At 69.3% G+C, this 91,693-nt stretch carries 74 protein-coding genes and 3 pseudogenes; 37 read left to right on the forward strand and 40 right to left on the reverse strand.

Annotated elements, in window-relative coordinates:
• Positions 1-225 precede the first annotated feature (225 nt).
• Complete coding sequence (locus E3O49_RS00500) at positions 226-2,382, forward strand: RecQ family ATP-dependent DNA helicase (protein ID WP_134365739.1); 2,157 nt, start codon at positions 226-228, stop codon at positions 2,380-2,382.
• Positions 2,383-2,397: 15 nt separating this feature from the next.
• Here E3O49_RS00500 and E3O49_RS00505 read toward each other — a convergent pair whose 3' ends face one another.
• Entirely contained in the window at positions 2,398-3,402 is a 1,005-nt protein-coding gene (locus tag E3O49_RS00505) for an ADP-ribosylglycohydrolase family protein (RefSeq protein ID WP_134365740.1), read from the reverse strand.
• 213 nt (positions 3,403-3,615) lie between these two features.
• On the opposite strand from E3O49_RS00505, the gene E3O49_RS00510 reads away from it, so the two are divergent.
• From E3O49_RS00510 to E3O49_RS00520, 3 genes are read left to right on the forward strand one after another with little or no spacing between them, the layout of a single operon-like run.
• The gene (locus tag E3O49_RS00510) at positions 3,616-4,413 is read left to right on the forward strand and encodes an amino acid ABC transporter substrate-binding protein (protein WP_277612477.1); all 798 of its coding nucleotides are present in this window, start codon (positions 3,616-3,618) and stop codon (positions 4,411-4,413) included.
• A 25-nt stretch (positions 4,414-4,438) separates the two neighbouring features.
• On the forward strand, positions 4,439-5,119 hold the full coding sequence (locus tag E3O49_RS00515; protein WP_134365742.1) for an amino acid ABC transporter permease: 681 nt from the start codon (positions 4,439-4,441) through the stop codon (positions 5,117-5,119).
• Positions 5,106-5,885 (forward strand): amino acid ABC transporter ATP-binding protein, encoded by a 780-nt coding sequence (locus E3O49_RS00520; protein ID WP_134365743.1) that lies wholly within the window; start codon positions 5,106-5,108, stop codon positions 5,883-5,885. The genes E3O49_RS00515 and E3O49_RS00520 overlap by 14 nt, the downstream gene beginning before the upstream one ends.
• Positions 5,886-5,914: 29 nt before the next feature.
• On the opposite strand, the gene E3O49_RS00525 is transcribed toward E3O49_RS00520, so the two are convergent.
• A complete protein-coding gene (locus tag E3O49_RS00525; protein ID WP_134365744.1) occupies positions 5,915-6,943 on the reverse strand; it encodes a TerC/Alx family metal homeostasis membrane protein in 1,029 nt (342 codons plus the stop codon).
• 70 nt (positions 6,944-7,013) lie between these two features.
• Here E3O49_RS00525 and E3O49_RS00530 point away from each other — a divergent pair, with 70 nt between their 5' ends.
• Positions 7,014-7,703, forward strand: coding sequence for a Pr6Pr family membrane protein (locus E3O49_RS00530; protein WP_134365745.1), 690 nt, complete (start codon positions 7,014-7,016; stop codon positions 7,701-7,703).
• A 144-nt stretch (positions 7,704-7,847) separates the two neighbouring features.
• Here the strand turns inward: E3O49_RS00530 and E3O49_RS00535 are convergent.
• Together E3O49_RS00535 and E3O49_RS00540 are read right to left on the reverse strand one after the other, a co-directional pair.
• Positions 7,848-8,078 (reverse strand): annotated as a pseudogene (locus E3O49_RS00535) (winged helix-turn-helix domain-containing protein); the annotation flags it as partial.
• Complete coding sequence (locus E3O49_RS00540) at positions 8,075-9,109, reverse strand: TerC family protein (RefSeq protein ID WP_134450814.1); 1,035 nt, start codon at positions 9,107-9,109, stop codon at positions 8,075-8,077. The pseudogene E3O49_RS00535 and the gene E3O49_RS00540, both read right to left, overlap by 4 nt.
• 233 nt (positions 9,110-9,342) lie before the next feature.
• On the opposite strand from E3O49_RS00540, the gene E3O49_RS00545 reads away from it, so the two are divergent.
• The gene (locus tag E3O49_RS00545; protein ID WP_134402457.1) at positions 9,343-9,894 is read left to right on the forward strand and encodes a cupin domain-containing protein; all 552 of its coding nucleotides are present in this window, start codon (positions 9,343-9,345) and stop codon (positions 9,892-9,894) included.
• Between the two features lie 95 nt (positions 9,895-9,989).
• A complete protein-coding gene (locus tag E3O49_RS00550) occupies positions 9,990-10,811 on the forward strand; it encodes an HNH endonuclease family protein (RefSeq protein ID WP_241975806.1) in 822 nt (273 codons plus the stop codon).
• A 29-nt stretch (positions 10,812-10,840) separates the two neighbouring features.
• Here the strand turns inward: E3O49_RS00550 and E3O49_RS00555 are convergent, their stop codons facing one another.
• Together E3O49_RS00555 and E3O49_RS00560 are read right to left on the reverse strand one after the other, a co-directional pair.
• Positions 10,841-13,900, reverse strand: coding sequence for an AAA family ATPase (locus E3O49_RS00555; protein WP_134402456.1), 3,060 nt, complete (start codon positions 13,898-13,900; stop codon positions 10,841-10,843).
• Positions 13,897-15,123 (reverse strand): exonuclease SbcCD subunit D, encoded by a 1,227-nt coding sequence (locus E3O49_RS00560; RefSeq protein WP_134365749.1) that lies wholly within the window; start codon positions 15,121-15,123, stop codon positions 13,897-13,899. Before E3O49_RS00560 ends, E3O49_RS00555 begins: the two co-directional genes overlap by 4 nt.
• Between E3O49_RS00560 and E3O49_RS16410 the strand changes: the two genes are divergently transcribed.
• The 8 genes from E3O49_RS16410 to E3O49_RS00595 all read left to right on the forward strand — a co-directional run bounded on the left by E3O49_RS16410 (position 15,122) and on the right by E3O49_RS00595 (position 22,695).
• Positions 15,122-15,280 (forward strand): hypothetical protein, encoded by a 159-nt coding sequence (locus tag E3O49_RS16410; RefSeq protein WP_160140984.1) that lies wholly within the window; start codon positions 15,122-15,124, stop codon positions 15,278-15,280. The genes E3O49_RS00560 and E3O49_RS16410 overlap by 2 nt on opposite strands.
• 59 nt (positions 15,281-15,339) lie before the next feature.
• A complete protein-coding gene (locus E3O49_RS00565) occupies positions 15,340-16,128 on the forward strand; it encodes a DeoR/GlpR family DNA-binding transcription regulator (protein WP_134365750.1) in 789 nt (262 codons plus the stop codon).
• Positions 16,125-17,096 (forward strand): 1-phosphofructokinase family hexose kinase, encoded by a 972-nt coding sequence (locus E3O49_RS00570; protein WP_134365751.1) that lies wholly within the window; start codon positions 16,125-16,127, stop codon positions 17,094-17,096. The genes E3O49_RS00565 and E3O49_RS00570 overlap by 4 nt, the downstream gene beginning before the upstream one ends.
• On the forward strand, positions 17,093-19,093 hold the full coding sequence (locus E3O49_RS00575) for a PTS fructose transporter subunit IIABC (protein ID WP_134365752.1): 2,001 nt from the start codon (positions 17,093-17,095) through the stop codon (positions 19,091-19,093). The genes E3O49_RS00570 and E3O49_RS00575 overlap by 4 nt, the downstream gene beginning before the upstream one ends.
• Positions 19,094-19,139: 46 nt before the next feature.
• Positions 19,140-20,825, forward strand: a complete 1,686-nt coding sequence (gene ptsP, locus E3O49_RS00580; RefSeq protein ID WP_134365753.1) for a phosphoenolpyruvate--protein phosphotransferase — start codon at positions 19,140-19,142, stop codon at positions 20,823-20,825.
• Positions 20,826-20,926: 101 nt separating this feature from the next.
• Complete coding sequence (locus E3O49_RS00585; protein WP_134365754.1) at positions 20,927-21,205, forward strand: HPr family phosphocarrier protein; 279 nt, start codon at positions 20,927-20,929, stop codon at positions 21,203-21,205.
• A gap of 273 nt (positions 21,206-21,478) precedes the next feature.
• Entirely contained in the window at positions 21,479-21,682 is a 204-nt protein-coding gene (locus E3O49_RS00590; protein ID WP_134365763.1) for a hypothetical protein, read from the forward strand.
• Positions 21,683-21,684: 2 nt separating this feature from the next.
• The gene (locus tag E3O49_RS00595) at positions 21,685-22,695 is read left to right on the forward strand and encodes an FHA domain-containing protein (protein ID WP_174776675.1); all 1,011 of its coding nucleotides are present in this window, start codon (positions 21,685-21,687) and stop codon (positions 22,693-22,695) included.
• 221 nt (positions 22,696-22,916) lie between these two features.
• Here E3O49_RS00595 and E3O49_RS00600 read toward each other — a convergent pair whose 3' ends face one another.
• Together E3O49_RS00600 and E3O49_RS00605 are read right to left on the reverse strand one after the other, a co-directional pair.
• Positions 22,917-24,599 carry a DHA2 family efflux MFS transporter permease subunit gene (locus E3O49_RS00600; RefSeq protein ID WP_134450816.1) on the reverse strand — a complete coding sequence of 561 codons (1,683 nt, stop codon included), beginning with the start codon at positions 24,597-24,599 and terminating at the stop codon, positions 22,917-22,919.
• Positions 24,596-25,405: a tryptophan-rich sensory protein gene (locus E3O49_RS00605; protein WP_134450818.1), complete on the reverse strand. Its 810-nt coding sequence runs from the start codon at positions 25,403-25,405 to the stop codon at positions 24,596-24,598. Before E3O49_RS00605 ends, E3O49_RS00600 begins: the two co-directional genes overlap by 4 nt.
• A gap of 57 nt (positions 25,406-25,462) precedes the next feature.
• Between E3O49_RS00605 and E3O49_RS00610 the strand changes: the two genes are divergently transcribed.
• A complete protein-coding gene (locus E3O49_RS00610; RefSeq protein WP_198415973.1) occupies positions 25,463-25,924 on the forward strand; it encodes a MarR family winged helix-turn-helix transcriptional regulator in 462 nt (153 codons plus the stop codon).
• A 7-nt stretch (positions 25,925-25,931) separates the two neighbouring features.
• On the opposite strand, the gene E3O49_RS00615 is transcribed toward E3O49_RS00610, so the two are convergent.
• Positions 25,932-27,290, reverse strand: coding sequence for an LCP family protein (locus E3O49_RS00615; protein WP_134450820.1), 1,359 nt, complete (start codon positions 27,288-27,290; stop codon positions 25,932-25,934).
• A 38-nt stretch (positions 27,291-27,328) separates the two neighbouring features.
• Between E3O49_RS00615 and E3O49_RS00620 the strand changes: the two genes are divergently transcribed.
• Complete coding sequence (locus E3O49_RS00620) at positions 27,329-27,715, forward strand: VOC family protein (RefSeq protein ID WP_134365758.1); 387 nt, start codon at positions 27,329-27,331, stop codon at positions 27,713-27,715.
• A 25-nt stretch (positions 27,716-27,740) separates the two neighbouring features.
• Positions 27,741-27,902 carry a dienelactone hydrolase family protein gene (locus tag E3O49_RS16915; protein WP_241981008.1) on the forward strand — a complete coding sequence of 54 codons (162 nt, stop codon included), beginning with the start codon at positions 27,741-27,743 and terminating at the stop codon, positions 27,900-27,902.
• Positions 27,903-27,921: 19 nt separating this feature from the next.
• Here the strand turns inward: E3O49_RS16915 and E3O49_RS00630 are convergent, their stop codons facing one another.
• Entirely contained in the window at positions 27,922-28,629 is a 708-nt protein-coding gene (locus E3O49_RS00630; RefSeq protein ID WP_134404443.1) for an HAD-IA family hydrolase, read from the reverse strand.
• A 116-nt stretch (positions 28,630-28,745) separates the two neighbouring features.
• Here E3O49_RS00630 and E3O49_RS00635 point away from each other — a divergent pair, with 116 nt between their 5' ends.
• Together E3O49_RS00635 and E3O49_RS16735 are read left to right on the forward strand one after the other, a co-directional pair.
• Entirely contained in the window at positions 28,746-30,884 is a 2,139-nt protein-coding gene (locus E3O49_RS00635; RefSeq protein WP_134450822.1) for a S9 family peptidase, read from the forward strand.
• Positions 30,885-31,065: 181 nt separating this feature from the next.
• Positions 31,066-34,530: a DEAD/DEAH box helicase gene (locus E3O49_RS16735; RefSeq protein ID WP_179954731.1), complete on the forward strand. Its 3,465-nt coding sequence runs from the start codon at positions 31,066-31,068 to the stop codon at positions 34,528-34,530.
• Positions 34,531-34,556: 26 nt separating this feature from the next.
• Here E3O49_RS16735 and E3O49_RS00645 read toward each other — a convergent pair whose 3' ends face one another.
• A complete protein-coding gene (locus E3O49_RS00645; protein WP_134365897.1) occupies positions 34,557-35,084 on the reverse strand; it encodes a flavodoxin domain-containing protein in 528 nt (175 codons plus the stop codon).
• A 292-nt stretch (positions 35,085-35,376) separates the two neighbouring features.
• On the opposite strand from E3O49_RS00645, the gene E3O49_RS00650 reads away from it, so the two are divergent.
• The 3 genes from E3O49_RS00650 (at position 35,377) to E3O49_RS00660 (ending at position 43,432) form a co-directional block, all read left to right on the forward strand.
• Positions 35,377-37,563: a putative bifunctional diguanylate cyclase/phosphodiesterase gene (locus E3O49_RS00650; RefSeq protein WP_134365898.1), complete on the forward strand. Its 2,187-nt coding sequence runs from the start codon at positions 35,377-35,379 to the stop codon at positions 37,561-37,563.
• The gene (locus E3O49_RS00655) at positions 37,521-39,887 is read left to right on the forward strand and encodes a putative bifunctional diguanylate cyclase/phosphodiesterase (protein WP_134450824.1); all 2,367 of its coding nucleotides are present in this window, start codon (positions 37,521-37,523) and stop codon (positions 39,885-39,887) included. Before E3O49_RS00650 ends, E3O49_RS00655 begins: the two co-directional genes overlap by 43 nt.
• A gap of 671 nt (positions 39,888-40,558) precedes the next feature.
• On the forward strand, positions 40,559-43,432 hold the full coding sequence (locus E3O49_RS00660) for a cation-translocating P-type ATPase (RefSeq protein ID WP_134450825.1): 2,874 nt from the start codon (positions 40,559-40,561) through the stop codon (positions 43,430-43,432).
• Positions 43,433-44,155: 723 nt separating this feature from the next.
• On the opposite strand, the gene E3O49_RS00670 is transcribed toward E3O49_RS00660, so the two are convergent.
• The 5 genes from E3O49_RS00670 to E3O49_RS00685 all read right to left on the reverse strand — a co-directional run bounded on the left by E3O49_RS00670 (position 44,156) and on the right by E3O49_RS00685 (position 51,288).
• Positions 44,156-47,848, reverse strand: coding sequence for a TM0106 family RecB-like putative nuclease (locus tag E3O49_RS00670; protein ID WP_134450837.1), 3,693 nt, complete (start codon positions 47,846-47,848; stop codon positions 44,156-44,158).
• Positions 47,849-48,028: 180 nt separating this feature from the next.
• Positions 48,029-48,391 carry a hypothetical protein gene (locus E3O49_RS00675; protein WP_134365060.1) on the reverse strand — a complete coding sequence of 121 codons (363 nt, stop codon included), beginning with the start codon at positions 48,389-48,391 and terminating at the stop codon, positions 48,029-48,031.
• A 109-nt stretch (positions 48,392-48,500) separates the two neighbouring features.
• Positions 48,501-49,433: a DarT ssDNA thymidine ADP-ribosyltransferase family protein gene (locus E3O49_RS16415; protein ID WP_160140985.1), complete on the reverse strand. Its 933-nt coding sequence runs from the start codon at positions 49,431-49,433 to the stop codon at positions 48,501-48,503.
• A 53-nt stretch (positions 49,434-49,486) separates the two neighbouring features.
• Positions 49,487-50,425, reverse strand: coding sequence for a hypothetical protein (locus E3O49_RS16420; RefSeq protein WP_160140986.1), 939 nt, complete (start codon positions 50,423-50,425; stop codon positions 49,487-49,489).
• A 353-nt stretch (positions 50,426-50,778) separates the two neighbouring features.
• Entirely contained in the window at positions 50,779-51,288 is a 510-nt protein-coding gene (locus E3O49_RS00685) for a universal stress protein (protein WP_134365061.1), read from the reverse strand.
• Between the two features lie 169 nt (positions 51,289-51,457).
• Here E3O49_RS00685 and E3O49_RS00690 point away from each other — a divergent pair, with 169 nt between their 5' ends.
• Together E3O49_RS00690 and E3O49_RS00695 are read left to right on the forward strand one after the other, a co-directional pair.
• Positions 51,458-52,240, forward strand: a complete 783-nt coding sequence (locus E3O49_RS00690) for a potassium channel family protein (protein ID WP_160140987.1) — start codon at positions 51,458-51,460, stop codon at positions 52,238-52,240.
• Positions 52,241-52,249: 9 nt separating this feature from the next.
• Positions 52,250-52,681, forward strand: coding sequence for an HhH-GDP family DNA glycosylase (locus E3O49_RS00695; protein ID WP_134365063.1), 432 nt, complete (start codon positions 52,250-52,252; stop codon positions 52,679-52,681).
• A 269-nt stretch (positions 52,682-52,950) separates the two neighbouring features.
• On the opposite strand, the gene E3O49_RS00700 is transcribed toward E3O49_RS00695, so the two are convergent.
• Complete coding sequence (locus tag E3O49_RS00700; RefSeq protein ID WP_134365064.1) at positions 52,951-53,247, reverse strand: putative quinol monooxygenase; 297 nt, start codon at positions 53,245-53,247, stop codon at positions 52,951-52,953.
• A gap of 307 nt (positions 53,248-53,554) precedes the next feature.
• Between E3O49_RS00700 and E3O49_RS00705 the strand changes: the two genes are divergently transcribed.
• Together E3O49_RS00705 and E3O49_RS00710 are read left to right on the forward strand one after the other, a co-directional pair.
• The gene (locus tag E3O49_RS00705) at positions 53,555-54,649 is read left to right on the forward strand and encodes an S-(hydroxymethyl)mycothiol dehydrogenase (RefSeq protein WP_134402583.1); all 1,095 of its coding nucleotides are present in this window, start codon (positions 53,555-53,557) and stop codon (positions 54,647-54,649) included.
• Positions 54,649-55,278, forward strand: a complete 630-nt coding sequence (locus E3O49_RS00710; RefSeq protein ID WP_134365066.1) for an MBL fold metallo-hydrolase — start codon at positions 54,649-54,651, stop codon at positions 55,276-55,278. Before E3O49_RS00705 ends, E3O49_RS00710 begins: the two co-directional genes overlap by 1 nt.
• Positions 55,279-55,524: 246 nt before the next feature.
• Here the strand turns inward: E3O49_RS00710 and E3O49_RS00715 are convergent, their stop codons facing one another.
• Complete coding sequence (locus E3O49_RS00715) at positions 55,525-60,390, reverse strand: NAD-glutamate dehydrogenase (RefSeq protein WP_134450827.1); 4,866 nt, start codon at positions 60,388-60,390, stop codon at positions 55,525-55,527.
• 257 nt (positions 60,391-60,647) lie between these two features.
• Here E3O49_RS00715 and E3O49_RS00720 point away from each other — a divergent pair, with 257 nt between their 5' ends.
• From E3O49_RS00720 to E3O49_RS00735, 4 genes are all read left to right on the forward strand, one after another.
• Positions 60,648-61,625: an NAD(P)H-quinone oxidoreductase gene (locus tag E3O49_RS00720; RefSeq protein WP_134365068.1), complete on the forward strand. Its 978-nt coding sequence runs from the start codon at positions 60,648-60,650 to the stop codon at positions 61,623-61,625.
• A 1-nt stretch (position 61,626) separates the two neighbouring features.
• The gene (locus E3O49_RS00725) at positions 61,627-62,238 is read left to right on the forward strand and encodes a histidine phosphatase family protein (protein WP_241975846.1); all 612 of its coding nucleotides are present in this window, start codon (positions 61,627-61,629) and stop codon (positions 62,236-62,238) included.
• Positions 62,239-62,276: 38 nt separating this feature from the next.
• Entirely contained in the window at positions 62,277-62,621 is a 345-nt protein-coding gene (locus E3O49_RS00730) for an A1S_2505 family phage non-structural protein (RefSeq protein ID WP_134365069.1), read from the forward strand.
• A gap of 126 nt (positions 62,622-62,747) precedes the next feature.
• The gene (locus E3O49_RS00735; protein ID WP_134365070.1) at positions 62,748-62,948 is read left to right on the forward strand and encodes a hypothetical protein; all 201 of its coding nucleotides are present in this window, start codon (positions 62,748-62,750) and stop codon (positions 62,946-62,948) included.
• A gap of 356 nt (positions 62,949-63,304) precedes the next feature.
• On the opposite strand, the gene E3O49_RS16425 is transcribed toward E3O49_RS00735, so the two are convergent.
• Positions 63,305-63,514 carry a hypothetical protein gene (locus E3O49_RS16425; RefSeq protein ID WP_134365071.1) on the reverse strand — a complete coding sequence of 70 codons (210 nt, stop codon included), beginning with the start codon at positions 63,512-63,514 and terminating at the stop codon, positions 63,305-63,307.
• On the opposite strand from E3O49_RS16425, the gene E3O49_RS16430 reads away from it, so the two are divergent.
• On the forward strand, positions 63,513-64,115 hold the full coding sequence (locus E3O49_RS16430) for a hypothetical protein (protein WP_134404901.1): 603 nt from the start codon (positions 63,513-63,515) through the stop codon (positions 64,113-64,115). The genes E3O49_RS16425 and E3O49_RS16430 overlap by 2 nt on opposite strands.
• Positions 64,116-64,160: 45 nt before the next feature.
• Here E3O49_RS16430 and E3O49_RS00745 read toward each other — a convergent pair whose 3' ends face one another.
• Complete coding sequence (locus E3O49_RS00745; RefSeq protein ID WP_134365073.1) at positions 64,161-64,907, reverse strand: endonuclease/exonuclease/phosphatase family protein; 747 nt, start codon at positions 64,905-64,907, stop codon at positions 64,161-64,163.
• 91 nt (positions 64,908-64,998) lie between these two features.
• Here E3O49_RS00745 and E3O49_RS00750 point away from each other — a divergent pair, with 91 nt between their 5' ends.
• Positions 64,999-65,553, forward strand: a complete 555-nt coding sequence (locus tag E3O49_RS00750) for an MOSC domain-containing protein (RefSeq protein ID WP_370263745.1) — start codon at positions 64,999-65,001, stop codon at positions 65,551-65,553.
• Between the two features lie 77 nt (positions 65,554-65,630).
• Positions 65,631-66,431, forward strand: coding sequence for a heliorhodopsin HeR (gene heR, locus E3O49_RS00755; protein WP_134450831.1), 801 nt, complete (start codon positions 65,631-65,633; stop codon positions 66,429-66,431).
• Between the two features lie 46 nt (positions 66,432-66,477).
• Here heR and E3O49_RS16920 read toward each other — a convergent pair whose 3' ends face one another.
• Both E3O49_RS16920 and E3O49_RS16925 read right to left on the reverse strand, forming a co-directional pair.
• The gene (locus E3O49_RS16920) at positions 66,478-67,032 is read right to left on the reverse strand and encodes a BBE domain-containing protein (protein ID WP_241975845.1); all 555 of its coding nucleotides are present in this window, start codon (positions 67,030-67,032) and stop codon (positions 66,478-66,480) included.
• Positions 66,989-67,888 carry an FAD-binding oxidoreductase gene (locus E3O49_RS16925; RefSeq protein ID WP_244285233.1) on the reverse strand — a complete coding sequence of 300 codons (900 nt, stop codon included), beginning with the start codon at positions 67,886-67,888 and terminating at the stop codon, positions 66,989-66,991. The genes E3O49_RS16920 and E3O49_RS16925 overlap by 44 nt, the downstream gene beginning before the upstream one ends.
• Before the next feature lie 112 nt (positions 67,889-68,000).
• Between E3O49_RS16925 and E3O49_RS00765 the strand changes: the two genes are divergently transcribed.
• Positions 68,001-68,504, forward strand: coding sequence for a GyrI-like domain-containing protein (locus E3O49_RS00765; protein WP_277612478.1), 504 nt, complete (start codon positions 68,001-68,003; stop codon positions 68,502-68,504).
• A 61-nt stretch (positions 68,505-68,565) separates the two neighbouring features.
• Here the strand turns inward: E3O49_RS00765 and E3O49_RS00770 are convergent, their stop codons facing one another.
• From E3O49_RS00770 to E3O49_RS16795, 6 genes and pseudogenes are all read right to left on the reverse strand, one after another.
• Positions 68,566-68,922 (reverse strand): ribonuclease HepT family protein, encoded by a 357-nt coding sequence (locus E3O49_RS00770; protein ID WP_134365075.1) that lies wholly within the window; start codon positions 68,920-68,922, stop codon positions 68,566-68,568.
• Between the two features lie 7 nt (positions 68,923-68,929).
• The gene (locus E3O49_RS00775) at positions 68,930-69,808 is read right to left on the reverse strand and encodes an alpha/beta fold hydrolase (protein WP_134402580.1); all 879 of its coding nucleotides are present in this window, start codon (positions 69,806-69,808) and stop codon (positions 68,930-68,932) included.
• Between the two features lie 127 nt (positions 69,809-69,935).
• Entirely contained in the window at positions 69,936-70,328 is a 393-nt protein-coding gene (locus E3O49_RS18880) for an aromatic-ring hydroxylase C-terminal domain-containing protein (RefSeq protein ID WP_338144962.1), read from the reverse strand.
• Positions 70,329-70,410: 82 nt separating this feature from the next.
• A pseudogene (locus tag E3O49_RS18885) lies at positions 70,411-71,421 on the reverse strand (FAD-dependent monooxygenase); the annotation flags it as partial.
• Positions 71,422-71,517: 96 nt separating this feature from the next.
• Positions 71,518-71,655, reverse strand: a complete 138-nt coding sequence (locus E3O49_RS16790; protein WP_198415929.1) for a hypothetical protein — start codon at positions 71,653-71,655, stop codon at positions 71,518-71,520.
• Positions 71,656-71,739: 84 nt separating this feature from the next.
• Positions 71,740-72,084, reverse strand: a complete 345-nt coding sequence (locus tag E3O49_RS16795; RefSeq protein ID WP_198415930.1) for a hypothetical protein — start codon at positions 72,082-72,084, stop codon at positions 71,740-71,742.
• A gap of 224 nt (positions 72,085-72,308) precedes the next feature.
• Between E3O49_RS16795 and E3O49_RS00790 the strand changes: the two genes are divergently transcribed.
• A complete protein-coding gene (locus E3O49_RS00790; RefSeq protein ID WP_134365077.1) occupies positions 72,309-73,319 on the forward strand; it encodes a diacylglycerol/lipid kinase family protein in 1,011 nt (336 codons plus the stop codon).
• Positions 73,320-73,436: 117 nt separating this feature from the next.
• Here E3O49_RS00790 and E3O49_RS00795 read toward each other — a convergent pair whose 3' ends face one another.
• The 4 genes from E3O49_RS00795 to E3O49_RS00810 all read right to left on the reverse strand — a co-directional run bounded on the left by E3O49_RS00795 (position 73,437) and on the right by E3O49_RS00810 (position 78,556).
• Positions 73,437-74,168, reverse strand: a complete 732-nt coding sequence (locus tag E3O49_RS00795) for a DUF4386 family protein (RefSeq protein ID WP_166787134.1) — start codon at positions 74,166-74,168, stop codon at positions 73,437-73,439.
• 341 nt (positions 74,169-74,509) lie between these two features.
• Positions 74,510-75,556: a DUF2207 family protein gene (locus tag E3O49_RS00800; protein ID WP_134365078.1), complete on the reverse strand. Its 1,047-nt coding sequence runs from the start codon at positions 75,554-75,556 to the stop codon at positions 74,510-74,512.
• Between the two features lie 389 nt (positions 75,557-75,945).
• Positions 75,946-77,358: a DUF2207 domain-containing protein gene (locus E3O49_RS00805; RefSeq protein ID WP_134402578.1), complete on the reverse strand. Its 1,413-nt coding sequence runs from the start codon at positions 77,356-77,358 to the stop codon at positions 75,946-75,948.
• Between the two features lie 304 nt (positions 77,359-77,662).
• Positions 77,663-78,556, reverse strand: a complete 894-nt coding sequence (locus E3O49_RS00810) for an aggregation-promoting factor C-terminal-like domain-containing protein (protein ID WP_241975841.1) — start codon at positions 78,554-78,556, stop codon at positions 77,663-77,665.
• A gap of 500 nt (positions 78,557-79,056) precedes the next feature.
• Here E3O49_RS00810 and E3O49_RS00815 point away from each other — a divergent pair, with 500 nt between their 5' ends.
• A complete protein-coding gene (locus E3O49_RS00815) occupies positions 79,057-79,833 on the forward strand; it encodes an alpha/beta hydrolase (RefSeq protein WP_134365081.1) in 777 nt (258 codons plus the stop codon).
• A 145-nt stretch (positions 79,834-79,978) separates the two neighbouring features.
• Here E3O49_RS00815 and E3O49_RS00820 read toward each other — a convergent pair whose 3' ends face one another.
• The 8 genes and pseudogenes from E3O49_RS00820 to E3O49_RS00855 all read right to left on the reverse strand — a co-directional run.
• Positions 79,979-81,493 (reverse strand): DHA2 family efflux MFS transporter permease subunit, encoded by a 1,515-nt coding sequence (locus tag E3O49_RS00820; RefSeq protein WP_134404910.1) that lies wholly within the window; start codon positions 81,491-81,493, stop codon positions 79,979-79,981.
• 329 nt (positions 81,494-81,822) lie between these two features.
• Entirely contained in the window at positions 81,823-82,386 is a 564-nt protein-coding gene (locus tag E3O49_RS00825) for a helix-turn-helix domain-containing protein (protein WP_241975840.1), read from the reverse strand.
• A gap of 237 nt (positions 82,387-82,623) precedes the next feature.
• The gene (locus E3O49_RS00830) at positions 82,624-83,874 is read right to left on the reverse strand and encodes a TIGR02679 family protein (RefSeq protein ID WP_198415931.1); all 1,251 of its coding nucleotides are present in this window, start codon (positions 83,872-83,874) and stop codon (positions 82,624-82,626) included.
• The gene (locus tag E3O49_RS16800) at positions 83,871-88,022 is read right to left on the reverse strand and encodes a TIGR02680 family protein (protein ID WP_160140988.1); all 4,152 of its coding nucleotides are present in this window, start codon (positions 88,020-88,022) and stop codon (positions 83,871-83,873) included. Before E3O49_RS16800 ends, E3O49_RS00830 begins: the two co-directional genes overlap by 4 nt.
• Entirely contained in the window at positions 88,019-89,185 is a 1,167-nt protein-coding gene (locus E3O49_RS00840; RefSeq protein WP_134365085.1) for a TIGR02678 family protein, read from the reverse strand. Before E3O49_RS00840 ends, E3O49_RS16800 begins: the two co-directional genes overlap by 4 nt.
• Positions 89,182-90,867, reverse strand: a complete 1,686-nt coding sequence (locus E3O49_RS00845) for a TIGR02677 family protein (RefSeq protein WP_198416884.1) — start codon at positions 90,865-90,867, stop codon at positions 89,182-89,184. The genes E3O49_RS00840 and E3O49_RS00845 overlap by 4 nt, the downstream gene beginning before the upstream one ends.
• Positions 90,868-91,132: 265 nt before the next feature.
• Positions 91,133-91,426: pseudogene (locus tag E3O49_RS16930) on the reverse strand (IS3 family transposase); the annotation flags it as partial.
• A gap of 7 nt (positions 91,427-91,433) precedes the next feature.
• Positions 91,434-91,693: IS30 family transposase (locus E3O49_RS00855; RefSeq protein ID WP_134450835.1), on the reverse strand; the 260-nt coding region annotated here is incomplete at its 5' end.

Consider the following 91,693-nt stretch of genomic DNA (forward strand, 5'->3'; position numbering starts at 1 on the left):
AGCCCGCGCCTGCCCACACTCGCCCGCGCCCGACCTCCCGCCCCTGCCCGCGCCCGCGCCCGCGCCCGCCCGCAGCGTCGCGGCGGACCCTGTGCCCGCCGGCGCAGGTTCTAACCTGCGCCCGCTGCCACAACCTGCGCCGCGAGTGCGGCCCGGCGCCCGGTGACCGGCCGTGACCCAGAGGTCACCCGGCATCCTGTCACCCGCACCTGCGAAGCTGGACCGATGACCGACACCCGCACCGACGCCCTCGATATCCTGCGCACCCTGGTCGGGCGCGATGACGCCGACTTCCACGAGGGGCAGTTCGAGGCGATCGAGACCCTCGTCGACCAGCGCCGGCGCGCCCTGGTCGTGCAGCGCACCGGGTGGGGCAAGTCGGCGGTGTACTTCGTCGCCACGCTGCTGCTGCGCCGGCAGGGCGCCGGGCCGACGATCCTGGTGTCGCCGCTGCTCGCCCTGATGCGCGACCAGGTGGCCGCGGCCGCCCGGGCCGGCGTGCGCGCGGTCTCGATCAACTCGTCCAACCCGCACGAGTGGGCCGAGGTACGGCAGCAGCTGCAGAACGACGAGGTCGACGTGCTCCTCGTCTCTCCGGAGCGCCTGAACAACCCGAAGTTCCGTGACGAGCAGCTCCCCGCGCTGCTGGAGCGGGTCGGCCTGCTCGTCGTGGACGAGGCCCACTGCATCTCCGACTGGGGCCACGATTTCCGGCCCGACTACCGGCGCCTGCGCGACCTGATCGCCCAGATGCCCGACGGGGTGCCGGTCCTGGCGACGACGGCCACCGCGAACAGCCGGGTGGTGACGGATGTCGCGGCGCAGCTGGACAGCGCGGCGACCGGATCCGCCACCGACACCTCCGCCGGAGCCGACACCTCCGCCGCGGTGGTCACCATCCGCGGGCCGCTCGCCCGCGCCTCCCTGCGCCTGGGCGTGCTGCGCCTGCCCGACTCCCGCACCCGCCTGGCCTGGCTGCTCAGCCACATCGACGAGCTGCCCGGCAGCGGCATCGTCTACACCCTCACCGTGTCGGCGGCCGAAGACACGGCCCGGCTGCTGCGGGAGGCCGGCCACCCGGTGCGCGCCTACACCGGCCAGACGGACACGGCCGAACGCGAGGAGTCCGAGGGCATGCTCAAGCGCAACGAGGTGAAGGCCCTCGTCGCCACCAGCGCCCTCGGCATGGGCTTCGACAAACCGGACCTCGGCTTCGTCCTCCACCTCGGCGCACCCTCCTCCCCGGTCGCCTACTACCAGCAGGTCGGCCGCGCCGGCCGCGCCACCGAGAACGCCGATGTGCTGCTGCTGCCCGGGGTCGAAGACCAGGACATCTGGCAGTACTTCGCGACCTCCTCGATGCCCAGCAAGAACAAGGCGGAGGCCGTGATCGCCGCGTTGACCGCGCACGGCGGCGCCCCGCTCTCCACCCCGGCGCTGGAAGCCCGCGTCGACCTGAAGAGGAGCCCGCTCGAACTCCTGCTCAAGGTGCTCGACGTGGACGGCGCCGTGCGCCGGGTCACGGGCGGCTGGGTCGCCACGGGCGAGCCCTGGTTCTACGACCAGGAGCGCTACGAGCGCATCGCCGCCGCCCGCGTCGCCGAGCAGCAGTCCATGATCGAATACGAGACCACCACCGGCTGCCGGATGGAGTTCCTGCAGCGCGCCCTCGACGACGACACCGCCGTCGCCTGCGGGCGCTGCGACAACTGCACCGCGGCCTGGTTCCCGGCCGAGGTGCGGCCCGACATGGCATCAGCCGCCGCCCAGTCCCTCGACCGGGTCGGCGTGGCCCTCGAGCCGCGCGCCCAGTGGCCGACCGGGGTCGCCAGCCTGGGCGTGAACGTGCGGGGCAACATCCCGGTCGACGAGCGTCTGCTGGCCGGGCGCGCCCTCGCCCGGCTGACCGACCTGGGCTGGGGCGGGCCCCTGCGCGACCTCTTCGCCGCTCAGGCCACGGATGCCCCGGCGAGCAAGGCCATGATCGCCGCCTGCATCCGCGTGCTGGCCGAGTGGGGCTGGGAGGAGCGGCCGGCGGCGGTGGTGAGCCTGCCGTCCCGGCGGCATCCGGTGCTCGTCGACTCGGTGGCCCGCGCCCTCTCCGATGCCGGGCGGCTGCCCTGGCTCGGTTCCCTCGACCTCGTGGGCACGGGGCCGACCGGCGCCCCGGGCGGCAACAGCGCCTACCGGCTCTCCAATGTGTGGGACCGCTTCAGTGTGGGGCCCGATCTCGCCCAGGCGCTGGCCCCGTTCGCCGGGCGGCCGATCCTGCTGGTCGACGACATCGCCGGGAGCCGCTGGACGCTGACCGTCGCCGGGCGCCTGCTGCGGCGGCAGGGCGTCGCGGCGGTGCTGCCGTTCGCTCTCGCCCTCACGTCCTGATGCCGGCGCCCCGGGTCAGCGCAGCGCCCGCAGCTTGACGCCCCGCCGCTCACCGACCTCGTCGGCGTCCGCGGCCTCGCCCCGGTGTGCCGCCTGCATGGACAGGCGCACGAGATCAACGCCGCGCAACCCCGGCCAGCCCTGCACCAGGCGACGCCAGGACGTGGGCACCTCCGCCAGTCCCCAGCGCGCGGCCACGAGCGCACCGACGGTGGCCGCCACGGCATCCGTCTCGCCCCCGCCCCGCGCAGCGGCCTCGATGGCGCGGCGCACCTGGCCGGCATCCGTGCCCTGGGTGTGGGTGATCGCCGACCAGGCGCCCTGCAGCGTCTGCACCACCCAGCCGTTGTTCGAGAAGTCTGCCGGCCGCTTTTCTTCGGCGTAGGCGAACCGCGCCGCCCAGGCGGCGCGCCGACCGGCCGGCAGCAGCGGAAGACCGACCCGCAGGTCCAGCTCCCCCTCCATCACCGCATGACGGATGGCGAGTCCCCACAGCACGCAGGCGTCCCCGGTATCCGTCTCGCAGTGCGTCAACTCACTGACCAGCCGGGCAGCATCGGCCAGCGCCCCCGGGTCGTCGAGGTAGGCCAGGGCGACCGCCGCGGTGCGAGGGAGCGAGCCGGCGCCGGCGCTGCGCCCGTTTCGTTCGTGCTGTTCCCGGGCCATCCGGCGCACCCCCGCTGCCGTCGGTTCGCTGCGCGAGAGCACCGCCCCCAGCTGGATTCCACCGTAGGGGGCGGATTTCGCCCAGCCCACCCACTGGACGGCCACGCCGTCGAGTACGGCCTCATCCCGCAGGTCTCCGCCGTCTGCCGCGGCGAGCGCCAGGGGCACGGCCATGGCGGTGTAGTCGGTCCATTCGCCGGGCGCCCAGTGGAACCCGCCGCCCCCACGCATACTGACGGGCGTGGAGTCGGGCAGGGGGCCTGCGAATTCGTAGCCGGCACCGAGCGCGTCTCCGCAAGCCAGGCCGAGGAGCACGCCGGCGGAACGATCGTGCTGGGCAGGGGTGAGCTTCATGGCGGACTCCTTCGGGTTGAGTACGGCTCGCGCAGCCTATTACCACGCAAAATCGCGGGCAAGGCCATTGACCCGGCGTCCCCTCCTGTGTGACGGGACATGTCGGATGGGAATAGTGACCGGTGCGCACACCTTGTTAGTCTTCGGACGTTGCTGATCAGCAACGGAACGACGAAACCTCGGTTAGGCCAGAAACTAATGAAGCTCAAGATCATGTCGGCAGTCCTTTTCACAGCGATCGCCGTTTCGCTGGCCGGCTGCTCCACCGGCGGGGACACTGACTCCGACAAGACCGCCGGGGCGGACACGTCCCTCTTGGCCGTGCAGAAGTCCGGCACGCTCACCGTCGGCACCGAGGGAACCTACCGCCCGTTCACGTTCCACGAGAACGGGTCGGGCAAGCTGACCGGATTCGACGTCGAGGTGGTCGAAGCCGTCGCCGGCAAGCTCGGCGTCAAGGCCAAGTTCGAGGAAACCCAGTGGGACGGCATCTTCGCCGGCCTCGAGGCCGGCCGCTTCGACGTGATCGCCAACCAGGTCTCGATCACCCAAGAGCGCACCGCCAAGTACGAGTTCTCCACGCCGTACACGTACTCGACGGGCGTGATCGTGGTCAAGAGCGACAACACGTCCATCACCTCCTTCAAGACCCTGTCGGGCAAGACCTCGGCGCAGTCGCTGACCAGCAACTGGAACACCCTGGCCACCGAGAGCGGCGCCAACGTGCAGGCCGTCGAAGGCTGGGCCCAGTCGGTGGCACTGGTCGAGCAGGGCCGCGTCGACGCGACCGTGAACGACAACCTGACCTACCTGGACTACAAGAAGCAGACCGGTGCCGCCGGTCTCAAGGTGGCCGCGAACACCGACGAGAAGTCCGAGTCCGCATTGGCCTTCATCAAGGGCAGCACGGCGCTTAAGACCGCCGCGGACAAGGCCCTGGCCGAGCTGACCGCGGACGGGACCCTGGCGAAGATCTCCGAGAAGTACTTCGGGACCGACGTCTCCAAGTAACCGCCTCGGCTGACGAGGCGTACCGATGAACGAGACCGCGACCCAGTCCGCCTGGGACCTTTTTTTGACCTCCCTGGGACCGATCGCGCAGGGAGCCGTCACGGGAACCATCCCGCTGGCCCTGGCATCCTTCGCGATCGGGCTCTCGCTGGCCCTCGGGCTGGCCCTGATGCGCCTATCCCGGCGCCGCTGGGTGTCCGGCATCGCCCGCGTCTACATCTCCATCATTCGCGGAACGCCCCTGCTGGTGCAGCTGTTCGTGATCTTCTACGGCCTGCCGTCGCTGGGCATCCTGATCGACCCGTGGCCGAGCGCGGTGGTCGCGTTCTCGCTGAACGTGGGCGGGTATGCGGCCGAAGTGATCCGCGCGGCGATCCTCTCGGTTCCGAAAGGACAGTGGGAGGCCGCATACATGATCGGGATGTCGCATCGGCGCGCGCTGACCCGGATCATCCTGCCCCAGGCCGCCCGGGTGTCCGTCCCTCCCCTGTCGAACACCTTCATCAGCCTGGTCAAGGACACCTCCCTGGCCTCCCTGATCCTGGTCACGGAGCTGTTCCGCCAGGCCCAGGAGGTGGCCGCGTTCAGCCAGGAGTTCATGCTGTTGTACCTGGAAGCGGCACTGGTGTACTGGGTGATCTGCCTGGCCCTGTCGTCGGTGCAGAGCATCCTCGAGAAGCGATTGGACCGCTATGTCGCCCACTGACCAGCCCGTTCCCGACGCCCTGCTGCGGGTGCGCGGCCTGCGGAAGAACTTCGGCACGAACCGGGTGCTCGAATCGATCGACCTCACGGTCGGGCGCGGCCAGGTGCTCGCCCTGATCGGCCCGTCCGGTTCGGGGAAAACGACCATCCTGCGCTGCCTGAACGGCCTCGAGCTGGCCGACGGCGGCACGATCGATGTGGGTGGCGAGGTGTCCGTCTCGTTCGACCCGCCCCCGACGAAGAAGCAGCTCACGGCGTTGCGGGACCGCTCGGCCATGGTCTTCCAGCACTACAACCTGTTCCCGCACAAGACCGTGCTGGAAAACGTGCTCGAGGGGCCCGTCGTGGTGCAGCGGCGGCCGAAGGCCGAGGTGACGGCCGAGGCAATCGCCCTGCTCGAGCGCGTGGGCCTCGGCGACAAGACGGACAGCTACCCGTTCGAACTCTCCGGCGGCCAGCAACAGCGCGTCGGGATCGTACGCGCGCTCGCGCTGCGACCGCAGCTGCTGCTCTTCGACGAGCCCACCTCGTCGCTGGACCCCGAACTCGTCGGCGACGTGCTGCGCCTGATCAAGGAGCTGGCGGTGGAGGGCTGGAGCATGGTGATCGTCACTCACGAGCTCGAATTCGCCCGCGAGGTAGCCACCGAGGTGGCGTTCGTCGACGGCGGCACCGTTGTCGAGCACGGCGATCCGAAGCAGGTTCTTCGCGAGCCGAAAGAGGAACGCACCCGCCAGTTCCTGCACCGGCTGTTGTTCCCGTTCTAGACCACCGGCCGGCGTCTGAAATCCGCCCGCTAGCTCTGGTGCTCGGGGTCGTGCTTATTCGCTGGTTCCGCGACGGTCTGATCCGCTGCCCGGAGTGAGCCGGCATGAGCCCGCGCCGTGGGATCCTGCCGCGTCTTGATCAGGCTCGCAACCGTGGTCACGGTCAAGACCACACCGATGACGATCAGGCTGAGGTTCGTGCTGATCTCCGGCACGCGGGCGTCCAGGCCGTGTCCCCAGTGCAGAACGAGTTTCACACCGATGAAGGCCAGGATGAGGGACAGGCCCGTCGACAGGTAGACCAGCCGGTCGAGGAGCCCCTTGACGAGGAAGAACAGCGCCCGGAGCCCGAGCAGTGCGAAGGCGTTGGCCGTGAAGACGATGTAGGCCTCGTCGGTGATTCCGAAGATCGCCGGGATCGAGTCGAGTGCGAACAACAGGTCGGTGCTGCCAATGGCTATCAGCACGATGAACAGCGGTGTCACCGCTCGGCGGCCAGCGCTTCGCGAGAACATCCTTCCGCCGTCATAGTCGTCGGTGACGGTCAGGCCCCGGCGGGCCACCCGGACCAGCACGTTGTCCTGCACGTCGGGGTCGACATTGCGGTGCCGGTACAGCTGTACGGCCGTGAAGATCAATACCAGACCGAAGATCAGGAACATGAATGAGAACAGCGAGAGCAGTGCGGCGCCCAAGGCGATGAAGATCGCCCGCAAAATGAGTGCCAGCACGATCCCGAAGATAAGAACCTTCTGCTGGTATTTTTCCGGGACGGCGAAGGTCGACATGATGATCACGAATACGAAGAGGTTGTCGATGGACAGGCTCTTCTCAACGATGTAACCGGCGAAGTATTCAGCGCCGAAGCCCCAGCCCACCTGCGCCGCGAAAACGAGGCCGAACAGGATCGCGACCGCGATGTACAGCACGGACGAGAGTGCGGCCTCCCGAAACCTGACAACGTGCGGCCGAGCGATGGCCAGGCCCAGGTCCAGCGCGAGCAGAACCAGAATGACTGCGATGGTGAGCGCCCAGCGGAGCGCGGTTACTTCCAGCAATGGTGACCTTCCTGTCGTATCCCCGGTGAGAATTTTTTCCCCATCTCGGCGGCATTATTCTTCTTCAGTGATGTCAACAGCGATTTCTCCGGTGGTCTCCGACTCAACATCGCCCGCCCCCTTCCGGCGCCTCGCCGGTCTGCTGCGGATCGGCATGGGCCTGCTGCTTCTCGCGAGCATTGCCACGCAGGTCACGGACCAGCTCTGGAACGATGCCTTCGTGGCCACCGAGTACTTCGGCTATTTCACCATCCAGTCCAGCCTGATGAACGTCGTCGTGCTCCTCGTGGGCGGTTCCCTCGCCCTGCGCCGAAGGCTGGATCCCCAGCTCCTGACCGGAGTACGGATGTCGGTGCTCACCTACGCGGTGGTCACCGGCGCCGTGTACAACGCTCTGTTGCGCAACGTCGTCTCCGACGGGTTCACCGGGATCGCCTGGCCCAACGAGGTGCTGCACGTCTGGGCGCCGATCTTCATCGCGCTGGACTGGATACTCTCCCCGGGGCGCCCCGCCCTGGCCTGGAAGCGCCTCGGTCTGGCCCTGATCTATCCGCTGGCCTGGGTGGCCTACGCCGTGGTGCGGGGCAACCTGACCGGCTTCTACACCTACCCCTTCCTCGACCCAGGCCAGCCGGGCGGCTACCTCGCGGTGGCGCTCTACGTGCTCGGCATCGCGGCCTTCATCACCGCTCTCGCCGCGGCCGCGATCGCCGAGAGCCGGTTCCGTTCCCCTGCGTTCCGGGCCGACACCACGGCCTGATCGGCTCAACTGAGTCCGTTCGGCGGGCGCGAACGTGCCGAACACCGCGATCATCTCGTCCACGCTGTGCGCCGCGGTCGATGGATGCCGGAACGGCCGGTTCCGCTCGATGCTGTAGTGGTTGCGCCGCCCGACCCGTTCACGCCGGATGTACCCGGCCTCGACCAGGTCGGCCAGGATGCTCAGTGCCGCCCGGGACGACACCCCCACCGTGTCCGCGAGCTCCTGCACCCGGGCATCGGGGTTCGCCGCGATGGCGAGGAGCAGGTGCGCGTGGTGAGTCAGGAACGTCCACCGTGTGTCGGGGGGAGGCCGGCGGTCCGCCGGGGACAGTGACGGGGCAGGGGACGGAGACCGGGCCGGGATCTGTGTCATCGTCTCGTCTCACTTTCGGTTCTTCTCGGTCGGATCCACCAGACCGGCTCGAGTTCGGCCAGTTCGTCCGGAGTGGCCAGCCGGAATGCCCCGGCCGGAACCGCCTCGACGCTGCGGCGGCCCTGTCCCCGCGTGGCCCGCAGACTCAGCAGGATCGACACCAGGAGGATCGCCACGATCACGGCCAGCGATACCGTCGTGGGGATGTAGAAGACGTCGAGCAGCAGCATCTTGACACCCACCCAGACCAGCACCAGGGCGAGGCCGATCTTCAGGTAGACGAAGCGGTGCATGAGGTCCGCGAGCAGGAAGTACATGGCGCGGAGCCCGAGGATCGCGAACGCGTTGGCTGTGAAGACGATGAACGGTTCGTTGGTGACCGCGAAGATGGCGGGGATGGAGTCCACGGCGAACACGACATCCGTCACCTCGACGAGCACGAGGACGGCCAGCAGCGGCGTCGCGAGCAGGATGCCGTTCTTGCGCACGAGGAAGCGCTGGCCATGGAAGGCGTTGGTCATCGGGATGAAGCGGCGGAAGAGACGCAGCACCGGCGACTTCTCCGGATGTGCTTGTTCGGCGCGCGTCTTGATCATGCGGTAGCCGGTGTAGATCAGGAACGCGGCGAAGACGTACAGGATCCAGGAGAAGTTCTCGATCAGCACGGCGCCGGCGGCGATGAAGCCGCCGCGTAGCACGAGGGCGCCCACCACGCCGAGGAACAGCACTCGGTGCCGGTATTCCCGCGGCACCGCGAAGGCCGCGAAGATGATCGCCCAGACGAAGACGTTGTCCACCGCGAGGGATTTCTCGATCAGGTAGCCGGCGAAGTATTGCTGACCGAATTCGGCTCCGGCGGTGATCCAGACCACCAGCCCGAAGCCGATACCGATCAGCACCCAGACGACGGACCAGGCTGCGGCTTCCCGCACCCGGATCACCTGCGCCTTGCGATGGGCGAACAGGTCGATGGCGAGCATCGCTAGGATGATGCCGAAGACGCCCAGCCAGGCGGAGAGAGAAACGTCCATGGGGAGAGTGATGCCTTCCAGTCAGGTGCGCCAACTGGAGGTCTGGTCCGGCCGTGGTGGCCCGTGCGGCCGGGTTTCGATCACGAAACCGTAGTGACGACCACACGCTGAGGATTACTCCCCTCCTGCAACTAGTGAAGCATGCTTCACCTGTCGGATCAAGCAACGGCATCAAACGACGTTGAAAGGCCCCGGCTCGGCGACTATGGTGCGTTCAAACAGGGAGGTCGCCCATGAAGGGTTTCGTTCAGGACATCAAGGATCTTGCCGGTCAGAATTCGGATTTTCGCCGCGTTCTCTACACCGGCAGCGGGCTGCAGCTGGTGGTGATGTCACTCAAGCCCGGCGAAGACATCGGCGAGGAGGTGCACGATGACCGGGACCAGTTCTTCCTCGTCGAGAAAGGCCGGGGAGAGATCTGGATTGACGGCATCACCACCGAAATCCGTCGGAGCATGGGCATGGTGGTTCCCGCCGGGGCGCGGCACAACGTGTTGAACACCGGGGGCAAGAAGCTCCGGCTGGTCACTGTGTACGGGCCGCCTCAGCATGCCGACGGCACCGTGCACGCGACCAGGGAAGACGCCGAGTCCGCCGAGGAAAGCTTCGACGGCACCACCACGGAGCGCGCGCGCGCCAAGGGCACGTCGGCCGGGAACAAAACGGCCGGGAAAGCGACCGCCGGGAAGACGACTGCTCGAAAGACGACTTCTCGAAAGACGACTTCTCGAAAGACGACCGCCGGGAAGGCAAGCATCGGCAAGACGAGCGCCGACACCGAGTAGTCGAGTGCCCGCGCTTCATCCTGTGCTGGGTGAGGCGCGTGGTCATCCGGTCATTATCGCTACCGGTAGGGTCGAAAGCCGACCCTGGGGGAACCGTGCGAAACTCGCTGCACCACGTCGGCCGGGCCCGACGGCGTTCGCGGCTGCGGCCGGGCCTGACCGTGCTCGTGGCCCTGCCCCTGCTGATTCTCGCGCTGGCGATCGCAGCCGGGAACACCGGGAACCCGGGCGCCCCGGCCGCGAGCTCGGCGTCGCCCGCCGCCTCGGCCGTGGCCACTCCCGAGGCCACTGCGGCTTCACCCGGGGCCTCGGCGGCGGCCTCCCCCGCCGGCTCCGCCTCGGCGTTGCTCGCCACCCTGCCGGTGAAGGGAAAGGCCGCGAAGACGGGCTACGACCGCACCGGGGAGTTCGGGTCCGCCTGGCGGGACGTCGATCGAAACGGCTGCGACACCCGCAACGACATCCTCGCGCGGGATCTCACGGTGATCGTGACGTCCGGGCCCTGCAAGGTCATGAGCGGCCAGCTCCTGGCGCCGTACACCGGTCGGACCGTGGCCTTCGTGCGCGGCGAAACGACCTCGACACTCGTGCAGATCGACCACCTGGTGGCGCTGTCGAACGCCTGGCAGACCGGTGCCCAGCAGCTCACGCAGGACCAGCGGATCGCGCTGGCCAACGATCCCGTGAACCTGCTCGCGTCCGATGGCGCCTCCAACTCACAGAAGAGTGACGGCGACGCCGCCACCTGGCTGCCCGCAGCCTCGTCCTTTCGCTGCGAATACGTCGCCCGGCAGATTTCGGTCAAGGCCGCCTATGGCCTGTGGGTGGCCCCGGCCGAACATGACGCGATGGCGCGCGTGCTCGCGGCCTGCCCCGACCAGCAGGCCTACGCCGACACGCCCGCGCCCGCGTTCTGACCCCGGCCCCGGCTCACGCTTGCCACTGACTACACCGGCACGAGACCGTCGTCGATCTCGCTGTAACCCTGATCGGTGACGGTGATGACCAGCTTGGCCGGGATCTGCTCCTTCATCGAGTCGACGTGGCTGATCAGGCCGATGGTACGGCCACCGGCGCGGAGCCCGTCCAGGGTGCTCATGGCCGTCTCCAGCGTGGCGCTGTCGAGGGAACCGAACCCTTCGTCGACGAAAAGGGTGTCCAGGGCGATGCCGCCGGCCTGGTTCGACACCACCTCGGCCAGACCCAGGGCCAGCGCGAGCGAGGCGAGGAAGGTCTCACCCCCGGAGAGCGAGTGGGTGGGCCGGGCTCGCCCGGTGTGCGCGTCGCGGATCATCAGCCCGAGGCCGGACTGGTTGCCCCGGTACTGCAGCGAATCATCGTGCTCGAGGCAGTAACGGCCGCCGGTCATGGTGCGCAACCGGTTGTTGGCCGCCGCGATGATCTCCTCGAGCTGCGCGGCGAGGACGTAGGTCTCCAGGCGCATCCGTTTGGTGTTCGGTTCATCCCCGTGCACCGCGGCAGCCAGCTCGCGGACCCGCGTGTGGGTGGCGAGGAGCTCGGCCCCGGCGTCGAAGTGCGCCGCGGCGTCCGCGACCAGCCCGGCCATGACGGCCACCCGCTCGTCCAGCGACCCGCGGGCGGCCACGGCCTCGTCTCGGGCGTCGGCGGCGGCCGCGAGGGCGATGCGGGACGGTTCCAGATCGGTCCGGCCGTCGGGGAGGCCGACGATCTCCGGCTCGGCGAGCACGGCGCGCGACGCCGCCAGCTCGTCGTCGTGGCGCCGGATCGCCGCCTCCAACGTCGCAATGGCGGCCTCGTCCAGGCGAGCGGTGACCGCGGCCGCCTGGTCGGTGAAACCTTCCTGCGCCAGCTGCGCGTGTATGACGTTGAGAGCTGACTTCCGTGCGTTGTCCCGTTCGAGGCTGCGGGCCAGGGCCTCGTCCAGGGTGCGCGCGGCGTCGAGTCGGGCGCGCAGGGCCAGTGCCCGGTGCGTGACGGATGCGAAGTCGCCGCGATGGGCTTCGACCCGCTCGTCGATGGCCAGGCGCTGGCTGCGGCGCTCGGCCAGGGTCGTGGCCGCCTCGTCACGGGCGAGTCGCAGGTCCGCCAGTGACCGCCCCGCCTCCTCGAGGTCGGCCCGCAGCCGGCTCTTGTCGCGGCCCAGGCTCTCGGCGCGTTCGGCCGCGGCCTCGGCTTCGGCCAGCGCCGCCTCAGCCGTGATGATGACGGCGGCCAGTTCGTGGGCGCTCCCTTCGCCGGCACGGATTCCGGCCAGCGCGAGAGCAGTGGTGACCGAACCGATTCGGGCGTGGCTGCGGTCGAGCCCGGCCTGGGCCAGCGCCATCCGCGCACGAGCGGCCTCGAGGTCGCGCTCGGTGACCGGTTCGCCGTCGCCGACGGCGGGGACGGGATGCACGCTCGAGCCGCAGACGACGCAGGGCGCCCCGTCGACGAGCTGCAGGGCCAACTCCGCGGCATGACCGGCCAGTCGCCGATCACCGAGGTCCTGATAGTGCACCGCGGCCTCGGTGTTCTCCCGGGCGGTGGCGGCGTCGGCCACCAGGGCAGCCGCGAGATCGGCGTCAAGGGCTCGCACCTCTTCCGCCGCGGTCTGGGCGGCGAGCGCAGCCTGCACGAGTGCACGGGCCTCCGGTTCGCGTGCTGCCGTCCGAACCGCAGCGGCCAGTTCCCGGTCGATCCCGTCGAGCCGGTCGGGCAGCAGGTCGAGTTGCTCCTGCGTCGCATAGACGGCCGCCGTGTGGCGGCCGAGCCGAGCCGCCAGGTCGGCGAGGTCACCGTCGAGCCCCGGCAGTCGTTGTTCAGCGAGGACGACGTCGTCCAGCGAGCCCAGTTGACCGAGAAGGACTTCGATCGTGGTGCCGAGGCTCTTCCGCGTGGAGGCGGCGACCCGATCGGCCGGGATGGGCGCGCCGCCCGGAGCCGGGGAATCCCCGGCCGTGTCCGGGTCGTCCTGGAACGGTTGCCAGGCCTGACGTGCGGCCCGCTCCGCGGCCAGGGCGAGGTCACGGGCGTCATCGGCGGCCTGCAGGGCCAGGAGCTGAGGCCAGACCTTTGCCGCCCGGTTCGCGGATTGCACGGCGCCCCGGTCTGAGGCCACCCCGGGCTCGCGTTCATGCAGCAGAGTGAGGGACGACAGGGCACCGTCCCGGCGATCCTGTCGTTTGCGCAGGTCGCCCTGCGCCTGGTGGTGAGCCGTCGCGGCGGCGAGTGCAGCCGCAGATCGGTCTGCCGTCACGGCGGCGGCCCGGTGCAGGGCGCCGAGTTCGTCCCGGGCGGCGTCGAACCAGTCGCGGTCGGGGTTCTGCGGCACGTCCTCACGTTGGAGCTGCCGCGCCGCGGTGCCGGAAAGCCCGGCCAGCCGTTGCCGCACCGATTCCAGAGCGTCGCCGAGCAGCTTGCGCCGGCCCTGGAGGTCCGTCTCCACTCTCTCAAAGCGTGCCGTGCCGAAGAGTGTGCGGAGCACGGCACGGCGGTCGTCCGTCTTGGCCAGGAGGAACCGCTGGAACCGGTTCTGGGCCAGCAGGATGACCTGCAGGAACTGGTCCTGCTTGAGGGGAAGGATCCGCGCCAGCTCATGTCCGACGTCGACGGGGCGGGTGGCGATGCTGCGCCAGCCGGCACCGTCAGCAGCACCGTCAGCAGCACCGCTGTCACCAACGCGGTCGAACACGTCGAGGCGGGCGTCGGGCTGCGACATGGTGGTGCCCACCCCGCGCTTTTTGTTCTTCTCGTATCGGGGCGTGCGGTAGATGCGGTAATTCTGGCCGTTCAGGCCGAATTCGAGCTCGACGAAGGTGAGGTCGTCGGGGTCGCAATGGTCGCTGCGCAGCTGGGATTCGGTGCCCTCATAGCGCGGCACGCTGGCGTACAGGGCGAAGCAGACCGCGTCGAGGATGCTGGACTTGCCCGCCCCTGTTTTTCCGCTGATCAGGAATATTCCGTCGGCATCGAACCGCTGGAAGTCGATCACCTGTTCGTTCTTGTAGGGACCGAAACCGGCGATCCGCAAGCGCTTGATCTTCATTCCGTCACCTCCAGGAGGTCTCTCGCGGCGAGGATTTCGGCGACGAGATCACGCTCGAAATCCGTCTGGCCGACCCCGTTGCGCACGAACTCGAGAAATCCCGCCACGATCTCGTGGTCGTTCTGGCGATAGATGCGCTCCCCGTAGGTCGCGACCTCTGACTGCACGACGATGAAGGGCCGGTGCTCGAGGGTGACGCAGTGCGGGAAACGCTTCTGCAGTCGCCGCATTCCATCGAGGGGCCGAACCTGGTCGGTCAGGATCGCCGACACCCAGTCATCCGTGAACTCATCGAACGAGTCGTCGGTAAGCAACGCGTCGATCTCACCGGTGAGCACGCTGAGGCGGCGGGGCACGGGCAGGTCGACCCACTCGATCTGCGCCTCGTGGCCGCCGCGCCCGTCACCGGGCCCGAGGTCGACCAGCCAGCCGCCGCGGGGCTTGCCGGCCTCGGAGAACGAGTAGTGCAGTGGTGCTCCCGAGTAGCGCACCCGGTCGTTGAGGACGGCCCGGCCGTGGATGTGGCCGAGGGCGACGTAGTCGGGACCGACGGACTTCGCGCCGTCATTTATGAATCCGTCGTTAATGAATACCGGGTTGGTAAACACCGAGACCGGCACGAGGTCGAGCCCGCCGGCGGTGATGTCGCGCTCGACGTCGGTCGCCTCGGCTACCGCGACTCCGGCCGCGAAACAGTGGCTGAGGACGACCGAGCGGCCGCCCCGCACGGCGAGGTCGGCGCGGATGCGGCGCATCACGAAGGTGAGCACCTGCTCGTGCGTCTTGAGCGTCTCGTCCGGGTAGAGGTGTCGGATCAACGCCGGCTCGAGGTAAGGGATGCCGTAGAAGTGCACGGGGCCATGCTCGTCCTGCAGGGTGACGGGCTCGAGGAATTGTTCCGGCCGGGTCACCACGTGGATGCCGGCCAGCCGGGCCCACTCGGATTGGAAGCCCAGCCGGGTCGCCGAATCGTGGTTTCCGCTGGTCATGACCACCTGGGCGCCGGCCTCCCGGATCTCGCGGAGCGCCGCCGCGAGCAGGGTGTAGCTGTCGGCGGAGGGCATCGCCGAGTCGAAGATGTCGCCGGCGACGGCAACCACATCGATCCGGTGGTCCCGCACGGCCTGGACCAGGGCGTCGAGGACCTGACGCAGGTGCCCCAGGGTCGAATGCGTGTGGAAGGTTCGCCCGATGTGCCAGTCAGAAGTGTGCAGGATCTTCATGCTCTTCACGGTAGTGCCGACCACTGACACCGGCCGCACGCCTGCCGATCCGGGGCCCATCGCCGTGCAGGCGGCAGGCGAAAATCGCCCCGGGACAGCCACTTCTTTGTTTATCTGCGTTTTGCTTGACAAGCAAAAACAAACACAGGTACGGTAGAGCCATTGAAGTCCCGTGGTCCCCGCCACAACCGTTTCATACATCGTCGAGGAGGACAAATGTTCGCTGAAGAGCGCCAGGCCCTAATCGCCGATCTGGTGTCCAGTTCGAGCCGGGTCACGGTCAGCGAGCTGGCCACCCGCTTCGACATCACCCCCGAAACGGTGCGCCGAGACCTGACCACCCTGGAGGGCGCCCGCCAGTTGCGCCGCGTTCACGGCGGTGCCGTGGCCCTCGACCGGCAGAGCATGTCGGAGCCGAGCCTCGAAGAGCGCCGGACCCAGCACCATGATGAGAAGATGCGGATCGCGGCCGCAGCCCTCGCGCTGATCCCGGCCAGCCAGACCGGGTCGATCCTGCTCGACGCCGGTACGACCACCGAACTCCTCGCCGACCTCCTGGTCGACTGGGCCCCGGCCGAACTGGACGACGAACTGCTCGTCATCACCAACGCGGTCCCCATCGCCACCAAGCTCGCCTTGAACGACGACATCCAGCTCTATATCCTCGGCGGCCGCGTGCGCGGCCTCACCCGCGCCGTCGTCGGCCCCAGCACCATCGCCCAGCTCGACGCCCTGCGGCCCGACATCGCCTTCATCGGCGCCAACGGCGTGCACTCCGATTTCGGATTCAGCACCCCGGATGCCGTCGAGGCCGCAGTGAAAACAGCCATCGTCCGTTCGGCCCGCCGCGTTGTCGCGCTGGCCGATTCCTCCAAGCTCGACAAGGAAACCCTGATGCGCTTCGCCGCCCTGGGTGAAATCGACGTGCTGATCACGGACGCCTCCCCATCATTCGAACTTGCCGCAGCCCTGGCCGCGGCCGACGTTGAGGTTGTGATCGCGTGATCATCACGCTTACCCCTAATCCAAGCCTGGATCGCACGATCGAGCTGAGCGGGCCCCTGGCGCGCGGCGAGGTGCAACGCGCCGGCTCCTCCCACGAGGAACCGGGCGGCAAGGGCGTGAACATCGTTCGCGCACTCGAGGCATCCGGCATCCTGAGCCTCGCCATCCTGCCGGGCGACGATATGGACCCGGTCCTGGTCGCCCTGCGCGCCGACGGTGTCCCGCACCTCGGAATGCCGATCGGCGCCACGATCCGCAGCAACGTGGCCATCACCGAGCCCGACGGCACCACCACCAAGGTCAACGTGCCCGGGCCGGTCCTGACCCCCGCCCAGCAGGCCGCCCTGATCGAGCTCGTGCTGGAGAAGGCCGAAGGGGCCAGCTGGCTGGTCCTGGCCGGCTCCCTGCCGCCCGGGGTGCCGGTGGACTTCTACGCCAGGATCACCCGCGAGCTGCGCACCCGCTTCGGCACGAGCGCCCCGAAGGTGGCCGTCGACTCCTCGGGAGCGCCGCTGGCCGCCGCCGTGACCGCCGGCCCTGACCTGATCAAGCCCAATGCGGAGGAGCTCGCCGAGCTCACCGGCATCCCCGACCCGGACAGCCTCGAGGGCAACCCCGAACTCGTGGCCCGGGCCGCGCAGCGCCTCGTCGCCGGCGGGGTCGGCGCCGTGCTGGCCACCCTCGGTTCCAAGGGTGCCGTGCTGGTGACCGCCGATGGGGCCTGGCTGGCCCAGACCCCGCCGATGGTGGCGGTCAGCACGGTCGGCGCCGGGGACTCGTCCCTCGCCGGATACCTGCTCAGCACCAGCGCCGGGGAACCCGCCCCCGACTCCCTTCGTCAGGCAGCCGCCCATGGGGCAGCCGCCGCGTCTTTGCCCGGATCAACCGTTCCGGCACTGAACCAAACCAAACCGGGCGACGTCACCGTGACGACGCTTGTTACCCATCCAAAGGAGGATGTCCAGTGAGTGCACTGATCACGCCGGAGCTCGTTGCTCTGGATAAGAATCTCGGAGCCGCGCCCTCGAGCGTAATCCGGCATCTTGCCGAGCTCGTCGTCGGCGCCGGCCGAGCCACCGAGATTGAGGGCCTCTACGCGGATGCCCTCGCCCGCGAAGCGAAGACCGCCACCGGGATTCCGGGCGGCATCGCAATTCCTCATTGCCGCTCAGAGGCCGTTTCCGAGCCGACGCTGGCCCTGGCCCGGTTGACCTCCCCGGTCGACTTCGGCGCCAAGGACGGCCCCGCCGACCTCGTCTTCCTGATCGCAGCCCCCGCGGGAGCCGACCAGGACCACCTTAAAATCCTGGCCAAGCTGGCTCGCTCGCTGATGAAGGCCGACTTCACCGCCGCACTGCGCGCGGCGAAGACGCAGGCCGAGATCGTCGAGCTGGTCACCAACGTCGTCGCCCCCGTCGGAGTCACCGTCGGCGCGTCCGCAAACGTGGGCAGCACGCCGTCCGCGGCCACCGGGGTCAAGCGCCTCGTCGCCGTCACCGCCTGCCCGACCGGCATCGCGCACACCTACATGGCTGCCGAGTCCCTCGCCGCCGCGGCCAAGGCCGCCGGCGTGGACATGCAGGTCGAGACGCAGGGTTCCGCCGGCCTCACGATGCTTGACGCGTCCGTGATCGCCGCGGCCGATGCCGTCATCTTCGCGGTCGACGTGGACGTTCGCGGTCGCGAGCGTTTCGCCGGCAAGCCCGTCATCCAGGTGCCCGTGAAGCGCGGCATCGACGAACCGGCCAAGCTCATCCAGGATGCGCTGGCCGCGGCACAGAACCCCAATGCCCGCCGCGTCGGCGGCACCGTCGGTGCGGCCGAGGCCGAGGAGACCAACGAGCACTTCGGCCAGAAGGTCAAGCGCGCCCTGCTCACCGGTGTCAGCTACATGATCCCGTTCGTCGCCGGTGGAGGCCTGCTGATCGCACTCGGCTTCCTCCTCGGAGGCTACGAGATCACCAAGGTCGCCGACACGGTGACGCTGCAGAACAGTCTGTTCAACCTGCCTGACGGCGGAATGCTCACCTACCTGGGAGCCGTCTTCTTCAAGATCGGCGCCCTGTCGATGGGCTTCCTGGTTCCGGCCCTGGCCGGTTACATCGCCTACGCGATCGCCGACCGCCCCGGAATCGCCCCCGGTTTCGTCGCCGGTGCCGTTGCCGGGTTCATGGGTGCCGGCTTCCTCGGCGGCATCGCCGGTGGTCTGCTGGCCGGTGTCGCAGCCGCCAGCTTCGCGAAGCTCGACGTTCCGCGCTGGCTCCGCAGCCTGATGCCCGTCGTCATCATCCCGCTGGTCGCGTCGATCGTCGCCTCGGGCCTGATGTTCCTGGTTCTCGGTGGCCCCATCGCGCTGCTGAGCACCGCGCTGAACGAGTGGCTGTCCGGCATGACCGGCGCCTCCGCCATCCTGCTCGGCCTGATCCTGGGCCTCATGATGGGCTTCGACCTCGGTGGCCCGGTCAACAAGGTGGCCTACGCCTTCGCCGTCGCCGGCCTCGGTACGGCCACCATGGCCAACCAGGCGCCGTGGCAGGTCATGGCCGCGGTCATGGCCGCCGGCATGGTTCCGCCGCTCGCCATGGCTCTGGCCACGGTGCTCGACCGCCGACTGTTCAGCGTCGCTGAGCGGGAAAACGGCAAGGCGGCCTGGCTGCTGGGTGCGTCCTTCATCTCCGAAGGCGCCATCCCGTTCGCTGCAGCAGACGTGCTCCGCGTGATCCCGGCCTGCATGGTCGGCGCCGGTGTCACAGGCGCTCTCTCGATGGCCTGGGGTGTCACCTCGAAGGCTCCCCACGGTGGCGTGTTCGTGTTCTTCGCCATCGACAGCTTCGCGCTCTTCGCCCTGGCCATCGCGATCGGAACCGTTGTCGCGGCCCTGCTCGTGATCGCTCTGAAGCGCTACGCCCGCAGGACACCGCTGGTCACCACGGATGCAACCGTGCCCGCACTGACCAACGCGTAGCATCAAGAGCGCAGTAGTTTCGCTGCGCGAGAATAGAGGTTATACCGTGCAAAATTTCACCGGCGTCGGCGTAAGCCCCGGCCGAATCATCGGATCCGTCAGGCAAATGCCGAAACCGATCAGCGAACCCCCGGCTGGCGACCGGCTGGATCCGTCGAAATCGGCGGATGAGGCGACCGGCGAATTACGCGCCGCGGCCAAGACGGTGCAGGCCGAGCTGCAGCGCCGCGCCGAAGCCGCCACGGGTGCCAGCAAGTCGGTCCTCGAAGCCACCGCGCTGATGGCCACCGACCCGATGCTGATTAAAGCCGCAGTGAAATTAGTCGCGACCGGAACGTCTACCGAACGGGCCATCTGGGAGTCCGGCGCATCCGTCGCTGAGATGCTGCACAACCTCGGCGGTTACATGGCCGAACGGGCCACGGATGTCCTTGACGTCCGAGCCCGGATCGTCGCCGAACTGCGCGGGGTCACCGCGCCCGGGATCCCCCACTCGGACGTTCCCTTTATTCTCGTTGCCGAAGACCTGGCCCCCGCCGACACGGCGACCCTGGACCCGAAGAAGGTCCTCGGACTGGTCACCAGCGGCGGCGGACCGCAGTCGCACACCGCGATCATCGCGCGCGCCCTCGGCCTGCCGGCCGTCGTCGCGGCGGTCGGCGTCGACGCCCTCGCCGACGGCACCGAGGTCTATGTGGACGGGGCCGCCGGCACCCTCCAGGTCGGTCCGGGTGACGAACAGCGCAAGGCCGTCGAGGCGTGGGAGCACGTCGCGGCCAGCCTGTCCGTGTTCGACGGCAACGGTGCCACCGCTGACGGCCACCTCGTTCCCATCCTGGCCAACGTGGGCGGGGCCGCGGACGCGGTCAAGGCCGCTGAAGCCGGAGCGCAGGGTGTCGGTCTGCTCCGCACCGAGTTCTGCTTCCTCGAACGCGACACCGAACCCACCATCGACGAGCAGGTCGTCGCCTACCGGGGCGTGTTCGACGCGTTCCCCGGCAAGAAGGTCGTCGTGCGCACGCTCGACGCCGGCGCCGACAAGCCGCTGCCGTTCCTCACCGACAGCACGGAGCCCAACCCGTCGCTCGGCGTTCGCGGCTACCGCACCGACATGACCAGCCCCGGCGTGCTCAAGCGCCAGCTCACGGCCATCGCGACCGCCGCCGAGGCGTCCTCCGCCGTGGTCTGGGTGATGGCCCCGATGATCGCCACGGTCGACGAGGCCGCCGACTTCGCGGCCATGTGCCGCGTTGCCGGGCTGAAGACCCCCGGCGTCATGGTGGAGGTTCCCTCCGCGGCCCTCCGCTCGGCGAGCATCCTGACCGAAGCCGAATTCGTCAGCCTCGGCACGAACGACCTGACCCAGTACGCGATGGCCGCGGACCGGCAGCTCGGCACGCTCGCGGCGCTGAACTCGCCCTGGCAGCCCGCCGTGCTGCAGCTGATCCAGCTTACCGTCGCCGGGTCGATCGCCGAAGGCCACAACAAGCCCGTGGGTGTGTGCGGCGAAGCCGCGGCCGACCCCGTGCTCGCCGTGGTGCTCGTCGGACTGGGCGTCGCAACCCTGTCGATGACATCCCGCTCGATGTCAGCCGTCGGCGCCGTGCTCAAGTCCGTGACGCTCGAAGAGGCCCAGGGGCTCGCCGAACTCGCACTCTCGGCACGCAACGCCGACGAGGCGCGTACGCGGGTGCGCGCCGGATTGCCCATACTGGAAGAGCTGGGACTCTGACCGCTCGCCGGCCATCCGTCGCAGCAGCAGAACACAGAGCAACACTGTGAGCATCACCATCGGCGGGCCTTACCCTCGCCGAGCACCAATGAGGAGGAAGAATGTCCGAACGTAAAGCCACCATTGCGAGCCGCGTTGGCCTGCACGCCCGCCCCGCGTCCATCTTCGCGGCCGCGGTCGGCGAACAGACCACTGAGGTCACGATCGGCCTGGAGACCGACCCGGCCGAAGACGCCATGGACGCCTCGAGCATCCTGTCGCTGATGAGCCTGGGCGCCTCCAATGGCGACGTCGTGGTTCTTCGCGCCGAGGGCGACGGATCCGACGAGGTGCTCGAAGCACTCGTGAAGATCCTGGAAACGGACCTCGACGCCGAGTAGCACCCCGCGCCGCCGGCGCGACGAAACCGAAAAGAGCACCCTCGCCACGAGGGTGCTTTTTTTGTTTCGGCATCAGCCGGAACAGGTCACGCGCGGGTCTTCCCCCGGCGGTCACCCTTGACTAGGGTTGCCCGTACACGCGGCGGACGAGACCCTGAGCGGCCGCCCGATTCCCTGCAGACGAGCGAGAAGGAACCAACCGTGACTGACAGCCAGAACCCCGCAGCCGCCCCCAGCGTCACCGGCCCCGCCACCGGCCCGGACGCACACAACATCAAGGACTGGACCGACCTCGGCAAGGAGATGTGGTCCTATCTCACCGGCAAGAGCGCCGTGATCAACTACAAGTTCATCGATATGACCGTCGAGGTGCCGCGCGACATCGGGCCGGACGCCCCGCGCGCCACCTGGAAGCTGAACGGGACGCTGCAAGTCACCACCAGTGAGGGCTCCGGCACCGAACCGCTCGCGCCGTAGCGATGAGTCCCTCCACGCGCCTGGATATCGACCTGGCGTTCTCCCTGGTGGGGCCGGGTGCGGCCTCGTCCCCGGAGCCCGGCGCCGCCCCGGCTGCCGGCCCCGCAGCGCCGTCCGAGCCCGCCGAGCAGATGAACGGCACCATCACCGCCCGCGGACTGCACGTCGAGGTCTTCTCGAGCAAGCCCGAACTCTTCGTGCGGGCCAGAACGACGAAGCTGAAAGACATCCGTGGCCTGGCCGCCGACCTGGCCGAGCGGGGGCTGACCGTCTCCGTGTCGGGGCCGGACGGTTTGATCATCCGTCTCGGCGCCGTGCGCGCGCCGGTCATCCAACGTCTGCTGACCGGCTCAGCGCATATCGCACTCGGCAGCCGGGCCGCCCTGGTTCCCCTGCTGCGCCGACGGAGCGCGGGAGCCGCGGATGCCCCGTCGTTCCCGCTCCCGCCGCCGACTCTGTTGCCGCTGGTGCCCACCTTCGACCGCAGGATCCGGCGCAGGATCACGACGACGCACTACGCGGCGGGGGCAGGCCGGCCCCGGCTGATCTTCGTCGTCGGTTCCGAGAACTGGAACGGGCAGATGCCGCGCGAGTTCGACCTGCTGCCGGGCACCACCACGATCGGTTCGGCGCCGGATGCCGACCTGCAGCTGCAGGGCCTCCAGCCTTTCCACGCCGAGATCCGCCACGATGAGAACGACGAATACGTCCTGTACCCGCTCGGCGAGGTGTCCGGCGGCGCCCGGCGGGAGTCCCCTCCGGACCAGGCCGGCGCCGGGCAGGTGCTGCGGACCGGGGCTCGGATCGAAATGGGGCCGTGGCGGATGGCGTTCTTCCGGGAGGAATATGCCGACCACGGCCGCCCCTACGGCGGTCGCCTGGGCGGTGAGCTGTCGTACCAGAAGCCGCAGCCCAGCCGCCGCAGCACCCCGCCCCAACCGCCGGCGTCCGCCCAGCCCGCGGATGCCGCGCCACCCGCCGGTGCCGCCCCGGTCGACGATTCCGAAATCTGAGGTCTCTCGGCAGAGGCGGCGCCGCCGTCTCGACGCGCGGCGGCCGGGCCCTGCGTCGAACCAATTCGACGGAGATACTGCCCTAAAAACCCGGATCCGGGCGGTTCCGGACCGATTTGGGCAAAATCTCCGTCGAATTCGTTAGGGCGTGGGGCTCCCACGCGTGCGGGGGATGTGCGGGAGACGCGCGGGGCTGGCTCGCGAGGCCAGCCGAGGCAGGCCTAGAGGGGCTCGCCCGAGGTTCGGGCCGCCGGGACGGATGCGCCGGGCGCCGGCTCCGGCTGCTCGCGGGGCTCGTGGTGCGGCGCCGTTCCGGACAGGCGCAGGGTGGCCAGGAAGCCGAGCACGAGGAACCCCGCCGCGGCGAAGGCCGAGTAACGGGTGCCGTCGCTGAAGGCCTCCCGCGCGGCATCCGCCACGGCCGGGCTCTGCGCCTCCAGGGCCGGGATCGCGGAGCCGGCGCTGTCCACGACCGCGTCCACGATCTGGGTCTGCGTCTGGACCGGCAGACCCGGCACAGAGGACAGCTTCTCGTCGAGCGAGGCCCCGACCGCGGTGAACAGCACGGTGCCGAGCACCGCGATGCCCAGCGCAGACCCGATCTGCCGGGCGGTGCTGGAGGTGCCGGAGCCCTGGCCGCTCTGGGACACCGGCACATCCTTGAGCACCACGCCGGTCAGCTGGGCGGTGGCCAGGCCGACGCCCATTCCGTAGACGAACAGGAACGGCACGACCACCAGCCAGGTGGCATCCGCCGTGATGACGAGGCCGAGCCCGGTGACACCGATGATCTCCGCAACGATGCCCATGCGCACGATCGTCTCCGGTGAAGTCTTGTTGCCGAACGCGCCCGACAGCCCGCTGGCCACAAAGGAGCCCATCGCGAGCGCGAGCAGCACGAACCCGGTCTGCAGGGCGTCGTAGCCGAGCACGTTCTGCAGCCAGAGCGGCAGCGAGAGGATAATGCCGAATTCGCCGAGCGACACGATCATGGCGGCGATGTTGCCGTTGCGGAACGACGGGATCGCGAACAGGGAGAAGGCGAGCAGGGTGGTCTTGCCGACCCGCTGGCGGTAGAGCCCCCAGTAGACGTACGCGACCCCAGAGAGAATCGTGAGCAGGAACACGAACGGGATGATGGACACCTCGTACGGCCAGGTCCAGTCGCCGACCGTCGGGGCATTGTTGGTGAGCCACCAGCCGTAGCTGCGGCCCTCGATCAGCCCGAAGACGAGCGAGGCGCTGGCGATGACCGAGAGGATGGCGCCGACCACGTCGACGCGGCGGGGCTCCCCCGCGTCCTTGGATTCGGCCACGAAAACCAGCACGCCGACGATGATGACGATCCCGAGCGGCACGTTGATGCCGAACGCCCACCGCCACGAGTAATACGTGGTCAGCCAGCCGCCGAGCAGCGGGCCGACGGCCACCATGCCGCCGATGGTCGAGCCCCAGATCGCGAACGCGATGCCGCGGTCCCGGCCGCGGAAGGTCGCGTTGATGATCGACAGCGACGTGGGCAGCACCATCGCGCCGCCGACGCCCTGCACCAGCCGGGCCAGGATGAGCAGGTCACCCGACTGCGAGAACGCGGCGAAGACGGATGCCGTGGCGAAGACGACCACGCCGAGGATCAGGATGCTGCGGCGCCCGAAGCGGTCCGCGAGGGTGCCGAACACGAGCAGGAGCGCTGCGAAGACGAGGGTGTAGCTCTCCTGCACCCACTGCACCTGGGTCGAGGTGATGGCCAGGTCGTCCACGATCGAGGGGATGGCGACGTTGATGATCGTGGAGTCGACGATGATCAGGGCCACCGCGACGCTGATGAAGACGAGGCCGAACCAGCGGCGGCGGGCCGCTGCGGCGGGCGAGGTGACGGCGGGGGCGGGGGCGGGGCCGGTCATGCGGATACCAATCCTTCTGTTGAGGCGAACGAGGAGCTGCGGATGCGGGCGAAGGCCGTGACGATCACGATCACGGCCACCGCGGCGATGGCCGCGATCGCGGTCGGGGTGGAGAGGAGGTAGCCGGTCAGCCGGGCGACGGCCACCCAGCCGAGGCCCCAGCAGAGCGAGGCGGCGGGGGCGAGCCGGCCACGGCCGTAGAGGGCGATCAGCACGCCGACCAGGCCGGCCACCGCGATCACCCCGACCCCCCAGACGTCGGAGCCGAGGCCGAAGCCGAAGAAGCCGGAGGCGACCAGCACGGCCGTCACGTTCGCGGCGGTCGCGACGCTGACCCAGCCGAGGTACAGGCCGACCGTGCCGTCGGCGACGATCGTCTCGATCAGGTTCTTCGGCCGCGACGCGAGGCTGAGCCGGAAGGCCCGGATCAGCACGATCAGCAACAGCACGATCACGGGGACGCTGAGCACCAGAAGATCGAACTGGATGCTGAGGATCCAGGCGGCGTTCAGCACCAGCGAGGCCGCGATCGGGTAACCGAGGGCGCGCTGCCGGGCATCCGTCTTCTGCGCCGGCAGGAACTGCCAGATGGCGTAGGCGATGAGGCCGAGGTAGATCGGCGTCCAGATGCCGAATGCCGGGCCGCCGGGCGCGATCGGAGTCGCGTCCGCGGCGAGGGCACCGCCCGACGCGTTCTGGATCGGGGTTCCGCCGGCGGCGCCCGAGCCGATGAACGATCCCACGATGGCCAGGACGGCGCTGACCAGCACCACCGTCTGCCGCAGGCGATCGCTGCTCTGTTTCATTTCAGTCTCCTAGTAATCAGCTAGCTGATGACTTGACGCTAGCACTAGATTAGGGGCATGACCACACCTGATCCGGGACCTCCCGCGGAGAAGGAGCCGCTGACCGAGTCGATGGCCTGCTGGCCGACCGGACGCCTGCTCTCGACCGCCGCACGGCTGGTCGAACACGCCTGGGTGGAGGCCCTGGACCGGCTTGGACTCACCCACGCCGGCATGATCGCACTGCACCTGCTCGGCTCGGGACCGCTCAGCCAGACCGAACTCGCGCACGCCGCCCGGGTGCAGACCCAGACCATGTCCCGCACCCTCGAACGGCTCGAACGGGAGGGCTACGTGGTGCGCACCCGGGACGAACACGACGCCCGGCGACACTCCGTGGCCCGAACGGATGCCGGCACCGCCGCCTGGGAGAAGTCGCGCACGCTGGAGGCGGACCTGTTTCCCGCGCTCGAGAACGCCGACGCGATGCGCGACACGCTGCTCCAGATCATCTCCGCTTCCTCCGCCCACCGCTGGTAGCACTCACCTAGTAGGACGCCTCCGAACAGGTTTGCTGCGCGGCGGTCTGGCCCCGGAGCCCCTCGAGCACCGCCGGGCTGGTCGGGGTCGGGGTCGGCGTGGGGGTCGGCGCCGGGGCCGGGCCCGAGACGGGGCCAGCCGACGGGTTGGTGCCGGGCAGGATCGACGGTGGCGCCGACGGGGCAGCCGACGCAGGGACCGACGTTGCGGGGGCGGTCGGCCCCGGGGACGCCTGGTCGAGCGTGGCACTGGGACCGAGCGCATCCGGCGCGAGTGCGAAGGATTCGTCGGCGGCGACCTTGCGGAATAGCTCAGTGGCGAGGTCCGGGGACGGCACGAGCTTGGCGCTGTTGTCCGGGTTGGGCTCCGAGGGGTACTGCACGAACACGATCCGGTCGAGGCTGATGTCCCGCAGCGCCAGCGCCATGCTCACCATGGTGGACATGTTCGCGAGCGAAGTGGAAAGCTTGAGGTTCTGGCCGGCGGCGGCGGACAGCCGAGACAGCTTGGGCAGGTCGGTCAGAGTGGAGTTGCTCTTCAGCACCCGCACGAGCGAGGACATGTAGGCCTGCTGCGAGGAGATCCGGGACAGGTCGCTGCCGTCTCCCACCCCGTGCCGGCTGCGGAGGTAGGACAGTGCGGTCTGGCCCGACACGACGCTCGGTCCGGCCGGGAGGTTCAGCCCGGTGTACGGGTCGTTGATGGGGTCGGTCAGGCAGATCGGCACGCCTCCCACCGCATCGGCCATGGCGACGGTGCCCTCGAACGAGATCAGCCCCGCGTAGGGGATCGACAGTCCGGTCAGGAGGCCGACCGTCGCGACCACGCATCCCAGACCGCCCCGGCCGAACGCCTCGTTGATCGGCTGGGCCGAGACCGCGCCCGCGACGTCGCCGGTGACCGGGTCGGTGCAGTCCGGTTGCGGGATGACGAGGTCCCGGGGAATGCTGACGACGACGGCGCTCCGGTGGTCCGCCGCCACGTGCAGCAGGATGTTCACGTCATTGAGCGTGCCGCCACGATCGCCGAAGGCCGCGCTCTGGTCGGCCGTGTTGTCGACCCCCACCATCAGCACGTTGAAGCCGCCGTCGAACGAGCCGAGCTGCGGGGCGGCGGCCCCGCGGCCATCCGTGCGGCCGTTGGAGATGTCGACCGCGTTCGCCGTGACATCGTTGGCGAATCGGGTCACCCACAACCCCGCCAGGACCGTGCCGCTGACCAACACGACCGCGAGGGTGCTCGCGGTGAACTCGAGCAACGGCAGCACCGTGCTGTGCCAACGGGAGCGGCGCCGGTGCCGCACCGGAACGGTGCCGTGGCGGCGCCCCGGCTCGGCCAGTTCGTCGGGTTGCCCATCCGGAGCCACCGGTCCCTCCCGCCACTCGAGTATGCGAAACTGCGGAGATGCTCATCAACGGAGTGCACCACATCGCCATTATTGCCAGCGACTACGAAGTGTCCAAGGCCTTCTATCTCGAGATTCTGGGGTGCACCCTCGAAGCGGAGTACTACCGCGCCGAACGGGAGTCCTGGATGGGCAAACTCGCCCTGAACGGCCATTACCTGATCGAGTTGTTCTCGTTTCCGGACACCCCGCCCCGCCGCAGCGGACCCGAGGCGCTCGGGCTGCGCCACCTCGCGTTCGAGGTCGACGACGTGGCGGCGGCGCACGCCGAACTGCTGGGCAAGGATGTCGACTGCGAGGAGCTCCGGGTGGATCCCAACAACGGGAAGGCAATGTTCTTCTTCCGGGACCCCGACGGCCTGCCGCTGGAGGTCTACGAACGCTGACCCGGTTTCGGGGGCGATCGGTAGAGTGGCCCGCGCCATCATCGCCTCCGCCCCGCAGGCGGAGTTGTTCCTGTATCCCGGTGATCAGCATTACTTCGCCGACAGTTCGTTGCCCTCCTACGATGCCGGCGCCGCCGAGCTCCTTCTGGAGCGGGTGATCGGTTTCCTGGGCAAGATCCCCGGGTGAGCAGCCGGGCCCGGGGCCGCTAGCGCGGCTCGACCAGGTGGAAGACCACTCCATCGTCCTGTACCGACACGCGCAGGCGGTCGAGACCGGGCACGACCAGGTCGGCCTCCAGTTCGGCGGCGAGGTGGGTGCCGACGACGCCGATCGTGGCGCAGCCGGCGGCGCGGGCCGCAGCGAGTCCGGCGGGGGCGTCCTCGACGACGACGCAGCGGGCCGGGTCGACGCCGAGACGTTCGGCCGCCAGCAGGAACGGCTCGGGGAACGGCTTGCCGCGGCTGGTGTCGTCGATGGTCACGACCGTGACCGGTGCGGAAAAGCCCGCGGCGTCCAGGCGCAGCAGGCAGAGTTCCCGGCCGCAGGACGTGACGATCGCCCGGCGGCCCTCGGGGATGCTCTGCATGAGTTCCGCCGCGCCGGCCAGGATCGTGACGCCATCCGTGTCGGCCAGTTCGAGCTCGGTCAGCCGCACGACGGATGTCTCGACCAGCTCCTCCGCCACCAGGGTCGCGATCATCTGACGTGCCGGTACGCCGTGCTCGGGCCCGGTGAACGACGGCCCGAGCCCGACCTCGGCGGCCCAGCGCAGCCAGGACCGGGTGACGGCCCGGGTGGAGTCGACCAGGGTGCCGTCCATGTCGAAGAGCACCGCCTGGAAGACCCGTCCCTCCAGGGCTTCCGTCACGTGGGGCACGGACGTGTCGAGCGGGGCGGTTCCTGGCTGCGTCATTCTGGTTCCATTCGTCTCTGGGTCGGTACCCCTCAAGTCTGCGCCCCCGCCGCGCCCGGACCTATCCGGGGCGGCGTCCCGGCCGGAGCGCATCCACCGCAACTACGCTGGAACTCATGACCACTCCTCCCCGCGCCGCCAGGAAGCCCCAGCAGCGCAGCTTCCACAACGATGTGTTCACCGACGACTACGACTGGCTGCGCGACAAGGACAGCCCCGATGTGATCGCCCATCTCGAGGCCGAGAACGCGTTCACGGATGCCCGCACCGCGCACCTGTCCCTGTTGCAGGAGCAGGTCTTCGAGGAAATCAAGGGTCGCACCCAGGAGACCGACCTCAGCGTTCCCGTTCGGCAGGGAAAGTGGTGGTACTACACCCGCACGGTGGAGGGGCAGTCGTACGGCATCCACTGCCGGGCGCCCATCGCGGGGCAGGGCGACTGGACGCCGCCGGTTCTGCCCGAGCAGGTTCCCGGAGTGACGCCGGGCCTTCCGGGCGAGCAGATCGTGCTCGACGACAACGCCGAGGCGGCGGGCCACGAGTTCTACTCGCTCGGCAGCACCGACGTCAGCGGTGACTCGAGCCGGCTGCTGTACGCCGTCGACGCCGAGGGCGACGAGCGGTACACGATCCGGGTGCGCACCATCGCGACCGGCGAGAACCTCGCCGACGAGATCCCGAACACCGGCGAGGGCGCCCTGTTCGACCCCAGCGGCCGCTACATCTTCTACACCACGGTGGACGACGCCTGGCGGCCCGACACCGTCTGGCGGCACGAGGTGGGCACCGCGGCATCCGCCGACGTGTCCGTCTTCCACGAACCCGACGAACGGTTCTGGGTGGGCATCGGCCTCACCCGCAGCCGCCGGTTCCTGCTGATCGAGGCCGGCTCGAGCGTCACCACCGAAACCCGCCTGCTCGACGCCGCCGACCCCACCGGGGACTTCGCGCTGGTCTGGCCGCGCCGCGACGGCGTCGAATACGACGTGGAGCACGCCGTGCTGGGCGGCGAGGACGTCCTGTTGATCGTGCACAACGACAACGCGGTCAATTTCGAACTGGTCAGCGTCTCCGTCACCGACCCGCAGGGCGGGAAACGGATGCTGCTGCCCCACGACGCCGCCGTGCGCCTGGAAAGCATTGACGCCTTCCGCGATTTCGTGGTGGCCGAATACCGCCGGGACGGGCTCACCCGCGTGGCCGTCGCCCCGTCCATGGCCGGGGGCGGTCTCGATTTCACCGAGCTCGCCTTTGAAGAACCGCTGTACTCGGTCGGCACCTCGGCCAATCCCGAGTGGGAGCAGCCGACCATCCGTCTCGGCTATACCAGCTTCGTCACCGCGTCGACCGTCTACGACCACGTCGTCGCCACCGGCGAGCGCCACCTGCTCAAGCAGCAGCCTGTGCTGGGCCGCTACGACCCGAGCCTGTTCGAGCAGCGCCGCGAGTGGGCCACCGCGGCCGACGGCACGCGGGTGCCGATCTCCCTCGTCTACCGGCGGGACCTGGTCGCGGCAGGCAAGCCCGCGCCGACCCTGCTCTACGGCTACGGGTCGTACGAGATCAGCATCGACCCGTCGTTCAGCATCGCCCGGCTCAGCCTGCTCGACCGCGGCATGATCCTCGCGATCGCGCACGTGCGCGGCGGCGGCGAACTCGGCCGGCTCTGGTACGAGAACGGCAAGAAGCTGCACAAGCGCAACAGCTTCACGGACTTCATCGACTGCGCCCAGCACCTGATCGACGCGGGTTACACCGCTCCCGACAGGCTCGTCGCCGAGGGCCGCAGCGCCGGCGGCCTGCTGATGGGCGCCGTCGCCAACCTGGCCCCCGAGCTGTTCTCCGGCATCCTCGCGGGGGTCCCGTTCGTCGACGCTCTGACGTCGATCCTGGACCCGTCGTTGCCGTTGACCGTGATCGAGTGGGACGAGTGGGGCGACCCGCTGCACGACCCGGAGGTGTACGCGTACATGCGCGGCTACTCCCCCGTTGAGAACGTGCACGACACGCACTACCCGCGCGTGCTCGCCGTGACCAGCCTCAACGACACCCGGGTGCTCTACGTCGAACCGGCCAAATGGGTGGCCCGGCTGCGCGACGTGGGGGCGGACGCGCTGCTGAAGACCGAGATGTCGGCCGGACACGGCGGGGTGTCCGGCCGCTACAGCCGCTGGCGTGAGACCGCGTTCGACTTCGCCTGGATCATCGATGCCGCGCGGGCGCATCCGTCGGGTGAAGGGGCGCTCACGGCCTGAGTCGGCGGGGACCGCGCCCGCGGCCCGGGTGAGCGGCCCCGAACCAATTCGACGGAGATTCTGCCCGAATCGCCCCCAAACAGCCCGCACAAGCAGTTTTGCGGCAAAATCTCCGTCGAATTGGGTGAACACCGGACACGGCGGCGCTCCGCCTGTGCGGCCCGCGTGAGAGCATGGAGCCATGTCTGAGGCCGGGTCTCCCCCGGCGCGGGCGGACTGGAAGCGGATTGCGGGGCGCGCCGCTGAGCCGGCCGGCGCAGCCGTGTCACCGGGCGCGCGGCGCGCCGCCCCGGCCCCGCCCGTGGCCATGGGCCTCCAATTCGAGCTGCGCGAGCAGACACCCCGCACGAACGACCGCTGGCGCGGCGCCACGGCCCGGACGGTCACGTCCCTCGGCGCCGGCCACGGCGTCCTGCGGCTGGGGGTGCGGCCGGTCATCCTGAATGCCCGAGGCAATTGGGTGCGCACCAACGTGTCCTGGAACCAGCTCGGCTTCCACCTGAACCGGTTGAACCTGAACCTGGCCCACCACCGCTGGCTCAGCCAGCTCCTCGCCCTGCACCGGGCCGTGCGCGGCGTCTACACCAGCCAGGAAGCCGACTGGCTCTACCTGGACGACTTCGCGAGCCCGCTGCTCTGGACTCTGTTCGACGAAGCCGACGTGCTCGGCCTGCGGCTGGTCGGCAGCAAGAAGGATGCCACGGTCACGGTGCACCGCGAGGCCCGCGTCAGCCTCGACGCCACCGCGCACATCGACTACGAGCTCCTCGACGCGATCGCGCTCGAGACCACCGCGCACCCCGCCGTGCCTGACACCATCGACGTCGCCCCCGCGACCACCCCCGCCACCGTGCCCGCGCCCGCCGGCCTGCGCCTGACCACCCGGCTCCTGTTCGACGGCGCCCCGCACGACCCCGCCCGGGCGGGCGCCATCGGCACCCACGGGGTGTACGGCTTCGCCCTGGGTCCGCAGCCGGCGTTCACCCTGGCCCCCACCGCCGGCCCGCTTAGCCCCGAACAGGCCCGGCTGCTCGGCCGGCCCGATTCCGTGATCGTGCCCGAATCCGACGTGACCGAGTTCCTGACCGAGTTCTACCCGGCGCTGCGCCACGCCCTCCCGGTGACCAGCACGGATGCCACGGTGCACTTCCCCGAGTCCGACCCGCCCGTGCTCGTGCTCACCGCACGCTTCCGGCCCCGGCACACCCTCGACCTGGGGTGGCACTGGGAGTACCACGAGGGTTCCGCCGTGACCGCGCTGCCCGTGCTGCCTTCGCTGCCCCTGCTGCCCGTCCGGGCCGTCCGGGCCGAGGCCGGGAGCCCGGCCGGGAGGCCGGCCGACAGCCCGGCCGACTCTCGTGGCGCAAGTTCTGGCCCGGGGCGCAGGCTCGAGCATGCGCCCCGGGCCGTAACCACCGCCACGACGAACGCTCCGGGCGACGATGGCACCGCCGACGGGACGAACGACGGGACGGACGACGGGACGGACGGCGACGGGACGGACGGCGACGGCACGGACGGCGGCACGGACCACAACGGCACGGGCGACGACGGCAGCAGGGACACGGCCGCCGAGCGCGACATCCTGGGCCGGGTCAACGCAGAGCTCGAGCAGGCCGGGCAGGGGCGGCTGGGCCCGGCCGCGGCATCCGTCACCCTGCAGGGCGTGGACGCGGCCGAGTTCACCGAGAAGACGCTGGGGCGGTTGGCGCTGCCGGGCGTGCGGGTCGATGCCGTCGGCGTGCAGCCGGACTACCGCGAGCTGACCGAGACGCCGGAGCTGACCATCACCACGATCGAGACCGACCAGCGCGACTGGTTCGACCTCGGCGTGATCGTGACCATCGACGGCCGCAGCGTGCCGTTCGGCCCATTGTTCAAGGCGCTGGCCAAGGGGCGGAACAAGCTCCTGCTCGTCGACAACAGCTATCTCTCGCTGCGGCAGCCGGCGTTCGAGCGGCTGCACGAACTGATCGACGAGGCCCGCGCCCTGCAGGAATGGGACACCGGGCTGCGGATCAGCCGCTACCAGGCCGGGCTCTGGGCCGAGTTCGAGGACCTCGCCGAGCACACCGAGCAGGCCGTGGCGTGGCGCGCGGCCGTGTCCGGGCTGCTCGCCCTGAACGGCCCGAACGGAGAGAACGGCGACACCGGCACCGGCGCGGCCGCGAGCACCGACACGAGCCCCGCCCCCGTCCTCGCACCGACCGCCCTCCCGGCCGGCGTGCGGGCGACCCTGCGCCCCTACCAAATGCAGGGCTTCACCTGGCTGGCGTTCCTCTGGCGGCACCGGCTGGGCGGCATCCTCGCCGACGACATGGGCCTCGGCAAGACGCTGCAGACCCTGGCGCTGATCGTGCACGCCACCGGCGAGCCGGGCCCGGTCGAGCCCGGCACCGACCGGCGGCCGTTCCTGGTGGTGGCCCCGACATCCGTCGTCGCCAATTGGGCCTCCGAGGCCGCCCGCTTCACCCCGGGCCTGACGGTGCGGGTGATCACGGCCACCGAGGCGGCGTCCGGCGTGACCCTGACGGATGCCGCGGCCGGCGCCGACGTGCTGGTCACCTCCTACACGCTGTTCCGTCTCGACTTCGAGGCCTACCAGGCCCACGGCTGGGCCGGACTGATCCTCGACGAGGCGCAGTTCGTGAAGAACCGCACCTCCCGGCTGCACCAGTGCGCACGCGAACTGAACACCCCGTTCAAGCTCGCCATCACGGGCACCCCGCTGGAGAACAACCTGTTGGAGTTACACGCGCTGTTCGCGATCGTGGCCCCCGGACTGTTCCCCTCCCTCCGCCGGTTCACCGAGGAATATGTGCGCCCGGTGGAACGCGGGGACAACCCGGAGCGGCTGGCCAGGCTGCGCCGACGCATCCGCCCCCTGCTGCTGCGGCGCACCAAGGAACTCGTCGCCCCCGAGCTGCCGCCCAAGCAGGAGCAGGTGCTGCAGATCCCGCTGAACGCCCGGCACCGCACCCTCTACGACACCTTCCTGCAGCGCGAACGGCAGAAACTCTTCGGCCTGATCGACGACCTCGACCAGAACCGGTTCATCGTCTTCCGCTCCCTGACCCTGCTGCGCCTGCTCAGCCTGGACCCGTCCCTGGTGGACGAGAAATACGCCGGCGTGCCGTCGAGCAAACTCGACGCCCTGTTCGAGCAGCTCGAGGACGTCGTCGCCGAGGGCCACCGGGCGCTTGTCTTCAGCCAGTTCACCTCGTTCCTGCAAAAGGCCGCGGCCCGGCTCGACGCCCGAGGCACCTCGTACTGCTACCTCGACGGCTCCACCCTGCGCCGGTCGGAGGTGATCGACCGGTTCAAGACGGGCGCCGAGCCGGTGTTCCTGATCAGCCTCAAAGCAGGCGGGTTCGGTCTCAACCTGACCGAGGCGGACTACGTGTTCCTGCTCGACCCGTGGTGGAACCCGGCCACCGAGACGCAGGCCGTCGACCGCACCCACCGGATCGGTCAGACCCGCAACGTGATGGTCTACCGCATGGTCGCGACCGGCACGATCGAGGAGAAGGTGATGGCCCTGCAGCAGCGCAAGGCCGCCCTGTTCGATTCCGTGCTGGGGGGCGAAGGCACCGGTTTCAGCGACGCCCTCACCGCCGACGATATCCGCGGCCTGCTCGAGCGCTGACAGGCCCTGAGAGCGGTCAGCGGGCGTCAGCCGGCCGGCAGCTCCTTGGCGATGGCCGCCGCCCACTCGTCGATCGCGGCCCAGTTGCGAAAGTCTCCCTCGGGCAGCAGGTCGCGGCCCGACGGGATACGCCGGACCAACCGGTCGCGGCGGCCGAGCACGGCCGGGTCGAGTGCACCGAAGAACACCTGCATCCCGCGCGGCTGGAGCGCCTGGCTGAACTCCTCGAATTGCTTCGGCTCGGACTCCTTGAGCAGGTCCCGGCCCTGGGCGTCCTTGCCCGCCGCGCCGAGCGGCCCGCTGCTGAACAGCCAGACCGGCTGGGTCGCGAGCAGCTCCCGATTGCGCTTGACGAACTCGGTCGCCTCCTTGCGCCAGGAGCCCATGTAGGCGGAACTGCCGATCACGAACCCGGCGTAGTCGCCGGGGTTGTCAACGGATGCGACGGGTCGGGCCTCGGCCTCGCGACCCGCTTCGCGGAGCTTCCGTGCGATGCGCTCCGCGATCCCCTCGGTGGCGCCGTACTTGCTCGAATAACCCACCAGTATCGTCATGATTGCCTCCCGCTCGTCGTGCACGCCGGCCCTACGGGGTCGTCAGTCCTACGGTTCAATCGTATTCGTGGCGAGCCTGATCCCGGGCGTTCCGCGCACCGATTATCCCACCCTGCCCCCAACGTTCACCGGGCGACGGTTTTCCTGCTGTCATCGGCCACTGACAGCCCGTCCCCGCTGCTACTCTGATCATGAAATATGTGGGGGTCCATTGCAGTCGAAGTCAGGTGCTGATTACCGTCGCCGACTCGGCGTGTACATCGCCAGTCCGGGCACGAAGCTCATGTGGGTCATGGCATTACTGGTCTCCGCCTATGTGGCCGGACTGCTGTTGCCCGGCGACGCTCCCCGCCCCCTGCTCGACGGTTGGCTCGCGGGCCTGATCAAACTGGCTCTCGTCGGTGTCTGCTGGGCATCCGCGGCCAGAACGAGCTTCCGTCGTCCTGAACTCCTGCTGACCGCCGCGGGTGTCACCCTGGTCGGCATTTCCGACACCTACCTCCTCCTGGTTCCGGCGGATGTCCGACCGGTCGCCTTCCCGGCGCCGAACAACGTCGGCTACCTCGGGTTCTACGTTCTGATGCTGTCCGTGCTCGTGATCCTGCTGCGCCGCCAGATCCGCACCACAACCTGGTCGGTGGTGCTGGACAGCACCATCGGTGTCCTCGGCGCGTCCTCGGCGCTGGTCGTTCTGCTCACTCCCGTGCTGTTATCGATCGATGAGAACGGGACGGGCCTCTCCCTGGCACCGGGCATGGGCAACCCCCTGTTCACGCTGCTGCTGGTGGCCGGCATCGCCGGCATCGCGATCTCGCAGGGCCCGGTAGACAAGCGACGGTGGATCCTGTTCGTGCTCGGCCTGGTGATCTTCGCCTCCACCAACATCGTCTACGCCCTGATCGGCACCGGCTACGTGGTGGGCACCCCGCTGGACGCCGGCTGGGCCGTCGGCCTGGCCCTGATCGCCACCTGGACGGATGCCGCCGCCAACCCCGAGACGGCGTCGCCCCATTATGTGAACGGTACGGCCGCTCTCGCGCTGCCCGCCATCTCCACTGCGGCCGGCCTCGGTGTTCTCATCCTGGCCAGCCAGGTCCCGATTCCTGCGTTCGCGGTCGGGCTCGCGGCCACGACCATGGCCCTGGCCGCCATCCCGCTGGTCTCCCGGCAGGTGGCCCTGCGGCGCCAGGCGAGGACGGACGACTTGACCGGGCTGCCCAATCGCCGCGCCCTGTATGCCGGCGTCTCCCTGCGCCTCAGCACCGACCGCAGCCAGCGTCGCGCGTTGTTGCTCCTGGACCTGGACCGCTTCAAGGAGGTCAACGACAGCCTGGGACATGACGCAGGCGACCGTCTCCTGGTGCAGGTCGGTGACCGCCTGCTGAGCGTGCTCCGCACCGGGGACCTCCTCGCCCGGGTGGGCGGCGACGAATTCGCGATCCTGCTCGACCATTCCGGCCAGGTCGAGGCTGAGTCCGTGGCCGCCAAGCTGCGAAACGTGCTGGCGGCGCCATTCACGTTGGAGGGAATCGCCCTGCAGATCAGCGTCAGTATCGGGATCGCGCTGTATCCCGAGCAGGGCGACGACCTGACCGCCCTGCTGCGCAAGGCCGACATGGCGATGTACAAGGCCAAGTCGAACAACAGCGGTCACCACGTCTATCGCAGCGTGGACAACAGCCACGGCGAGACCAGGCTCCGCACCCTGCAGGAGCTGCGCGTCGCCCTGGAGAACGACCAGCTGGTGCTGCACTTCCAGCCGAAGATCGACCTGTCGGCGGGCATCGTCCACAGCGTCGAGGCCCTCGTGCGCTGGAACCACCCCACGCGTGGCCTGCTCTTCCCCGATCAGTTCCTCGCCCTGGTCGAAGAGGCCAACCTCATGCACGGCCTCACCCAGGAGGTCCTGCGCAAGGCCCTCGACCAGGCCCAGGACTGGGCGAGCCAGGGACGACCCCTGACCGTCGCGGTGAATCTGTCGGCCAGCTCCCTGGTCGATGCCGACCTCCCCGAGCGGGTCGGCGCCATGCTGAAGGCCCGCGACCTGACCGCGAGCGCCCTGATCCTGGAAATCACCGAGGACTTCCTGATGGCCGACCGCGACCGGGCCCGGGACATCCTGGTGCGGCTCCGCGGCAGCGGCATCCGTATCTCCGTCGACGACTTCGGCACCGGTTACAGCTCGCTGGCCTACCTGCGCGATCTACCCATCGACGAACTCAAGCTCGATCAGTCCTTCGTTTTCCCGATGGCCGAGGACCCCCGGGCCGCAGCCCTGGTGGCCTCGACGATCGACCTCGCGCACGGCCTGGGCCTGCGGATGGTGGCCGAGGGTGTGGAGAACGCCACCACCTACGACGAACTGGTGCGCTACGGCTGCGACTACGCGCAGGGCTATTTCATGTGCCGGCCCGTTCCGGCCGCACAGCTGGACCTGTGGATCGCCGCCCGCACGGGCGACCCGGCCAGGTCGCTCTGATCGGGGTGACATCGACCGGGACCTCGACCGGTACCTCGACCGGGATGTCGGCCGGGGACACCTCGATCCGCGGGCTGGCGAGGACCCTGCTGCTCCTGCTCGCCGGCCTCCTCGTCGTTGCCTACGCCGTGGGCCTGGTGGTGAAGGGCTCGGGGTTCAGCCCGCTGGTCGACGGCTGGCTGGCCATGGTCTCCGAGTGGGTCCCCGTGCTCATCGCCTGGCTCGCCTTGCGCCGGGTCGGCGGGGGCCGCATCGAGGTGGCCCTGGCGGCCGCCGCTCTCACCGCGAACGCGCTGGCGGACACGTACTACCTGGCGTCGACGGATTCCGGCGGTGCGGCGCCGTTCCCCTCGCCGGCAGACGCGGGTTACCTCCTGTTCTACGCCCTGATGCTGGGCGCGCTGGCCGTGCTCGTCAACCGCCGGCTCCGCGGATCGGCGTGGTCGGTGCTCCTCGACAGCGCCGTCGGCTCCCTGGGCGCCGCCGCCGTGCTGGCAGTGCTGCTCAGCCCCGTGCTGGACTCCGCGACGTCGGGTCCGGTCTCCCTCACCATGGCGGTCGCTACCGCCTACCCGGTCCTGGACCTTCTGCTGGTCGCGGCCGTCGCCGTGATCGTCGCCACCCACGGTCCGACGTCCGGCCGCCGCTGGCTCCTGCTCGTCGCGGGACTGCTCGTCTTCGCCACCGCCGACACGGCCTTCGCCCTGTTGGGCGGCGGCTACCTCGTCGGCACCCCGCTGAACGCGAGCTGGAACATCGGCACGCTGCTGATCGCCCTCTGGGTTGATCGCTCCACCACCCCGCTGCCCTTGCCGAGCCGCCCGGTCACGAACGTGTCTGCCCTCGCCGTTCCGGCGGTGTCGACCCTGGCCGGACTGGGTGTGCTGCTCCTGGCCAGCCAGGTTCCCGTGTCCGGCCCGGCCGTCGGTCTGGCCGGCGCGACCATGGCCCTGGCCGCGATCCCCCTCGTCGCGAGGCAACGCGTGCTGCGCCTCCTCGCCCGAACCGACGACCTCACGGGTCTCCGCAACCGCCGGGCGTTCAACACGGATGTCCCGCTCCGCCTGGCCGCATCCGAGCACCGCCACAGCGCCCTGCTCCTGCTGGATCTCGACCGGTTCAAGGAGGTCAACGACAGCCTCGGCCATGACGTCGGCGACCGGCTGCTGATCCAGGTCGGCATCCGTCTGTCGCAGCAGCTGCGTTCCGGGGACCTTCTGGCCCGGCTGGGCGGCGACGAGTTCGCGATCCTGCTCGGCGACTCGACCAGGGAGGACGCGGCGACCAGGGCCGAAAAGCTGCGCTCCGCACTGGCCGTGCCGTTCACGCTCCACGGGATCGCGCTGCAGACCAGCGTCAGCATCGGCATCTCCCTCTACCCCGAGCAGGGACAGGACGTGATCGCCCTGCTCCGCAAGGCGGACATGGCGATGTACAAGGCCAAAACCACGCACACCGAGCACACCGGGCACAAAGTCTATGACAGCGAGGACGACAGCCACGGCGACATCCGTCTGCGCACCCTGCAGGACCTGCGGTTCGCCCTCACCGATGACCAGCTGGTGCTGCACTACCAGCCCAAGGTCGACCTTGTCACCGGGGACGTGCAGGACGTCGAGGCCCTCGTGCGCTGGAACCACCCCACCCGGGGCATGCTCATGCCGGACCAGTTCATCGAACTGGTCGAAGAGGCCGGGCTGATGCACGCGCTGACGCAGGAGGTGCTGCGGAAAGCCCTGGACCAGGCGGCCGTCTGGCAGGCCCAGGGGCATCCGTTGCGGATCGCCGTCAACTTGTCGGCCAGTTCCCGCGTGGACATGGAGCTGCCGGAGCGGATCGGAGCCATGATCTCCGCCCGCGGGCTGACCGCGGCGGCACTGACCCTGGAAATCACCGAGGAGTTCCTCCTGAACGACCGGGATCGGGCCCGCGCCATCCTGACCCGGCTGCGCGGTCAGGGCATTCGCATCTCGGTGGACGACTTCGGCACCGGCTACAGCTCGCTGGCCTATCTCCGCGACCTGCCGATCGAGGAGCTCAATCTCGACCAGTCCTTCGTCTTCCCGATGGTGGACGATGCCCGGGCCGCGACCCTGGTCTCTTCGGCCATTGCGCTCGCCCACAGCCTCGGCCTGCGCATGGTGGCCGAGGGCGTGGACAATATGGCGGCCTACGACAAGTTGATCGGTTACGGCTGCGACTTCGCGCAGGGGTATCACCTCTCGCGCCCGGTCTCCGCCGCCGTTCTCGACGACTGGCTCGCCGCGCGGGGCGCGCCGCCCGAACTCGTGCCCGCCGCTCCCGTCGCTCCCGCCGCCCTGTAGCCCTGTAGCCCCGCCGCCCCGTAGCCCCGCCGCCCCGTAGCCCCGAGAGTTCCCGTAGCCCCGAGAGTTCCCGTAGCCCCGAGAGTTCCCGTAGCCCCGAGAGTTCCCGTTCCGGTCGAGAGTGACCGGCATACCGGCCGCGCTCGACCGGAACGGGAACAGTCACGGTGCCCTTGTCGAGCGGCGCGCGGCGGAGTAGAAAACGGGTGGACCGGTCTTCGTCCATCGGGCGTCCGACGCCGATCCCGTGGGTGACGTAGCCCTCGAAATCACCGGCCGGGGCATACCGGGTGATGGCGTCGTAACCGATCACGGCCGGGGGAGCGGAGACGACGCTCGACTCCGTGCCGCAGACGCCGGTGCGGGTGTACGAAGTGGAGAAGATCGAGCAGGGCCGGCACCTCTACGTCGTGGCGATCCAGATCGACTCCAGCCAGTGGCGCTGAGCGCGCGCCGTGGGGCACAGCCGTGAGGGGCGACTGTTCCCGTTCCGGTCGAGAGTGACCGGCACAGCGGCCACTCTCGACCGGAACGGGAACAGTGGCCGGATCTAGACTGGGCTGGACCCGGGCTCCCGGGGCGGCACCCGGTGGACCGGGAGCGGCACCGGACACTCCGGAGACACCGGACACCGAAGACACCGAAGACACCGGAGACGAGGACCTCTGCAGATGGACGCGTCGGTTCCAGCGGAGCAACCCGGGCAGGGTGAGCCGGGCCTCGAGCCGTCAGCGGTCGACCCGTCACGCGTCGACGCGTCACTCGTCGACGCGTCCCTGGTTGATGCCGGCGAGATCGCCCGCCGCCTCGAGGTCGATGTCACGACCGGGCTGTCCACCGACGAGGCTGCCCGGCGCTTGGCGGCCGACGGACCGAACGCGTTGCGCACGGTGCGGCCCGTGCCCGGCTGGCGCAAGATCCTCGCCCAGTTTCAGGACCCCCTGATCTACCTGCTGCTGGTCGCCACCGCGGTGTCGATCGGGGCCTGGCTGATCGAGGGCGCCGCCGGGCTGCCCGTCGACGCCATCGTGATCGCCGCGATCGTCATTCTCAACGCCGTGCTCGGCTTCGTGCAGGAGGCGCGGGCCGACAACGCGGTCGCCGCCCTGGCCACCATGACCGCGGCATCCTCGACCGTGCTGCGCGGCGGCCTGCTCACGACCGTGCCCAGCACCGAGCTGGTGCGCGGGGATCTGCTCGTGCTCGGCGAGGGCGACAGCGTGGGGGCGGATGCCCGGCTCACCGAGGCGACCGCGCTCCGCATCGCGGAGGCCTCCCTGACCGGCGAGAGCCAGTCCGTGACCAAAGACCCGCGCACCCTCCCCGCGGCCGTCGGGCTCGGCGACCGCCTGAACATGGTCTTCAAGGCGACCGCGGTCAGCGAGGGCGTCGGTCGGGCCGTCGTCACGGGTACCGGCATGGACACCGAGGTGGGCGTCATCGCGACCATGCTCGACAGCACGCAGGCGCACCCCACCCCGCTGCAGGACGAGATCAGCCACATCGGCAAACTGCTCAGCATGGTGGTCATCGCGATCGCCCTCGTCGTGATGCTCACGATCGTGCTCGCGCAGGGCGTGTCCACCCCCGCCGACTTCGTCACGGTGTTCCTGCTGGGGGTCTCCCTCGCCGTGGCCGCCGTCCCCGAGGGGCTGCCGGCGATCCTGTCGGTGATCCTCTCCATCGGGGTGCAACGGATGGCGCGGCAGAACGCCGTGGTCAAGAGCCTGAAATCCGTGGAGACGCTCGGTTCCGCATCCGTGATCTGCTGCGACAAAACCGGCACGCTGACCCGCAACGAGATGACGATCCAGCGGGTGCTGACCGCGTCGGGGCGGGTCGAGGTGACCGGGGTCGGCTACCGCCCCGAGGGCGAGGTGCGCCACGGCGGGGCGCCGCTCACCGACCCGGCCCTGCGCTACGAGACGCAGCTCGTGCTGGGCGCCGGCTCTCTCGCCGGCAACGCGCAGCTGGCGGAGCGGGACGGTGAGTGGGAGATCCAGGGCGACCCGACCGAGGCCGCGTTCCTGGTGGCCGCGGCCAAACTCGAGGGCACGACCGTGCACATGGCCCGGTTCGACCGGCTCGGGGAGATGCCGTTCACCTCGGAGCGCAAGATGATGTCTACCCTGCACCAGGAGCGAAGCGACGGCAGCCTGCGCATCTTCAGCAAGGGCGCGCCCGACGTTCTGCTGCACCGGTGCACGCGCCTGCAGGTCGGCGAGACCATCGTGCCCCTGGACGACGAGTCGCGGCGGCGGCTGCTGGCCGACATTCAGGAGCTTTCCGCGCAGGCGTTCCGCACCCTGGGCGTCGCCTACAGCAGCGCCGACGAGAACACCGCCCCGCTGGATGAGGCCGACGAACGCGACCTGATCTACGCCGGGGTCGTCGGCATCATCGATCCGCCGCGCGACGAGGTCACGGCGGCGATCGCGGAGGCCCACCGCGCCGACGTGCGGGTGGTGATGATCACCGGGGACCACCCGGGCACGGCGGCCCGGATCGCGAGCGACCTGGGCATCGACCGGCCCGGGGCGACCGCGCTGTCGGGAGCGGATCTCGACCGCCTCGACGAGGCGGGGCTGCGGGAGGCGGTGCGCGGGACATCCGTTTTCGCCCGCGTCTCCCCCCGCCACAAGCTGCGCATCGTCGACGCCCTCCAGGCGAACGGCGACATCGTGGCGATGACCGGCGACGGCGTCAACGACGCGCCGGCCCTGAAATCCGCGGACATCGGCGTGGCCATGGGAATCACCGGCACGGAGGTGACGAAGGAGTCCGCGAAGATGATCCTGGTCGACGACAACTTCGCCACCATCGTGGCCGCCGTGCGGGCCGGGCGGGTGATCCTGGACAACATCAAGAAGTTCCTGCGCTACCTGCTTTCCTCGAACATGGGCGAGGTGCTCACGGTGTTCCTCGGCGTGCTCCTGGCCGGAGTACTGGGGCTCACCGGCGCGAGCACCGAGACCGTGGTGCTGCCGCTTCTGGTCACCCAGATCCTCTGGATCAACCTCGTCACCGATTCCGGGCCGGCCCTGGCGATGGGCGTCGACCCCGAGATCGACGACGTGATGGCGCGCCCGCCGCGGCGCATCACCGACCGGGCGATCGACCGGCGGATGTGGGTGGGCATCATGTCCACCGGCCTGGTCATGGCCATGGTCACCCTCGCCACCATCGATCTGTTCCTGCCCGGTGGTCTCCTGCCTGCGCTGGACCCCGGCAGCGACGGCCTGACCGTGGCGCGCACCGCCGGCTTCACCACCCTCGTCTTCGCCCAGCTGTTCAACACCCTGAACGCCCGCTCGGAGTCGACCAGCGCCTTCCACCGCCTGTTCGTGAACCGGTGGCTGTGGGGTGCGATCCTGCTGGCCGTGCTGCTTCAGGTCGCCGTGGTGCAACTCCCGGTGCTGCAGGCCGCGTTCGGCACCGCCTCGATGGACCCGCTGCACTGGCTGGTCTGTGTGGGCATGGCTTCGCTCGTGCTGTGGGTCGAGGAACTGCGCAAACGGATGCTGCGCTCGCTCGGCCGCGCCTGACCGGTCCGTGTGATGCGCTCGTGTGTGCGCTCGCCGCTCGCCCCGCCCGCGACATCCACCCCGCTCACCCCGCTCACCCCCGCTCACCCAGCTCCCCCCGCTCACCCCGCTCACCCAGCTCACCCCGCTCACCCAGCTCACCCCGCTCACCCCCGCTCACCCCGCTCACCCAGCTCACCCCGCTCACCCAGCTCACCCCGCTCACCCCCGCTCACCCAGCTCCCCCCGCTCACCCAGCTCACCCAGCTCACCCCGCTCACCCCGCTCACCCCCGCTCCCCGTCTGCCGTTCGCCGCTCGTCCGAACGAATTCGACGGAGATTTTGCCAGAATCGGTCCAAAACAGGCTGAAATCAATGTTTTAAATCAAAATCTCCGTCGAATTGGTTAGTCGCGGTCTCCACGGTCAGGTCGCAGATAAGGAGGGAGACCGCCGGTCGGACAGACACCTGTGCGCGGCCCTCCCGTCCGAACGAATTAGACGGAGATTCTGCCGAAATCGGGCCAAAACAGCGCGCAATCACCTTTTTAGATCAAAATCTCCGTCGAATTGGTTAGTCGTGGGTCGCCTTGCTCCGCGCCGTTGCCTTGGCCAGCATCCGTGGCTGCAGTGAGCCCGCGCGCAGGCAGAACGGACTTGCCGGGCGGCGCAGCGGGGCAGCTCGGGCCCGCCGGCGGCTGGGGCGCCCCAGCTCGGGGCCGCCCGCCGGCGCGGGCCCGCCGGTTACGGCATACTCGGCGGGATGGGGACCGGGACCGCGTCTGCCGACTCGACGAGGGTGATGAACGCGCTGAGCTCGGCGACCGCGGCGGGCGTGACCGGCAGGAACTCGGTGAGCGCCGGCGAGTGCACGAGGTAAGCCGCCCATTTCGCCCGGGAGATCGCCACGTTCAGGCGGTTCTTCATGATCAGGAAGGAGAGCCCGCGGGGAACGTCTTCGGCAGAGGATGCCGCCAACGTCACGATCGCGATCGCCGCCTCCTGGCCCTGGAACTTGTCGACCGTGCCGACTCGCACCCGCGGGAACCCGGCCGCGGCCAGGGCCTCCCGCACGGTGTTCAGTTGCGCGTTGTAGGGGGTGACGACGATCACGTCCGCCTCGGTCAGCGGGTCCTCGCGGCGCCCCTCGGTGGGGTCCGTCCACCGGCGGCCGAGCCCCGGACTCACAAGCACCGAACTTTCAGGCACCGAACTCACCAGCAAGGAGCGCACCAGCGACACCACGACGGCGGCCTCCTCGGGCGACTGCACGGAGTTGCCGACATGCGTGACGGGCACGACGTGCAGGCCGGGCGCCACGCCCTCGAGCAGCCGAGTCGCGGCATCCGGATGCGAACGCAGCTCCCCCTCGTAGGACAACCTCGACACCGGTTCGGTGACGGCCGGATGCATGCGGCGGCTCTCCGCGAGGAAGTAGCCGAGTCCGGCCGGCAGCACGTCGTGGCCGGCACTGACCCAGCCGAGCGCGGACTGGTCGATCGGCTCCGGATGCGTGCCCTGGCTCACCTGCGGCAGCTGCTGCGGGTCGCCGAGGAGCAGCAGGTTGCGCGCTCCGACGCTCGCGGCGATGGTCGACGCGAGGGAGAACTGGCCGGCCTCGTCGACGACCAGGAGGTCGAGGCTCTGCCGGGGAACCCGGGCGGGGTTGCTGAAGTCCCAGGCGGTGCCGCCGACCACGAATCCCGTGGCGGCGTGGTCGAGGGCGAACATGAGTTGCCCGTCTTTCGCCAGTTCGGTGAACCGGGCCGGGGCATCCGCATCGGAATCGGAATCTGAATCCGCGGAGGAGGGCACACTGCCGGCCCTGGGCACCTTGCCGACCAGGGCCGGGTCGAGCCCGGCCTTCACGATCGCGGCGAGGAGAGTCTCGACCACGGCGTGCGATTGAGCCACCACCCCGATCTTCCAGCCGTGGCGGCGCACGAGGGTGGTGATCACATGCGCGCCCAGGTAGGACTTGCCGGTTCCGGGCGGGCCCTGCACGGCCAGGTAGGAGGAGTCGAGATCGAGCAGGCTTGCGGTCACGGCGTCGATCCGTTCGCGGCCGGCCGTCACGCCCGGAGTGACGCCAGCGGTCGCGCCTGCGGTCACACCCGAGGCCACACCGGCGGCCACACCGGCGGCTGCGGCGACCGGCGCCAGCAGGCCCGAGCGAGTGCGCGGCGGAACTCGCCGCAGAATGTCCACCATCGGCTCCTCGGGCCAGCCCGGTCGGGCGTCGACGATGTTCTGCGCCCACTCCTCGATCGCCGGCTTCTGCTGGCCGGCGGCCGGCGGCGCCGCCGGAGCCAGGGCGCTCGGCTTCTGAGACCACGGCTCGGTGTCCTTCGGCACGGTCTCCCGCACGAGGATGCTGTCGTCGTCGGCCACCTCGAGCACGGTCACCGTGCGGGCGGTGCGGGACCCGGGCTCGAGACGGGGGTCGAGGAAGGGGCCGGGGTATTCGTAGAGCAGGAACGGTCCGGCCTGGTCGCCGGGCTTGATGCTGCTGCCCGGCGCGAGGCGCCCCCAGAGGCGCAGTTCCCGGCGGTCGGTGCGCTGCCGGCCCTCCCGGTACCAGTCCCGTTCGACCCGGGCGCGCTCGACCCGCAGCACATCCCGGGTGTCTTCCCACGCCTCGATCGGCTGCGCGAGGCGGGCGTAGTGGCCCCACCAGAAGCTCTTCTGCTCGCGCCGGTGATAGTCGAGTGCGGCGGCGGCGAACGCGGCCGCCGTCCGGTCGGCGCTACGGTGCGGGTCGAGCGCTTCCCCGGCCACGGCGAGCAGCTCGCCGCGGAGCGGGGACGGCTCCAGCTCCCCGACGGTTTTCTCCGGGGCGACGGCGCCGACCGGGATGCCCCGCTCGGCCGCACGCGCGAGCAGCCAGTCCCGCAGGCGCAACGTCGACACGCAGTCGTACCGGTTGTAGTCGGCGATGGAGCGCAGCATCCGTTCGCCCTCGTCGACCTGGCCGAGCAGGTCGAGGTCGCGCGCCGCGGCGTATTCGGTGATCGAATCGGCCGCGTTCGTCACCTCGCCCACCCGCAGGTCGGCGCCCATGTAGAGCGGTTCGAGCTTCTTGATCGAGTAGGACCGCGACCCGACCCGCATCGCCTTCTTCACCAGCGGGAAGAGGTCGACGAGCACGTTCTGCTGCAGCAGAGCGTCGACCTCGTCTTCGCCGACGCCGTGCCGGGCGGCGATGCTCAGCAGGTGCGTGCGTTCGTAGGGGGCGTAGTGGTAGACGTGCAGGTTGGGGTAGCGGGCCCGGCGGGCGCCCAGATAGTCGAGGAAGTCGCGCAGCGCCTGGCGTTCCTCCGCCCAGGTGTGGGCCCAGAACGCGCGGAACGTGCCGTCGACCTCCACCAGGCCGAACAGGTAGTCGAGGCCCCAGCTCTCCGCGGCCCCCTCGGTGTAGAGCGGATCACCCTCGAAATCAAAGAAGATGTCGCCCGCGTCGGGCGCGGGCAGCACGGCCAGCGCGGCCGGGTTGCAGAGCTCGACCGGCGGCGGCTCGTCGGCCACGGCCCGCACCTGCAGCCGGGCCTGCGTGCGGAGCCCGGCAAGTGTGCTCTCCCCGATCCCGTCGACCACGACAGCGGGCAGCCCGGCGGCGCCGGCGACCGGGTCAACGGATGCCGCGAGCTGGTCAATCGTGAAGATCCCCGCCTCAGCCAGGCGCGCGCGCTGCGAGACGCGCAAACCGGCCACGAGCAGCACATCGCGCCGCGCCTGCACCTCGGCGTCACAGGTGTCGCAGCGCCCGCAGACCGTGTACCGCGCATCGCCCCACAGGATCGGGGCCGTCTCCGCGACCCGCTCGCCGATGATGCGCAGCAGTCGTTCCCGGCGCTTGCGATACACCGGGCGGATGTCGGCGAGCCGGTGCTCGCTCACGGTTCCGTCGCCGAGCAGCAGCTGCACGGTCTCGGCCGTGCGCACCCCGATGCGGTCGAGCTGCTCGGCGTAGGCCGCCAGCTGGAGCAGCGCCGTGACCCGGGCGCTGCGGGCGAGTTTGGTGTCCTGGACGAGGTAGCTGCCGTCCGGGCGGCGCACGATGAAGTCCGCGAAGCCGATGAAGGCCACGCCGGGGGCGGTCTCGTCGAAGAAGGTGGCCTGGAAGACGGTGTCGGCGCCGGCTGCGAAGGCGCGCACGGTGTCGGCGACGACGATCTCGATGCTGGCGCGCGACATCCGTTCGGGGCGGGCGATTTCGACCACGCCCCCGGCCATTCGGTAACGCTCGAGCACTCGGGCTTCGTGCTCGTCGCCGAGCCGCGCGGTGCGCTCGAGCATGGCGTCGGCCTTCTCCGGCACGGCGGCGGCGCGGCCGAGTTTCGCGTCGAGTTTGCGCAGAAAGGCGAACTCGCACTTCGAGGCGGCAGCGAGGTCGCTCGCGCTCGTCACCACCGTCTGGGCGGGACGCGTGCCGCTCATGGTCGCACTGCTCACCGGCGTGCCCGGCACCTCGTCGCGCTCCAGCAGAAACATCGTTCCCCTCTCGGTCCGCCCGTGACGAGCGTATCGGGAGGGTCTGACATCCCCGGTGAAAGCGCTCCGACGGGCAGCAGCGCGCCACCGCGGGCGGGGCCGCTTTCATCACGGGTCAGAACCCGGTCAGGAGGTGCGGCCGGTGTCACTGCTGTTGAAGTCGCTGCTGTCGAAATCGGTCGTCGCGATCTCCGCGTACGCGGGCGAGGGTTTGGGTTGCTGGAGAGCGAGAACCCGGTCGCGGAGGACTGCGATCACCTCGGTGATGTTCGGCTCGTCCCAGAGGGAATCCTCGGGAACGCTGATCAACTCACTCATCGGCCCCACGATCAGTTTCACCATGATCGGCTTCCCGGCGACATTGATCGCGGGCAGGTTCAGTGACTCGGTCGTCTGACTGATACCCAGGGCGGTGACGAGTTGGAAGAGTGCGTCTGCGATGGCGTCCGCGGTGAGGAAGGACGCCCCGCTGTAGGAGATTCGTCGCATGCAATCACTGTCTCCCCACCCCGCTGGGTATTCAACCCCCCAGGGAACAGCCCGAGGCCCGGCGGCCGCCAACAGGCGGTCGTCGGGCCCGAACAGGCGGTGCGGCGCGCTACTGCGCGTCGGACTCATCGGCCGCGTGGAACCACGGCGGGTACACGGCCACCTTGGGCTTGTGCGCCCCGGCGGCGAGGATGCCCCGCACCGCGTCGCGCACCTTGTCGTTGGCGACGCCGATCAGCGTGACCAGCTGGAACGGGAACTGCTCGCTGACGAGCAGCTCCGCCGCGCGGATCGCGCCCGATTCCTGGTCGGCGCGCAGCCGGCGCAGCAGCCGGTCCGCGCTCTCCGGCGCGGCACTGAAGCTGGTCAGCGGCCCGGCGGCGTCCGCGTCGGTGACGACGACGGCCGCCGCGGCAGGCTCGTCGGCGGTGGCGAGGTCGTCACGGAGCTTCTTGACCGTGCTGACCAGGATCACGAAATCGAAGATCTCAGCGTCGTGGGCCTGGCCCGAGAGGCGGGGGTCGGTGGCACCGGTGAGGATGCCGTCCCAGAGGTACGCGTTCGGCGACAGGAAGAACGGTACGTACGCGGCGACCCGGGTGTCGTCCGCCTCCGTGACGACCGCGGCGCGGCGTGCCGCGCGGGTGAGCACGGAGGAGAGGTCCACGGCGGGCCGGGTCTCCCAGGCGTCGCTGGCGTCGGCGAGCAGGCGCCCGCTGCCGAGGATTCCGGCGAGGTTACGGATGTGGGTGACGTGGTAGATCCGCTGCTCCCCCACGTTGTCGACGGCCGTCTTCGCCGCGCCGGAGACCCGCACCGGTGAGGCCTTGACGGTTCCGGCCGCCTTGGCCACCGGCACGGTCTTCGTGCCGCCGAGGGTCACGGTTCGCGGCGACGGCGAGCTGCGCAGCGAAGGAGCCTTAGCGGACTTGGCCCGGCTGGCGCGAACCGCGGGAACGGCCGGCACGATCTCGGGGGCTGCTTTCGGGAAGCACAGGGCACACAATCCACCCTCGAGTCCGTGGATACATTCGTCGCTCAAAACTAGTGAAAACCTTTCGTGTGCGTGGCCCCCACACTCTTCAAGTCCGATGCTCAAAGACCACGTATCAACGGTACGGTCATTTCGGCCCGGATGGTGACCGTTCGGCGCATTCTCTGCAGACCGACGGATGCGGCGAGCGCCAGCGTTCCGGTCGCCGCGACCCACACATTCAGCCCGAACACCATCAGGCAGAACGGCGCCAGCACGATCAGCAGGGTGGAGACCGAGACCGCCCAGTCGGCCGCGGCCCGATCGCCGATCCGCCGCAGGACCGGCCATTCCAGTCGGCCGAGCAGGGCCGACAGCAGGAACAGGGCCGCCACCGTCGCGGCGAAATACGCCGGTCTGGTCCACCACCACAGGGGCGTTTCCGGCGCCGGACCGCCCCACGGGGTCAGGAGCGTCAGCCCGACCAGCAGGGCGATCACCGGCACGTGCCAGAGGTAGATCGTGATCAGGCGGGCACCGATCGCCCCAACCAGCACCCGCACGGGCGCGAGCGCCGCGATCCGGTGCAGCACCGGGCGGGCGAGCGCCAGCAGCGCGAACTGGCCGACGCCCAGCACGGTCAGGGCCAGGCTCGGCGGGTTGAGGTCCTCGAGAATGTTCACCCGGGAGAGGCCCGTCTGGACCATCCCCCACAGGAGCAGGAAGCTGTCGGCTGCGAGCAGCAGCAGCGCCGCCCGGCCGCGCCGGGCGAACCATCCGTCGGCCACCCAGAAGCCCAGTTGCTGCAGGAACAGCCAGATGAAGATCATGTTGAAGATGCCGATCACCGCCAACCCGGAAGACAGTCGCCCCGCCTCGACCACGATCGCGCAGCCGAGCAGCACCAGCAGCGTCAGCACTCGGGCGCGGGCGTGCAGTTCCACCATCCCCGGCAGGAAGGCCTGGCTGAACGCGTAGGCGGCGAGGAACCAGAGCGCCGACGTCACCCCGGCGCCGATCAGCAGGACGGATGCCCGGTCCACCCCGCTCCACTGCAGCACCAGGATGCCGCTCGTGAGGGCCAGGAACAGCGGGGCCGCGGGCCGGGCCAGCCTCAGGATGCGGCCGCGGATGAATTCGGCCGGGGTCAGCCCGGCGGCGGCCGCCGCGGTCCACGCCCGATGGCCGGCGAACCCCCCCGATGATGAAGAAGAGCGGCATGATCTGCGCGACCCAGGTCACCGGGGGCAGCCACGGCTGGGCCGCCAGCACGTTGTCGAGCCGCAGGCCAGCGCCCGGGCGGAGGGTCGCCCCCATCATGAGCAGGTGTCCGAGCACCACCGGCAGAACGCAGACGACCCGCATGAGGTCGAGCACCCGGTCGCTGGCATCCGGTGTGTCAGGCGCCATGGCCTCAGCCGCCCTCCCAAGGGAGAGGCTCCTCGAAGGGGACGGGAGCGAGCGGGATGACCACCACCGGCCGGTGCTGCCGGTGAGCCAGCCGCACGGCGACGGAACCGCTGATGAACTTCGCCAGGGTGGACCGCACATTGGACTCCCGGGTGCCCACGACGATCATGGCCGCCCCGAGGGTCTGGGCCAGATGGCCGAGGGCGCGAGCCGGGTCGCCGGCCAGCGCACGGGTCGACCAGACGACCCCGGCCCCCTCGAGGATCTCCGCCAGGTGCGCGGCCAGGCGCGGATCGAACCTCTCTTCGGTCAGCTCGGGAGTGTCAGGGTCGAACGGGAGGGAACTCATGCTGCCGTCGGCATGCTCCACCACCATGTACCGGGTCGCCTCGACGGTGGCGCAGACGAGTTCGGCCTGGAAGCGGGAGGCGAAGACGGCGGCCTCCAGCACGACGGCATCCGGCTGCCTGTGCGTCACTCCGACGATCACCCGGACCGGTTTATCTGCACTCATCGCGCCCTCCGTTGCTTTCGCTGGTGACACTAGTCAGAAACCGGCGGACCGTCACCGTTTCGAGGGCGAGGCCGGCAGGGCGGGTCGGTGCGGGTCGCTGCGGGTCGGGTCGGTGCGGGTCGGTGCGGGTCGGGCGATCCGGCGCCGCTGGGCGAGCTAAGTTGGAACTGTGGGGCAGTCGACGATGACCAGGAGCGAACGGTGGGAACGGGCGACGGATGCGCCCCTCCTCTGGCTCGGGTTCGCTTTCCTCTTCGCCTACGCGACCCCGATCATCGCGCCCGAGATCGGCTCGTGGTGGCGCCTGCTGCTCGAGTGGGTCGAGATCGCCACCTGGGCGGCTTTCGCCCTCGACTTCACCGTGCGGCTAAGCCTCGCCCGCGGGCGCCTGAAGTTCATCCGCACCCACCTGCTCGATCTGGTGGCCGTCGCCCTGCCGCTGTTCCGGCCGCTCCGGGCGCTGCGCGTGCTGTCGATCGTGATCCTCTCTGCCCGGCGCCTGAGCAAGAAGCTCAAGAACCGGGTGATGACGTACGCGGCCGTGACCGCGGTCTCGGTCTGGTTCATCGCCGGCCTCGCGGTCACGGATGCCGAGCGGGGCGCCCCGGGCGCCAACATCCACTCCGTCTGGGAGGGGTGGTGGTGGTCGTTCATCACGATGGCCACGGTCGGATTCGGCGACCTGTACCCCGTGACGGCCGAAGGACGACTCGTCACGGTCGGTCTGGTCGCCACCGGCATCGCCCTGATCGGCACCCTCACCGCGTTCATCGCCGCCTGGTTCGCGTCGGCGAGCCGGGAAGCCGAGGAGGAGATCAAGGCCGAACTCGACGTCAGCGAGGACAAGCTCGACGCCCTGAAGCTCGAGATCGGTGAACTGAAGACCCTGGTCGAACGTCTGCTCGAACGACCCGTGCCCCCTTCGTCACCATCGCCATCGCCTGAGGGGTAGACAGGGGGCGTGACCGCACACATGACCGCCGCCGACCTCGGCCTCGACCTGTCCGACGGGGCCGAAGACCAGCTCTTCCGCTGGTTCCTGGCCAGTGTGCTCTTCGGCCGTCCCATCCAGCAGGAGGTCGCCGCCCGCACCTATGGGGTGCTGATCTCCCACGGCCTGACCGCCCCGGAGGAGTTCGCCCGCTACGACCGGGAGGGCCTCCGGGCCCTGCTCGACGAGGGCCACTACGCGCGGCTGGACTACATCATGACCGACGAGCTGCACGAGGTGATGCGAAGCGTGGCCGCCGAGCACGGGTCGGTCGGCGGGATGGTGCGCGCGGCGGCGTCACGGGAGGAGCTCACCCGCACACTCGTCGCGTTCAAGGGCATCGGACCGACGACCGCAAAGATCTTCCTGCGGGAGCTGCCGGCGAGCGTGCTGCCGCGCTGACGGCATCCGTTCTTTGTGCCACGTACCCCGCCGAGTCTCTGGACAGGTTCAGGTTCATCTGCCTAACATGGTAATGAGCGAATGCCCTTTTCGGGGCCGGGGAACTCGCCAGCAGAATCGACGCCACGCCCCACATGCCCCACGCAATAGAAAACGACATCCTGCCGATTCCGACCTGTGTCTCCTGTTTCACCCCCATGGCCCCGGCCGGCGGTGGCTGGTGGTGCGACGGTTGCCAGGAGTTCCTCTGACCGGGTTGACGGCTCCGTCTATTTGACGGCGATCAGCTCGATCAGACGGATGTCGGGATCATTCGCCAGCAGGCTCGGCCCGTGTTCGGCGAGGGCTGCGGGGATCGCACCGCCCAGGTGAGCCTGTCGGCCCTCCTCGGTCTCGAAGGTGTCGAAGATGCCGAACGTCTTCTCGTCGACCCGGAAGGCGTACCAGGTGCGGGTCTGGGGCTCCTCGTCCACCACCGCGCGGCCCGCCTCCAAGAAGTCCCACACGTCCTGCTCCTTGCCCGGCTTCGCTTCCACCAGGGCCAGTACTCCGAACTTGAGTGCCATCGGACTCTCCTTCACTTCTTCTTGGCTTCGTCGCGTCGTGAGCTCCGGGCGGGCGGATGTCCCCCGTGCAGCGAGCGTAGAACGCCGCCCCTGCCCCGGCAAGGACTGCGAGGGACCCGCCCCTAACGAATTCGACGGAGATTCTGCGTTAAAACCGTGCGCAGGAGGCGAAACGGCTCATTTTCGGCAAAATCTCCGTCGAATTGGTTACACAGGGCGGGGGCGGGGAGGTTGGGTAGTGTGGACGGGTTCCACCCCCGGCCAGCGGCACCAATGTCCACTACCGGCACCAATTCAGAGGAGTCCCATGTCGACCACCGTTAAAGGCGTCATCGCACGATCGAAGGGCGCGCCCGTTGAGCTCGTCGACATCGTGATCCCTGACCCCGGTGCGGGCGAGGTCATCGTCGACATCGAGACCTGCGGCGTCTGCCACACCGACGTGCACTACCGCGAGGGCGGCATCAACGACGAGTTCCCGTTCCTGCTCGGGCACGAGGCCGCCGGACGCGTCAGCGTTGTCGGCGCCGGCGTGACCCACGTCGAGGTGGGCGACTTCGTGGTGCTGAACTGGCGCGCGGTCTGCGGCGACTGCCGGGCCTGCAAGCGCGCCGAGCCCTGGTACTGCTTCAACACCTTCAACGCCGACCAGAAGATGACCCTCACCGACGGCACCGAGCTCAGCCCGGCCCTCGGCCTCGGGGCATTCGCCGAGAAGACCCTCGTGCACGAGAAGCAGTGCACGAAGGTGAACCCGAAAGCAGACCCCGCCGTCGTGGGCCTGCTCGGCTGCGGCATCATGGCCGGAATCGGAGCGGCCATGAACACGGGCAACGTCAGCCATGGCGACTCGGTCGCCGTGATCGGATGCGGCGGCGTCGGCAACGCGGCGATCGTCGGGGCCCGGCTCGCCGGGGCATCCGTCATCATCGCGATCGACCGCGACGCCAAGAAGCTCGTGATCGCCCAGACCCTCGGCGCCACCCACTCCATCGACTCCTCCGACCTGGACGAGGACGGCGTGGTCGCGGCCGTGCAGGCCCTGACCGGCGGCTTCGGAGCGGATGTCGTGATCGACGCGGTCGGACGCCCCGAGACCTGGCGCCAGGCGTTCTACGCCCGCGACCTGGCCGGCACCGTCGTGCTGGTGGGGGTGCCGACGCCCGAGATGATGCTCGAGATCCCGCTGCTGGACGTGTTCGGGCGCGGCGGCTCGCTCAAGTCCTCCTGGTACGGGGACTGCCTGCCCGAGCGCGACTTCCCGATGCTGACCGACCTCTACCTGCAGGGGCGGCTGCCGCTGGACGAATTCGTCAGCGAGCGCATCGGCATCGGACACATCGAGGAGGCCTTCGCGAAGATGGCCCGCGGCGACGTGCTGCGCTCGGTCGTGGTCCTCTGATGGCCGCCCGGATCGAACACCTCGTCACCTCGGGCAGCTTCAGCCTCGACGGCGGCACCTGGGATGTCGACAACAACGTCTGGATCGTCGGCGACGACGACGAGTGCGTCGTGATCGACGCCGCCCACTCCGGTGACGCCATCCTGACGGCCATCGGCGACCGCAAGCTCGTCGGCATCCTCTGCACGCACGCGCACGACGACCACATCGGCGCCGTCGCCGACGTGCAAAAGGCGCACACCGCGCCGACCTACCTGCACCCGGACGACATGATGCTGTGGGACCGGGTCTACCCGGATGCCCCGCCGAGCCGACCGTTGGAAGACGGCCAGCTGATCGAGGTGGCCGGGATCGACCTCCAGGTGCTGCACACGCCGGGCCACTCCCCCGGCGCGGTCTGCTTCTACGCGCCCGCGCTCGGCACCGTGTTCAGCGGCGACACCCTCTTCCACGGCGGCCCCGGCGCAACCGGCCGCTCCTTCAGCGACTTCCCCACGATCATCACGTCGATCCGCAGTCGGTTGCTCACGCTGCCCGCGGAGACCGTCGTTCTCACCGGCCACGGCGAGTCCACGACGATCGGCGCCGAGGCGGCCCACCTCGACGAGTGGATCGCCCGCGGCCACTAGGCGGATGCCGCCGACGGATGCCGCGGCATCCGTCGGCCGTCACGCCCGTTTGTTGTGGCTGTATCTTGTGGCTAATTCAGGAGATCTCGCCGTCGGGCCGCAACTCGCCGCATGATTCCGCGGCCGGTGTGGCGCCGGTAGACGGTTCTCCTGAGTTAGCCACACGGCCGACGTTTGAAGGGGCGGGATCGGCGGCAGGGATCGGCGACGCGGGGCCGGCTCAGGAGGGCCGGCCCACTGTTCGGCTCACCGGCGCACGATCGAGCGCAGCAGCCGCACCACCACAGACAGGGACGCCATGTCGTCCTGGGCGAGGGCATTGACCTCCTCGAACACGCTCCGGGCCCGGCCCAGCTGTTCCGCGTTCTGTTCCTCCCAGGCGAGCAGGCGGTCCTCGGCGCTGGCGGCGTCCGTTTCGCTGAGCACGGCCCGGGTCATGTCGGCCACGGTCGTGTACAGGTCGTCGCGGAGGGCGGCGCGGGCCAGTGCCTGCCACCGGTCCTTGCGCGGCAGCACGGTGATGCGCTCGAGCAGGTTGTCCACCCTGAAGCGGTCGTACACCGTGTAGTACACCCCGGCGACATCCGTCATGGGCTCGTCCGTGTGGGCGGCGATCGTGGCCACGTCCAGCAGGGCGAAGGCCTCGAAGAGTTCCGCCCACCGGCGGCCGAGGTTCTCGGGCACGCCCCACGCCTGCGCGGTGTCCAGCAGGGACAGCACCCGCTTCAGGTCCCCGCCCTTGAGGTAGTCGTCCAGGTGCGCCCGCATCAGGTCCATCTGCGGCTTGTACTGCGCGACCACGTCGCCCACGGGCCGCGATGCGCCCTGATTGACCTGCCAGCGCACGGCACGGTCGAGCAGGCGACGGATGTCCAGGTGGATCGCCGTCCAGTGCCGGGTCGGGAACGACGACGGCAGGGCGTTCAGCTCCTCGACCAGCACGTCCAGTTCAAAGATCTCGCGCAGGGCGACGAACGCCCGGGCGATCGTGGCCTGGTTCGCCGAGGTCTCCTCCATCGCCCGGAACGCGAACGTCACCCCGCCGAGGTTGATCATGTCGTTCGCAACGACCGTGGCGATGATCTCGCGGCGGAGCGGATGCGTGTCCAGCTCGGCGTCGAAGCGCTCGGACAGCTGCCGGGGGAAGTACCGGCGCAGCGTGCGGCGGAACCACGGGTCGTCGGCCAGGTCGCTGTCCCGCAGCGCCGTGGCCAGTTCGATCTTGGCGTACGCCGCCAGCACGCTCAGCTCGGGTGAGGTCAGGCCCTGGCCCGTTTCCAGGCGCTCGCGCAGAGTCGACGTCGTCGGCAGGGCCTCCAGGTCGCGTTTGAGGTCGCCGGATGCCTCCAGCCAGTCCATCAGGCGTTCGTAGCTGGGGCTCCAGCTGGCCACCTTCGCGCGGTCGTTGAGCAGCAAGATGTTCTGGTCGACGTTGTCCTCCAGCACCAGGCGGGCGACCTCGTCGGACATGGAGGCGAGGAACTCCGACCGTTCCTCCTCGGAGAGCTTGCCCGCGGCGACCATGCGGTCGACGAAGATCTTGATGTTCACCTCGTGGTCGGAGCAGTCGACCCCGGCGGAGTTGTCGATCGCGTCGGTGTTGAGGATGACGCCCTGCAGCGCCGCCTCGATCCGGCCGAGCTGGGTCAGCCCGAGGTTGCCGCCCTCGCCGACGACCTTGACCCGCAGGTCCCTGCCGTCGACCCGGATGGCGTCGTTGGCCTTGTCGCCGACCTGCGCGGCCGTCTCCGTGCTCGCCTTGACGTAGGTGCCGATGCCGCCGTTGTAGAGCAGGTCGGCGGGGGCCGTCAGGATCGCCCGGAGCAGTTCCGGCGGGCTGAGGCGCGTGGTGCCGTCGGGCAGCCCGAGCGCGGCCCGCACCTCGGCGGAGATCGGCACCACCTTGGCCTGGCGCGGGAAGACCCCGCCGCCGGCGCTGATCAGGCTGGAGTCGTAGTCCGCCCAGGAGGAACGCGGGAGGGTGAACAGGCGCCGCCGTTCCGCGAACGAGGCCGCGGCATCCGGAGTCGGGTCCAGGAAGATGTGCCGGTGGTCGAAGGCCGCAACGAGACGGATGTGCTGCGACAGGAGCATCCCGTTGCCGAACACATCGCCGGACATGTCGCCCACCCCGACGACCGTGAACTCCTCTGACTGCGTGTCCACGCCGAGTTCGCTGAAGTGCCGTTTGACGGACTCCCACGCACCGCGGGCGGTGATGCCCATGGCCTTGTGGTCGTAGCCGATCGAGCCGCCGGAGGCGAACGCGTCGCCGAGCCAGAAGCCGTACTCGGCGGCCAGCCCGTTGGCGATGTCCGAGAACGTGGCCGTTCCCTTGTCGGCGGCGACGACCAGGTAGGAATCGTCGTCGTCGTGGCGCACGACCCGGCTGGGCGGCACCAGCTGCTCGCCGCCCGCGGTCGTGACCAGGTTGTCGGTGAGGTCGAGCAGTCCCCGGATGAAGGTCTTGTAGCTTTCGATGCCCTCCGCCATCCACGCGGCCCGGTCGACGGCCGGGTCGGGCAGCTTCTTGGCGAAGAACCCGCCCTTGGCCCCGGTGGGCACGATCACGGCATTTTTGACCGTCTGCGCCTTGACCAGGCCGAGCACCTCGGTGCGGAAGTCCTCGCGCCGGTCCGACCAGCGCAGACCGCCGCGGGCCACCTTGCCGAAGCGGAGGTGCACCCCCTCCACCCGCGGGGAGTAGACCCAGATCTCGTAGCGCGGCCGGGGGAAGGGCAGCAGTTCGATCGCCGTGGGGTCGAGCTTGAGACTCAGGTACGGCTTGCCCTGGAAAAAGTTCGTGCGCAGCGTCGCTTCGATCAGGTTGATCAGGGTGCGCAGCACCCGGTCCGCGTCGAGCGTGGTGACCTGCTCCATGGCCACGGTCAGGTGCTCGCGCACCTGCGCCGCCCGGCTGGTGCGTTCCTCCTCGGCCAGATCCGGATCGAACCGGGCCTCGAACAGCGACACCAGGCCGCCGGTGACGGCGGGGTTGGCGAGCAGCGTGTCCGCGACGAACCCGTAGGAGTTGGTGTTGCCGGCCTGGCGGAGGTACTTGGCGTAGCTGCGAAGGATGACGACCCGGTGCCAGGCCATGCCCTCCCTGAGTACCAGCCGGTCGAGCCCGTCCGATTCGGTGGCTCCGCTGACGGCGGCGCCGAACGAGTCGGCCAGCAGGGCGCCCGTCTCGATCGGGTCGACGCCGGCCGGGTAGGTCAGGCCCAGGTCGTAGAGGTAGAAGTCCCGGCCGTCGGCGGTTCTGATCTCGAAGGGCACCTCGTCGAGAACCTCGATGCCGAGGTTCTGCAGGAACGGCAGGATCTGGCTCAGGCTCTTGGGCTCCATCAGGTAGAGCTTGACCCGGGCATCCTCTTCGGCGGCGCCGCGCCCAGCGGTGCTCCCATCGTCGGCGTCGGCGACGGTGTCGCCGGCGCCCGTGCCGGTCGGAAGGTAGACGTGAAGTGCGGGCCTGGCCGGCTCAGTGCCGACGGCACGCGCGGCGGCTGCCGCGGCGGCGCCCTCCTCGAATCGGCCGATGTCTTCCAGAGCCTCCTCGAGCTCGTAGTCCACCCGGTAACTGGCGGGGAAGGCCTCCGACCAGAGTTCGGCGAGGCGCTCCGCCTCATCCAGCGGGTAGCTCTCGCGCAGTTTCTCGCCGATCCCCTCGGGCCAGGACCGCACCGCCATCACCAGGCGGTGTTCCAGTGCGGCGGTGTCGACGACGCCGACCGTGTCGTTCTTCTGCAGCCGGATCCGGAAGAACAGTCGAGCCAGCGCGGACTCGGTCATCCGGGCCTCGAAGTCGACGGACTCCGCGTGGAACGTGTCCCGCAGCTCCTTCTCGATCCGGAGACGGACGGCCGTGGTGTACCGGTCGCGGGGGAAGTAGACCAGCGCGGTCATGAACCGGCCGTAGACATCCGGGCGAAGGAAGAGCCGGGTGCGGCGGCGCTCCTGCAGCCGCTGGATGGCCAGCGCGGTGGTGAACAGCGTGGGCACGTCGATCTGGAACAACTCGTCGCGGGGGTACGTTTCCAGGATTCCGAGCAGCTCCTTGCCGCTGTGCGACCCGGGCGGGAAGCCGGCCTGCTCCATCACCGCGTCGACCTTCTCGCGCAGGATCGGCACGTCCCGCACCGAACTCGTGTACGCCGTGGCGGCGAACAGGCCGATGAAGCGCTGCTCCCCCCGCACGTTGCCGTCGGCGTCGAAGCTCTTGATCCCGATGTAGTCGAAGTACGCCGGCCGGTGCACGCTCGACCGCGAGTTGGCCTTGGTGATCACCAGGGCGCTGCGTTCTCGCGCCTTGTGCCGGCCGGCATCCGTCAGGTGCTGGATCTGGTGGCCGTCTTCCATCGAGCGCAGCAAGCCGAGGCCACTGCCCTCACGGATGGTCAGCACGTCTTCGCCGTCGACGGTCTCCAGGTCGTACTCCCGGTAGCCGAGGAAGGTGAAGTTGTCGCGGTCGAGCCAGCGCAGCAGGTCCTGCGCCTGCTTGATCTCCTGGATGCCCTCGGCGTGGGCGACGTGGCCGAGGTCGTCGGCGATCTGCACGGCCTTCGTTCGCATGGCCCGCCAGTCCTCGTTCGCGGCGCGCACGTCGCCGAGCACCTTGGCGAGACCGGTGACCAGGCTGGCCCGGGCCTCGTCGTTGGCGGTCTCGATCTCGATCGCGATCCACGACTCGACCTGGCTCACGGTCTCGTCGACGTCGCCGGGCCGGGCGGCGTCACCGCCGTGCACACGGCTGACCCCGATCAGCTCGTTCGTGTGCCGGTCGCGGGTCACGACGAGGAGCGGGTGCACCTCGAGGTGGATGGCGGAGTGCTGCCGCACCAGCTCGGCGGTGACGGAGTCGACCAGGAACGGCATGTCGTCGGTGACGATGTAGACGACGCTGCGGCCGGCTTCGTTATGGACCTCGATGTTCGGGGTGCCGGGAGTACGGCTGAGGGCGACCTGCCAGTGGTGGACGGCCCGCTCGTGGAGGGTTTCCACGTTGGAGTTCTGGCGGTCTTCACCGGCCAGGTGTTCGTAGTAGTCGGAGATGAAAGCGTCGAGCGTGCTGCCTGTCGGGGCCGGGATCGCACGGGTGGACTCAGACGTCATTGAAAACAGCCTCCATCAAATATGTGATCTCCGCGTCATTGCGGATGGTCGAGCCGTGAACGCGACGCGCCGGCTGGTGTCGGCGGTCGAACGAGGAGACTCCCTGACCATCGTAGTTTTGTTCCCGGGATCCGCCCAGTCGCCCGGCGGCGGGTCCCCGATCTGCCCCGTCATGTCACCTTTCCGGTCGAGAGCGCCCGTTCCGCCGGTCACTCTCGACCGGAAAGGTCACGGTCGGCGCTCGTAGGATGGCACGCATGCGCGCGATTCTGGTAGACACCCCCGGCGGGCCCGAAACCCTCACCCTCACGACCGTGGCCGACCTGCCCATCGGGCCCCGCGACATCCGGATTCGGGTGGCCGCGGCCGGCGTCAACCGGGCGGATGTCGCCCAGCGGCTGGGCAGCTACCCCTCGCCGGCCGGGGCGCCGCAGTGGCCCGGGCTGGAGGTGTCCGGCACGGTCACCGGGACCGGCGCCGAGGCCTCACGGTTCCAGGTCGGCGACCGGGTCTGCGCCCTGCTGGCCGGCGGCGGCTACGCCACCGAGGCCGTGGTGCACGAAGACCTCGCTCTGCTCGTCCCCGACTCGACGGACCTCGTCGAGGCGGCCGCCCTGCCGGAAGCCCTGGCGACCGTGTGGTCGAACGTGTTCCTCTGCGCAGGATTGGCCGCCGGGGAGACCCTGCTCGTGCACGGCGGCGCGAGCGGCATCGGCACCACGGCGATCCAGCTCGGCGTGCTGGCCGGTGCCCGGGTGGCGGTGACGGCCGGGTCGGCCGCGAAGCTCGCGGTGTGCCGGGACCTGGGCGCGGACATCCTGATCAACTACCGCGAGCAGGATTTCCCGGCCGAGATTGCCGCGGCGACTGGGGGGCACGGCGCCGACGTGATCCTCGACATCATCGGCGGCTCCTACGCCGCCCGCAACGTGGCCGCCCTGGCCCTGAACGGGCGCATCATGGTGATCGCCAACCAGAGCGGCGAAGACGCCATCTTCAACCCGTTCCACCTGATGCAGAAACGCGGCCGGTACTGGGGCACCACCCTCCGCTCCCGCCCGTTCGAGGAGAAGGCCGCCATCATGCAGGCCGTCAGAACGGATGTCTGGCCCTGGGTCGCATCCGGCCGGTTCCGCCCGGTGATCGACAGCCGTTTCTCCTTCGACGATGCCGCCCAGGCCCACCGGCGGCTGGAAGCATCCGTTCACGTGGGCAAGATCCTGCTGGTGCCCTGACATGATGCCGACGGCCCGGAAGAACGACATCGTGCTGGTGCGGCACGGGCAAACCGAGTGGAGCATCTCCGGCCGGCACACCGGGCGCACCGACATCCCGCTGACCGATCTCGGTCGACAGCAGGCGGATGCCCTCGGCGGCATGCTGCAGGGCCGCGATTTCTCGCTGGTGCTGTCGAGCCCCCTCACACGAGCCTGGGAGACCATGCAGCGGGCCGGATATGCTGGCAAGGGCATGCCCGACGAACACATTCTCGAGTGGGATTACGGCGTCTTCGAGGGCCGCACGACCGCGGACATCCGCGAGGCGGAGCCCGACTGGTCGGTCTGGACCTCTCCCATCGTCGGCGGCGAAACCGTCGACGATGTCGGCGTGCGGGCCGACACCGCCATCGAACGCTGCCTTGGCGCCCCCGGCCCCGTCGCCGTGTTCGCCCACGGGCACTTTCTGCGAATCATGACGGCCCGCTGGATGGGTCTGCCCGCGGCCGCGGGGCGGCACCTCAGCCTCGGCACGGCGACCGTGTCCACCCTCGGCTGGGAACGCGAGACCCGGGTGCTGCAGATGTGGAACGACGCCTGCCACCTCAACTCGATGGACCCCGTGGTCTGATCGACGCCAGCGGGCAGGTCCCGGCTACACTCCGGGGCATGATGATCACCGAGCTTGCGTCTGACGAAGTCTTCGTCTTCGGATCGAATGCCACCGGGATGCACCTCGGCGGAGCGGCCGCGACGGCGCAGGAGAAGTTCGGCGCGGTCTGGGGCGAAGGCCACGGCCTGCACGGCCAGTCCTACGCGATCGACACCATGAGCGGGCTCGAGGTGATCGCGGCGGAGGTGGCGACGTTTCTGGAGTTCGCGGGGCAGCATCCGGAACTGCGGTTTCTGGTCACCGAGATCGGGTGCGGGATCGCGGGCTACACGCCCGCGCAGATCGGGCCGCTGTTTCGCGGGGCGCCCGGCAATGTGGTGCTGCCGGAGAGCTTCCGGTAGGCGCCGGGCGGGGATTGCGGGCTGCTCGGGTTCGGCCCACGGGAGTGTGCCAGACTCGATTCCGGCCGCCACCCGAGCCTGGTTCGGTTGCTGTGAACGTCTCCCACCCGATTGGACATCGAACCCGTGAAGAACTGGTCCTTCAATACCTGCGCGATCGCCGGGTTCAGCTTCAGCACCTTCTCGGTGGCGCTGGTCATCCTGAACGCGGTCACCGCGAACCGGTTCCTGACCGTGCTCTTGTCGGTCGCGGGGGTGGCCCTCCTGATCGGAGGCGCACTGTCCGTGCGCGCCCACTTCCTCTGGTCCCGCGGCGGATCGCGCTAGCCGGGGCCAGGCTGTTCTCGCGACCTGTCCCGCTTCCGGTCCAAGCGCTGATAGCTTCGGCCCATGAGACTGTCTTGGGGTGCGGCCGTTGTGGTCGCGGGAGCGCTCGTTGCATTGTCCGGCTGCTCGTCGGCCGGTCCCGGCGCCGGTGAGGCTCCCGCCTCGACTCCGGCGGCCGCCGCACCCCTGACCTGTGCCGAACTCGTTGGTGGGCCAGACGTGGATGCGGCCCTCGCGTCACCGTCGACACCCAGCGATTTTGCGAGTCTCCTGTCCTACCCCACCCCGCACGACTCCGCATCGACCGCAGCCGGAGGGATTCGCTGCGCCTGGCTGGCCGATGGGTCCCAGGGCCGCTACTCGAAAATCATCGGCGAACCCGGGGTCCCCTGGCTCGACGTCGAGGTCTTGCCCGGCGCCGCCGAGAAATGGACCTCGTACACGTTCGGCGACGGACCGGGAACAACGGCGACAACACCGTTCGCGGTGTTCGACGGAGCGCAGTCCTGTGGCGATCCCGGCTGCAAGGCCACGGCGCCCATCGGCTCCGCCTGGGTGAGCGTCATGGTGCACGATCCAGGGTTCGGCGTGGGAGACAGCCTGGTCGGATCGTCGCAGGAGGATATCTTCGCGAAGCTCAACCCGGCGGCCTCGGCCGTGTTCTCAACCATTGCGAACGCGACTCCGGCGCAGCTCGACTGGCCGGCGACGCCGGCTCGTGCGAGCGATCCTCTGGTGGAGCCCTGCTCGAGCTTCCTCAAGGCTCCGGCGCTGGCCACCGCGCTCGGAGTGGCAACCGTTGGTGAGTATGCCGACTCGGCCGCTCTGCCGTCGGACATCGTCTCGCTCGACAGCGTGGCCCTCACAGATGCGGGGTTTGTGGACTGTTTTGCGGAGGCAGGGTTCGACGCGAGGGCGAGTTTCGTTCTCGCGCTCGACAACGCAGCCATCGTGGATCGCATTGCTGCCGGGCTCGGACCGAACAGCGACGAGCACCTCGACCGGCTGATGGGTCAGACGGGAAGCGAGAAAGCCGTGTCGAATTGCGTTGCTGGCCGCCCGAATTGCGACCTCTGGTTCTCGCTCGGCGCGGACGCCATCTTTGTCTCGTCGATTTCCAGCGATTCGAAGGCCATCGCCCAGGCCATCATCGCTCAGGCGCGATAGGCGCGATAGGAGGGTCGGCGCCGTCGGCGGGACCCCGGCCCCGGCTCAGATACTGAAGTCGCCGCCCGGGGCCCGCTCCGACTCGGCGAGGCTGGCCGGGACGTTCGTCTGGTTGACGGGTTCGTCACTGTACGACGACGTGACGAGGATGGGCATGTGGTCGGAGTCGCCGATCGGCAGCGTCTCGACGTTCTCGATGGTCAGGCCGATGGAGGTCGCCAGGTCGAAGTGCCCGCGGAAGAACTTGTACCGGGTGTAGGTGCGCGTGTCACTCATGGTGAGGTCGTAGCCGGACTGGTTCACCTGGTCGCCGAGGTGGCCTTTGAAGATGGGGTAGTTGTAGTCGCCCACCATCAGGGTCGGCAGGCCGGGACCGAGGATGTTCAGCTCCTCGTGGGCCGACCGGATCTGGTTGCGGCGCAGGGAGTTCAGCGCGGTAAGCGGTGCGGCGTGGAAGGACGCGACGACGAGTTCGCGGTTCTCGGCGAGGTCCGTCAGCCGGGTGCCGATCAGCCGCTCGTGCGCGGGCGTCAGCAGCCGGTCATGCAGGGATTTCTTCAGCGCGAAGGTCTTGGTGTGTTCCGCCGTGAAGCGGTCCTTGCGGTAGTAGATCGCCAGGCCGAGCCGGTTGCGCACGGTCGAATCGGCCAGGTGCAGCAGGCCGATCTCTTCGGGCAGCTCGCGGGTGTCACATTCCTGCAGGCAGAGGACATCGGGATCGTAGCGCTCCGACAAAGCGATGAGTTCGCCGCTCGCGCGGTCCTTACGGAGGTTGTAGCTGATGACCTTCACGAAGCCAGCCTACGTTTGCGCCGGAAAAAATCCACATCGTCTAAGTGAATTCTCGGCTGACCGAACACGGGCGTATGCGAGACTCGGGGACATGATGCAGGATGCGCGCGGGGCGGTGGTCTCGGTCAGCCGGGACGACCGGCACCGGTTCAGCAAGCCGGTCGTGCCGGACATCCGTCTGATCAGCGGCGTCGGCGTCGAGGGCGACGCGCATGCCGGCGCCACGACCGCGCACCGCTACCTGGTGCGGAAGGATCCCGGCCGGGCCAACCTGACCCAGGTGCACCTGCTGCCCGCGGAACTGTTCGACGACCTGGCCGAGACCGGGTTCACCCTCGCGCCCGGCGAGCTGGGCGAGAACGTGACCACGCGCGGCCTCGACCTGCTCGGCCTCCCCCTCGGCACCCGGCTGCATCTCGGTGCCGACGCCGTCGTGCAGGTCACCGGCATGCGCAACCCGTGTTCCCTGATCAACGGGCTGCAGCGCGGCCTGATGAAGACCCTGATCGAAACGGATGACGCGGGCCGGGTGACCCGACGGGCCGGCATCATGGGCATCGTCGTCAGCGGCGGCACGGTCACCCCCGGCGACCCGATCCGGGTGGAGCTGCCGGCCGGAGACCACCTGCCTCTCGGCGTGGTCTGAGACGTCCATCGCGCCTTCTGGGCAACGACAATACGCCCTGCTATTCTCGGCCTCATCCACCCGTGAAGGAGTCCCCGATGGCCCGCAAGGTGCGCACTGATGATCAGACGATCTCCCGCCTCAGGGCGTACAACATCGTGGCCGGCTCCCTGCATCTGGTGCAGGCGATCGGGTTCGCCTATGTCCTCACTCTCCTGAGCGACCAGGTCACCTTCGCCGTCACCGCCGACTACCTGGCCGGGCCTCCCGGGGTTCCGCTGCCGCCCGAACGCGTGACCCTGTTCGACGTCAACGTCGGCATCGGCGTGGTGGCATTCCTGGCCCTGTCGGCCTTCTTCCATTTCCTGATCTCCTCGCCCTGGTTCTTCGCCCGCTACGCGACCGGACTTCGGCAGAACCACAACTACTTCCGCTGGGTCGAGTACTCCCTGAGCTCGTCGATCATGATCTGGCTGATCGCGCAGATCACCGGCATCACGGATGTCGCGGCCCTCTTCTCGATCTTCGCCGTGAACGCCGCCATGATCATGTTCGGGGCGTTGCAGGAGAAGTACGAGACGCCCGGCAACGGCAACTTCCTGCCGTTCATCTTCGGGGCGATGGTGGGCGTGGTGCCGTGGATCGTCATCCTGATCTATTTCATCGCCCCGGGGTCGACCAGCGAGGCCGAGCCGCCGGCCTTCGTGTACGGCATCATCATTTCGCTGTTCCTCTTCTTCAACACGTTCGCGGTCAACCAGGTGCTGCAGTACAAGCAGGTGGGCGGCTGGCGCGACTACCTGCGCGGCGAGCGCGCCTACATCACGCTGAGCCTGGTCGCCAAGACCGCACTGGCCTGGCAGGTCTTCTCTGGCGCGATCATCCCGGCGCTCTCCTGATCGGGCCTTCCTCCACGACGAGGACGGGTCGGGACGACCGCCGGAATCAGGTGGTGGAATCGTGGAAGGTGCTGAATCTCGGCACGACCGGTTTGATGTTCTCGTTGAGGTGGAAGACGTTCTCCGGGTCGTACTTCGCCTTGACCGTGGCCAGCCGGTCGTAGTTGACCCGGAAGGTGTCGGCGATGCGCACCTGGTCCTCCGAATCCTTGAAATGGATGTAGCGGTCGGGTTCGGAGAAGGGCCGCAGCGCGGTCCAGAAGTCACGCACCCATTTCATGTTCGCCTGGCTGTCGGCGGGGTCGTCCCACATGCACGCGATCGTCGGCGAGAACCGCGTGTGCCGGTAGGGGAACGCCGTCTCCTCCGGGCCGACGCGTTGAACGGCACCGTCGATGGGATGGATATGAACGGACGTGTCCAGGGTGGGCACCATCCGGCCGAAGTCCAGATACGCGGTGATGGCCCCGTCACTGAGCTCGGGCAGGAAGTTGGCCTTCCCGTAGACGTGCAGGCCCGAGCGCAGCCCCCCGCCGAAAACCGTGTTGGCTTCGGCGTTAGGGCATCCGCTGCACCATGGCGCCGACGACCGGGGCGACATCCAGGTAGGGCTGCCAGCGTGCCTCCCCCTCCGCGAGGTCCCCGATCCAGATGCCCGCGACGACGCACATCGGTTCGCCGTGCCGTTCGGCAGGCAGGTAGGACGCCGCCGGGCACAGGTGGAACCCGAGAAACGCGCTGAACTCCTTAGGGGCGCTCGCCAGGTGTTCCCGGTAGAACTCCGCCACCGTCCGGGAATCATCGATGGAGTAGAAGATCACGCCCGCGTGCACCATGTCGACCGGATGCAGCCGGTATTCAAACGATGTGACGACCCCGAAGTTGCCGCCGCCGCCCCGCGGGGCCCAGAACAGGTCCTCGTTCTCGATCGCACTGGCCGTGTGCACGGTCCCGTCGGCGATCACGACCTCCGCCGAGAGCAGATTGTCGCAACTCAAACCGTATTTGCGGGCGAGGTAGCCGATCCCGCCGCTCAGGGTCGGCCCGGCGATTCCCTCCGCGCCGTCGAGGCCCCCGGTGGTGGCCATGCCGAATGCATGAGTGGCGTGGTTGAAGCCCGCCCAGCGGGCGCCGCCCTCCGCGCGCGCCCGAGCGGTCACGGGGTTCACTCGTACCCGGTCGTAGTCGGCGAAATCGATGACGATCCCGCCGTCACAGGTGCCGAAGCCCGATGCGCTGTGGCCGCCACCGCGAATAGCGAGATCGACACCGAATTCCTGCGCAATCCTGACGGCGCCGACGACGTCGTCGACACCGGAGACGCGCACAGTGGCCGCGGGCCTCTTGTCGACCAGGTTGTTGTAGACGAGGCGGGCGATCTGGTAGTCCCTGTCCACAGGGGTGATCACCCGCCCCTGCAGGCGAGTCATCAACTGGGGAATCAAGCTATCGGGCACGACGGCCTCCTATGCGAATTCCCCACCAAAGTAACGCCGCCCCGCGGTGGCTGTCAACGAGACGCGGCTCACGGCGGGCCCTACTGACGGCCCTGAACGGGGACTACATTGGGTGCCGTCGGCCTCGGTCGAGGCCGGCATCCGTTGTCGCCGCCCTGGAGGACCCCATGAACGAGTCGAACTCGAGCCGCGCACCCTGGTCGGGGTGCACGAGACGATCAAAATGACCCCGATGAGCGAGTTCATGGGGCGGGCCTTCGGCACCGCGGCCGCCGAACTGGGCAAGCAGGGCGCCTTCCCGGCCGGTCCGCCGATCTCGATGTACCACGGCATGCCCACCGACACCGTGGACGTGACGGCGGGTTTCCCCGTGGCCCACCCGGTCACGCCGACACCCCTGGTGGTCGTCGAGACGCTGCCGGGTGGCCCGGCCATCGAGGCCATCCACACCGGCTCCTATGACACCCTCACCCAGACCTATGGCGAACTCAGCACGTGGCTCCTGGAGCAGAAGCTGGACCTGGCCCCGGACATGTGGGAGGAATGCCTGGTCGGCCCCGACACCGAGCCGGACCCCGCCAAGTGGCAGACCCGGATCGTGTTCCCGCTGCGCTGATCCCGGATGTCGCGTCCGAGTGCTTCTTCTTTCGGTGCTTTCGCCTAACGGATGCTTTCGCCTAGCGGATGCCCAGCTGGCGGACCAGCCCCGGCAGGTCCTCCGCCAGGGCGTCCCAGACGAGCTCGTAGTCGACGTCGGGGGCGGCCGCGAGGTAGTCGGCGAGGAACCGCAGCTTCTCCCAGGCCACCAGCGGATACCGATCGCGGTACGCCGTGGGCAGTGCCTGGACGGCCGTCTGAACGTCGATCACGATGGCTCGCCCCTCGAGCCGACGGGCCAGGTCGGCCGGGCCGGCCGGACGGGCCGGGTGGACGAACGACTCGCGGCCGCGACGCGTGATGAGCTCTGCGCGACGCACGAGATCACGGATGTCGGCCAGCAGGGCATCCGTTCGGTCGAAGTCGCCACCCATCATGCGTCAATCATGGCGCAGGATCCGGCGTATTCGGCGACCAGCCGTCGAGGAACTCGAGCACGTCCTGCATCAGGCGAGGTTCACTGGTCACGACCATGTGCCCCTGGCCGGGGTACACGATCGCACGGCCGTTCGGGATCAGCGCCGCCGTCTGCCGGAACAGCTCGACCGGGTAACCGCCGTCCCGGTCGCCGCCGACCACCAGGGTGGGCGCATCGATCTCGCTGAGCCGGTCGCGCAGGTTGAAGCCGTCTTCGGCGTGAATGATGGCCATCATGTCGGGCGTCGCCTTGCCCAGCATGGCCGGGCCCAGGAGCCATCCCATTCCGCCGGACAGCCACCGGGTGAACGCCGAGGTGCCGAGGGTGCGGAACATCTCGAGCCCGGCCCGGCGCGGGCGGCCCGCCGCCACCTCCTCCGCGACACGCGACTGCACCTCCTTGCCCACCGGCCCCAGCTTGTAGGCCGCGGAGACCACGATCAGTCGCTGCACCACGTCCGGGTGGTCGGCGGCCAGCTGCAGGGCGATGCTCCCGCCGGTCGAGATCCCCATCACATCGACCGGCCCCGGAAACTCCAGGCGCAGGGCGTCGGCGTAGTCCCGGGCGATTTCCTTCATCGTGGAGTTCGGGTCGAGGCCGGGGCGCGAGGTCAGCCGCAGGATTCGGTGGTTGGCCGCGAGCGGCATCAGCGTCTGGGAGACGAACATCCGCTCGAAGCCGACCGTCGGTTCATTGTTCTGGCCGAATCCAGGCAACACGACCAGAGGCGTGCCGGTGCCGAACCTCAGGTAGGGCATCCCGCCGAGCAGGGTGCCCGTTCGACGGGCTATGGCGCGCGCATCCGTGCTTATTTTCGTGCCTGTCGTGGCTGTCCTGGGGGGCATCGAAGCGACCCTTCCGTTGATAGTGCGTCGGTGGTTGATAGTGCGTCAGTGAACGTGACGGATGCCGTCGGCCGGCTCCGCGGCAACCGCTGGTGAGCGTACCCGCGCCCCGTGCCCCCCGGAAGAGTCACCCGCGCCCCGGGTGGAGGCCGACCAGGCCCAGCCACTCCAGGATCGGGTCCGGGTCGGCCGTGGCCGCGCGGAACCCGACGTAGCCGTCGGGGCGCACGATCAGCACGCCGGTTCCGGGGCGGTCGGTCAGGCGGTGCAGGTGGATGCGGGCATCCGTCGGCCCCCCGCCCTGCGGCGCCAGGCCCGGATCGGCCGCACCGGCCTGCAGCAGGATGTGCACTCCGGGGCGCGCGAGGAGGGCGTGCAGCCGCACCCGCTCCCCCGCGCAGGTGACCTCGGTGTCGGCGACCCGCGACCCGGGGCGCGGGCCCCGCCCTGAACGCGGAAGCTGCTGGTTTTTCGCCGGCACTGCCGCATCGACCGAGAGCGGGCTGCCCCGGTAGTTCATCCGGAACTGGGACGGCGTGCGTCGCGCGCAGCACGAGCTGGTCGGCCGGGCGCCGCTCCCGCTCGTAGGAGTTCAGCAGCACCGGGCTCGGGCGGACCTGGCCGGCGGCGAAGGCCAGCTTCCAGCCGAGGTTGAGGGCGTCCTGGATGCCCGTGTTCATGCCCTGCCCGCCCGCCGGGGAGTGCAGGTGGGCGACGTCCCCGGCGAGGAAGAACGGCCCCCGCCGGAAATGCGTGGCCAGCCGGTGCTGCAGCCGCACCTGGGCCGACCACGCGACATCCGTGATCGTGGCGGGCAGGCCGGCCTCGTCGACCAGGGCCTGCAGCTCGGCCCGCGGGACTGCGGGTCCGGGCTGCCCGAACGGCAGCGGGGCGGGGCCGGCGGGGCGGGTGGCGAGCATGCGCCAGGGGGCGCGCTCACCGTTCGCGAACAGGAACAGCAGTCCGCGGCGTGCGGCGACGACGTGGGCGCTGCCCGGGTCGAGGGTGTCGGCGGCAGCCCCGTCACCGTCGGACCGGGACTGCAGGCCCAGGTCGGCGAGCACCACCTCCTGGGCATAGTCGCCGCCGCGCCAGGCGCCGACCCGTCCGCGCACGAGGCTCGCGGCGCCGTCGCAGCCGACGAGGTAGCGGTACGCCGCCGCCTCGATCCCCGATTCCCGGCGGATGAGCGCCAGCCGGTTCTCCAACCGGAAGCCCACCAGTTCCGCGCCGCGCTCGATCCGCACCCCGCGCTCCTCCAGCGCCTGCGCCAGCACGGCCTCGACGTCGGCCTGCCGGATCACCAGCAGGTGCGGGAAGGCGGTTCCCGGCAGGTCGAGCTGCCGGGAAGCCACGGCGACCACCCGGGAGCGCAGGTGCAGCCGAACCTCGGCTGCGGTGTCGCCGCGGGCGAGGAGGGCATCCGTCACCCCCAGCGGCCGCAGCACCTCGAGCGTGCGCGGGTGCATCAGCAGGGCCCGGGACGGCCGGAACAGGTCTTGGCGGCGTTCGATGATGCGCACGCGCGCGCCGTGGTCGTGCGCCTGCAGCGCCAGGGCCAGGCCGGTGGTGCCGGCCCCGACGACCAGCACGTCGACGATCCGGTCAGTCACCGCGGGGCCCAGTCATTGCAGGGCCCGGTCACCGCGGCGGCCCGTCACCGCAGCACCCGGTCACCGCATCGCCGGCACGGGCTGCGCGGGCAGCCATCAGGCTTCGCCGGCCGACCTCGGGGCCGGGGCGCCGGCATCCGTCGCCAGAACGGGATTGGCCAGAAAATCGTCCCGACGGATGCCCGGCAGCACCCGGTAACGGATCGAACCGGGCACGCTGCCCAGCGCCAGCACCCGCCAGAGTGTGCGCGTAGTTCTCCGCGCGTTCCGGGCCGTCCCACTCGTAGATGCCGCGGTAGACGCCGTTCGCGTCGTTGGTCAGCCACAGTTTTGACACGTAACCGGGGAATCCGACCACAGGGGCGTGCTCAGGATGCTCTCGGCGCGGAACAGGGCATGGGCAGAGTCGCTTCGGAGCACGCGCAGCCGGAACGCGACGATCAGCACCGTTGGGTGGAGGGTCGGCCCGCGATCGACGATCGTCTCGCGGTAGACGACTGCCTCGCTGCCGTCGGTGAAGGGCAGCCGGCGCCCCACCCTCTGCCGGGGCAGGTGCACGCGGCGCCGAGCCAGCAGCATCCCTGTGGCGGCGACGCTGCGGCCGACATATCTCACGGTCTGCCACGGCTCGGCCGGTGGTTTCGGCAGGCGATCGGGGTTCATAGGTGCCTCCTGGCTTCATAGGCGATAGGAAACGCGGGTGGAATTGCGGGGCTTTCCGGGGATTCGAGCCCGTTCGGTGCCAGCATAAGGAGGCGGTCTGCACCTGGGAAGACCCTCCCCCGGCCCGATAGGGCGTGACGAATGGGCGGCGGCATCCGTCTTACTAGAGTGACTTGTTCGCAGAATGAAACACCTGACCTCGCTTCCCCGAACGGACGGACCCCATGACGACCACCGACCTCCACAACGACGCCCCGACCGAATCGGCGACCGACAGCCTGCTCGCCGCGGTCATCTACAACCCGGTGAAGGTGAACCTCGACGACCTCAAGGCCGCCGTCGCGGCCGAGCAGACCGCCGCGGGCTGGCCGGAGACGCTGTGGTTCGAGACGTCGGAGGAGGACCCGGGGCAGGGCCCGGCCCGGAAGGCGATCGAGGCGAGGGCATCCGTCATCATCGTGGCGGGCGGCGACGGCACCGTGCGCGCCGTCGCGGAAGAGGTGGCCGGCACGGAGTGCGCGCTGGCCCTGCTGCCGTCGGGCACCGGCAACCTGCTCGCCCGCAACCTGAAGCTGACCCTCGACGACGCCGCGCACTCGCTGCACACCGCCTTCACCGGCAAGGACAAGGCGATCGACGTCTGCCGGATCAAGATCGAGCGGGCGGACCGGTCGGTCGACAAGCACGTCTACCTGGTGATGGCCGGGCTCGGCCTGGACGCCAAAATGCTCGCCAACACCGACGACGGCCTCAAGGCGAAGGCCGGCTGGCTGGCCTACGTGAAGGCCCTGGTCGCCGTCGGCAAGGACGACAGCGAGCTGAATTTCCGGTATCGCCTCGACGGCAAGCCCGAGCAGTCGTTGCGCGCGCACACGGTCATGATCGGCAACTGCGGGTCGCTGCCGGCCAGCATCGAACTCATCCCCGACGCGGCCCTCGACGACGGGGCCTTCGACGTGGTCGTGATGAAGCCCAAGGGCCTCGGCGGCTGGATCCAGATCCTCTCTAAGGTGCTCTGGGAGAACGGCGTACTCAGCCGCACCGCGCTCGGGCGCAAGCTGCGCACCGGCGACGTCGACGCGCTCAACTACGCCACCGGCAAGGAGCTCATCCTGCGTCTGCACCGCCCGGAAGAGATCGAACTCGACGGCGACGGGTACGGCACCGCCGTCGCGCTCAAGACCTGGGTGGAGCCCGGCAGCCTCACCGTGCGAGTGCCGAGCGACGCCGAGTAGGCCGCGGCGCGGCATCCGTCGCCCGTCTGTTCTGCTCGAACGCGCCAGGTGCGCCGCTCTGCGCGTGGCGTACTGCCAGCGAAACGGCGCAGCACGCGCGCGCCGCGGAAACAGCTGTCACCGCGGCGTGCGCAGGCCGAGCCGCACCAGGGCGATGCGCACCACCAGGAACCAGGCCGGCATCAGCAGGCCGTAGCCCAGATAGAACGAGGGAACCACCTGCCGCAGCGCCTCACCGGCGACGCCGAAGACCCCGGCGGCCACTCCCAGCCAGCCGATCCAGCGCGGCAGAGCGCTGTGCAGCATCGCCAGCGAGATGAGCAGGATGCCCGCCGCGGACAGCACACCGACGATGGCCGGGGTGTTGTTCTCTCCCAGGATCGCCTCCGCTGCCGTGGCGAAGCGCGCACGCTCGGTGTCTGAGGTTGCCTCCGAATGGCGGCCGCTCAGGTAGACCAGGGTGAGCGAGCCCCGGCTGGTGACGGGGATGGCCAGGAACGACGCCCAGGACAGGCCGCCGACCACCGCGCCGATCAGAGCCAGGCTACGATTTGTCGGCGCCAGCGCCACGAACAGGGCCACGAAGGTGAGCACCGCCAGCATGTTCGGCAGCAGCCAGAGCACCTGCTCGGCCACGTAGACCGACTTGTTCGTCGCGATGAACTCGAGCGTTTCCGCGCCGCCGTCGACCGGTGGCGGCGACACGGTGTCCAGTGTGATGGCCGCGATCAGCAACAGGATGAAGCCGACGGATGCGCCGCCCGCCACCAGATACAGGGTGCGCCACGAGTTGATGCCCTCGGCCGCCCGGGCGGAGTCGCCCACGGGCCTCACGTTGCGCTCGGTCATGCGGCACCCGCGTCACGTTCGGCACGTGCGTCACGTGCGTCACGTGCGTCACGTGCGTCACGTGCGTCACGTGCGTCACGTGCGTCACGTGCGTCACGTGCGTCACGTGCGTCACGTGCGTCACGGACGATTCGTTGCATCCCGCCAACTTCCCTGCGCTCGATGGTGCCCGCGGCCGGCGTCGGCCGGCCCGGCACTGCTCGTGACAGTGTGCGCGCGGGAGCGCCCGGGGTCAACGGGTCAGGCTGCAGGCTCGAGGATTCCCCGTCCCGGCCGTCGAACTCGCCTGAGGGGTCCCAAATCGACCTTCCGGAGGCCCGGGAAGGTCGATTTGGGACCCCTCAGCGGCTGGCGGGCGAACCGCCGGGCAGGGTGGCGGACTTGGCGACCGAGCCGATCAGTCCGGTCACGGCAGCGTTGAAGGCGGTCGCGCTGAAATCGCCCTGCAACATGAGCCAGCCCGGTTTCGGTGCACCCTGCTCGTAGAGCACGACGAGCTCCCTGGCCCAGTCGCGCTCGACGCCCCAGAGCACCGCGAAGGGGAGCAACTTCTCAGAGAGCCTAACCAGTTCGACGGTGTCGGGTGCGCCGGCGGCATCCGTCTTCACAGCCGGCGGCGCGTCGTCGGCGCTCTGCACCAGCCGCACGCGGTCTGCCTGGGCGAGCCCGAGGAAGATCTTCAGACCCTTGAGATGGTCGCGCTGTTCGGCACCCGCCTCGGTGAGCTGCGGCGTGGCCGCGGCGAAACGGTTGGCGAGGTAGATGCAGATCGCGGCGATGCCGACGAACGGAACCACCTTGCCGAGCTGGCCGGATCCCGCGCTCTGCACCACCGCACCGAAGATGACCAGGGTCGGCAGCAGCACGGCGGCCATCACGATGACGATCAGCTTGCCGCCGCGGCCGACCATCAGAGCCCGCCAGCCGCGGGCCGTAACCAGGTCCCTCGCCGCCCTGGGGCAGGAGCGCAGCTGGGCCGCCAGCGCCCGGTCGGTAACCCCGAGTTCGCGCACGCCGCCGACCGCCAGTCCGGGGAACAGCGCCTCGAGCAGCTGGCGTTCCAGGGTGTGCACGCCCTTCACGGTCAGCAGCTGCAGCGTGTAGGCGCCTCCGCCGGCACTGACCGGGAAGGCGAGGATGCGCACCTTGCCGCGCACCGCCAGGCTCACCAGCTGCGCGGCGACGGCCGTCGTCGGCCGATTCACGAGGTCGGCCGCCTCCAGCAGGTTGTAGCCCGTCGGCACCTCGTACCGGGCGATCACGGCGCCCCGGCCCGCGGCGCCGCGCTGTCCGAAGCGGCGACGGAGGTAGGCGGCCGCGACGCCGAGGAGGCTGACGGCCGACAGGATGATGATCAGGGACGTCTCGGCGTCTGCGGTCGGTTGCATGGTGCAGCTCCAATGTCTGGCGGCGCCTGAAGCCTCGACGCGGCGAAACGGCGCCGAGACGTGATGCCCCCACAACAGCCGCTCAGTACAGGCTAGTACGGGCGGTCGGGCCGTCGCGGCCCGGCAACTGCTCTGCTGACGCGGCTGAGGGGTCCCAAATCGACCTTCCGGAGCCCCGGGAAGGTCGATTTGGGACCCCTCAGGGTGGAGCTAGCGGCCGCCGCCACCGCCTCCGCCGCCACCGCCGCCGGAATGCCCGCCTCGGCGAGCTCGAGGTAAACCTTGATGCCCTTGAGGTAGTCGCGCGGTTCGGCGCCGGCCTCGGTCAGTTTCGCCCGGTCCGGTGCCAGCCAGCCGGCCGCGATGACGCAGAACGCGGCGATAAAGACTCACGGCACCACTTCGCCGTACTGCGGGGAGCCGTTGATCAGCGCCATCCCGATCAGGATGACCAGAGCGGGGACCAGCACGACGGACATGCCGATGCCGATCCAGTGGCCGCCGCGGCCGGCTGCCTTGGCCCGCCAACCGCGGGCGATGACCGACAGCTTCGCGGCGTGGAGGAACCCGCTCAGCTTGGTCGCGAGCGTGCTGTTGACGGCCCCGATCTCCCGCGTCACGCCGATCGCCCCGTGCGGGAACAGGGCTGTCAGCAGCTGGCTTTCCTGGGCGTCCACACCCTCACGGGTGAGCAGTTGCAGCGTGTAGTCCCCGCCGCCCCTCGTGACCGGGTAGTCGAGGATGCGCACCTTGCCGCGCACCGCGAGGCTCACGAGTTGCGCGGCGATGGCCGTCTTCTGCCGATTCACGAGGTCGGCCGCCTCCAGCAGGTTGTAGCCCTTGGGCACGCTGTACTGGGCGATGATGGCGCCCCGCCCGCGCGCATCGCGCACCGCGAGCCGGCGATAGCCCCAGGCCGCACCGACGCCGAGGATGCTGACGCCCAGCACGAGGAACGCCAGCACCGTCGCGGGGTCCACCCCGCTGTCGGAATAGCCGCCGTCGGAGTACCCGTCACCGCTGTAGCCGGCCGAGGCCGGCACCTGCAGGAACGTGCCGGGCTGGAACCCGATAGCGACGGTGACGTTCTCGCGCGGACCGAGGGTGCGCTCGGACGAGGCGAACAGCTGGCCGGTGGTGCCGGGCACCGCGGCATCCGGTGTCTGGGTGATCTCGCACCGCGTGGTGTCCGCCTGAACCCCGGAGTAGCAGGCGTAATTGCCGGTGAGGAACTCGGCGATGCCGGGGTCGACGTGCACGCGCGCGGTGACGGAGCCGAAGGGCTGGTCGAACCCGGTGCCGTTGGTGTCCCAGTAGAGTTCGTCGTTCTTGGTGTCGGCGAATGCGCGCACCACGTTCTGCTGCGTGTAGGTGATCGTGTAGGTCTGCGAGCCGCGCACGAACTCGTCGGTGCCGAGCGGCACCTCGGTGATGCTGCCGCGGTCGAGGGCCTCGAAGTTCACGGGCGCACCGGTGGCGTCGGTGACGGATTCGACGGTGGTGTGCAAAGGCACCCCGTTGTAGTCGTTTGGGAGGAGCCGCACCATTCCGCGGTTCTGGTCGAAGTTCGGGAACTTCGCCACGAAGGTTTCCACGGTGCGCAGGGTGGAGTGCCCGGCGTCGTCACGGGAGAGGTAGTAGTCGGCGTCGAAGGAGGTGAACGTGAAGTCGCTGGTGTCCGCGGAGGCGGCCAGCGGCATCCCGAGTGCCAGCGCGGTGGCGACGGCGAGCGCGGCGACTACCCGAACAAATCGCCGCCCGCGTCGCCGCAACGGATGTCTGGTCGGTGCGTTCCCGTGCATGCTGCGGCTCCCCCTGGTTCAACCGGAGCCGGGAGCCTCGCCGCGGCGAAACCGCGCCGAGGCGTGCCGCCCCCGCAACATCCGTTGTCAGAAGGCTAGCGGAGGGTTCCCCCGTTTCCCGCGGTCCGGCCGCAACGCCGCCGCGTCCCGCGCCTTGCACGTTTCCCGCGGTCCGGCCGCAACGCCCCCCACGCAGCGCGCCGAGCCGTGAGTCTGGCCCCATTTGTCGGTGAAAACAGGGGCGCAACTCACGGCTCGGCGAGGTGGTGCGGACGTGTCGGGGTCAGGTCCGGGGGTCAGAGCATCAGTACCAGTTGACGGCCTGCGAGTGCGCCCAGGCGGCGCACGGCGTGCCGTAGGAGGAGGCCTTGATGTACTGCAGGCCCCAGGCGATCTGCGTGGTCGCGTTGGTGGCCCAGTCGGTTCCGGCCGAGGCCATCTTGCTGCCGGGCAGCGCCTGCGGGATGCCGGTGGCACCGCCGTTGGAGTTGACGGCGTCGTACTTCCACTCGGATTCCTTCTGCCACAACTGGCTCAGGCAGGAGAACTGGTCACTGCCCCAGCCGTACTGGCTCAAGGCCATGGCCTGGGCGGTGGCCTTCGCGCCGGCGGGGGTGTTGCCCGCCGCGAGCGACGTGACCCGGTTGGCTTCGGCTGCCGCGGCCGCGGCGACCGCGGCTGCGGCGGCGGCTCGGTCGGCCTCGGCGGCCGCAGCGGCCAGCGCCGTGGTCTCCGTCTTGGTCTTGCTGGTCAGGGACGAGATCTCGTCGAGAGGCAGAACCTCGTAGCCGGCCAGGGAGCTGGTCACCTGGGTGAGGGCGGAGGCATCCGCTTTGCCCTGCGTCGCGGAAAGGACTTGGTTGGCCTGGTCCAGGGCGACGGATGCGTTGTGCTGCGTGTGCGCCTTGGCTATGCCGTGATAGGCGTCGAGCTGTTCGGGGTGCACGCCGGTGCTCTCGGCCAGCGCGGCCGTGGCGGACACGCGGTCCTGGGCGGCGACCGCGGACTGAGTCGCGAACGTGCCGCCGACGACGAGCCCGGCGATGGCCAGCGCACTGCCGGCGAGGATCGCGATGCGGTGCGGCTTCTTGAGCGTGTGGCGGGCGCCGGTGTTGGTGTCGTTGCTGCTGGCCGTGCTGTTGCTGAACTTGTTCTGTGCTGCGAAGCGGATGATTTTTTCTTCGGGTGTTTCTGGCATGTTTGTGCGAATAACCTTCGGGTGACGCAAGCGCGAGCGCTGGTGAGCGCCGGCTCACTGAGCGTCGGGCCTGCGCTCTCGGGGTGCGGCGCAGACGAAGCGTCAAGCATGCCTCAGGTTTCTGAACGAACCCTCACTTATAGCTCGGAAAGTCATGTGTGCCAGGGGCTTGACACCGGCCTGGGCAGTCTATTCGCCGCAGGAGCTGCCCGGGGATGCGGTGGCGAACACCTGATGAGAAGGAAGATTTTCTCGGCGAGCAGGTTCCGCAGCGCTGCGAGGTCGGGCATCCGGTTCTGCTGGGATGTGCACCCCTCAAAGTCGTCGGTTCCCAGGTATTTCAGGGACTCGCCCACTCTTCGCGCCATTCCGACGCCCGCTGGCGGGTGTTGCGCCGGGACCGGGTAGGCGTCAGGCTGGGCGACAATGTGACGGGGCGGCCGAGCTGAGCTGAGCCGAACCGGGCCACTGCCACTGCCACCCACGACGAGGGAGCCCCGATGATCCAGACCGTGCAATCCGCCGACGGAACCAGCATCGCCTACGAGAAGAGTGGATCCGGCCCCGCGCTGATCCTGGTCGGCGGCGCGTTCAACACCCGACAGTCCCCCGGGCCGCTCGTGCCACCGCTCGCCGAGCACTTCACCGTCTACACCTACGACCGCCGCGGCCGCGGGTACAGCACCGACGTGGCGCCGTATGCCACCGATCGCGAGGTCGAGGATCTCGCCGCCCTGATCGACGCGGCCGGCGGGACCGCGATGCTGTACGGGCACTCGTCGGGTGCCATCCTGGGGCTGCTCGCGGCGGCGAGCGGCCTTCCGATCACTCGCCTCGCCGCATACGAGCCGCCCTTCACCGCGGAGGAGCGCGGGTCGGGGCCCCTCGATGGCTGGGGAGCAAGCGTGCAAGCCGCCTTGGATGACGGCGACCGCGCCCGGGCCGCCCAGCTCTTCATGCTGGGCACGGGTGCCGATCCGGCGATGGTCGCGGGGATGTCCGAGTCGCCCTGGTGGCCGGGCCTGCTGGCCATTGCGCACACCCTCCCATACGATCTGGCCCTGACCGGTGATGGCCTGGTTCCCGCCGGCCGCTTGGCGAGGATCCCCGTTCCCGTCCTCGTCGTCGTCGGGGGCGACAGCCCGCCGTGGGCCGCCGCAGCCGCCGGGGCGGTGGCGCGCGCGGTGCCCGGCGCCACCCAGGTCACCCTCGACGGGCAGACCCACAACGTGGATGCCGCCGCGCTGGCCCCGGTGCTGATCGACTTCTTCGGGTAGCCAGCGCCGCGTCTGCACCGCCCGATGCGATGCGCGGGGGCTGCGCCGCTACGCGGGTGGCGTGCCACGCGCGCAGCGGCGCAGCTACCGCGCGACGGCTACCGGCGCTCGAATCAGGCGTGCACGGGCGCGGCTTCCGGCAGGCCTACTCCCCCGCGGCCGCCGGGCGGCGGGTGAAGAAGGCCGCGGGGATCGCGAACAGCGAGATCACCGCTCCATAGAGGAACGCGGCCTGGATGCCCGCGGCGGTGGCGGCGACATCCGTGGCCCCGGTGGCCAGCCGCGACGCGGCGACGGATGCCATCACCGTCACGAACAGCGCCGTGCCGACCGCACCGGCGAGCTGCTGCACGGTGCCCACGACCGCGCTGCCGTGCGAATACAGCGACGGCTTCACGGCGGCGAGGCTCGCGGTGAACAGCGGGGTGAAGAGCAGGGCGAGTCCGAAGCTGAGGGTGACGTGGGCGGCGAGCACGAGCCAGGGCGAGCTGTTCGCGTTCAGCAGCGTCATGCCCCAGAACACGGCGCTGACGATGCTGGAGCCGGTGATCAGCAGCCGGGTAGGCCCGGACCGGTCGTAGAGGCGCCCGACGAACGGGGCGAGCAGCCCCATCAGGAGACCGCCCGGCAGCAGGAGCAGGCCCGCCTGCAGGGCGCTGAGGCCGAGCACGGTCTGCGTGTAGATGGGCAGCAGGATGATGGTGCCGAACAGGGCCATCATGCTGATCGCCATCGTCACGATGCCGAACGTGAACGTGCGCGAACGGAAGGTGCGCAGGTCGAGGAGGGCGGCATCCGTGCGCTGGAGTACCAGCTGGCGCAGGATGAACAGGGTGAGTGCGAGGGCGCCGCCCAGGATTGGCAGCCAGCCCTCGACCGACGCGATGCCGCCGGATGCGGTGCCCAGGTTGCTGAGGCCGTAGACGAGCCCGCCGAAGCCGAGCGCGGACAGCAGCACCGAGACCACGTCGATCGGCATCGTGCGCGGGGTGGTGACGTTCTTCATCAGGATGCCGCCCACGAACAGCGCGGTGAGGGCGATCGGCAGCACGAGGATGAACATCCAGCGCCAGTCGAGCACGCTGAGGATGGCGCCCGAGATGGTGGGGCCGATGGCCGGGGCGACCGAGATGACGATGGAGATGTTGCCCATCATGCGGCCGAGGTGGGCGGGCGCGACGAGGGTCATCACCGTGGTCAGCAGCAGCGGGAACATGATCGCCGTGCCGGTGGCCTGCACGACCCGGGCGGCCAGCAGCACCTCGAAGCCGGGCGCGACCGCGGCGATCAGGGTGCCCGTACTGAACAGCGTCATGGCCGCGATGAACACCGGCCGCGTGTTGAAGCGCTGCAGCAGGAACCCGGTGATCGGGATCACCACGGCCATCGTGAGCATGAACGCGCTGGTCAGCCACTGCGCGGCGCTGGCCGTGATCCGCAGGTCGCTCATCAGGCGCGGCAGGGCCACGCCCATGATGGTCTCGTTCAGGATCACGACGAAGGTCGAGATCAGCAGCAGGGTGATGACGAGCCGGTTACGGATGTCGGTGGCCGCGTCGGCGGCGGATGCGTCGGCCGGGTGCGCGGCGGCATCCGTGCTCGTGGTGTCGATTTTGGTGCTGGCGTTGTTGTGGCTGGCGGCGGTGGCGGTTTCAGCCATGCGAAGGTCCCGTCGGGGTCGTGCGGTCAAAACGACGTGCGGTCCAGAGGTGGTGAGGCGGTCGCTCCGGGCCGGAGCGTGGTTCATAGAGGGGGAACCCTGGCGGAGCGGGATTCATTCCGCGCCGCGTCGCGCCGGTTTTCGGGAGCCCCGGCCCGCATTCTGGGGAGCGGTCTCGGCGAGTGTCGCCGTTTGCGCCGAGAGTCGCCAACCCAGCGGCGATTCTCGGCAGAAACGGCGACTCTCGGGCGTCGGCACGGTCGCTACGCCCGGTCGGCGATCGCCCTACCCGATCCCCAGCTGAGCCAGCAGCCGCGAAAAGTCCGTGACTAGGGCATTCCAGACGATCTGATAGTCGGTGTTCGCGTAGTCGTGCGTGACGAACCGGCGAGCAGCGCATCCGTTAGGTCGAATTCGCGAGTCATCCCGTGGCCCGAGTACCTCACAGCGGAACGGCCTCGGCGACCGCCCGGTCCCGAATGGCGCCTTCGGCCCGGTCGCTCATCACATATGTGCACGCCGAGGAGACTCTCGAGGTCGAGGACGAGTCCGGCCGCATCGAGGAGGGACGCCGCGGGGTCGAAGGTGACGAGGAGATCGATGTCGCTGCCGACGGCTTCCGTGTCCCGGGCGATGCTGCCGAAGACCCGCACGTTGCCGGCGCGGCGACGGCCGGCGAGTTCGAGCACGCTGTCGCGGTTGCGACGCAATACAGCCGCCGGCCGTTCGGCGGTGGCGGCCAGGATGCGGGAGAGGGTCCCGGGCCGAGGTTGCACGCGACCGGCCTCGTAGGCGGAGAGATTCGGCTGCGGCACTCCGGCGCGCGCGGCCAGCTGGCTCTGCGAGAGTCCGGCCCGGGCGCGCGCCTCGAGAATGCGGCTTGACGTGCTCATGCCGGAACTTTAGCTCCGGGCTATAAGGGGGGCGCTCGACGCCGCGCCCATGCATAACTCCTGCAAATCGGTGAGTGTTCCCGCACGTTCAGCGTGATTTCGCGGGTGAGGAAACTGGAGGTGCAGAATCTGCAGGAATTATGCACGACTCGCGCGGGTCACCGCACCGGCGTTCGCGCTTCACCGGACTGGTGTTGAAGTACGACTGCTCGAGCAGGTGCAGAACCCGTACGTGCGCTAGTCGACGCGCAGGTCGTCCAACAGATCCGCGAGCACCGACTCTTCCTCCACCCGCAGCCGCAGTTCTTCCATCGCCCCGGAGAGCCCTCCGTCCCAGGGGGTGTCGCCAACGGCACCCGAGAACACCGATGTGGAGAGACTCGACGCGCACGCGCTGCGGTAGTCGGTCTCGCCGAAGCGCCACGGCGTCCACGGCACGCTGCGAGCAACCGTGCGCGCGATCGAAAGTCCGCCGGCGTCGAAATCTCCGTGGTAGCGCAGGCGGGCGCCGCCGTCGACGAGCTGGGTGAGCAGACGGATGACTGCAGCTCCCGGCTGTCCATTGACGCAGACGAGAGGGACAGCGCCAGCGCTTGCGCCGAACCGGTCGGCAGCCGCAGCGATGACCGCCGGGTTCTCACAGACCGACACGAGCAACGGTGCGCGGCCGATGTCGTCCACCGCCAATTGCCGGTAGGTGAGCACCGCCGGCTGACCTGCCTCACCGAGCGCCGCGAGGGCGCGGGCCGTCGGCGAGGTCAGGCCGCCCGGCAACCCGAGGGCCAGCACGGTCGAGGACAATTCGTCCACGACAACCCCACAGGACTGCCAGGCGTCCCGCCTCCACCGAGAGCCGGTCCCCGGCGACTGGCCGGTCGCTGCCGCCGCAAGCCCGACGGCGAGCGGTCCGAGCGGGGTCTTCGGGTCGAGGGCATGCGCATCGCCGAACAAGCGAGCCGCGAGAACGCCGAGCGGCACCCCCTCCACCGGCAAGGCCCGCGCGAGCACGCCGAGCTGAAGCGACATCTCGTGGGCTGCCGCGGCGGATGCCGTCGCTCGCCGCAACGCTCCCGACCTGTTCACGTTCTCCACCCACCCGGAGAGCTGGGGCCGATCGTTGGCGATCAGACGCAACGCGTCAGAGACCTCATGCCAACTCTCCCGCTCCGCCCGACGCACGTCCGGGCCCACGATGGGGCCTACGAGCGCAACGACCGCGGATGCCAGCCCAGCGGGCCACGCATCGCGCCGCAGCATCACGTCAAGCTGGTCAAGCGACACGGACGCCGACGAGCCCGACCGGACAGGTCGTCCGATGAGGCGGCCAGCCGCCATTCGTTCTGCCGTGCTCGCGCCCTGCTTCGTCACGGTTCCCTCGAGCGTGCCCTTCTGCTCCAACCGGGCACGCATCCGTTCCAACAGCCAGGCCGTCTCCGGCGAGCCGAGCAGGCGCCTGATCCTGTCTGTTCCTTCGGCAGACGGGCTCACCACAGCCCCCCGTCGGCAGCTGCAGCATCGACCGCGACCGCATCGACGACAGCCGTGCGCCGGCGACCGTCCCACCTCCACCGTTGGACATGAACCGCGTCGCTGCCGTCGAACCGGGTCAGCTGGGAAATCGCGAGTCCGGGCACTTCCGCGTAGCATCCCCACTCCCGTTCGCTCGTCATCACCACGTCGAGGTCGAACTCCGCCAACAGCCCCAGGCAACTCGCTCGCGAGTTGTCGTCGACGCCCGCGAAGGCCTCGTCGAGCATGATCAGGCGGGGAGCGTTCGGGTTCGTTGCGGTTCGGTAGTGCGATGAGGCGGCGGCGAAGAGGGGGATGCTCGCCGCGAGCACCCGCTCACCGCCGGAAGCCGGTCCGGTGGCGGACTTCCACGAGCCGCCCTGCTGGCGCTCGACGGTGAATTTGTGCCACCGGCGATAGTCGAGCGCTTCGCCGAGGTGGTCGTACCAGTTCCCGGCCTCGTCGGCGTCGCGAACCTCCCCGATGCGAGCCTGAAGGAACGCGCCCAGCGCCGCCCGGTCCTCCTTGTCCCACACATCGGCGCTGGTCGAAAGCAGCCGACGGGTCGCGATGAGTCCCGTGGGGCCGTCCGAGCGCGGTTTCCACAGCACCCGGAGGATCATGCCGGTTGTGGTGGGCCGTGAACGCAGCTCCTCGTTGAGCTGCACGATCTGCCGGTCGGCATCCCCGATCAGCTCAGACAGCTGCGCCCCGACCTCGGTGACGAGATGCGACTCGATGATGTCGCGCTCTCTCGTGCTGAGCAGGAGCAGGTGCTGCTCGATCTGGCCGCCGAGTTGCTGGGCGAGTTCAACGAGCAGCATCTCCCGGCCGCTGAAGGTGACGACGACTCGCACGCCGTCATCGTTGGGGTAATAGGCCGCCTCATGCCCGTGCCGACCCAGCGACCGCTGCAGATCGGCGAACTCGGTGAACACCTGCGATTGCAGCCGGCTGTACCGCTCGTCGGATGCGTCGAGGTCCGGCATTGCCGCGTCGATGGCGCGGGCGAACTGCACGCCCTTCGTCACCGTCCAGTCCGCTTCGCCGCCGGCGTCCGGTTCGACCACGCCAAGATCGGCCAGGGCGGCGACCTGCACCAGCCCCAGCGTGGTGGTACGCCGCAGCGCCGCGACCGCATCGACCCGAGCGGAATGAGCGCGGTCCTGATCGCCACGGATGCCGCGCAACCGCTCCAGGAGACCCGCCTGGCGCTGCCCCTCGACTCTCTCCGTGTCGACCAGACAGCGCAGTTCGGTGACGATCGCCTTCAAGCGATGTTTTACCTGGGCCACCCGATCGCGGTAGCCCTGCACGTCGGCGCCGAGCCGTCCGCGCATCGTGGCCAGGTAGCTCCGGCTGCGGGTCAGTTCGGCGGTCGCCGCCTCCCGCTCGTCCGCCGAACGCACCCGTTCTACAAGCGCGGCGGCGAGCCAGGTTTCGGCACGCGCGAGCTGACGAGCCACCTCTGCACGACGCTCCACCTCGCGCCACAGGTCTGCGGCCCGCTTCTCGTACTCGGTCAGGGACGCCCCGAGCCCCCGGATCATGTCGACATCCGTGGGCAGCCGCAGTGATGCGGCATCCGCCGCGAGCTCCGCAGCAGCTTCGTCGCGCGCTCGACCGGCGACAGCGTTCTGTTCTCGCGCCTCCTCGCGTTCGACCGTGCACCGCGCAACGTGATCGGCCGCTCGTGCGGCCGCCCGGTCCGCTGTCTCGAGTGCCGTCGGATGCGGCACCGAGGTCTGCTCCCGCTCGACGACCCGCGCCCGCGCTGCGAGACCCTCGAGGTCAGCCGTGAGGCCACCCTGCCTCGCGGCGATCAGGTCGAGCTCGGAGTGCGCCTCTCTCAGCCGCTGTTCGCGCGCCGCTTCCCGTGCGCTCTCCCCCACATATCGAGCCGACTCAGTCGACCAGGCGCCGCGGGCCGAACCCAAACGATAGCTGCCGGTCAGGCCCACCCAGACCGGAGCCTGGTCACCGTCCACATCGCTGTCGGCCACGGCGATGGCGCGCAGGACCGCCTCGATCGCGTCGACCGTCACCGCAGAGCCTGCCGGCGGCTCGGCGACGAGTACGGATTCAAGGGTGCGAGCGGATGCCGCGCCCTCCGACGGTCGCAGCAGCAGCTGTCCATCGAGGGGCTCGCGCAGCTCCCCACCGGGCATCACCACGGCCGTGAGCAGCCCGCTGCCCTCGAGGGCCGCCTCGAGGCCGGCCCTCGAGGCGGCGTCGAGGTCATCGCGGAAACTGACCGCGCGCCAGAGCGGAATCGAGCCCTCGGGTGCGACGGCGCGGGCCGGTGGAAGGGTCGGCTCCACCACCTGGCCCCGCTCGAGTCCGGCGATCTCGGCGCTCAACACCGTGTACTGGGCCGCGAGGGTCTTCAATTCATGTTGCGCGGCGGCGCGCTGAAGCTGCAGTTCGGACTGCACGCGCAGCGCGTCCACCCGCAGGGCGCCGATGGCGGGGTTCTCAGCCGTGCGGTGGCGCACCCAGTCTGTGAAGGCACCGAACGCGTCATCGGACACGGCGAGCTCGGTCAACCCGGCGAGTACGATCTCGACGTCGGAGATGTAGGAGTCGACGTCGATCTCGACCGCGGCATCCGCGAGCGAACGTACGTCGGTCGCCTCGGCGAGACGGGTCCCGGTTTCGGCCTCGCGTGCGGCCGCAGCCGCCGTGCGCGCCTCCGCCTGCTGCAGCGCGGCGATCAAGGCGACCACCCGCTCGAGCGCGTCGCGCAGGCGAGCGACTCGAGCGGCAGCCGCGGCACGTTCGTGCTTGAGCGCCGCCTCGAGCCCTTCAGCAGGCAGCCCGTCGAGGGCACACTGATCGTGCACGAGTCGCGCGTCCAGGGCCGCGGCCATCGCGGCGGCCCCTGCGTGGCGCAGCCGCGCCTCCGCTGCCGCGACCGCGGTGCGGTCTTCCGCGGCCTCCGCCTCGGAGGTGCCGACTGCCGCATTCGCGTGCTCCAAGCGTTGCTCGGCGGAATCCGCCCTCTCCCCGGCAGTGGCGGCCGCAGCATCCGCCCGCTCGAGGAGGACTTCGCTCTGGGCGTGCTCACTGTCCCGCAACGCCTCTTCCTCGGCATCCAGCGTGCCGCGTTCAGTGCGGAGCTCGGCGCTGGCGGATGCGACGCCGGCCAACGATTCCTGCAGCCGGTCCAGCTCCGCGGTCACCTCGAGGATGGCGCGCCCGTACTTGTCGTGCTCGGACTGTTCGCGGCGCGGACCGGCGGCCTGCCGTTTGAGCATCACCTGCGCGTACCCGCGGTAGTGATGGAGGAAACCCTGCACCGCCTTCTGCGCGGCCGCGAGCTGCTGCACCTCGTCGCGCTCCTCATCGAGCGATCGCAATCCGTCGGCCACCGACTTGATGACATCGTCACTGACCGGGGTCAGGGCGCGAGTCAACGCCTCCGACAGGGCGGCCTCGCTCGGTTTCTTGGACAGCTGCGGAGCGCGGATCTGAAGCAGCAGCTCGATCAGCTCCGCGTAGCGCCGCTCGCCGAGGCCGAACAGTTTCGAGTCCACCGCCTGCCGGTATTCGGCTTTGGTGTCGTAGACGCGCCCAGTGTCGCCCAGGGCCTGGGCGAGGCGCTCGCGACCGAGCGCGAGACGGCTCCTGTCGATCAGGTCGAGCGTCTCCCCCACGCGTTGTTGCGTGACGAAGAACCAGTGCTTGGTGATGCCCCGGCCGCGCGCAGCCTTGAGACCGGCGCCGATCGTGACGAATTGCGGCTCGCCGGCATCGTCGATGCGGCCGAATTCCAACCAGCTGTAGCCGAGCCGCTCGCTGTTCGGGTGCTCGTCGCCGAGGAGCAGGTTCCACTCCATGCGCTTCTGCCGGTCGCCATCGGGTTCAACCCGTTGCGGTGACAGGTCGCCGTCGAGCAGGAACGGCAAAGTCAGAGCCAGCACCTTGGACTTGCCCGCGCCGTTGTTGCCCCGGAGCAACAATCGGCCATCGACGAAGGGGAACTCTTCGTTGTCGTAGTAGAACAGGTCGACCAGGCCGAGGCGCTGCGGCTGCCACCGCGCGCTGGTCGGAACCGGCAGCGAAGAGGTCACGGTCTCCGGGTCGCTTTCACCGGCGCTGAGGGATGGTGCGATGTCGAGGGTCACTGCTTTCGGGCTCCGATTATTGTTGGTGCAGCCAGGGCGAATCGAGCGAGGGCGGGCAGCACGCGGATGACGTCACCGTCACGGGCCACGAGACGAAGAGCGAGGAGCCGGCCGAGAGCCGTCTCGACCAGTTCGGATGCGGCTTCCGCCGCGCCCTTGCGCCAGTACCTGGCGTAGTCGGGGGCAATGGATCGGACATGCACCACAAGGGTGTCGACACGGGACTCCGCCGCCCCGGACTGCGCCAGCAACTCAGCCAGCAGTAGGGTGACGTGGCCCTCGGTGCCCTTCTCAGGCATCCGCACGTCGCTGAAATCGTCATCGAAGTCCACCATGGCGATCCCTTCCTGACGGATCTCTGCGACCAGCCCGGTGCATTCGGTGATGCGGCGGCAGATCAGTGCGCGTTGGCTGCGCAGGTATGCGGTCTCCTCCTCGGTGAGCTCGTCGAGGTAGAGCACGGGATCGTCGAGCAGACGCCGGGTGAGGGTGTGCCGCAGGCGCAGATTGCGCAACTCAGCGGTCGGGGCCGTTCCCCGATCCCGCATGCCCGCGGTGCGTTCGCTGAAAGCCGTGGCGGCGATGGTCGACGGGCCCCGCCGGGTGACCAGCAACTGCGACAGCACCCGTCGAGACACGTCATAAAGCGCATCGCCCGCGTTGCGCACGAATTCCTCTTCATCGCCCGCGACCCGGGCGAGCACGCCCCACTCCAGGAGCAGCTGCACAGCGGCGACGAGGTCGCTGCGCTCCTCCCTGGTGCCCAGCTCGAACGCGAAACCCGCGGCGACGAGTTCGGGGGCGGCTGCGATGACCATCACCTGTTCCGCCAGGCGCCCGAGCGCGATCTGGGTGTCACTGCGTTCGAGAACGGACAAGCTGAGCATGAGGAGCACATACCTGCGGCGCGAGAACGGCATGCCGCCACGGCGGGCGGCGAACGGATGCGTCGCGTCCTCCAGCGAGGCCGGCTCGCGTTCGAGCCGCACCACCTCACTGTCGACGTGCAGCGCCCACCCGGTGTTGATCTCGAACCATTCCGTGAGGGTGCTCGCGTGTCGGCGCACGAGACGATACCGGTCCTCGTCGGTGGACCGGATGAGCGGGTGGCGCAGCAGGAGGCGCGCCGCCCTCTGCTGGTCGTCTACGGCCGAAACGCTCATGTCACCTCCGCGAGTGCAGCCGCGGCGTGCGCGCCCCGGGTGCGCTCATCGCGCTCTCCCTCGATGTCCGAAACGGGCTCTCCGGCGGAGGCTAGATCGGCGCCGTCCGCCATGAGGTCAGTGATGCGCACCAGGTGATCGGGTCCGCGGAGGGTGCCTCGCTCCGTCTCGAGCGCGACGAAGCCGGCCTCGGACATCGGTGTCAGTTCGATGCTCATGGTGCCATCGCTGGACGCGGTGTGAATCGGTCCCCCGTCCGGCGGACGGGCCACGAGTGCGTCGCCGAGGAGGGTGAGGAACAGTCCGAAGGCCGTACTGTCCAGCCCGGCGAGCGCGCTTAACTCAACCGTGCCGCCCGTCGCGAGCCTCTGGCGGGCGGCAGCGATCTGTTCGGACTGCTGTCGCACCTGGAGGGCGATCAGGGCCCGGGCAGCCGAGCGGTCGACTACCTGGTTCGGGCGTCCCTTCCGTTCATAGGTGCCGGTCTTTCGCAGTTGCGGGGAGATTTCGATCGGTGGGGCATCCGCCCAGGGAGCGCCGACGAGCGTCGCATCGTCGCTCCAGTGCTGCCAGGTTTCGGAGTCGACGGTCAAATGCCGCGCAGAGTAGAGCCCGAATGCTGCCCGCGCCAGCCGGTGCCGGTGGTCGTCGGTGGGTGCCTCCTGGAACCACTGCGCGAGCCGCAGGTAGTCGGTGGACCGGTCTGAGCGCCCGGAGCGTCGGGCATTGACCGCTCGCACAGCGTCGAGCAGCGCGGGGATCGCGGCGAGGGCCGCCATCCGCAGGAGCTTGGCCTGGCTGTCGCGACCGTTGCCCGAGAGGAACCATGATCGCAGGCCCTCCCAACGATTGGTCCAGACGGCGTAGTGGCGGGCTGCTTCGACCAACGACTGCGCATCGTCGGGGTCGGGGGCTTCGGCGGTCGCGTCCCGGTCGGCAAGGGCCCGGAGGGCACGATCAACATTCTCGCTGCCGGCTCTAACCAGTAGTTTCGCGATTTGCGGTCCGCGCACCGTGAGGTCCTGAATGAATCGTTCAAGGTACTCGACCAGTCGGGACTTGTAGGCAACGAAGGCGGCCTCGTCGGTTTCGGTCAGGTCGATGGTGCGCTGCAGCGACGCCATGAACGCGCTCGCGTTATCGGCGAGTTCGGTGAACCGCATGGTTAGCGCGGCCAGGGTTTGCTGCAGCATGCCCAGGTCGAGGGCATCGGCCTCGATGAGCGTGACGAACTGGTGGAGCGTCACCGCGATGTCTTCGAGGGCGACGCTCTGCAGGGCGCCCCGGCGCCCGAGGGTCTCCTCGAATCGCTCCAGGGCGCGCTCGGCGGCCTCGCCCGCTTGGCTGAGTTGGAAGAGGTGGCGCTTGCGATAGAAGTCCTCGACGTGAACGACTCGCCCGGTGTCGGGCGAGGCCAGGAGATTTCCCCAATCCGCCAGGGAGTCCAGGGCGGCGGTGACTGCTTCGATGGTCAGCGCGTCGCCAGGATCTGCGCCATCCGCCGCGGCGTCTCGCCGAAGCTGGCTGAGCACGTCGTCTGGCCGGAGGTGAACCTGAAAGCGCTCTTTGGCCGTCACGAATGCACCCAACACCCGGCGATAGGCGTCACTGTTCTGCGCGTTCAGGTGGCTGAACACGCTGAAGTCAGGTGCGGTCTGGCCCCGAGCGGACACCTCGCTCACCTCCCCTTCACTCGGCTTTGATCAGAACAACTCACAGTCCGTGACTCGTCACGGTGATGACCCCGAATTCATCATGCAGCATTCCTCTGACATGGGCGGTCACATAACTCTGTAGACCAGAATGGGGTATCGATTTTGGAGGGATCATCACAGACGCATCTTTCAAGCCTATTTCCATCTTTTTGAAATTCAAAAAGACGCTAATACTCTTGCTATGGATCTTTGCGCCCGTCAAGTTATTGAGACAATCTGGTGTGTTTTTCTTCTACGCCGCAGCCTTGTGGCGGCGGTCGTGGTGAGCGGCCAGCGCGGCGGCCGGTTGTAGTCCTCCGTTGTGCCAATGAGGGCGACGCCGGTTCTACCAAGATTCGATGTATTCCATCACCGCGGTCCTCGCGGCGAGGTGGTTTTCGAAGTCGCGCTGGTAGTACATTTCCGTCTTCAAGTGAGAGAAAAAACTTTCCGCAACAGCGTTGTCTCAGCACACGCCGATGGCTCCCATCGACTGCGTGACCCCGTTCCCGGCGCACCATTTCTGGAACTCACCCGAGGTGTATTGGGCGGATTCAACCGGTCGTCGCAACACCGGTGCTTGCGGTCAACAGTAGCTCGTTCATCGCTTCGGCTGGCGTCTTGAATCCGAGTGTCTTACGAGGGCGTTCGTTCAGGGTCTTGGCGACGCCGTCGAGATCGTCCAGGGCGTAGCGGGTGAAGTCGGTGCCTTTGAGGAAGTACCGGCGCAACAGCCCGTTGGTGTTCTCGTTGCTGGGCCGCTGCCAGGGCGAGTGGGGATCGGCAAAGTAGATCGGCAGCCCGGTCTGGATGC

This window comes from Cryobacterium shii, assembly GCF_004402595.1.
In the GTDB taxonomy this organism is placed as follows: Bacteria; Actinomycetota; Actinomycetes; order Actinomycetales; family Microbacteriaceae; genus Cryobacterium; species Cryobacterium shii.

What these genes read in the sequence shown, in the direction of transcription:
- E3O49_RS00500 (WP_134365739.1), top strand. Translation starts at nt 226, where the DNA reads ATGACCGACACCCGCACCGACGCCCTCGATATCCTGCGCACCCTGGTC.
- E3O49_RS00505 (WP_134365740.1), bottom strand. Translation starts at nt 3,402, where the DNA reads ATGAAGCTCACCCCTGCCCAGCACGATCGTTCCGCCGGCGTGCTCCTC.
- E3O49_RS00510 (WP_277612477.1), top strand. Translation starts at nt 3,616, where the DNA reads ATGTCGGCAGTCCTTTTCACAGCGATCGCCGTTTCGCTGGCCGGCTGC.
- E3O49_RS00515 (WP_134365742.1), top strand. Translation starts at nt 4,439, where the DNA reads ATGAACGAGACCGCGACCCAGTCCGCCTGGGACCTTTTTTTGACCTCC.
- E3O49_RS00520 (WP_134365743.1), top strand. Translation starts at nt 5,106, where the DNA reads ATGTCGCCCACTGACCAGCCCGTTCCCGACGCCCTGCTGCGGGTGCGC.
- E3O49_RS00530 (WP_134365745.1), top strand. Translation starts at nt 7,014, where the DNA reads ATGTCAACAGCGATTTCTCCGGTGGTCTCCGACTCAACATCGCCCGCC.
- E3O49_RS00540 (WP_134450814.1), bottom strand. Translation starts at nt 9,109, where the DNA reads ATGGACGTTTCTCTCTCCGCCTGGCTGGGCGTCTTCGGCATCATCCTA.
- E3O49_RS00545 (WP_134402457.1), top strand. Translation starts at nt 9,343, where the DNA reads ATGAAGGGTTTCGTTCAGGACATCAAGGATCTTGCCGGTCAGAATTCG.
- E3O49_RS00555 (WP_134402456.1), bottom strand. Translation starts at nt 13,900, where the DNA reads ATGAAGATCAAGCGCTTGCGGATCGCCGGTTTCGGTCCCTACAAGAAC.
- E3O49_RS16410 (WP_160140984.1), top strand. Translation starts at nt 15,122, where the DNA reads ATGCTCTTCACGGTAGTGCCGACCACTGACACCGGCCGCACGCCTGCC.
- E3O49_RS00560 (WP_134365749.1), bottom strand. Translation starts at nt 15,123, where the DNA reads ATGAAGATCCTGCACACTTCTGACTGGCACATCGGGCGAACCTTCCAC.
- E3O49_RS00565 (WP_134365750.1), top strand. Translation starts at nt 15,340, where the DNA reads ATGTTCGCTGAAGAGCGCCAGGCCCTAATCGCCGATCTGGTGTCCAGT.
- E3O49_RS00585 (WP_134365754.1), top strand. Translation starts at nt 20,927, where the DNA reads ATGTCCGAACGTAAAGCCACCATTGCGAGCCGCGTTGGCCTGCACGCC.
- E3O49_RS00595 (WP_174776675.1), top strand. Translation starts at nt 21,685, where the DNA reads ATGAGTCCCTCCACGCGCCTGGATATCGACCTGGCGTTCTCCCTGGTG.
- E3O49_RS00600 (WP_134450816.1), bottom strand. Translation starts at nt 24,599, where the DNA reads ATGACCGGCCCCGCCCCCGCCCCCGCCGTCACCTCGCCCGCCGCAGCG.
- E3O49_RS00605 (WP_134450818.1), bottom strand. Translation starts at nt 25,405, where the DNA reads ATGAAACAGAGCAGCGATCGCCTGCGGCAGACGGTGGTGCTGGTCAGC.
- E3O49_RS00610 (WP_198415973.1), top strand. Translation starts at nt 25,463, where the DNA reads ATGACCACACCTGATCCGGGACCTCCCGCGGAGAAGGAGCCGCTGACC.
- E3O49_RS00620 (WP_134365758.1), top strand. Translation starts at nt 27,329, where the DNA reads ATGCTCATCAACGGAGTGCACCACATCGCCATTATTGCCAGCGACTAC.
- E3O49_RS00630 (WP_134404443.1), bottom strand. Translation starts at nt 28,629, where the DNA reads ATGACGCAGCCAGGAACCGCCCCGCTCGACACGTCCGTGCCCCACGTG.
- E3O49_RS00635 (WP_134450822.1), top strand. Translation starts at nt 28,746, where the DNA reads ATGACCACTCCTCCCCGCGCCGCCAGGAAGCCCCAGCAGCGCAGCTTC.
- E3O49_RS16735 (WP_179954731.1), top strand. Translation starts at nt 31,066, where the DNA reads ATGTCTGAGGCCGGGTCTCCCCCGGCGCGGGCGGACTGGAAGCGGATT.
- E3O49_RS00645 (WP_134365897.1), bottom strand. Translation starts at nt 35,084, where the DNA reads ATGACGATACTGGTGGGTTATTCGAGCAAGTACGGCGCCACCGAGGGG.
- E3O49_RS00650 (WP_134365898.1), top strand. Translation starts at nt 35,377, where the DNA reads ATGGCATTACTGGTCTCCGCCTATGTGGCCGGACTGCTGTTGCCCGGC.
- E3O49_RS00660 (WP_134450825.1), top strand. Translation starts at nt 40,559, where the DNA reads ATGGACGCGTCGGTTCCAGCGGAGCAACCCGGGCAGGGTGAGCCGGGC.
- E3O49_RS00670 (WP_134450837.1), bottom strand. Translation starts at nt 47,848, where the DNA reads ATGAGCGGCACGCGTCCCGCCCAGACGGTGGTGACGAGCGCGAGCGAC.
- E3O49_RS00675 (WP_134365060.1), bottom strand. Translation starts at nt 48,391, where the DNA reads ATGCGACGAATCTCCTACAGCGGGGCGTCCTTCCTCACCGCGGACGCC.
- E3O49_RS00685 (WP_134365061.1), bottom strand. Translation starts at nt 51,288, where the DNA reads ATGAGTGCAGATAAACCGGTCCGGGTGATCGTCGGAGTGACGCACAGG.
- E3O49_RS00700 (WP_134365064.1), bottom strand. Translation starts at nt 53,247, where the DNA reads ATGGCACTCAAGTTCGGAGTACTGGCCCTGGTGGAAGCGAAGCCGGGC.
- E3O49_RS00705 (WP_134402583.1), top strand. Translation starts at nt 53,555, where the DNA reads ATGTCGACCACCGTTAAAGGCGTCATCGCACGATCGAAGGGCGCGCCC.
- E3O49_RS00710 (WP_134365066.1), top strand. Translation starts at nt 54,649, where the DNA reads ATGGCCGCCCGGATCGAACACCTCGTCACCTCGGGCAGCTTCAGCCTC.
- E3O49_RS00715 (WP_134450827.1), bottom strand. Translation starts at nt 60,390, where the DNA reads ATGACGTCTGAGTCCACCCGTGCGATCCCGGCCCCGACAGGCAGCACG.
- E3O49_RS00720 (WP_134365068.1), top strand. Translation starts at nt 60,648, where the DNA reads ATGCGCGCGATTCTGGTAGACACCCCCGGCGGGCCCGAAACCCTCACC.
- E3O49_RS00725 (WP_241975846.1), top strand. Translation starts at nt 61,627, where the DNA reads ATGATGCCGACGGCCCGGAAGAACGACATCGTGCTGGTGCGGCACGGG.
- E3O49_RS00730 (WP_134365069.1), top strand. Translation starts at nt 62,277, where the DNA reads ATGATGATCACCGAGCTTGCGTCTGACGAAGTCTTCGTCTTCGGATCG.
- E3O49_RS16430 (WP_134404901.1), top strand. Translation starts at nt 63,513, where the DNA reads ATGGTGCACGATCCAGGGTTCGGCGTGGGAGACAGCCTGGTCGGATCG.
- E3O49_RS16425 (WP_134365071.1), bottom strand. Translation starts at nt 63,514, where the DNA reads ATGACGCTCACCCAGGCGGAGCCGATGGGCGCCGTGGCCTTGCAGCCG.
- E3O49_RS00750 (WP_370263745.1), top strand. Translation starts at nt 64,999, where the DNA reads ATGATGCAGGATGCGCGCGGGGCGGTGGTCTCGGTCAGCCGGGACGAC.
- heR (WP_134450831.1), top strand. Translation starts at nt 65,631, where the DNA reads ATGGCCCGCAAGGTGCGCACTGATGATCAGACGATCTCCCGCCTCAGG.
- E3O49_RS16920 (WP_241975845.1), bottom strand. Translation starts at nt 67,032, where the DNA reads ATGTCGCCCCGGTCGTCGGCGCCATGGTGCAGCGGATGCCCTAACGCC.
- E3O49_RS00770 (WP_134365075.1), bottom strand. Translation starts at nt 68,922, where the DNA reads ATGATGGGTGGCGACTTCGACCGAACGGATGCCCTGCTGGCCGACATC.
- E3O49_RS00775 (WP_134402580.1), bottom strand. Translation starts at nt 69,808, where the DNA reads ATGCCCCCCAGGACAGCCACGACAGGCACGAAAATAAGCACGGATGCG.
- E3O49_RS18880 (WP_338144962.1), bottom strand. Translation starts at nt 70,328, where the DNA reads ATGAACTACCGGGGCAGCCCGCTCTCGGTCGATGCGGCAGTGCCGGCG.
- E3O49_RS16795 (WP_198415930.1), bottom strand. Translation starts at nt 72,084, where the DNA reads ATGAACCCCGATCGCCTGCCGAAACCACCGGCCGAGCCGTGGCAGACC.
- E3O49_RS00790 (WP_134365077.1), top strand. Translation starts at nt 72,309, where the DNA reads ATGACGACCACCGACCTCCACAACGACGCCCCGACCGAATCGGCGACC.
- E3O49_RS00795 (WP_166787134.1), bottom strand. Translation starts at nt 74,168, where the DNA reads ATGACCGAGCGCAACGTGAGGCCCGTGGGCGACTCCGCCCGGGCGGCC.
- E3O49_RS00800 (WP_134365078.1), bottom strand. Translation starts at nt 75,556, where the DNA reads ATGCAACCGACCGCAGACGCCGAGACGTCCCTGATCATCATCCTGTCG.
- E3O49_RS00805 (WP_134402578.1), bottom strand. Translation starts at nt 77,358, where the DNA reads ATGCACGGGAACGCACCGACCAGACATCCGTTGCGGCGACGCGGGCGG.
- E3O49_RS00810 (WP_241975841.1), bottom strand. Translation starts at nt 78,556, where the DNA reads ATGCCAGAAACACCCGAAGAAAAAATCATCCGCTTCGCAGCACAGAAC.
- E3O49_RS00815 (WP_134365081.1), top strand. Translation starts at nt 79,057, where the DNA reads ATGATCCAGACCGTGCAATCCGCCGACGGAACCAGCATCGCCTACGAG.
- E3O49_RS00820 (WP_134404910.1), bottom strand. Translation starts at nt 81,493, where the DNA reads ATGGCTGAAACCGCCACCGCCGCCAGCCACAACAACGCCAGCACCAAA.
- E3O49_RS00825 (WP_241975840.1), bottom strand. Translation starts at nt 82,386, where the DNA reads ATGAGCACGTCAAGCCGCATTCTCGAGGCGCGCGCCCGGGCCGGACTC.
- E3O49_RS00840 (WP_134365085.1), bottom strand. Translation starts at nt 89,185, where the DNA reads ATGAGCGTTTCGGCCGTAGACGACCAGCAGAGGGCGGCGCGCCTCCTG.